This window comes from Pseudoalteromonas luteoviolacea CPMOR-1 (assembly GCF_001625685.1).
Taxonomy (GTDB): Bacteria; Pseudomonadota; Gammaproteobacteria; order Enterobacterales; family Alteromonadaceae; genus Pseudoalteromonas; species Pseudoalteromonas luteoviolacea_K.
This window is the reverse complement of record NZ_AUYC01000062.1, coordinates 173,015-267,971: the sequence shown is the minus strand read 5'-3', so window position 1 is coordinate 267,971 and position 94,957 is coordinate 173,015. Positions and strand designations below refer to the sequence as shown.

Below are 94,957 nucleotides of genomic sequence, written 5' to 3'. Positions count from 1 at the left end.
CCTATTTGTTCCCCTATTTGTTTTCCGAAATGACCATGAAATGGTGCTATATAGCAACATGTTATTATTTATGTTAAAACTGGAGCAGTCGGATAAACGACTCAACTAGTACAACTTATTGGGTCAATATTGAATTGTTAGCAGTTTTAATCAGCAAGGAGCAGATTTATGGATACTCTCTCTATAATTGAGAATGCAATTAATTCAAAAGAAAAACTTATGGTTGTTTACCTAGGAGGAAGTCAACCTGGTGCGGTTCGTGAAATAGCTCCTTTAAGCATAAAAAATGGTAAGGTTAGAGCTCGTTGTTACATGTCAAATGTAATAAAAACCTTTCTTACTGAAAAAATTCAAATAATGGACTCTGATGGGGCATTAACCGAAACAAACTATACACAAGATGAAGTTTACCCCTTATTTCATTCTTACTATGAGGTATATGAATATCTAAAACAGAGGCTGCTTTATTTAGGTTGGCATGTTACTTTCACAAGTGATTCAATCTCAGTACATAAAAAATTTAAAAATGGTAACCCTCGAAAGACAAGCGAGGTATCTATTTATTTTGATGAATATACCTCTGAAATGTTCGCAGATTGGGATTCAGAAGGCTCCTTCACACCAGAGGTCGAAGTGCGCAAAAAAAAGAAGCCATATATGTTTAGCGCTAAAAATGAACAAACATGTGGTTTTAAAACTTTAGAAAAATCGGTACGGAAATTTGTCAAATTTTCAGAACTATTAGCACCAAATAAGTAAGGATACATATGCAAGAGTTAGAATCGCTGAAATCAATGTGGTCAGCAAAAGTAAAAAGAAAAGTGCCTACAATGCCCCAAGTAAAGTACAACTCTGAGCTCAATGTTGGAACTTTAGACAATGATGATTGGTATTTTAAAGTACCGTATGCTTTCAGAGAAGCACTGGATATCAAATTTGAAGAGCGAAAAAAAGATAAAAAGAGTTATATGGTCTGGACTCAAGGGCCTATATTAAGTTTCAAAGATGGTGATACTTTCACTGCCAAAAATCAGAAAAGTGCATTGCAGGTAAGGTTTTCTAACCCTATGGGCTGGGATCCTGAAAAAAATCAGATGTATCAAGGAAGCATAGTATTCGATAAATTCGATGTTTCCGGTCATAAACACACAAAATTAAGCCAGCATTCTTGCACTCAAATGGATTTTCTAAAAATTTTAATTAGTGGCGTAATAAGCTGCTAACAAGTTGCTCAAATAGCCAAAAAAACGTTAGCTTTTGCTTTTTCCTCGCTAATTTTAGCCAACGATGCTTTGCAGCTTAGTAAAGCGTTAAAACGACCGCTTCTGGTACACAGCTGTCCTTCATCTCTAACGCGTTCCTGTCCAAATTTGCGTTAGGGGCACTATCTATTCCTCCCTCATAACAGACACTTACCCCCCTCAAAACCATAAATCAAATACGAGGACGACACTCTGCATCAGCAATCACTGCCTGTGCAATCCAGTGCCTGTTGCAATACGGCTTGATAAGTGCCGTCTGCTTTCATTTGCAACAAGGTGTCATCAAAGCGTTTTTTCAGCTTTTCTCCACGTCTAGTTTTTGGAAATGCAAAATAGCTTGGAATGGCATATGCATATTCTGTATGACGTTTAATTTCATTTTGAATATCAAGTCGGCGTAATATATCCGCTCCACCCAACTGATTGCTGATCACAATATCAACACGACCTGCCAATAAAAGTTTAAAGCTTTGCATGCCTGAATTTGCTTCCACGATTTTATGGATCTGTCCTTGTTTGATTGCTTGGTCAATTTCAAAACCATAACTTACATTTCTGACCAACCCTACGCTTAACTCACTGAGCTCATCTATCGTGCCAGTCAGGTTTAACTTGCTATCTCGTTTACTAAAAATAGACACAGATTGACTGATCAAGACTTGATCAGAGAACAGCATGGTTTTTTTTCGATCTTTAGAACTGTAAATTGTGAAGATGCCATCTGCATGGCCTGACTGGATCTCTCTAATCGCCCTACCCCAAGGCATAAATCGCACCGCAATGGGTATATCCATGCGATTGAATACCTCATTGACCATGGTAATGCCAACGCCTTTGGGCTGGTTGCCTTCTAAATATTGATAGGGAGGATATTCTAATGTCACAAACTGTAATACGCGTGCTGCGAGTGCTTGATGGCTGAACAGCAGTAATAAGCAGGCAGCAAGACAGACTGACAAGTTGCCACATTGACATTTTACTTTGAAAAAGTGCCCAGCCATTACACGCCAATTCATCATGACAGCTTAAAACTCAACCTTTAATTTGATATACGCTCTGCGCCCTCTTGGATCGCCTGTTCTGGGGTCATAGCTGCCCGCAATGTCCACAAAAGGCGGGGCTTTATCCGTTACGTTTACAACCCCCACTGTGATATTTGTATTTACACCGGCTTTTATTAACTCACCCATGTCGACTTCATATTGAAGATCGAGGGTATTAAACGAACTGATTTTCTCTAAGGAAACATCATTTTCATAACTCGCTACATGGCGAAAAAACACATTCGCACTGTGTGCCTCAAACAGCCAGTTTAAGCCAAAGCTGCCTTTAAGCTTGGGCGTCGGATTACCTACCGTATTACGATTTAGTTTGCCAAGTCCATCGCTGACCACACCGGCGTTATCGGTCAAATCATATTCCAAAATATAAGATCCCCAAAGCTGAGGCGTGAGTCGTCCAAAACGTGTGTCCCACTGATACATAGCATTAAAATCTATACCCGATGTATCAATGGCTTCCGCATTAATGAAGCGGGTATTGACGATTGAAATTGTGCCAGCTGATGTGCGAATCACTCGCTCAGGGTCATCTGCAAAGGCGTTTACAACGGCTTGATGGCTTTCTCGCGTAAGCACCTCTTCAAACGAAAAACGCCAATAATCTATATTTATGTCAAACTGATTTATGTTCAAGGTCCCCCCGATATTCAGTGCCGTAGAGGTTTCTGGAACTAAATTAGGGTCACCTACAGTTCGATTGCCACCAAATGTTGTTGAGCCATCTCTGGGATCAGTAATGTTGGCAAAGTTCGTTTGTATTCCTTTTAACTGATGCACAGAAGGCGCACGAAAAGACGTACTATACGACCCTCTCACAGATAGGTTTGAAGAGGCATGCCAAAGCATCGATACCTTAGGATCGGTGGTATCCCCACCTAAGTCACCATAATCTTCATAGCGCAGTGCAAGGCCAAGCTCGAACTGTTCAAAAATAGGTAACCTGAACTCTGTAAATATTGCTTTCACATCACGGTCGCCTTCAACATTTTGATTACCAATCAAAAATGCGAATCTGTCTTGCTGGGTCAAGGCATCATACACAGAACGAATAGACTCTCTTCGATATTGCATACCCAACGCCATTGCCGCATAGCCTGCGTCCATTTCAAACAATTCATCAAATGCAATGACGCCCTCTATAACTTGCATCTCAGACTCTACATTGCCGATATAATCGCCAATGATATAGCCACGGAGTTGCTCATTGGCACTTGCTTGCGGATCAAACGGGTTAAAATACAAGCACTCCCCTGCGCCTGCTACAGCACCAAGGCCTTGCCGACAGTTAATGCCGCCAAACCCAAGCAATGCAGACTGGAAGTTATCCGCTATCACGTCTTTAGGATTTAAAAACGCCTCATTTTTGGCATTCACGTAGGATACTTGCCAATATTTATCTGTATCTATGGCCCCGTCAATCCCAAATGCAACACGGGTAGTTTGATGCGAATAAAAGTTGATTTCCGTGGGTTTGCCCACACCAAATGGGCGTCCTCGGAAGAAAATGTCTTCGTTATAGATATTATTCGGATGACTTGCTAACACGCTAGGGGCATTTAATACCGGAAAACTCGGGGAAACTTCTCTTGTTACGTCGTTATCTGCAAACCCAGCTTCAAACCACAGTTTTGTATCATCATTCCATGCCCATTGTGTACGTATGTATAACTGTAGCCTGTCTTCATTAGGCACCGCTGTAATTTGGGGGGCAAAATCAAACAAACAAAACGAATTACCATTGCTACCCTGCGACACACTCCCACCATTTTGCACACAATTGGGATCCGCAACGGTGAGGCCATCGGGGTTGTCATCATTGGCAAGCGACGGGACGACAAAGCTCCCAGGGTTACCAAAGCTACTAAAAGCAGGTTGCACCCAATCGACCTCTGAGAGCACCAAACTGCTTCGCTCTAAATAACTCGCTGCAACCAAAACATGCCCAGAGTTACCCGTATCGCTACCAAATACAAAATCCACTTTAGTCTCATCTTGGCTGCCATCACTCATCCGTTTGCGATATTCATACTGCACTTCACTGCCATTTAAATCATCTCGACTAATAAAGTTCACAACTCCCGCAACCGCATCTGAGCCATAAATCGCCGATGCCCCGTCTTTGAGGATCTCAACGCGTTGAATTGCCAAGGTCGGAATGAGCGACGCTGTGTCAACAAAACTGGCTCCTTGATCGGTTACAACCGCAGATACCACTTGCCGCCTGCCATTCAATAACACCAAGGTCGATGAGACACCAAGTCCTCTTAAGTTGATATTTGAGGTTCCAACGGTAAAGTTTTGCGTTAAATTATCAGAATTGTTCTGCGCGCCGGCATTAAATGGCAAGGATTCAATGAGATCTCTAACATCATTCACGCCCATTGTCGAAAGTGCTTTTGCATCCATACTTGTGATGGGGATCGGGCTATCAGATTGAATTGAACGCTTTAACCTTGTCCCAGTCACCGATATTTTTTCGATGTCTTGTGCGCCGAGACCTATAGCGGGTAAATACAACAACGACCCTGTGAACAACCAGCCAATAAGTCTTGCCGACTTACAATAAGACATTCCCCCTCCATTTCACACCACATTAGTGGTATCGCAACTAAATGAATACTCTAAATAAGCATAGAAGGTTTTTGGCTATATTCTGGAAAATAATGTTGGGCACTTAAACAAGCACATTATACTGTGAAACAAAAAAGCCCAGCGATTGCTGGGCTTGAATACCATTAATTATAAATGCTTACCACATTTTCGAAATCTTGATATCCGCTGTTGCGCCATCTTCTGATTGACCAACCACTTCAAACATTAAACCAAGCTTAGGTAATTTTGTACCTGTCGCTGGACGAATGTAGTTTGTATAGTCATCCCAATCAGCAAAGCGCGGGTTCGCATTGGTGAACTGATCTCTCCATACCGTTTCTAGGTAACCACCGTTTGCAAGATCAGTACGAGTTGTTTTACCTTCATCACCTAACTGCGGTAACGTGTTAAATGGAGCATCTTTGATCTGTCTGCGGCTGTTTAGAGGTGTAACACTTCTATCCGTTACCCATTGACCTGTCGCGCTATATTCAGTCACATATTCTAAAATTGGGTTTCTGTCCGCATCTACAATGCCAAGGAAACCATGACCTGGGTGTGCAGCAGATAGGTTATCTACACTTGGTACGTCAAAGAATTCAATGATATAAGATGGGTCAACAAACCATACTAGTAGACCTTCTTCCATACCTGCATCTTTTAAACTTGCATCGAAGCCGACATGCTGACGCCACTCTAATAGGTAGTAAGGCGTGTATTGGATAGTACCATCAGATAATGATGCACTATGTGCAAAAGTCACTTTTTCAGGGTTATTAGACGTGATCTCGTTGACCACCGTACCTTTATCAGTAATAGAGATATTGTCTACAGCGACGTATGTTGCGTCACCACCAATTGCATAGTTTTCAATTGTGAGAGTCACATCATCGAACTGCGCTAAAGGAGAAATGTCATAGTTAACTTTCGTCCATTGTGCACTAGTACCACGTACTTTTCTGCCATCCGATGCCATTTCCAATTCAGCGGCATTCGAAGGTGCTAGTGAGCCATAAATGCCCGCACTCGGTACACTCACCATGACTCTTAAACCATATGCGCCATTGAGAGAAGTCGTTGAGTTAAGGTCAAAACTTAACGTCGCAGCTTCAGTGCCTTTCAATGGCTGTGGAAATGAAATCGAGCTATAACTAGTTAAATCAAATGCGTTAGCATTAAGTGGCTCATAAATTCTTTTTGTTTGCTCAGGTAAATTCACTTTAACTAAGTCATTATTCAAGCCTTTAACACCTGCTTGAGAAAACTTAACAGTAACGCCTTGGCCTGTTAACTCTGCTGCATTGATCTCTTGTGATTGGATCCAGTTACCGCCAAACTTATTTTGTAAAAATAGCTTTGCATATGGGCTATAACCGGTTGGTTTAGTACCACCAATCGCACCACCCCAGCTACCAGATGCCATTGAAGAGTATGAAGACACTTTTGCACCCACACCACCGTGTTTATCTTCAGAATAAGCAATATCATACTCATCAGGTAAACCTAAATCATGGCCTAATTCGTGCGCTAATAGACCAATAGTTGCGTCAATAGGCTGAATAACATAGCTGCCAATACGCGCTGTTTTGCCAACGGTTTCATTGACCACATCTGCATTTACAACGTGTCTGTGTGACCAAATATAATTATTGAATGGGCTGTTTGGATCTGGGCGAAGTGCGCGAGGCTCTGACTCTTCACCTAATGTTGAGTGAACAATACTTAAATGATCAATTTGACCATCATTATCTAAGTCGTAATCACTTAAATTAAAGTTTTCATCTGCTAATACGTTATATACAGCTTCTTTAATAAGCGCATGCGTATCAGCTTTATAATAAGGATGTGGAAATTCAGTTTTATACCAACCAAAAACACCACCGTCTACGTCGAAAGAACCACCACTTTGGTCAAGAAAGTATTCACGCATACTTGGCAATCTGTCACCACGAGGACCTACATAACCATTTTTAGAGAAAATCATCTCTTCATAATGTTCAGGTGTATAATCATCATAATAATGCTTATTTGGCGCATTTTCTGGTTTTAGAGAGTTGTGTGGAACATCTGCAAATTCCATTAAAATGGTCAATACTTTACGAGTTGTGACCTCGCCGTGCCACTCACGTGTTTGTGACGTCGTATCACCATTTTGAACGACTAAAGGCACACTAAAATCAGCTGTTAAATTTTTATGTAAATCAGCGTCTTTCTTTAACTTTTCAACTTGAACCGGATCAATAGTTACGTTTTCAGTAGAGGTTTGTGTGTGGTGAGCATGCGCTTGAGCATAACCACTTAATGCACAAATCACAGCTGCTGTAAGTGAGTTCAGCATATATTTTTTCATTATTATTTTCCAAATTATTGAGTCATTAGTGAGCCTGAGCAATGACTATTTACTTGCTCAAAACAATTAAACCCATTTTTTTTCAAAAAACAACAACAAAAACAAAATATTTAAATAAATATTCCATATAAACTTAAAAAAATTGAAATTTTGATACATTATAACAATAAATTTGTACTTATTATAAACATAAACACCCAAACCATGTAAAAACTTTATATTTTAATAAAATAAAATTAATGAAATATAAAATTCTTAACCAGCATTTTTTGAGCTTTAGTGCTTCTATTTCCAAGAGTTATAAACTTCAATACTGGCTACTGTGTTATGCGAGGCAGATTGAAAAGAGTGAATATAATTGTCACATGATTTAAATTGAGGGAAAGGCAAGTAAGCGTAAACATGCTTATAGTGACTATGAAACAACTAAATAGATTAAAGATAATGAATCAAGTCAGTTTTATAGGTGAGCGTATCGAAAAGTGCAGGATAAGTCATAGATCAGGGCACACATCACTGATATTGCCCAATTAAAAAAGTGCCTGTTGTCAGGCACTTTCTCATAGCTTACAGGTTTAACTCTTTAATTTGTTGAGATACGCGGATCCCACTGCGTACAGCACCTTCCATGTAACCTAGATAAAGCGTATCCGTGTGCTCTCCCGCGAAATACACTCGACCTACAGGCTGCTGGAATAACTTCCAATATTTACTTATTTGACCTGGACCATAAGCAATAAAGCCACCTTTTGTCCACTCTTCAGCAACCCAGTTCTGTACTTTTGTATCCACAAGGTACTGCTTAGAGCCTGGATACATGACTTCAATTTCATCCAACCTAGCATCTACGATCTGTTGATCCGTCCACTCTTTTTGTATTTGACTGTAATCTCCTGAGGTATAGGTAATGAGAATGCCACCGGTTCCTTCTTGGCGCTCAGTGGTTTCCCATGTCCACCCAGTTGGAAGGCCACTCGCTACGACTGTATCTCCCCCTAAGTTCTGCTCTAACCAAAAACGTTTGTTATATTGCAGTAATACTTTTGAGTGAGATCCGTAGTTCATATTTCTTGCTGCATCACTCATTTCTTGAGGCAATAAAGGTGTAAACGTAATTTTGTTTAATACCGGTAATGGCACCGTCACGACTACAACATCAGCCTCGTAACTAGCGCCTGTTGTTGTTTCAATCGTTACGCGATCATTTTGTTCGCTAATACTGACAACTGGCTGACTCAAGTGGATATCACCGTCAATATTATCTGCAAAGGCTTGCGCCATCGCCCTACCACCTTTTAAGAAACGGTAGCCTTCTACGTCATCATCGGACACCTGCTCATATACTTTGGCGTACTGCGCTAAATGTAATAGAGACAGATCGCTCGGCTCATCAAATTCACCTCTGACAAATTGCTCTGCAAGCAATTCTGCTTCGGGGTGCAGTTGCAACCCATCAATCCAACTTTGCACAGTCATGAGATCATATTCCTTCGCTTTGTCTAAAAGCGCAGGCTCATCAGGATCAGGGACCGCATCTGCAAGTAAACTTAATTCTTCATAAAAACGATTGTAATCTGCAACAATTTGCGCATCAAAATTGTTTTCAAAATCTGTATAACTTACTAATTTACCATCGACATAGTAAGCACCAGTCTCTATTTCGCCCCAGTAACCCGTGTCTGCAAGCTCAACATTGAACAGGCTGGCATATCGATGAATTTCTTGATGCACTGTTGGCCCATCAATAAACTCACCGCCTATTTCACCATGCTGTTGACCCATATCGTATGTACCTATACGACCACCAATTCTATCCTTTGCTTCGAGGATCGTCACCGAGTAACCAATACTCTCCAGCTCATAAGCAGCTGTCAGTCCAGACAAGCCAGCGCCCACTACCACAGCCTGATTTACTTTAGGCTCTGCTGCAGGTTTTGCCTGTTGAACTACGACCTCATTGGTATCATTGCTGCCACATGCTGATAATACTGTAGAAAATACCACAGTACTGACAATGATACGCAAAGAGTCCTTTCTCTCTGAAAACTTCATAAACACCTCTTAAACCTAAAAATCACAAAACATAAATAACAAATTTATTTAGATATATTTCAATCTATTAGCCCTTAAAATTTACCATTTTAAAAACGGGAGCACGCTATCATGACCCCAATATATTAACAAGGACAAAATGATGTTAACGTACAAGCAGGTGAAAAATATGCCCTTCACCTTAGAGAAACTAAAATATTGGCTCAGCGCACTATGGAACCTACAGGGGACGAAATACTAGGATTTCTTGCTCAGCATCCACAGGCTGAAATGCAAGATCTGAGGCCATCTTGACCGCGATACGCCTTTTTTCGATTAGGACAAACGCAGCGCTTGGCAAAGGACTATGACGCTCATTCAATCTTTGTGGATCGTATTGCAAAGCAAGCAAACGAGAAAAGTTTGAACCCGGTGCGAGATTTCGCTCCGTGCCTTGATAAAGCGCGAGGTCATCTACAACACACAATAAAGTATACAAGCCCTGATCTTTTTCTGGTGCGACTAAGTACTGAGTTAACTCATCAACAGACACGCCAGTGCGTAAGGCTTTATACACTTCCTGAAAGCTATCAATATAAGAGACAAACTGAAGTTGTTCGGCGAGCGCTTGTAGCCTAGTGTGCCTTTGTAAATCAGACTCCTCTGGGTGCATTTTATTTTCTATCGCACGCCAAGGTGCCAAAGACTCCTTCAGCTTTTTCAATACTTGTGCCTGGTTTTTGACCTCGCTTTCTTGTTGACGTTTTAGCTGTTCAGCAAGTTGCTGCTGATGTTGCAATTGAACCTCTTTGACATGTACCTCAGCACGTTTTTTATTACCGCTTTCAAACGCATGGATTTTTATATTCATTTCCTCCTGTGCTTGCGCAAAAGATAACTGTTCACCATATCGATTAATAATATAAGCATTAGTATGGATATAATCAGGGTTTATGGATATAAGTTCGTTCAACAAATTTTGATAAGTATCGTATAACGCCTGCTCTTGCGCTAATGTAGCTTCGGTACCACAATGCGGATCATCCAGCCAGCATGCTTCGCGCATGTTACCCACAGTAACGTACATTTCCTTTATTAAATCAACTAGTTTATTCAGAATGCTCTCCACACTTCTCTTTGATTAATTCATTATTTAAACAATTAGAACTCAAAAACCACATCACTACAATCAGCAAACACAATCAACGTAGGAGCAATCCAAACCTTTATCCATAATGGACTAATAAAAGTCTAACGTAGAAATTTAAGCAAAATTAATAAAACAAAACCAAATAAAATACACACTTGATAAAAATACAAATAACAAATACCATAAAAAAATAAAAATTTTAAAAGGAATTTAACGCAAGAACCAGCCACAAAAATCAGAAAAAATTAAATTAATAAAAAACCCGGCTTTTAAATTAAAAGCAGACAATAAAAATATTACTGTTTTCATTTGAGATAACTAGAAAAATTTCAACATAGGTAATTCAAATATTAGCCACCCAACGGAATTGAAAATTTAATAAAAAGTTAATGGACAATAATGAAATTAATAAAAATAGCACTACTTATACTATTGCTTGGCCCTAATTTCTTAGTCAGTGCCTCTACCCTGACTACCACCGATAGCAATATAAGCTTTCTAAGCGGTGATAAAGATAAACTAATCATTGCGCCTCCTAACCAACATGGTATTTCCTATAACCGTTTTACAAATTTTACTGTCGACAAACCACTCCTTATGCTCGATCCAAATGGGTTAGCTAGCTCAGATGCTGGAACTAAACTCAAAACGATCGTGATCCATGCCAATAGCTTGTCATTAAAAAGTGAACTTGCATTTGCATCAGGAGACATTGACGCAAACATCGTATTTGTCGTAAATAATGATAATGGCTTAATTAGCTGTAGTAGCTGTTCATTTAAAGGTTACCCCAGGATTACGCTTGCTGTTGCAGACAGTTCTAGTGGTTATTCTAAAAATATGAGCAGCATAGGTAATTTAACCAATAGAAATGCCGGTCGAATCTCCTTAAACAACTTATCAGCACCGGACGCGACGTCAATTGAAACGCATTCTCAATATATCTCAACAGCAGGAAACATCAGCTCAACTTTCAGAGCCAGTGCAAGCGGTTCACATCACAAGATAAGTAATTCGGGCCTGGTTGGGGTAAGCGGCGGCTTTAACTTTTTCCTTGGCCGGATGACAGTGGATTACAACACCCACGAGATCGTTGACGCAGACCAAGTGACTACTCTCGGTGCAATCACATTTTCAGGCACCATCCACGGTGCAGGCGTTTCTATCGTCAGCGCAAGACCCGTCACCATCAATTCAGGTGCAAAAATCACAACTCAATCCGATATCATGGCAACAAGTCATTTTGGGGACGATTTCTTCGTACCGACAGGCAACATTGATATTGTAATGCTTAGTCAGACAACAGCTTTAGGCACAATCAACAATAAAGGCTCTGTACTGTCTGATACCGGCATCAATATACAAGCCATCAGACTCTACAATAGCGGAACAATCAAAGGACACAACGCAGAAGTCACAATTAAAGACCAAGCGCAAAATTTGGGCACAATTGAAATGTCTGGTAAGTTTGAGCTTAGTGCAAAAACAATTGATAACCGCAAAGTACTTGCAGGTAATACATTGCGCGCACACGCAACCGATGCTGTATTTAACCACTTTGGTGGCAGTATAGTTGGCTACAATGTGTCATTTGAAACCGACTACTTTATTAATGGCTCGCGTATCGCATCTGTACCCACAATTAAAAAGCATAGCGCATTAACCATTGAGGACGGTCTAGAACCTGCAGAAAAGTACGGTGTTTTTAATACCAATAGCTTTGCACGCTTTACAAGCGCTCAGCTCAGTGCTAACCGACCAGCTCATATCAGTGCAACACATTTAAATATCAAAGCAAACGTACTGGAAAACATTAACCCTTATTACAAAGAAAGGGGTAGTGCAGCGTGGCCTGGGAAAGTAAACTTAGACTATGCAAAGTCTAGGCAAGTTAGCATTACCGCACAATACACTCTGAAGCTGCATAGCAGCACATACGTATTGAACAGTAGTGCGATTCTTGGCCTTGAAAACGTTGGTGAATTCACGATCAATACGCCAAAATTACAAAATGAGCGTTATCGATTTGACTCTAAAGGCTATGTTTTCCATAAAAAACAGCACAATAGTGCAAATGAACAACATTCTGTAAAAAGTCCACTGGCGGTAACCGCATCAGCACACGTCGATGCAATTTCTCCGATGGCGGCGCTGTACAGCTTTGGAGAATTTAACCACTCACCTCTAAACAGTAGTGCATCGACAACATTCACTAACCTTGCAAGCTTTTTGCAAATCCATGGTCGCTCTAACTTTTACAAAACTACTTTCGGCTCCATTGCTATCTCAGCGTCATCTGAATATCAAGAAGGGTTAACGCCTGCATGTATTACCAATGCATGTAATATCGATAGCTATGAAGAAAACTACACACAGACCACATTTACTTCTTTTTTAGATGATGTTAATGGACTAAGTACAGACTTTTTGGTTCAAACAAATCTGCAGCTTGAAGCCTCTATCGAACAAGATGTTAAATGGTACCAAGACAAATTTATCGCAGAAAAAAAAGCGGCTTTCGGCGATGAATATCACCCAACACACGGTAAAATGTTCCACTACAATGTCAGGGAACAAAAAACCACCTCAGCAAGGCACCTCATCATTACTATTTATGAGTGTCGACTCAGTATATTGCAAGATGGCGAAACGTTCGGCAACAAACGTTGTGTGCCAACTGAGTACAGCAAGCCATTTTCAGAAATTTTAGAAGAAGCAGCCGCAAATCGTCCTATACCAGGTACATCCCACACAGCTAAGCAACTCGGTGAATTGATTAAGATTTACATGGGTAGGTTTAATGGTTTCGGGCAAATGTATCAGACCTATACTGACAGTGAGGGCTTCCCAGACACCCGCATGGTGGACGGTTATTGGGGCAATGTCTATGCAAACGCTTTCTTCACACCAAAACTTAACTCAAGCGGTGCTGTCGAGTTGGAAGTTAAATACTTCCGTCACTTCTTTAAAACCACAGCGCTACAAAGCCCGCATGTGAATTTACAAAATTATAACCCTTATAAAGAGTACACTAAAGTAATTGCTTACAATGACTTAAAAGATCCAACGCCTCCAATACCTGCAAATCGTACTGTCGCTTACAACAATAAGACCGGTCGACTGGTGCTTAATTGGGGCAATGTTTTAGTCCCGCATCACAGCTACATTTTGGAGACTGACTTAAGCAGCGCTGCAATACGTACCACACAAAGCTGGCGTGCATACACCAAAAAAACTGATGGAAAAGTCAAGTTTAGAGTTAAAGCATGTACCAAGTATCAAAATAGAGAATATTGCAGCGCTTTCAGTCCTTGGAAAGAGCAAACCGTAGATTATGTCGGCGGTGGCAGTAGCGGCGGCGGCAGTGGCGGCGGTGGCGGCGGCGGTGATGACGATAAACCACCATGTGAAGGCTGTGCGCTAGAGTAAGTAAGGGAGAAAAATAATAATGAATACATCAATGGAAAACATAAAACGCTCCTTTTGGCATAAAGCCACAAGTTATGGGATGGCGTTTTTTATGATGCTGCAGCTCACGCTGCCAAGTGTTGCATCTGCAATGACAAGTGTTTCAAGCGGACAAGTAGAACATGATTTAACCTCAGAGCAAATGTTTATTAGATCTGTGGTTAGTGATTATTTGTACCAACGTTCTAGTTATATACCAAAGCCATCCAGTTCATATGGCAACCAGAGTATTGCCGAGTTTCACAGTAAATTAAAAACTTCAGCAATTTACCGTTTACCCAATGTAATGGAAACCGACTACATTCCGATTGTAGGTGACATCACCATCATCATACCCCAAGAACGGACAACCTATCCGCTTCAAAAACAGGTTGGTGATAGCTTTGTACAGAAAAAGTTAATTGGTGAACAAATCAAGCGACTTATTGGCCGAACCTACTACAAAGATACGTTTACCAGCGAAGAGCAGCAAATAAACCAGTTGTATGTGAATGCAATGACCGTTGCTAAACGTGCTTCGTTTACCAATATGTTTGGCGCACAGTTGCCCAGTAACATTGCTGATACACTCAATATTGATTTTATCTGGCCTGAGTCACGAAATATCGGTGGTAATTATGTGTTAGTGCCAGTGGTTCACCTGCGTACAAGCGTTGTAAACTCACAAAGTATCGACGGCACGCATACAGTTGAATTTAGAAAATCAAATGCCTCATTTAAGTCAGCAACAATCTCAAACGCCGACTTAAAAATTCAGCGAGACGCCTCTTTTAGTACCATCAATGACTTAGTCATTGGCTCAAAGTCCAGCATTACCTTAAGTAAAGATGCATCCAAAATTTACGCTGGTGTCAGTTACATGGATGACGGTCACGGAAATATCAAGGGCGTCGCTTCAGGCACACTGTTTAATTATGGCCAAATCAATGCCGAGCGTAATGTCAGCATTGTGGCAGGTAACTATGAACAAAAAACACTTGCTCACAGATTCAAAACGCCTCATGGCTATGAAGATCACCTAGGTCGAGTCGCTTCAATTAATGCTGGCGGCGGCATCTCAATACAAACATTCAATGACATCGAGCTAGTCGGAGCCCAGCTAAACGCTAATGGTGGGAGCATTACCCTAACAGCTGATGGAAACATAAAAATAGGCAGTACTCCACTTACGCACAGCAGTGAATTTAAAGTCGGACAGTACGACAAGAAAAAAGAAGGGATCAGCTACTACCAATCAGTCTTAAGTGCCAGCGATACCATTCAGCTATTGGCTAAGGGAGAGCTTGAAATATCGGGGGCAGAATTCCTCGCAGATACTGGCCTCATTGAGCTTATGGGTGCCAATGGCGTCACTATTGTTAATGATGTTAACAGCGAATCTTACAATGCTTCAGACAGTCAAGGTAGCTCGACAGATATAATACAAGAGCTCAAATCAATTGCTGTCACCGCAGCGTTAGATGCGGGTAAAGGCGTTATTATTCGAAGCCCACTTGGCGATATCAAACTTCAAGGTGTTCAGATCCATAGCCAAGATGGCGCAAACATCAGTGCCGAAAGCGGCAAAGTTGAGCTGTTGCTGGCGCAAGATACCTATAAGTATTATCGACACTCAAAGCAGGAAAACTTCTGGAGAATTAAAACACGCACTGAAGATGAACAGCGTGAACGCCCTATTTACAACACCATTACCGGTGGTGTAGAAATCAATGCAGCACAAGGTATCGAGCTTGAATTAGCAAAAATTGACGGTCAACCGGATCCTTCCCTTTCCACACTAAAACAGGAGTTTAATAAGCACCAAGGGCTAAAGTGGATGACGACACTCGCCGAAAAATCCAACTTACGTTGCCCATCGGTACCAGACCATACTCTAGATTATGGCTATCTGTCTAACGGAAGTTATAACCTTTATAAAGAGTTACAACTGAAACGCGAATCATGTCTCAACGAGTCTACGGTAGACATCGCGTTTAAAGCACTAAAAGATCATCGCACCGTCGACACGACTCGCTCACTCACACCAGCGGCAATGGCCATTATTGCGATAGCAGTCTCGGTGGCTATGGGCCCAGGAGGTTTCGAACTTGTTGGTGCAGAAGGCGCTAAGCTAAGCGCTACAACGCTTGGAAAGTCAATTACTACTGTCATAGGTCAAGAGGCATTTGCAGCCGGCGTTATCTCAATCGCGACGCAAGCAGCATCAAGCTTAGCAATTGGACGAGGGCTCGATGGCACTGTTAAAGACTTACTGTCATCTGATGGGATCAGAGCAACCGCCACAGCGATTGTTACAGCAGGACTGGCTGATAAGTACCTACCCGATATAGCGCTAGATACCAGCTATGATCTCTTCAATCAGATCGGCGATGCCATTGTTCACAGTAGTATGAATGCGACTGTTAACTGGGCAATACAAGGTGGCAGCTTATCTGAACTCGATAATCAAATTGTCGCAGGTGTTAAATCTTTTGCAGTGCAGCGCTTAGGCCAAGCTTTTGTGAAAAAAATTGATGCGACCTTTGATGTATTCAGTAATAAAAATGCTGAATATGCAATGAATTATATCGCACATGCATTTTCTGGATGCGTAGTTGGTATTATCTCAGGAGAGGCAAATAGTACGCCTGATCATGATAAATCTAAGTCTTGTACTATCAATGCAGGAGCCAGTGTACTTGGCCGCTACATTGGAGTTAAAAAAGCGGAAGCGGATCAAAAATACAATGAGTTCAAGTCTTACGAGAAAAAGTTTCATGATAATTTTTCGGAAAAGTTACTTAACTCTGATCTAACTCATAATCAAGTAAGTGCTATCGTAGATGATGCATCACAAGGTGCGACACGTGCATTTTTAAATAAATATGGTACAGATGAACTAGCACGTTTATATGCAGGATTATTAACATTCTTGAGCGGGGCGGGTGCTGAGCACATTAACATGGCTGCAAATACTGCAGGAGCTCAAACTCAAGCAGTTATTTCATTGATGTATGCTAAACACCTTTCGATTGAGGCTCAACATATTCTCAGAGTTCGCGACGCAAACTTTGATAATTCAAGTCAAATGCCAACTCGTCAACAAATAAACGATGTCCTCGCAAGCTTCAATGAAGATGTTGTCCTAAAGCAAAAGGGAATTCAAAGCCGACTCATTTCAGCAGAGGAATATAAAGAGCTTATTATTGCAACGCTGCAAGAAAATAACATTCACGGCAATGAATTAAATAAAGTACTAGAAACCGTAGACATAGACTCTCTGACTCAAAGTTTAGAGAAAGCCACATATGATCTGGCTAGGTTAGGTAAGACTTTCACCTGTTCCCCTAATAGTTCAATGCTAAAGTGTGACAAATATCTTCTTGAAGCATTTGGGCTAGGTGACCAAATAGATGATAGAAGATTGCTTGATAGAGCTGCGGCTGCAAGGGGCACGCAAAAAGGCCCAACCGAGGTACAAAAACTTGTTGCTGAAATGACACTGGCAATTCAACCTGTAGCTCAACCTATTGACGAAATTGCAGTTGCATTAGTTAAAGAGTATGGCGATGCAATAGAGCAAGCTTCTGGTGTTTTAATGGTTTTAGACATGATTAAAGCCCCTATTGCATCTGCAGCTAAATTGGCTCTAAATCAAACTCCTCTAGTTCAACAATATGAAGATGCCATTGGTAGGTTACATACACAAGCGGTGACTTACGTTGCTCAAGGTAGTGATAAACTCCAACCTGGTGATGTATCAAGTACACTGTCGGGCATGCTGATAGCAGGCGAAATAGCGGTGAGCGTTGCCACTTTACCTAAAACAGTCCGAGACTTAAATGTCAGTAAAGCGATGTTCCAAAACGAAGGTATGGTGGTATTACGCGAATATCCACGCCCTTGTGGTGCAGGGCTTAGATCTGCGTCTCAATACTCCGCCTTTGACAGCTATGATTCAACTTACGAAGAATCATATCAGGAGTCTTACCCTTCAGAGCTAGACCCTTATCAAGTGACGGCTTACTCAGCGTACACACCTATGTCAAGCGGTTGTAATGCCAACATCAAGAATGTTGAAACCCCATCGGGTACATTCATCCGCTTTGATGCAAATAATAAGGCAGCATCTTGGGAAGAGTTTAAAGCACTCAACCCAAATACATCGCTCAAAGAATTTGACTTTTACGATAACGCCTTTAACCAAGAAAAGGTCTTTAACCCTGATACTAAGCGCTTTGTTACAGTTGTTGATGGCAAACAAATAACTAAGACAGCTAATAATCTGATTCAGCCACAATCGTTCTCTATGATTGACATGAATGTCACCAACAAATCGGTGACTGATCGCGATGGTACAACCCATACCTACCAACAGGTCTCTGATGCTAAACGCCGTATCGAAAAACGCAAAAAAGAGATTCAGAAACTGTTCCCTGAAACGTACACTAAAAATGCTGAGTATAAATCGTTATTAAATGAAGGACGCAAGTACAGTGAACGAGGTGGTACCATTGCCGGTAAAGCCGCTATGGAATACATTGGCAATGAAAAAAATGCTAATGTACGCAGTATTTTGGCTGAATACCCAGATGGTACCCTCAATAGTAACTTTGATGACATCATTGAAATTGAAATTAGTGGCGTAAAAACCTATGCTGTTATCGAAAATAAAGGCGGCAGTGCAATACTTGGGACTCGTATCGCTACAGATGATACAGGTAAAACAATCCGTGCACAGCAGGGAACCAAGGAGTATCACTATAGCTTACTAGAATCTATGGAAGCGAAGCTTGCTAACATGAAAAATGATCCTAGGCGAGGTCACGATCCAGAGTTTAATAGAGGCTATCAGGCTGTCCAGGAGATGTACAACACCATTAAGAATAGCCCGGTTGAATTTTACCATGTATCGCAAACCTACGATGCATACGGAAATCCAGCTGAAATTAAAATCAATCGACATCCTGATATTCCAGGAAGACAATAACAATTAATCAAGGGGCAGCAATGCCCCTTTTAAAGGTTTGTTTATGACACATATAAAACTCCACACACGGCACTATGATGATATGGAATTGTACAAAAAGTTATTCATCATGATAGCAGAGGAAGATCAGCAAAGTATCAAAAATCAACTGGAAAAGTTACCTACCCTTGGGCCAATCACAACGATATGGGAGCTATCTAAGATTGCAGAGTCAATTGCTTTACAAAACTATCTGCATTTCTGCTTTTTCTCCCAACCTGAACAGCTAAAAGTCTTAATAGCACACTGGCGAATAATTACTGATATATATAGGCATATGGCAATTGCGGAAAAGCTTCCTGTCGGAGAAAGAAAAGCCTTTCGAATTTTTGACACAGAGTTCGATTTAGTTAAGGCACCCGAGAACAAGAAACGTACTCCCTTAACATTATGCTTTATGCTAGAGATGGCCATCATTATGCGCGATAAAGCATGTGCAGAAATATTGCTCGACTCTATCCCAGGTGAAACCATGAAAATAGATGGTAAACACGACACCGTGGAAGGCCTTACAGCACACGCAAACTTCATTCACTCAGCCATATATGGCAATAGTGAGCCTGTAACACTATTAGAAAAGTGTAATGCACTCAATAAGCAGATTTCCACAGACTATTGCTATGACTTGAGCTTGTGGCAAGCCCTCGATGAACTCAGAACCACACAAGACCTAGCAGCCTTTGAAGCCGCTGTAGTCGCGCAATTTACTCGTCACAGTAACATGCACAAACATGACTCAGGGCTTATTACTCATATGCTGCCAAAGCAGCTCATCGCCCCAGTTTGTATTGCTCATGATAAATATGGTTATGTGCCACAACACCAAAATGACTACTTGCCCGAGTGGTTGTTAACAGGCAAGTTTGAACAAGCTATTCCCAGTTGCGATAAATAATCTATATTGCAAAGTAGCAAAGGGGTGAAATCAAGGATGACTCCCAACATGATGAGAAAGCACGCAAGGCAAACGGGCCTTAATCATGATGTACCTTGCCAGTACGACTTTTTACTGGCAAGGACACACAAAGTGTTATTTACTGCCTTGCTTTATGATCCGCTAATCGAAATACAAGACGGCCACTACAACCACTGTCGGCAGCACCGCATTGGATGCGAGATGTAGCTCGATTAAACGACCAACCATAATCGTGCCACCCCCCGCGAAGTATGCCATCCAAACCATCATCTTCCATCCCTAAGATCAATGGATATGCCTGCAGTGGCATACGATAACCGGGCACATCATCCAACACCCACTCCGCTTGGTTACCTATCATACCCAATAATCCAAACGCATTAGCTGGCCCCTGCTCTGCTTCGCTGAATGTTCTATAACCATGCATAGCATCTTTGTGCCGCTCTTGTAGCGCATAATCTGGGTTTGGTTCATTTCCCCAATAAAACAAAGTATTACTCCCTGCTCTACATGCATATTCCCATTCAATATCAGAAGGTAATGACAAGCCTAATCTCATTGCCCAGTCCTGAACATCGTGCCTTTTCACGGCATCAATTGGGTGATTGTCGCCGAACTGTCGGTGTAATCGAAAGCCTTTATGCGCTATCCATACCGATTCGGTTATCGCAAAGCGAGAAATCAACATGGGGGGGACAGTCACTGATTCTCTGACGTGTGCGCCGTTTTCATCTAACTCATTAGTGGGAAAATATTCAAGCAAGTCCGTCGAATAATGATTGCACACATACTCATATTGCTGTTCATCTAAGCCAGCTTGAAAATGAGTGCAGCCGGGCAATAAGTGAAAGGTCATACCCGTTGTTATGTGCTTAAATACGCCAATACGGTGTTGCAACGCTGCGCAAGAAAAAGTCTCGATTGAAATGAACTCAAAATGCTTGTCCAATGCATTATGCTGTATAAAGTCTTTAACTGCTTGATGTTGGGCTGTTTCTGAAGCTTGTCCCCAGAGATGTAAGTCTTCTAAAATCATAATATTATTAGCTTTATTGTTATTAAGTGTTGGAGATAATGCCATTATTCTACCTCAATAATTAAATTAAAAGCATAACTAAATAACAGTGTATTTCTCTGATGCACAGCATATGAACTCCCCCTTAATTTCATATACATGACCACCAGATACATTATTGCAATTATTGGTTCTTTAACCATTTTCCCTTCAAAAAAACCATGCAACCTGTTCAAAAAGAACCCAAAACGTAAACAATTGTAAAAATTAGAACGTTCTTTATTGTATACAGAAAGCATCAAATAATTAAAAAATGTTAACAACGTGATTTTATAGAAAGTGAGATACACCCGCAGATACACCCCACCCGAAAGTAACAAAAAATCCACACATGAGAGAAACCTCTATAAATCATAGCATTATGCAAGGACAAATGTCCCCATTAAAATACTTAAGCTGTAGAGCGTGTTAATAACTAGAGATGGGGAATTGTTGCAATTAGATGTCCTATGTTTAAAGCGTTTTTAATAAAAAGTTCATAATAGAGTATTATATTCGCCTCCCATTTTTTAATGGGAATATTTGCACCCTTAAAAATAATCTAACTCGAAAATGATAAAACAGAGTGATAAACACACGGGAAAAATATGAACTCTAACAATAAGCATCGTGGAAAACTGCGATACTTGGGCCGCTGCATCGCGATGGGGCTGTGTTCAAGTGTCGTCATGGGACACGCAAATGCAAACGTTATCTTCACAGAGTATGTGGAAGGTAGCAGTAATAACAAAGCGCTTGAAATTACTAATTTTGGCAACAATAGCATCGACCTTAGCACGGTTAGTATTGCATTAACTGCAAATGGTAAAAAGCTGGATGAAGTCACGCCGCTTACCCTATCTGGCACGCTTGCTGCGGGCAGCAGTTATGTCCTGTACAACAGCGGCGCAAGTGACGAACTAAAAGCACTTGGTAATATCGCCAGTACCGCTACTTATTTTAATGGTGACGATGCAATCACTCTGATGGTCAATGGCGTCATCGTAGACAGTATTGGTCAAGTTGGTACTGATCCAGGTAGTAATTGGGGCTCTGGTGACACCAGCACCAAAGATAAAACGCTACGCAGAAAAATGGGCATTGAAAATGGCGACACCACCATAGATGATGCATTTGACCCAGCAAACGAATGGGTTGGCTTTGCAAAAAACACTTTTGATGGCCTCGGTTGCTCAGGCGTTGCTGCCTGTGGCGGTGATGGTAATATCCCGTCAGAAATAAGTGGCTCACCTAAAGGCTTCGTGAATGCCACAGACACATACGCATTCACCCCGACAGTGACCAATCTTGATGGTGACACACTGGTGTTTGCCATAGAAAACAAACCGAGTTGGGCAAGCTTTGATACGACGACAGGCAAACTCTCAGGCACGCCAACTGCCGCCGATATGGGCATATACAACAACATTGTGATCACAGTCAACGATGGCACTGTGACCAATGCACTTAACAGCTTTACCATCTTGGTAAGAGCAGCGGGCACCAATGATGCGCCTGTTATTTCTGGTACGCCCAACACAACAGTGCAAGCGACTCGGCAGTATGCCTTTACACCGGTGGTCATCGACCTTGAAAATGATGATTTGGTGTTTTCAATCACGAACAAGCCAAGCTGGGCAGCATTTAATACGCTTTCAGGTCAGCTTAGTGGTACCCCAGCGGAATCTGATGTCGGTGATCACGACAATATCGTTATTTCAGTGTCAGATGGTTTGCATGCGCCGGTGAGTTTGCCTGCATTTTCAATTACGGTTACAGACAAACCTGGCAGTAACTATGATTACACTGCCTACTACGCCTCGGCAATTGGCAAAGTCGGTACAGAGTTAGAAAGTGCACTCTCTTTAATTGCGAGACAAGGCCAACAGAGAATGACCTACTCGCAAGTGTGGGAAGCGCTAAAGTATACCGATGAAGATCCAAATAACCCAAACAATGTACTGCTGTTTTACACAGGAAAAAGTCAGTCTAAAGATACCAACGGTGGCGGCACAACAGATTGGAACCGAGAGCACAGTTGGCCTAAGTCTCACGGCTTCCCAAGTGAAAGCCAATATGGTTATACCGATATTCATCACCTAAGACCGACCAATGTCAAGGTGAACTCCACGCGCAGCAGCAAAGATTATGATGATGGCGGTAACCCAGTTGATAACGCACCAGGTAACTTTACTGACAGCGACTCATTTGAGCCAAGGGATGCTGTAAAAGGCGATACTGCTCGTATGATGTTCTACATGGCTGTGCGCTATGATGGTACAGATGGCAGTATGCCTGATCTTGAGCTTGTAAATAATATCAGCGCAAGTAGCTCACCAACTTTGGGGGTATTGTGTAACCTGATGGATTGGCATCGTGAAGATACGATAGATCAATTAGAACTAGATAGACACCAACGTATCGTTGAGCAACAAGGTAACCGTAACCCGTTTGTTGATAACCCAGAGTTTGCAGAAACACTATTTGGTGACACCTGCCCTAAATTAGGCGAAGTGGCCCCTGTCATTGGCGGTCAACCTGAACTTACCGTTGGCACAGGCCGCGAGTATAGCTTTACGCCAACTGCGTCAGATCAAAATAAAGATGACTTGACGTTCTCTATCGTTAACAAGCCGTCATGGGCGACATTCGATACACAAACGGGCCGTTTATCTGGCACACCTGTTACTGCCGATATTGCCGTTTATGAGCATATTGAAATTTCCGTAACTGACGGAAAATCAACCGTGTCTTTACCCAGCTTCAGCATTGAGGTAGTCGACTCAAGTTCAATTAAAAATCCACCAACAATCACTGGTACACCGAGCACAAGTGCCGTCGTGGGGATTGCGTATCGATTCAAACCAGAAGCAAGCGATGAAGACAATGACACGCTCACCTTCTCAATCACCAACAAACCCTCTTGGGCAGACTTCAATACACAAAATGGTGAACTATCTGGTACGCCGTCATCTCAAGATGTAGGAGTGACAAGCAATATCGTCATCGGTGTTTCTGATGGCAATACAGATGTTGTGGCCTTGCCTGAATTTTCCATTCAGGTCAGCGAACAAGTCGAAGCCAGTAAAGTGATTTTCACCGAGTACATAGAAGGTAGCAGCAGCAATAAAGCCGTTGAAATTACCAACTTTACCGGTGCAACTTTAGACCTTAGCCGCGTTACAATCACCTTGGCTGATAATGGTAAACCGCTGACGACGGAAGGGTTAAGAACACAAACTCTGTCTGGCGAATTAAAGCACGGCGAAAGTCACGTTATTGCCAATAGCAGCGCAAATGACGACATTAAGAGTCGTCAAGACAGCACCAGTACCATCACTTACTTTAACGGAGATGATGCACTTGTACTGACAGTTGATGGCCAAATTGCCGATGTATTTGGTCAAGTCGGAACGGATCCTGGCAGTGCATGGGGCAGTGGCAACACCTCAACCAAAGATAAAACCCTGCGTCGTAAAGACGGGATCACATCAGGTGATACAACCTTAGATGATGCCTTTGACCCAAGCGTTGAATGGGAAGGGTTCGAAAAAAATACCGCCGACGGCCTTGGCTGTAGTGGCGTTTTAACCTGTGGTTCTGATGGCGGAACAACGCCACCACAAGTTGAACTTGGCGTATGTAACGACCCTGCAACACTCATTAGTGAGATTCAAGGTAATCAGGCAGCAAGCCCTCTGGTAAACCAGAGAGTGGTCATCGAAGGCGTTGTTGTAGCGGCCTTCCAAGGTAGCGGTCAACATGGTGGTTTCTTCATCCAAGAGGAAGACCGTCATGCAGATACTGACAGCACCACCTCGGAAGGCATTTTTGTCGCGGATACAACGACCCAAGTCTCAATCGGCGAACAAATCCGAGTGCTAGGCACCGTTGTTGAAAAGTATAACTTAACACAAATCAGTACGGTAACAGACTCCCTGTCTTGTGCCACTGATGTGTTGTCACAGGTTACACCAACAGAGGTGAACTTACCGTTTGCAAAAGGCTTTGACCAAGAGTCACTTGAAGGTATGTGGGTTTCTATGGCACAAAAGTTACATGTCACCCTGAGCCATAACTTCACTAAATATGGTGAGATTTACTTGTCTCAAGGCATGAGAATGCAACCAACCAACAAGTACCCTAAAGACGACCCTCGTCGCCTAGAGCTTGCCGATTTAAACACAAGAAACGTATTACTTGTTGATGACAATTCAACGCAAAGTAACCCTGAAGCAATCAGCTACTACCCAAGCTTCAGTGCTGAGATGCCACTTCGCTCTGGCGACCTAGTATCGAACATGTCAGGGGTTATTCACTATGCTTACGGTAATTACAAGCTCATTCCAACCAATACGCCAGTGTTTGAACAAGCGAACCCACGCCGTACTAAGCCTTTCGAGCGTAAGTCAAATCAACACATTCGTGTTGCAAGCTTTAACGTACTGAACTACTTCGTCAACTTTGACAGTCGTGGCGCGAATAACGAACAAGAGTTTACTCGCCAACGTACTAAGGTGATCCGCGCAATTCTGACATCCGATGCGGATGTTGTCGGCCTGATGGAAATTGAAAACAATGGGTACGGTGACAGCAGCGCCATCAAAAACCTCATTGATGGATTGAATGAGCGAGACGATACTAATGATTGGGCATTCATTAATCCTCAGATAGAGCAAGTGGGCACTGATGCGGTCACTGTTGGCATCATTTATCGTGCAAATCGCGTTATACCTCAAGGTAATGCACAGGTGATCACAGAGACGCCATTTGACGAAGCAACACGTGCACATAGGCCCCCCATGTTGCAGTCATTCAAACCAATTAAGGGCGGCAAAGAAATCCGTGTCGTTGTGAATCACTTCCGTTCGAAAGGCGGATCATGTGGTGAAGATATGGATGATTCCGTAGAGGGTGCGTGTAATGGCCAACGTATCCTCGCAGCTAAAACAGTCGTTTCAGCACTGACTAAAGCTAACCTGGAAGCAAGTGCTAACTCGCCTGTTTATGCCATTTTAGGTGACTTTAATGCCTACACATATGAAGCGCCAATGCTCGAATTTTATAACGCCGACTTCAAAAATATCAGTCTTGAAAAAGACACCGGCGATAATTATTCATACTACTATAGCGGTGTAGCAGGCAGCCTAGATCACATGTTAACTGCCAATGCTTCAATGGATCGTATTGCACAATCCATGCACTGGCATATTAACGCCGATGAAGCAGCGGGCCTAGACTACAACACGGAAGGTAAATCTGAAGATCAACAGAATAAATGGTTCTCGGATTCCCCTTATCGCTCATCTGATCACGACCCAGTGATTACTGACTTCGATTTGACAAACGTTGTTCTACCAAACAACCAAACACCGGTTGCGAATGACGATACCGCTGAAGCAGAGCAAGGCGAAGCCATTACAGTCGATGTGTTAGTGAATGACACGGATGCAGACTCTGATCCACTTATTATCAGCGCCGCTACAATCGTTTCAGGTGAAGGTAAGGTTAGTTATTCTGATACGCAAGTAAGCTTTACGCCAAATGCAAGCTTTGTTGGTGAGGCAACCATTAGCTATACCATTACTGATGGCAATGGCGGTACTGCCACAGCAACACTCTCTGTCAATGTTATCGCTAAAAACCAAGCGCCTGTTGCAATCGATGACACTGAAAATACCTCAGAAGATCAAAGCGTAACGGTGTCGGTATTAAATAATGATACCGACGAGAATATGGCAAGTGTAAAAGTCACCAGTGCAACGCTGACTTCTGGCTTAGGCCAGGTGACGCATTCAGACTCTGCTATTACCTATGTCCCAGCTGAGAACTTTAATGGTACTGCCCAAATCACCTATGAGATCCGTGATGATGCTGGGCTAAGCGCAACTGCACACGTTACAATCACGATTGCACCGCAAAACGACGCACCGACAGCCGTTCACGACTCCGCTGTGGCCTCTGCAAAGTCACTTGCTAACATCGATGTGCTTGCAAATGACACTGACATCGATGGCGATACGCTTAGCATCACTTCGGCAGAAGCAGATGTAGGTAGCGTTGAAGTAAACGGTAATGTGCTTCAATACCAAGCACCTGCATTGAATACAGGTCATGCGACTATTCACTACACAATCAGTGATGGTACCGCGACTGCACAGGCGACTGTGAATGTGCAAATTAGCACAACCAACCTTGCACCAGTTGCACAAGATGACTTTGTACAACTTGCTGAAGGCCAATCATCTATAGCGATAGCTGTATTAGACAATGACAGCGATCCAGATGGTGATGCTTTATCACTGGTGGCTGTTAATTCAGATACAGGTCTTGCTGTGATAGAAGACAACCAGATTGTGTTTAGCACTAACGATACATTTAAAGGTATCGCTCAGGTGCGTTATGCAATTTCAGACGGATTTGGTGGCCGTGCAGAAGCCATATTAGAGCTTCGCCAAAATCAACCTTCTGCACCTGTGATCACCGTACCTGCTGATCTGACAGTCAATGCAACAGGCCAGCTTACTAAGGTAGACCTAGGCGCAGCCACAGCGGTTGATGGTAGTGGTGAACCAATTGCTGTTGAACTCATTGGCAATAATTTCTTAGCGTCTGGTGCTAATAAAGTGTACTGGCAAGCATGTAATTCGGCCGATGTCTGTGCAAGCGCAGCACAGTTAGTGAATGTACGCCCAATGGTAAGTATCCCTTCTCCAAGTCAGTTTGTTGTTGAGGGCCAAACGGCAACAATACCTGTGATACTAAGTGGTGAGCACTTTGCATACCCAGTAAATATTGATTTTACGGTTTCTGGTACAGCTGATGAAGCAGACTACACAATGGCATCAGGCCAAGTCATTATAGAATCAGGCACACAAGGTCTCATTTCTATCGAGGCTGTATTTGATGGCGTGAGCGATGCAAATGAAACCATTGTGGTCACATTAAATACAGATGGCTTGAATACCACTTCTGAGCTACAACACGAAATTACCATCGTAGAGTCAAACGTTGCTCCAACGCTTACTCTAAATGCAATGCAACAAGATGAAACGCGTTCAATCATGGTTGCAGAGCATGGGTTGATCACACTTAATGCTGATGTGCAGGATCAAAATAGCACAGATACACACACTATTGAGTGGCAAACACAAGCTGATTTGAATAATGAAAGCACGGATCCAACTCAATTTAGTATTGATGCATCTACACTTTCTGTCGGTGTCTACCAAGTCAGTGCAACTGCTACAGATAATGCTGGGCTATTTGATACGCAAACTGTGATATTTAAAGTGGTTTCAGAGCAACCAGTACTGGACAATAGTACAGACACAGATGGCGACCTCATTAGTGATGCGCAAGAAGGTTTTGGTGACCAAGATGCCGATGGTATTCCTAACTACTTAGACCCAATTGATGCGCAATGTAATGTTTTGCCTTCTTCAGGCAATAACTGGGAGTCTGGTCTGATTGAAGTAGAAGCCGGTGTGTGTATGTCTCTTGGTAATTTAAGTCTGGGTAGCAACAAAAATGCAGCCTCGCTCAATGCCGATGAGGCAGTGCAAGCAGGCTTAATCTCTGCGGACGAAGGCATGGAAAATCGCGGTGGTATTTTTGACTTTATCGTTGATATGCCAAGCGGTGTAGACAGTGTCAAAATCGTATTGCCTCAGCAAGCCGCTGTCCCTGCAAATGCCCAATATCGTAAGCACCTGCCAAATCAAGGTTGGGTCACATTCGCAACGCAAAATGGTAACGCTATACACTCAGCCATAGGCCAACAAGGGTACTGCCCAAGCATGAATGATAATAGCTGGCAGGAAGGCTTAATCGAAGGTGCTTGGTGTGTCAGGTTAACACTGGTAGACGGCGGTGAATACGATGCGGATGGTATTAAAAACGGTAAAATTGTCGACCCAGGTGGTGTAAGTATTGTTGCAACAGACAACACAGCACCTTCTGCAGTAGACGATAGCCAAGAAGTAACGAGCAACCAATCAGTCACACTAAATGTACTTGAAAACGATACTGATGCTGAAAACGACACACTATATGTGATCAATGCCTCTGCTGTACATGGCACAGTGCAAATCAATAGCGATTCGAGTTTACAATATCAAAGTGCACTTGATTTCATTGGTGTCGATACAATCGAGTATACAATCAGTGATGGTCAAGGTGGGACAAGTACTGCAACGATGCGAGTCAATGTGGTTGCACAAGTTCAGCAGAGCCAACCGCCTGTTACCATGAATGATGTGGCTGAAGTGTTTAACAATGACACCATCACAGTCGATGTCATTGCCAATGACTCAGACCCTAAAGGTGGTAAGTTAACACTGATCAGTGCAACTGCCGATTCAGGTGAAGTCACGTATACAGCAACTGCCATTACTTTTAAACCCGCACCACATAGCGAAGGTGAAGTCACCATCAATTATGTTGTGGCTAACGAGCAAGGTGCAAGCGCATCTGGCATGTTGGTGGTAACAGTGAAAAAACCAAACGTGATTGAGCATGTAGAAACCAGAACAATTCGTTCCTCAAGCGGTTCAATGCCTTTATTCCTGTTATTACTTGTAGTGCCTGCTTTGCTGCGTCGTAGACGATAACATCAAGCTATAACGATAAGCCCCTGTCGCCTTTGGCTTCAGGGGCTTTTTTATGGTGACCTTCAATTAAACCCATCACCCTGGAAAAATAAACCTCGTCACCCTAAAAAATGACACCGTCACCCTGAACTCGCTTCAGGGCCCATAACCACATAAAACCTAGATTGCGGGGCAAACACACAATGACACAGGTTAACCCCGTCACCCTGAACTCGCTTCAGGGCCCATAACCACATAAAACCTAGAGTGCGGAACAAACACACAATGACAAAGGTTAATCCCGTCACCCTGAACTCGCTTCAGGGCCCATAACCACATAAAACCTAGAGTGCGAGGCAAGCCCACAATGACAGAGGTTAATTCCGTCACCCAGAACTCGCTTCAGGGTCCTTAACCACAAAAACCTAGAGTGCGGAACAAACACACAATGACACAGGTTAACCCCGTCACCCTGAACTCGCTTCAGGGTCCTTAACCACAAAAACCTAGAGTGCGGAACAAACATACAATGACAAAGGTTAATTCCGTCACTCTGAACTCGTATATGGACTCCACTTGTTTGATAGTTAAAGAAACCCAAGTTACTCAAAAAAACAGATAAAACACAATTAAACTGCCGAAGGTGGTGAGATAAAGGTTTTTAAACTTAAACGCTAAAAAAACCGCCACTGAAGCACCTAACAAATAAGGGTTATTCAACTGAGTTATAAACTCGCCATTTGGCATAAATACAATCGGCACCCATATGGCCGTAAGAACACAAGGCGCACTAAAGCTCAGCAACCGTTGAAATTTAGGACCAATGGTAAACGGTAAGTTTTTTGCTAAAAACAAATAACGAGTAGCAAAAGTGACACATGCAAGTACAACAATAGTGGCTATCATGATTTATCCTCTTTTGCTTGTAAAACATACCCAGTACTCATACCAAGCAAAGCGGCAGCGACTAAACCAAATTCAAACTGCACAGTTTTGAAGTACAACATACTCAGCCCTGAAACCAAACAAGCACACAAAACAGGAAGGTTTGACACGCCCGGCACCACCAGCGCTATGAAAATAGCAGCTATGGCAAAATCCAAACCCAAATTTGTTAGATCAGGTAAAAACTGCCCTGCTACGATGCCAAAAAAAGTCCATACATTCCACGCAAGATAAAAGCTGCCGCCAGCCACCAGTGCATACACAAGGCGCAACCGTCCTTGATATGCACGATGATGATGAGAAAAAGCGAATAACTCATCTGTTAAAAAAAATGCGATTGGACCACGCCACTTTAAAGGCTTATCAATCATTTTATTACGTATGGCCAAGCCATAAAGTAAGTGACGTGCGCTGATAATAAACGTCGTCACAATCAGCGTTAGCAAGGAGGCCTCTTTGGCCATCAGCTCCACGGCAACCAATTGCGCAGAACCTGCAAAAACCAGTATCGACATCAACTGCGCCTCCAATGCAGTAAACCCATTTTGAATCGCTAACGAGCCACATAATAATCCCCATGGTAGTACCGCAAGATTTAGCGGCAGCATATCTAACAGCCCTTTTTTAATTGCAACTTTCATAGTGTTAACACGCCTGTTTATACTGGTTTGGGGTGATCCCCATGTTTTTCTTAAAATGACGACTAAAGTGACTGTGATCATAAAAGCCTACATGACTTGCCGCCTCGGTAATGTTCTTCCCATTACGAAGCAGGCACTTCGCATGATTTAACCGATGCTGGATTTGAAACGCGTGCGGTGTCAGTCCTATTTGTGCCTTGAAAGAACGCACAAAATGAAATTGGCTCATATGTACCAATGAAGCCAACTCAGTAAGCGCGATGTCACTGAACAAATTATCTAATAGATAAGATACGGCCTTTGCAATACGACATTTAATCGACTGTTTATCTTCAGAAAGCGCCAGTTTACCGGTCGAAGCACACAAGTTACTTAAAAAGCCCACCAACTGCGTTTGCTTTTCTAACTGACTCGTTGGGGAGTCCAAAACGCTAAATAACCCATTGAGCTGCGAGGCTAAAGCAGAATCGTGCAATACCGCTTCATCAAAATAAGGCGCAAGACGCTTTGAGTTATCCATCAAACTGTTAAATAACTCAGGCGTTGGGTATAGAGAACGGTAGGAGGAGATCCCCTCACATGCTTTTCGGCAATCATGGACTTGTTCGGCATTGATCAATATTAAACTACTTTTTCCTGCTAGGTGCTGCCCACCCGAGCGAAAAAATCGCTGTGCGCCACAATCGACTAATGCCACCGTGTAGCCACTGTGATTATGTCGACCAAAATCAAATTTTTTATCTATATTATGAAGAACTTCCAAACCACCTAAGTCGCGATGGATACTAAATTTTGATTGCTGCATAGACTTCTCCCTTACTAAAATTCAGCTTAACGTAGGTGATTCAAAAGTGCTTGTACAAAATTGCGCAGCTTACTCTCTTAAGCGCAATGAAATACACGCGATATTCGTTAATGGCCAGTCATACCTCATTTCACCCATCTGAAATATCTCCTAAAGTCAGGCTTAACTCTTTGGATAGCAAGACACCTATAAAATCAGAAAGTACATCATTCAAACTGAGCGAGAATTGGATATTTTTAGACAGCCAAATACCTGCAAACTTTGTTAATTGGTATACGACTTGCTTACTAAATAGTGCAAATCTATTAGTACCTAAATACTAGATGATTAGTAAACATGTCATGAATGGCACAAATTAAAAATGACAAAATGATTCTTTAAGGAAAAAAGAAATATGAAAAAATTCGTCTCATCATCCTGTCTTTTACTGGCTGCACTTTCCAGTACTGCAAGTCAAACTACTGCAGATCCTATCGATGTAGATCAAGTGCTTGCTCAAACAATTGAACTTATTCAAAACAACGAAAACAGAGCTGCTTTAGATAACCTAAATTGGCTCACCAGACATGGGGTTTCCTATAACCCAAGTTTTCATGACACCTTAGTCACTACAGTACAGGCATTGTGGCTCAGTTTTGCACGCAACTATGCGCCAGCTTGGAAGTCGTACATCAGTGTCTATAACAATGCGCATAAAGCACTGCTTAGCGCCCCACAAAACTGTGCTGCTTTTGATGTCGCGCTCAGTTATAGTCAGCACACTCCCAACGCAACAACCCATATGAGCTTTTTAGAAAATACAGAGCAGTCATTTCCAACAACTTGGCAACGCTGCTGGAGCTTATCATCTTCCTTTACAGCCATTGAGTTTATTTCTGAGCCTCTTATTACACAATATGTCGGAGATCTCTCTGATCACTTCAAGTTACATATTGTAGATACATTGAATGCAACCTATCGTGATTGTGATAGTTTACCAAGCGAGAACTTAACCCTTGAATGCAAAGACAAACACAAGCAAAAGCTCATTGATGCCTCTGTGATGTATCAGGATGCGGCGATGGCAATTCATGATGATATTTCAGAAGCCGGTAGCATTGGCGCTCACACAATTATCTTATTCTTGGAATGGCAAACCTACGACAATCAAAACTAGTCTAAATTTTTAGGCCTCATTATTCACAATGTGATCAATAAAGAGCGGTAATACTTTGCCGCTCTTTATACTTTTCCAACTCAAAAAATGACACAAATAACCTCTAGCTGACCACTCACAGTCAAAAAACGACTGTTGAGCCTGATTTTTACTGCACTTCCTTTATTTCTCAGTAATATCGCTTTGTTCTATCTACTTTTTAATCTTGTTATGACTGAAATACACTTAAACAATACAGAAAAACTACTAGCACTGGCCATCATGGCACTAGTGAGTTTAGCTATCAGCTTTACTGACTGGATTCAGCGAGGTGTGGCTTACTCAAGCTCAATTTTATATTCGTCGCTGCTGTGTGTACTTTTCATGTATTGGCTGCCTATGATTGTGAGCTACTTGGGGATCAACATACTGAAAATAAGACATTGGCTTGTGCAAATAAGTGCATTTTACTTCACGGTCGTATTGGGCAGTTACACGTGGGGAAGCTTAAGATCAATATTACTCAATATTCCAGCACTCGCGGTTATTGAAGCTGTATTTGTAGCACTGCCTTGGAGCATAGGTATTTTTGTGCTCTGTAAGTTTTATTTAAATCAAAAGCACCTTAAAGACGAACAACTTTTACGTAAGCAAGCAGAAATTAAAGTATTACATGGCCAGCTCAACCCGCATTTTCTGTTTAACAGCCTCAATACCATTTCCGCGCTCACTGTGTCAAAACCAAAAATGGCGCAGCAATTGGTGCATAGCTTATCCACGGTGTTGCGGTACTCCATCAATAATGCCAGCAATAACAATGCAAAAAATAAAACTGTCTCATTGGCGGAAGAACTGGTTGCTATCAATCAATGGTGCGAAATAGAGAAAGCGCGTTTCGGTAAGGATGTGACATTCGTATTTGATATTCAGGAAAGCTTACTCAATGCACAGCTCCCAGCCATGATCTTACAACCCCTGTTAGAAAATGCGATCAAACACAGTGTATCAAAGCCACTCACCGTAAAAGTAAGTGCTATCAATCATGGCCATAGCTTTACCATATCAGTAGAAGACAACGGCCAAGGGTTTGCGGAACATATATTGTCTGGCGAGCTAGATACTGGACTTGGCTTAGCAATTACACAATCAAGGTTACGGCTTGAAATGGATACACAACTTGAGCTCAGTAATGTGCCATATGGTGGTGCAAAAGCATGCTTTACATTATCGACAGGAGCGGTATAAATGCTTAAAGTTGCCATAATTGAAGACGAGCAACCTGCGTTAGATAAGCTTACCTCTCAGCTCGGAGAACTAAAACTATGCACGCTCGTTTATACCAACTCAAGACCTGTAGCGAGCTTAACAGAACTGCAAGATCTTGAACTTGATGTGGTGTTTGTTGATATCAATTTACCCCAAATAAATGGCGTCGCTTTTGCCAAACGTCTTATCCAAAACGGGTACTCTGGGCAGCTGATTTTTACCACTGCATATAGTGAATTTGCTGTCGATGCTTTTGATATGGGCGCAACAGACTATTTACTCAAACCCTATGACACCGAAAGGTTGGCATTGGCACTCAATCGAGTTAACCAAAAGGTAGTTGGCCAACAACAAATCACACAGACTTTAACCGGCAAGTTTGCAGGCAAAGTCAGTATGATTGAAGTTAATCACATTGAGGCCATCAAACTTGAGCATAGTCAAGCCATCGCATATACACCTTCTCAGTCATACCCCCTTGATTTTGCTTTAAATGATCTAATGCACATGTTACCAAGCCAATTTGTAAGAGTGCATCGCGATAGCATAGTGAACATGCACCAAATTGGCACACTTGAACGTTGGGTGACAGGGGGTTATCTAATCACATTGCAAAAATCAGGTATACAAGTCATCAGCAGTAGAAACGGGGCAAAGCTCCTCAAAAAAATACTCAATCTATAACCATAAAAACAGGAAAAACTTATGAAATCAGTGATGCCATTTTGCTTGGTAGGGCTTCTTGCGGCTTGCAGTTCTAGCTCTGATCCAGACGTAAAAAAACACTTTATCAATGATGGAGAAAAACACCCATTGGTCGTCGTATTTGGCGGAAGTGAGGGAGGCAATACGTTAGCCACCCCTCAATGGCAACCCTTTCTAAATAGCTTTCATGATATGGGAATCTCCGTGGCCGCGCTGGGTTACTACGGCACTGAGTCAACGCCATCACAACAAGTGGAGTTATCACTTGAGGATATCGCAGCGCGGATCAATACCTTGGCAAAAGACCCTCACATTAACGAAAACTGTATCGCCGTCTATGGCTTTTCCAAGGGGGCTGAGTTAGCCCTACTACTAGGAAGTCATTTTGACAATATCAATCATGTTGTTGCTGTAATGCCTACACATGTCAGTTGGAATGCGGTTAAAACCATTTCTTCACGCTCAGGTTGGAAATTACGCGAAAAGCCACTTAATTATGTTGATGCGCCCCTACTAACTTGGCAGATGCAAAAAGGTAATTTTACAGGTAAGTTTACACCAGCTTTCAACCAAGCACTCGCCAATACTCATAAAGATATTATTAGTGCTGCACGCATTCCCATAGAAAAAAACAATGGCCCCATTTTACTCGTTTCGGCTAAACAAGACGAAATCTGGCCATCATATAGCATGTCTAATGAAATCATGGCGCAGTTAAACAAAGTTAACTACCCTCACTCATATAAGCATATTGCGCTTAAAGGTGGACACTACAGCTTTAGTCTAGATACACAAAACCAAGTCGGAGAGTTTTTAAAAGATACACTGGTTTCAACTTGTCAGTAATACGCATTACCAGCAAGGCTCATAAGCCTTGCGAAGTCGGCTACGGCACAGACTCTCTACCTGACATGCCCTTTAGTGACAAAATTTAGGCTTCTAACATGAATAACAACATAAAGACATAGCGAAATAAGTTAAAAAATCTCAAGTTAATAGCGCAATACCCGAACAGATACATAAAAAATCATAAAATATGTTAATAGCCAGGTCATACGACTCTTTACCTCAAAATCGTTGGCCCCAGTGAGTGCATTCATAAAATATGATTATTACCAATAATATATGTGTAAAAGCCATAAAATTTATAAAAGGACATATTTAAAGTTAAAAAAGGTAAAATTAATGTTTAAAAAATATTTTTATTTTACTTAATATGAGTAAAAATCTCACCTTCAAAAAGTACTTTTTTTAAGCAAAAATGCTTTAATTTATAAAATATGAGCTGCATATTAAAAATTAATGCATAGTTCATTAAACAAACAAATTTATCTTCATCGTATTTTTTAAATACTTTCCAATTTAACAAGGCCATATAATCGCTCAAAAAAAAAGCATGACGAATGATGCACTGCGTATGCTGTGTACAAATTACTTCATAAAACACAACAAACCTATTGAAATAATTGTACTTTAGGCATGAATAGTGCATAAAATAGAATTCAATGTATCTACAGCCAAAAAGTCAACATGTCCAATGACTGTAGAAAAGAAATTTAATAGATACGATAAAGACAAGAATAACAAAGCGATTTTAAAGATCTCTTTGACCTCCTGACTAGCTGTAAATGGACAGGTTACATATGAATTACTTTGAGCTAATTGGCTTTAATGGAAATGAAAATTTAAAATTATTGATGGGCGGCGCAGGAAGTGAACGCCTATCTTATACTGAAAAAAAAATATTGTTTAAAAAGCATGTTGAAATAATTAACCTTGAACTTTCTTATCAATGCAATAGAAAGTGTGATTATTGCCCAGTTAGCTTTTCAGATCGGCATGACGCGCAAACATATTTAGACACTTCAGTACTAGAGAAAACCTGTAAAGAATTAGCAAAAATTCGCTACGATAATAAAATATCTCTGAACTTATACAATGAACCACTCATGGATCCTTCATTAGAATCCAAAATACATACCGTTAGACAACATTTACCGGCAAGCCACATTGGATTTAATTCAAACGGTGATTATTTAAAATTGAGTAGATTGATCACGCTCAGTGCCAGTGGGCTCGATCAGATATGCGTTACTTTGCATCCATTACCTAATGTAGAGCAAAACCCAGCCACCATTTTGCGTCGTGTCACCAAATTACTCAATAAGTTAGAGTACACCGCCTTTGATGACAAAATGTCACTATCCTATATCGAAAACCATGAGCTCATTGACTTCAGACAGCTTGGCGTCAGAGTGATTATACAATGGCCAGATTGGCGTAAACACGGAACAAATCGAGGTGGGACGTTAGAAGATCATAGTTCGTCAAGCTATAAACGCATCATGCCTTGTGCAAGGCCGTTTAGAGAGTTCACCATATTCTATGACGGCAATGTACAACCTTGTTGTGAGTCTTTTCATGACAGCGACACCAATCTAGAGCAAGTAGGTAATGTGGCAACGGCATCCATATTTGACTTATACACGTCAAAAAAGCTGAATTTGATGCGCCGCTCCTTATACGACTTCAGCCCCAAACAAGGTATTTGTGCCTCATGTACGGTTGCTGATTTTAGCAGTATAGAAGATGATCCAATGAGAAAAGCCTTGGTCAATTCAGTAATAAAAGAAGCAAAACAAGAACAAATAGACTGTCATGTGAGTTATTAATACCAATTAAACTTGATTTGAAACAAATTTATAATATAATTTTTTCGATTTATCTTTATAGACACTTAAATATTAAAAAACCAATAAAAACATTGATTAATGGACCTTAACAAACCCAAAAATATAAGAGCCTACTTATAAAGCTAACATGCATTTAATAGAAGATAGTTATGAAAAAATTACTCACTACAACCACTTTATTAATAGGTTTGCTCTCAAATAGTGTTTATGCAAACAGTATTTCTGCAGCTCCAGCCCCTTTTGAAGTAACAGTAAAAATCAAAAAAATTGAAGTTTACACAGATAGAATTATTCTTGAGTTAGCAGATTCAACCTTTGGCGTTGAGCATTGTATTAAAAATAATAAAGATAGACGTTGGGGTTGGTATACTTCATCCCCAGCGTCTGAGAACTGGTATTCACTAGCCCTATCAGCACATGCTCAAGACCTTCCAGTCAGAGTTCACAAGATCGCACACGATTGTAAAGGTCTCGCTGATGGCACATCGTTAGACGGTCTATTTTTAGAAAAAAATTAATTTATCTAGCTTCTTAACATAAAAGATAGGGGCAATATCGGTCCCTATATATTCTTCTCACCGAAAAAGATAAAATAAAGCTTCATGGTTAATAATCACTTCATTAAATAACTAAATAGTTGTCAGTGAATCAAATCAATCCAAATACGTAACAGAATCATATATAAAGCGAAAATGCATACTGGAAGCAACACCTTAGTTTTATGTAAAAGTAATTTACTAACATCATATCAATACCCCAGATAACATGATTTAGTTTTCTGCCTCATGATTTTAGTCTACTTGTTGAACCGCCAATCAGACGGTAATATCACAAAAGGCTAAAATAAAAACAAAAAGGAATGACCATGAATATCGCATCACTAAACGCAACAAGCTCACTCATCTTGATTTGCGCTGCGTTCAAGGCAAATGCCCAAGATTTTGCCACACCACAAGAAGCCATAAACTCCTATATTACGGGTGTTACACAAGGTATCGGTAAAAATGTTGAAATGGCCTTTCAAGAATCTGCAACCATTCAATTTTTTGACCAGCGCGACAACTTCAATAGTTTTAATCGCAACCAATTTATTAAACTGATAGATACTGGTAATAAGTGGCATGCAAAAGTTGAAATAACCAAACTTCTAAAAACCAAAAATGTGGCTAACGCGACTGTCGAGTTTACGTGGGGCGAACATAAGCAGCATGGCTATGTAGACTATCTAAACTTGGTTTTCGACGGCAAAAAATGGCAAGTAACCAGTAAAGTTGCGCAATATGTCCCAAGAGCACAAGACAAGTAACACGTATTTTTATCGCGCGCTCTGCTGACTTGCGTTCAACGGGTTTCGTTGCAGAACTTAAATAAAGCATCACTTACTTTATGGTCTCTGCTGTAAGTGATGTTTTAAAACGCTGGATTTAACATACCCACTCACATCATTACCCTGTAACTACAGTAAAGGTGAACTATGGATATACACTTTAAAGTTGCCACAACTCAAGACTGCACAATCATTGCTGAAATGGTTGTACAACTCACCACTGAGATTTGTCGTACAACCAACGCTAAGCACTTTAATATTGATGTGAAAAGTACCCGTGAGCGTTGTCGAGATTTGCTAGAAGATGGCCATTACTTTGCGATCATCGGCACGCTCAACCACCAGCCTGTTGCCGTCGCCACCATGACAGAAACATATGCGTTATATGCGGGAGGTAAAATAGGTGTTATTCAAGAGTTTTACGTATCGAATGAGCTCAGATCGCAGCAGGTAGGTGCTTTATTAATAGGGCAAGTCAAAGACTTTGGCCGCAAACGTGATTGGACATGCATTGAGCTCTGTACACCGCCTCTCCCTGAGTTCGAGCGCACTTTAAGCTTTTATCAACGTAATGGGTTGACTCCCGTAGGAGGACGAAAAATGCGGCAGTCGCTAATTTAGCATTAAAACCTGCACAAGAAGAGATTAACCAATTCTATTTCAGGTAGGCGCATACACAGCCTTTCTATAACATAATATAGCTCTGTCATAAACAGAGCTATATTAACAAATAAAAGACATGAACTTTATTAAGTGCCATGCCTTAATTTTTTTAAGCCCAAATAATGCTTAAAATTTATGCTAAATTTACAACCACGCGCCTTCTCAATAATGCGAAAAACACCAGTAAAAAGTTCAAGTAAAACAAGTTACCCCCGCCGCTGCTTTGAGATTGAGTGCCACTTTGTGAACTACTCTGCGACTCTTCAGAGCTAGCTTCTACATTAACAATCACAGTTTTTGTCACGGTCTCGTATGAATTGCTCTCTACAACAAATTCAACTACTGCCGTTTGGCTTTTAGCGGTTGTCGTTGCTTTCAAGGTCACAGTGTTTCCTACATTACTTGAAGAAAGGTAGATCCCATTATCAGGACTCGCATATATAAAATCATCAGACCAATATGTATCGCTGACGATTGTTTCTTTGTCTGAACTGACCATTGCTTCAATCGTCAACTCTTCACCTGCTTTCAAAGTATAACTTTCTTGTTTGAATGACACTTGAGGTAAAGGGTTACGAATATTTAGCGTCAGCGGTATGGTGTAGAATTCTGTGTTGTCCCGACCATCCGATGCTTCAATTAGATATTCATGCGTGCCCTGCTTCAATACATTGTTCCCTAAGCCAATTACAATATAATCTGAAGATGCATCATTTAATACTCCTGACTCTTGGAGCAACTCTGCCAACGCCACTTCATTAATTAACTGTTCTTGATCTAACCAAAAATCGTACTCTACCAAGTTATCCGCATAATATTCTGGCGCAGTGGTATCAACCAATGTAATTATTTGCTCAAGTGCTACAACATGACCAGCATAATCCCTGACTTCCCATTCAACTTTATATTTACCTAACATGTCATAGAAGTTAGAATTTTCCAGCACTTCAGTAGAAGCGATTGAAATATAGGGAGGTTTACTGCCATTATCGCTGATATCAAACGTTACCATATTATCGATAGGAGTCAATTTACCGATAGCTTCAAAGATCACTTCATCTTTAAAGTTACTGACACTTGGCGCTTGATTTTCACCTTTGCTGCTATCAAGAGGCGCGATGTCTTCAACATCCATCACAAGGTCTCCATCCGTATCAGCAAGATGCGCAGCGGTTCCTAATTCAAACTCTTCTAGATTAGTAAAGCCATCATTATCAAAATCTGATTGTCGATTATCTTCACTAAATACAACATCAAAATTCGAATAACCATACTCATTAATTAAAGAGAGGTATTCCCAGTAATCTGGCAATGTATCACCGTCCATATCCGACGTTTCAAATCCATTTAACGCATTTTCATCAATGTACATTAACCCCAATAGCTTAACCTGCATTGGACTGTCTGTCTCATTTCGACAACTCACGGTATATCGCTCGTAACTGTCAGCTGGTTTAGTCTTAATTATATAACCAAATGGCGCATCAGAGCTTACAGGCGAACTTCCGCCACTTCCCGACGTTAATGAACGCACTGATGAGCCGCATTGTGCACCTTCCACTGCTTGCAATTGAACATGAAGATAGGCTGCACTAAACTTGCCTCTGAACTCAATCGCCACATATTGTGAAGGTTGAATGATTGGGCTCACCAGCTCATAGAAACCAGTTTCATCATTTTGAATAAATTGGAAGTTTTGCCTCTCTGATAGCGCAACAAAATTCGGAAGTTGTGGTGTTTCAAAACGCGTTATTACCGACTCTGCATTGACAGGGACAGATTCTGGGTCTTTTGGATCGGAATTAAACCAATACTCATCACGGTCACTCACACCATCTTTATCAGTGTCTGCTCTACCATTGTCGTATGATAGAGGATCGAATCCATTATCTAACTCCCATGAATCAATAAAGCCATCTGAGTCAGAATCTGCGCCCCTAATACTCGTACCAAGCTGATATTCTTCTAGGTTAGATAAAAGGTCACTATCATAGTCAAGATGGGCATCCAAATTATCAAATCTATCTAAGTAGTTTTCCAACTCAACATGATCTGGTAATCCATCTTGGTCCGAATCGAGATCATTAGGAACCCAAATAACGTCGTCTAAATAAAAGCTCTGGGCAACATCATGTAAAGAGGGGCTATTGAACCAGATGTAGACTTCTGATACGCCATAACTTGTTGAGATTTTTTTTCTTTGTCTAAACTCATTATATTGAGATCTGGTTTCTAAATATCCGAAGGGGTCGTCTTTTGTACTGACGACAAAACCATTTGTTGAACCAAGGTCAGGATCAATGTGAGAGTAATCAAAAAATAAACTGCCTGATTTGGCAGAAGCACTGAGAATCGAGATATTTACCCTATCCCCTTTAGAAAGGCTTTTCGCTGATAGTTCAAAGCCACCCTCAAGGCGCTCTCTAAGTGCCAATTTACCATCATATGAAATAGAGATATTACTTGGTAAAAGCTGATCGTTAAAATCTACATGCCACTCAGCGTCCTTTAAACTAGGTGTGGAATCAGCACTATTGTGGTCAGAGCCAAGTTTTACTTCTTTATAATTTTCATAACCATCACTGTCCGTGTCCAGCGTACGATCACTTTGCTTTGGAGATGTGCCTTTTTCGAGCTCTAACCCGTCTGGCAGCATGTCACTGTCTGTATCGGCTAAATTATACTCGGTTCGCTCATGGTACTCTTGCAATAAAGATAAGCCATCTTTGTCTGCATCTAGTAAAGCATCAGATGCCTCATTTGGGTTAAAGCCATAAGCCAATTCCCAAGCATCTTGAAGTCCATCTTCATCGCTGTCTAAAAGATCACCATAGAGCTCTAAGTTATCAATATATGCAACATTATTGAACGGAGAAGACTCCGGACTGTGAAAAAATTGCAATAGATTTTCACCAACAGGGACCTTACTCGTTTCAAAGGTCAACCACCCATTAGTCGGCGTAGACTGATCCAAAATAGTTTCACCGTTTAACTTAACAACAAAGCTATTAGTACCCTCTAACTTGTAGTCAAATTTAACAAAACCATTCACCGCAACAAAACGTGTTTCCGCCATGTATATAATTGATTGACCAGCAGGAAAAGACTTCAACACTTGACCACCAGTATCTCTATCAGAGCTGAGGATCCACCCTCCCTCTGATTGGCTTAAATCGATTTGCTCTGGTATCACATCATTGAAGTTTGTGATCACATTTGTGTACTCTGCAAAGCTTGCATGACAATACAGCAAAGCAGCAAAAGCAGCAAAAGCAGCAAAAGCAGGAAACAGTCTACCCATATATTCAGTCTACTCGGATCAATTATTAAAAAGGTTGCAGATTGTACTGAATTACACAGCAATATCCATATCAATCAGGAAACAACTTGCTTAAACGGTAAACAAAAGTAAAATCACAACATTGCAGCTGTCGCGCCGATAAGTCGAAAGTCCATAAAGATAGCGTTTATTCATAAATCAAGACGATAATCATAGTTACGGCTACCTGCTGTAAATTGGGAAAGAAATTAACGGCAAAGTGGTTGCTTTGGTGGTTTATAATATTGTGTATATCCTACTTAATATCCTCCGCGTTAAATGAATCGCTCTTTAGTGTATATGGCATGGTATATCATAACGTCGCGCTTAAAGCTTCTCCAAGAACTAACTATGATGCACACACGGTGATTCAACCTATCGTTCACTATTTAACCTGTAATTTTTGACACTTTAATTAACTGCCAATCTCGGGTAGTTTTATTCCCAATCGCTTTTACCACCTTCAATACAACATAAGGAAATTAAGGAGAATTAAATGTTAAAAGCAGTTTTAAAGGGATCCCTAGCAGCACTTTTATTTAGCTCAATGAGCTATGCTGATGTACAGAGTGAAATCACACACTCACCATGGAAAGATAGTTTTAATGTGTATTCATATTTAAAGTCACCAACAGGAGAATGTCTAACACAGTGGGACGGCTCATCTTGCGGCAGTAATGCTTATTCCGTTACACAGTTTTCTAAGAGAGATGGATTCAATGGCTTTAGTTTTAGGCTCTCTTGGGCCGATGTAGAAATAGATATTGACCAAAATGGTACAAACGAAACCGTAAGTAAATATTCAGGTAACTTAGGGACTTACACAGCAAAACACTATCCAACAGCCGTCGAACACAACAATAATGTTTACTTTGTCCACTCAGGCCCTGTGGTGGTGGAAGGGCTGGGTAAATACGGCTCAACGAGTGGCGGAGGCAGAAGCATATCTTCTTTTAAACGCTCAGATGGTAAAACGAATGCGTTAGGCATATATGTTTCTAAACTAAATCCAGCCAGTAATAAAGTCACCAAGCCGACGCTCGTCCACATGTTGTACAAGGATGACCCGCATCAAAATGCCGTACTAAACGTCGATGCACAGGGCTATATCTATATTTTAATTGCAGGATCAGCTGCAAATTCCGGCTCATTTATTTTTAGAAGTAAATACCCGAATAATATCGACGACTTTGTCGATGTCTCCCCCGCTACTTTTGACTACAGCCAAACGGACCCCTTTAAAAACAATAGCAGTAAACCGCTCTATAGAGGCATTACCTACCCCAAACTATTTTGGGTACCCGACGGGTATTTTAGAGTGATTTACACCATGCATTGCAAAAACCGAACGTATAATACCGATCCTTGCAATGGAAAAGCGAGAAATGCACTCATCACTGCAGAGCTACACCCCAACGGCACAAACCCAATACAAATGAAAAACGTTAAAGTATTAGCCAGTTACAGAGGTAACTATGTTGTGGGTAATGCGAAAGGTAATGATATTGTCCTAGCCTTCAATATATATCTCAATGAAGATGTACATGGCGGGAGTATCGACGATAGAACAAACTTATATTACATGCACTCATCGGATGGTGGGTTGAGCTGGCAAAACGCGAAAAATCAAAATATTCAGGTCCCAATTCAATCAGAAGCGGACTATGAGCAAATTGTCGCGAGAAAGTATTTTCGTGAAGGAGAGCCTGTCACACGCAAAATATTTATGAAGGACATTAATTTTACTGGCAGTGGTGCAAACAAAAAACCTATGATTTTATATGTCGGAGTAACTCATAATGGCACCAGTATTGATGCAAGCTTAACAGCCCACCATTATTTAGCAAAGTCCTTCTATGATGGCTATAACTGGTCTCAGGAAAAAATCAGTAACGATGTTGACCACAGCTATTCATCTGGCACCTTGGTGCTCTCAGATCCAAATAAAAACGCTTACAATGTATACTTCCCACAAACCCCTGATCATGCGGTACATGGCGATTTAAAAAATTTAGATACCAGTTATAACAATGCACTCGCTGGTGGTGCCATCGCTGTGATGGCGACAAAAGGCAGTGATGCATATCAGGGTGAGGGACATGCAAGCAGACTGACCGAGAAGCTAATACACCCTCGAGTAGGTAGTCCAGATACTTATTTTGCCGAGTTATGTGAGTTTAACTATATTCGTTCGATTCACAATGCGTCTGCCCATTCTAAGTTCGTCGCAATTGCCGCGGGTGGTAATCCATATCAATATTCCGACCACAACCCATTGGTATTAGTAAACAGGAATAAAACAGTGACATCAGCATTACCGCTTAATATCACATCTGTCGACAGTAACAATATGACAAATTTAACCCGATACACGAGCTGTAAAACACTGAAATAAAATATTAAATTAGGCCACTTACATGATAAAACCCTACAAGTGGCCTAATTTGCTTACATATCTACAAGCGCATCTTCTAGATCGTTTTTATGCACCCGACTCACACTGCGCTCAATCAACCTTGCAACAAACCACACAAACACCTCAGTTTGTCCTTTTAACAAGCAACCTGCATGGCAGATATTTTCGAGCAAGGCCTGGACATTGCCAGATAATAAAGCGCTTAACGCTTCACTACTTGTCATATGCAACTCACAACCCGCTAAGCCGCTCACCTCATCGCATACACTATATGCTCGACCATTTTTAACTGCCAAAGTTACTGGGGCATTGGCTGAATTAAGGAAAACAGATATCGTAAGTTCAGGCTGTGGCTTTTCTTCACTTGGCAAATTTCCATTAAGATAACGGACGAACTCTTCTCGCCAACTTTTTAGACTGAGCAATTCGGTGTCTGATTTAACATACTGTTCAATCAAGGTTTGCCGAGCAGAATTACAATAGTAAGTATTCACTTCTTTCTCAGATTCAATGAGCGCATTCACCGTATAATCAATGTCTTCGTAGGTATGAGATGCTGAGCAAATAAAACGTAATCGACCACGACCCTTTTCAACAATCGGATAAGTTACAGCTAAAGTTTGCACCCCACGCTGATACAAGCTCCGGACAATCGCATATAACTTGTCTTTGTCTCCAAAATGCGGCGTTATTATCGGCCCGTCACCAGTCCCTAAATCAAAGCCTGCTTGCAATAGTTTTTGGCGCATATAACGCGTTCTGTCCCAAAGTTGGACCCGCATTGAATCATCATTTTGTAAAATACGTAAAGATGTCAGTGCCGCAGCGATATCAGCAGGACTAATCGAAGCTTGGAAAATATAAGCTCTCGATGCTGATTTAAGTAAATTGACGTGCTTTTCACTGGCAGCGATCACCCCACCAATGCTCCCCATCGCTTTACTTAAAGTCGTCATAATAAAATCAACTTGGTCGCTCACACCTTGTTCTGCACACACACCCGCTCCTTTCTCGCCATAAAACCCAAAAGAATGTGCTTCATCTACCAATACTAAAGCATCATATTGCTTCGCAGTTTTCACGATATCTGCAACAGGTGCGGTACCCTCGCCCATGCTATAGACACTTTCTAACACCACTAATGTTGTGCGATATGCCGATTGCTCTTGTGATAACACATTGGCTAAATCATCTTTATCATTGTGTTTAAAGGTGCGGATTGTGGCGCCACTGAGTCTTGCACCATCAACGATTGAGGCATGACAGAGTTGATCAATAACTACGATGTCATTTGCACTCAGAATGCCAGATATGGCGCCAAGGTTTGCCGTATATCCAGTAGGAAATAGACAAGCACTGTCTTTGCCAACCAGCTTTGCAAACGCTTTCTCAAATTCAACATGTTGATCAGTCATGCCAGTGGCTGCAGCAGAAATCCCCATACCAGTGCCGTAATTATGCAGTGCATCAGTCGCTTGCTTAATGACTTGAGGATCACGGTTAAGACCAAAGTACAAATTCGTCGACCAAATGATTGATGCTCGTTGTTCGTCGTTATAGCTGTCTCCAATTAGGCCTTTAGACGCACTGCCCGTGCGCAAAATTTTTCCGTATGGATTTATCTCCAAACGATTCACCATGCTCAAGATTGCCTCAACCAATAGACTTTTGTCGTCTATGCTCCAAGCTTGTACGCTTGCACAGCCAAATGTTGGATGACTAGACTGCAATAACGTTTGAAACTGACTCAAAGTCTCACTGGTATGTGGCGTTTTTTCTGCAGGGGAATGGGTTTGTTCAGCTAATAAATGTTCAGCGAGCATAGTGATTGTTGGAAACGTTAAAATCATCGCTGGCGTTAAAGATGTGTCAAATATCTTATTTAACCTGTTGGTAAGTTCAATCAAATTCAACGAGTCTACGCCAAGGCTTTCAAAGCTTGCATCATGCTCGACAAGCATGCCATCTTTAATACCTAAAAGCGTCGCGACCACCTGTTGAATACGCGCGATCATATCTGCACTTTGACCTGATACAACAGGCTCATTCTTAGCCAAAGGTTGGGTTAGATTTGCAGCCCTGACTTGCGCCAAGCTAGGTAGATTGCCGCGATCTAGCTTATCATTTGGTAAAAGTGGTAAGCAGTCTAAAGACATAAACAAATGCGGTACCATGTATTTTGGTAACCGCGTTTGTAGCTGTGACTTTAACGCCTCATGATCTGGCGCTTCAGGCTGTTCTACAATGTACGCAACAAGTAGCTTTTGCCCTGTATCAGTCTCTAGTGCACTTACCGCCGCTGCATTTATAAACGGTAACGATTCTAAGGTTGACTCAATCTCACCCAGTTCAATTCTAAATCCTCGTATCTTTACCTGTTGATCTATTCTCCCTAAAAACTCTATTTCCCCGTCGTCGGTCCATCGGCACAAATCGCCCGTTCTGTATACCCTTTGTTTGAGTGATTGGTGATCCACATTAATTTCAACAAACCGTTCTAGCGTCTGCTGAACATCATTTAAATAGCCTCGGGCTAACTTATCTCCACTCAGACAAAGCTCTCCTGCCATGCCCTCACTCACAGGATTGAGGGTTTCATCGAGGATATAGGCTGCTGAGTTTTCTACAGGCTTTCCGATAGTGATGGTTTGCTCACCCACATCGATAAATTTAAGTGTAGAAAAAACAGTATCTTCTGTCGGACCATAAGCATTAATCACACGAGGCCTGGGAATAAGTGCATGTACTTTATTTACTAATGATAGCTTGAGCGCTTCACCTCCAAAAACAATACATTCGATATTCTCAGGCAAGGAACCTGAATTGAGTATGGTCTGCATTGATGAGGGCACCATTACACAAGCTTTGACCCGGTTTGCATGTGGTAAGGTCGTCAACTCAAGCGCATTTTCAGCCAATAAAACGGTCCCACCCAATGATAATGTGCCCAACGTTTCCATCACTGACGTATCAAAACAGACTGACGCAGCCGCGAGCACACCTTGAAGCTCGGTTGGACCAAATACACAACTAAGCGCTTTACTCATCGCAATTAAGCTGTGATGCTCAACGGCAACGCCTTTTGGCTTGCCCGTCGAACCAGATGTATAAATCACATAAGCCAAATCTTCGCTGTTTATATCTGTTTTTGGTTCAATACACTGTTGGGATAAATCGAGCGTATCTAAACAAATATGCGTTTTGACTTTTGCACACAACGCAGCAGTATCAACACTATCGACAATCGCAGCCTGAGCCCTAGAATGAGAGAGCATGTATTCCACACGACTGCTTGGGTAGTTCGGATCAAGAGGAATGTACGCACAACCCGCCTTATGTATGCCAATCATCGCAGCGATCAATTGCCACTTTCTTGCCATACACACCGCTATCAACGAGCCTCTTGGGGTATTCTGCGCGTCAATTTCAACCGCAATTGCCCAAGCTGCAAGCATCATCTTTTCATAGCTGATCTCCTCTGTCCCATCTATTATTGCCGTGCGATCCGGCGTCTGTTGTGATTGCCAATTTATCAGTTCATAGACTGTCTTATGCTCAAAGTGCGCAACATCACTCACCGAATTATTTTTTGCCTTATGCATTTTCGTTTCCTTCTATCGCTTTTTTGTGGGATTAATTATTCTTATACACGGTATAAAAGGTATCAGAGTGCTATGTCAATTGCGCACAAATTAATGAGAATTCAGAATAAGAGGACATAAGCAAATGGCTGTATTTACACCCAAAAGTTATAGTGGCGCAGTCAATCTAGACTGCCAGTGTAGGTAGCTTGGAAATAAGTTGGACTGACGCTGTATAGGTGTAACGCTAGAAAAATAAAAAGCCAGACAAAGGCGGCTGTTTATATGATTTAAACCGATTAACTTTCGAGGCGTTGCACCAACTGGAGCCACGCCGGCTTTTAACTTGAAGAGGTGCCTTTATTTGATGCACCTCACAACACGTTTAATGATATTTATACACTCATGCTGCGAATTTCAGCGCGGCTTGGCGCTTGCTGTGAACTATAGGTTTCCAGTTGTACATCATCACCAAACACATCATTGAGCATCGCTTTAAAGTCCTCTGGTGACCTATCAAAGTCCAATGTAAACAGAGATTTGAGTTGCTCTCGATCAACACCACGCTGATCAGCCATGGTAGTCAACGCTTGGCCTACATCAGCAAACCCCTGATCATCCATACTGCCGACCACTTGACCACCTACACGAAATACTGCTGTTTGAGGCGTCTGATCGAACATCAGCTTTCTTCGATATGCTTGATCTTGCGCCAACATCTCATTGAACTCAGTTTCTTTTTGAATAGCGACTTGCTCTTGAGAGTAGGCTTGGTAAGAGCTGCCATTAAACATTTCAAAGACCTCAGCATTTGTTGGCCCTTCACCTTGTTCAAAAAATTCGACTTCACCACTTCCTGGGTAATGCTGCTCAACCAATGACTTCAACTTCTCCACGTCACCGCCAGCCTGACGGAACAAATCCTGTACCCCACTTCGACCAGCGTAAGAACCATCCCCACGTAAATAGGCCATGACTTGACCGTCAATCTTGATCATGCCAACAACATCTTGCTGTTCACCATTTTGCTTATAATAGTCAGCTAAGTCTGCTTGCTTGTGCGACAGCGGGCGCATGTCTTGATTGAGAATAGCCAACTGTTCTTGATCTGCTACTTTGACATTTTCCGGCGAGATTTGATAAGTCAAATTGGTTTTGCCCTCAAGGCGAGTAGAAAAAGACGCCTCATGTGATGACGTACTCGACTCTTTGACTGATTGGTCGTGTTTTACAGATTGAGTGCGATTGTAGTAGGACTCCCCCGCACCTAAATAATGGGAAATTTGCATAATTCAGCTCCTTTTGAGATTCTGTCTAGAGTGTCTTGGCTGCGTAGTTGCTCCTCTCAACTAAAAGCAGATAAAACGTACAGAATAATATAAGCAAATTCCGGACCATCCGTGCCTTATCGCCCCAACGGCAAAGTTGTGCAATAAGTTCAGACTTGAGGGGGAACGCCGTGCATAAACACTTTAGGTAATGGGCAAACTTTTGCCAGTCTGGCCGCAGCGTGCTCACTGTATTGCCGCGACCAATTAACACATCAACAATTATTGCTCTGTTAAAGAACGAGCAAACATATCTCGCACCGGTTGCATCATGTAAGCCATTAACGTCTGTTCACCAGTTTTAATGTGGACTTCCGCAGGCATCCCAGGTAACAACGACACGCCTGCATTTAATAAACGCTCCTGACTATCTGGTAGCACAGAGATTCGTGCAAGGTAATAAGGATAGTCCTGCTGCTGGTCCGTTAATTTATCTGCGGACACGCTCAAAACCTCCCCATATAAAACCATCGTTTTTGCCTGCTTTAAGGTACTAAACCTCAGATCAACGTGTTGCCCTGGGGTCAAACGGCTGACTTCTGCAGGCGATACCCTCGCATCGACAATCAACGCATCTTCTTCTGGCACGAGCTCCAGGATCGTCTCTGCTGGCATGATCACACCGCCGATTGTATGTACAGATGTACCCAATACCCTTCCAGCCACAGGGGCAACAATATCACTTCGAGTCAATTTTTCTAAAAGCGCTTTTCTGCGCTCTGTCTTATCCAAAATAAGACTCTGCACTTCATCTAACTGCGAGGTAGTATCGAGTAAAAACTGCCTAGACAATTGCAATATTTGTAGTTCTGTCTCACCACTTTGAATTTCCAAGCTGGCAATTTGAGAGCGATGCTCCGCGACTTCTCCTTCAATCTCAGCTTTGAGCCTTTCAATATGCCTCACTTGTTGTTTACTGCTGTACCCTCTATCCGCCAGCTTGCCGAAATCCTCAAGCTCAAGTTGGTAAGACTGTATTCTCGCTTGTTTACTCGTGATTAAGGCTTTCAGACCTAGCTTTGACGCCTGCAATTGTTCAATCTTGTTCTGTAATATCTGTTGCTCTCCCAAACGGGAGTCTCGAGATGCATGAAACACAGCCAATTGACTAGCATAGATCTCTGTGCCAACAGGCCCATTAGCGTTAAGCTTTGAGAAATCAGGCTCACTGTCATTATTTCGCTCCGCCACTAATCGACTTTGCAATGCCATCGCAGATAAAATTTCGGTATCTAATATTTGTATCTGCGCTTCTAGCTGTGTTTTGTCTAAAGTCAGAAGCAATTGATTTTGAGCTACAAACTGACCCTCCTTAGCATGTATCTCACTCACTATTCCGCCTTCCAGATGCTGAACTTTCTTCCTGAATCCTTCGACGGTAACCGTTGCCGGTGCCACAACGGCACTGTCTAGTGGCGCAAACCCAGCCCATCCACCAAAGATGAGTAACATGACCATCGCCAATGCATACCCAACCCTTCGAAGTGACTTATCACAATAATTGCTTTGCTTCACAGGCGTACTTTTATGCATATTTGTTTGCTCCATTACGCTTCCTGCGGACTAACTGCTTTTGGCGGTGTCGCCGAGCTATTTCTAGTCCCATTTAATCGAGCCAAAACCTGATCTCTTGGTCCCCCTAAAGTAATTGCACCTGAATTCATCACCAATACAGAGTCAACGGCTTTTAAAATCAGATTTTTATGTGAAATAATCAACACAGTGACAGACGCGTCTTTGAGTTTTTGCAAAGCGCCAATAAGCGCTTTTTCACCACTGTCATCTAGGCTGGCATCAGGTTCATCAAGCACGATAAATTTTGGTTCTCCAAATACCGCTCTTGCCAACCCAATCAATTGCCTCTGACCACCGGATAACATGCATCCACCATGGCCTATTTGCGTGTTATAGCCATCAGGTAAATTCAATATAAATCGATGTAAACCCACAAGTTGAGCCGCCCGATAGATAGACTCTTCATTTACATCTTGAAAGCGAGAAATATTTTGTGCGACCGTCCCATCAAACAACTCAACGTCTTGTGGTAAGTACCCCAAATACTGCCTATCATGTTCATGTAACTGAGAAATAGATGCCCCATCTAACCTCACTTCACCGCTGCTCAAAGGGATCAAGCCTAACATCGCTTTAACTAAAGTAGACTTACCAGCTCCACTGGGCCCTATCAATGCAGCGGACTCACCTGGTTTAAGCGTAAAACTGACCGCCTTAATAATTGGATTACCACTGCTGTGTGCATGCACGATCACACGCTGCGCTTCTACTGCGCCTGCCAGTGTGGGTAGTGTCATTCTCTTATCGTCGATTGGAAAATCATGCAAAGCATTTGACAGCCTTGTAAACTGCTCTCTCGCATTAAAGAACAAGCGCCACGCACCAATAAGTTGATCTACGGGAGCCAAAGCGCGACCCAATAACAAAGATCCTCCAATCATTAACGCTGGTGTTAAATCTTGCTGGATCACCAAATAAGCGCCTAACCCTAAAATACCTGATTGCAACGCAAACCTAAGAGACTTGGTTAGTGCAGCAAAAACATTACCACGACGGCTGCTCACATACTGGCTATATGCAGCACGATCCACATGGGCTTGCCATCGATTGGTAATGGTATCTGTCATGCCCATTGCAACAATTGCTTCTGCATTTCTCAGACATGCTTGATTATAAGCTGCTGCCCGCATGCCATTCACATTCGCCTCTTTTTGAACCCGGCGACTACTCCATTCATTAAGCATTGAGAGTATGACTAACAATATCAATGCACACAGTGCAAACCACCCCAATGCGGGATGCATTAGAAACATCACCAAAAGATATAATGGCACCCAAGGAGCATCAAAAAGTGCACCAACAGCGGGGTTCGCCAAAAACTGACGCAGTCCACTGAGATCCTGTAACGGTTGGCCAGCCTCTGCAACTGAATTACTTGAAAGGTACTTTCTAAATGTAATCGCAAATACTCGACTGCCCAAACGCTGAGATATTCGATGACTCGCACGTAACAACAGCGTATTTCGGATCCAATCAAACCCACCCATAAATATAAATAAAATTGCGGCTATTGCAGACAAGGCAATCAAAGTCGAGATGCTATGATTCATTACAACTCGATCGTATACTTGGAGCATATAAAATGCAGGCACGAGCATTAATAGATTCAGAAAACCACTGAATACCGCAACGGCCAAAAAGCTCCTACCCATACCTACTATTTCATTTTTTAATTCAGAAGACCGCAAAACTTCCCCACTTAGATAATCTCTATTCTCTTAGATTTCAAAATCAAAACATAAGCACTATTTATATTACAATTACACTTGACCAAGCAAATTTATTATATAAAAATCAAAAAACGCAAGGAAATAAAAATATTTTAATTGCGTTTTTTAAAACAACTATTAAATTATACTTAAAGGAGTTAATTATGGCCGGTGAAACTTTGACACAAGGTAATGATATTTATATTTCTAACCTAGTTCCAACTGGTGGTGAAACTGCCAACTCAATTATGGCACTAGGTGGTGACGACCAAGTGCAAGGTAATCAATATGTTGACTATATTCACGGTGGTAACGGCAACGACCAACTGTGGGGTATGGGCGGTGACGATGTTCTGTTAGGCGAAGCAGGCAACGACAGTCTTAATGGCGGCAGTGGTAACGATTTACTACTCGGTGGTGAAGGCAACGATATACTATACGGTGACACAGGCAGTGACCGCCTTTGGGGTGGCACAGGTGATGATAGCTACATTGTCAAAACACACTTTTCTGGCGGTGTTGATATGATTAATGATGATAAGTCACCAACAGGCCAAACTGGTTTTGGTGGAGGCAACGACCTATTATTTATGAAAGACGTTGCTTTGGCTGATTTATTTGTCACACGTAACGGCAATAACCTGATGGTTACTACCAAAGCAGATGCGGAAGATGGTCAACAAAATACAGGCGTTATTATTGAAGACTTCTTCTTAGGTGGTAATAATGTCGTTGAAAAGATCTTAACATCTGATGGCTATGAAATAGACACTACTGTGTGGCTATAATAGTTACTTAAGGGTACTTCATATGTACCCTTTCCAAGGTTTTAATTAAAAATTGACCTCAAAACTCGTTTAAAAACCACAACTATTTTAGATATTAAGTTGTAAAAATCCGAACAACAATTTGACGAGAAAAGAAATTTAATAAATTTAAATTACAAATAAAATAACAACCCATACCAACAGCACCAACAAACCATCATTTATAAATAAACCAGTCTCACTATGACAACTAAAAAATAGAAATAAGTTTCCAAAAAAACAACCAAAGAATGATTTCATCATTAATACTGTGCTTGGCATATAAACACTGGATAATTTAGCTACAAATAGCTGAGTTATTTTAAAACCAAACCACCCACATCACTTTTTCAGTATCTTTAAAAACACTTATAATTCATAAAATAAAGTGACAAACTTAAAATAATATCTGTTTTTTACGAGCAAAGACGAGCATCTCCAAATCTGATGAAAATAACTAAGAACGATTGACCTACTACTTTGTATAGTTTAGTCAATCTGATATGCCCGCCATGAGATCATCAAAGGGAATAAGTGACAAAAATCCTATTTGTTCAAGTTGTATAGCTTGATATCATTACCCTGAATTGGAAGACCCCCTAAAAAATGGAGCTATAATGAAAAAATCTCTTCTCGCACTTGTTACCGGTACTGCCATTGCGTCAGGCGGCTACTTTATTGCGCAACAAGACAGTAATCCCGAGCAATTACCGCAATTGGACTATGTACCAGCTGATACCTTATTTCTTTGGTCTCAACTGAGAGGTCTTCCCTATCTGCAGTATTTAGACGTGCTGCCTGACAGCTATAAAAATACGCACCAGTTTGAGGAAATTATTGCATCAATGGAAAGCGAAGAAGTAGACGCTAATGGACGCTTTCTACTCAACGTGCTCAAGCAATACTCCGACAGCATGGTATCATCTGAAAGCTTTAAAGATACATGGGGCGTCAACAATGATTTCAAGGCATTAGTTTACACTGTTGGCTTACTACCGGTATTGCGTGCAGAGCTTGGTGATCCAGAGGTGTTCAAAGCCACCATAAAACTAGCCGCTGATAATGCTGGTCTGAGATACGAAGAGACGCAGATAGACAACCACCCAGTTACTAAATATGTTATTGAAACCGAAAGTGAGCGCATATTTGATTTGCTTGTAACAAGCAGTGGGAATTGGGTAACATTAACAATAGATACACCGTTTAACCAACCCAACGATGTAAAAATAGCATTAGGGTTAACTCAACCATTACACCCGCTCAGCAATAGTGGAAAAGTCGAAGGTTATATACAAGATCATCAACTAGATGGACATAGCCTGGCTTATCTTGATACTCAGCTTATTGTCGACATGCTGACAGCCAAAAACCCAGACAATCAAGCCACTCAAATGCTGGATAAACTGACTAGTTTGGCAGAAGCGGAAGGTGTTTTTGACAGCATCAGAACGCCTGAGTGCCAACAAGACTTCTCTGACATCACGCAAAAATGGCCTGCCATTATTTCTGGAACACAAAAAATTGAAATCACCAATCAGTTTGCTGATATTCTCGTTTCGACAGTGATTGCATCTACCGATACCAAAATACTGACTGCACTACAAAACATGCGTGGATTTTTGCCTCAACATACACAGAGTGATAACAATGCTATCATGACCGCCGGTTTTGGCATTAATGCCAGCCAGCTATCCCCTTCCGTTAATACATTATGGGCGGCATTTAGCAGTGCCGAATTCAAATGTGCACAGCTTGCGTCACTACAAGGGAAAACAAAAGATGCTAACCCTGCGCCGCTAGCTATGGTCACTGGCATGTTAGGATCATTTAAAGGTGTGAGTGCCACTATATTCGATATGGACGCAGCGATGTTCAATCAGGCACATACCATTGATGCAACCTCTTTAGATACTTTAATAACCGTATCTGCAGACGACGCACTGGCGTTGTTTAATATGGCAAAAAGTTTTACACCTGAATTTGCATCATTAACTTTACCCAGTGATGGCACAGCCATCGAAATGAATGATTACCTTCCACCAGGGATCACCATATCAAAACCTGTTTACTTAGCGCTAAAAGGGCAACACTTGGCTCTATACACAGGCGATATGGCTAAGCAAGCTGCGGATAGTTTAAGTAATCAAGCTGTTATCGCCAATGGTATAGCCAATTTTGGTATTGATAGCGGTAAAATACTACCAATGATGCTTAAGGCTGCGGAGCAGACCGGTGAACCTATTCCCGATGACCTTAAAGATATGTTTGATCAAGATGGTAAAATGCACATGCAATACGATATTAATGACAAAGGCATCGTACTTGATTTCGCACTTAAAATCGACCAGTAGTAACAAAAGAGGCTAAGGTACCGTCACCTTAGCCTCTAAATCATAGCCTTATGAAATTTGGTTTATGATCACTTTAGGCCTTTAACAAGCGGCATGCCGTTAGTACCAACGGGTATATAAACCGTTGTATGGTTTGGTGATTCAGCCATTTTAAGCTGGGCATTAATTGCCTCATGCTGTAAATAATTTTCGGTCAACGTGGAATTGATAATTTTTTGTGCTTGAGCAATACCTTTGGCTTCCTCAATACGTATTTCTGCATCCTTTTTAGCTATTTGCTTTTGCGTTTCTTTTTCAGAGAGTAGTTGCTGGGCTGCAAGCTTTTTCTCAACGGCTTTTGCAACGATATCTGGGTAATTAATGTTACCCACGACAATGTTTTTAACTTCAAAAGGAGTAGCATTTAAATAGGTTTGTAATTTAATGGTGACTTCTTTTGCAATATCATCTCGACGAGCCTTCAACTCTCCACTATCAAACTTTTGCACTGCATTACGCACATATGTTCTGAATGTTTCTCTAACAAAACGCTCATACCAATGTTTTCCACCGTAGTTTTCTACCACGGCCTTAACGGTGCCCGCTCTAATTGAAACGACAGCATGAAAGTCAAAAACGATATTTAAATCATCATTGGCCAAAATTCTAAATTTTTCAGTATAGGTATTCGGGCGCATGTCTATATTGATCACTTCATTACGTAAGACAGACATACCATAGTTACTTGGTCCCTGGAGTGAACCTTGATAACCGCCAGATCCAAACATTCTTGGTTTTTCGTAAACGTACCCCTCATGACCAGCTGGCGTACTTGGGTTACTACACGAGCCTAACCCAAAAAGGAAAAATACAATAACGGCAACAATACTAAAAATAGTACCAATTGGTGCAGATTTTTTTGCAAACATAATGAACTTTTGTTGAACTTAAAGCATCTATTTTACGTGTTATGCTAATAAATACAATTCAAGTAAACCATGCTGTGATATTAATAAAGACACTTTGATATAAAATAAGCAAAAAATATTAAATATATTAATACGTTAATATCTCATGTTAAACATGAAATAAAAGCCTATATTTTAAACTAGGAACCCACTATGACCTTAGAGTCAAAATCAATTCAATTTAGAAAAGCCACACTGAGCGATAAAGCCGCTTTGTTATCTTTAGAACAAGCTGTTGTCAATGCAGAGCGACCATATAACAGCCAAATTAAGACCGATGCACATTACTATGATTTAGATAACCTGCTTCAAAGTGAGCAAGCCTGTGTGCAAGTCGCTGAGTGTAATGGTGACATCATCGCCACAGGTTATGTACAAATTCGTCCCTCTAAACAATCTCTAGAACATACGCACCATGGGTATTTAGGGTTTATGTTCGTCAACCCAGAATTTCGCGGGCAAGGTATAAACCAAGATATTATGCAATTATTGATCGATTGGGCAGAGTCAAAAGGGATTTATGACTTTTATTTAGATGTGTACAACGACAATCAAGCTGCTATTAATGCCTACCAAAAGCTTGGGTTTAAACCGTCACTGTTAGAAATGAAAGTAAATACTCAAAATTGAACTGATATTAGGGGTACACCTATTCGATTTTGGAATACCTAACAAAGTGTACATTTAACTCCCTATGTACCGAGTAATTCTCATTCCATGCCTACCCTTAAAATAATTTTTTCGTCTACACTGAAATTAATCTGCGGCTCATAAGGTCTTTTGTAGCAAGTCGTCCGGAGCGCAATAAGTTAGCTTTTTTTGTATCGCGCGAATTTGCAAAAAAAGTCAATAAATCGAGCGCTGGGGTGGTGCTTTTCCTAAATAAAATACAGCCCACTCTGGTTAGCTCTACATTTTGGCAAAACCAAAACACGAGGAAACGACAATGAAAGCATTAACAGGCGCCGCAATGGCAGTAATGGTAGCAGGTCTGGTTGGTTGTAACGCAACAGACTCAAGCCAATCGAGCACCGCCAGCGCAACAGCAAGCTCAGGCGGTGCTAAAACTGACTTAGTGCATTGCTATGATGTGAATATTTGTGGTGGTCACAACGACTGTAAAACAGCAAGTAATGCGTGCGCAGGTCAGGCATCTTGCAAAGGAAGCGGGTTTGTTGGTATGCCAGCAAAAGCCTGCGCAGATGTAGGTGGTAAACAAAAAGATAGTTGGGTAGGTAGCGTAGCTAAAGCCGATTTAGTCCACTGCCATGATGTAAACATATGCGGTGGTCACAACGACTGTAAAACTGCAAACAACGCCTGTGCTGCACAAGCATCTTGCAAAGGCACTGGTTTTGTAAACATGCCAGCAAAAGCATGTAAAGATATCGGCGGCAAAGTCGGTAGTTAATCAGTATCATTGGAGCCCACAAAATAGTGGGCTCTAAATTTAAATAAAGCTGTGAGAATAGATTGAAATACTCCCCCCCTTCTTTTGCTGGCTTTGGCTTAGGTTTAAGAACTTGTTATTTTGAAGAGATTTTAACCACAGAGCCCAATGTAGACTGGTTTGAAATTATCTCTGAGAATTATTTTGTCTCAGGTGGCAAACCATGGCATTACTTATCTCAAATTAAAGAACGTTACCCAATCGTAATGCATGGCGTTTCTATGTCGATAGGGAGTACAACAGAGGTCAATTTTGACTACCTCAGAAAATTAAAACAGACCATTGAGCGTGTGCAACCATTATGGATATCTGATCACCTCTGCTTTTCTTCACTCGGTGACTTCAATAGCCATGATCTACTACCGATGCCTTATACAGAGGAGTCTCTTGATCATTTATGCAAAAGACTATTAATCGTACAAGACTTCCTAGAACGGCCTTTAATTCTAGAGAATGTATCGAGCTACCTGACTTACCAAGCATCAGAAATGAGTGAATGGGATTTTCTGACTGAGCTACACAAACGCACACAATGCCAGTTTTTGCTAGACATCAATAATGTCTACGTCAGTGCTCGAAATCATCAATTTGATCCGAGTGAATTTTTAAACGCAATGCCCACCTCTTCGATCGCGCAAATCCATTTGGCAGGACACAGTGATTTTGGCACACATATCATCGATACGCATGATCAACCTATTTGCAACGAGGTTTGGCAATTGTTTGCAGATTTTGCGCAGACACATCCCCCCGTCAATACGATGATAGAGCGGGACGATAACTTTCCAGCATTTAAAGAGATAATGAGTGAGCTTGAGCAGGCCAGATCCCTCGCCCCCACGTCTTGGAGTATGCATGAGTACGCTTAAACGACTACAACATGACTTTGTCGCTATGTTACAAGGAAAAAACGCGGATTTTGCGCAACACATAGCACAGCAGAAAGGCTTATCTTGTGAGCAGCGCAGTGAAATTTATCAAAACGCCTACCAAATAAGATTAAAAAAAGTACTCGAACAAGATCATGAAATGCTGGGGCTTTATTTGGGAGATGAGTTATTTGACTCTATGGTCGATACCTATTTATCGGCTTACCCATCAAAATCTGCTTCATTAAGGGAATTTGGTGAACGGCTACCACAACTTCTTCGCGAGCAACCTCCTTTTAAAGAGCATGGGATTTTATCCGAGATGGCCCAGTTTGAGCGATTGTTACTACACGCGTTTGATGCTGCGGATGGCCCTGTCTTAGAGTTGACTGACCTGCAATCTATTGAGCAAGCTTCATGGCCCAACATTATTTTAAAACTACATGACAGCGTGCACTTACTTACTTGCCAATTTTCTGCAGTTGAAAGTTGGCAGGCTTTAAAAAATGATTCCTCCCCGCCTCCCCCTGAATTACATACCCATCGCCACTGGCTCATTGCTCGAGCCCCTGATAAGCGTACTGGTTTCTACCCTATTTCCGAATGTCATTTTCAATGCTTAACAAGCATTAAACAGGGTTTACCATTTGGCTTTGTGTGCGAAGCAGCGGCGGGTGTCACTGGGGACCAACAGCAAGGCACAATTGAAGTCATGCAATTACTTCAGCAAGGTATCGAACTAGGCTGGTTTTTAAAAACTTCTGTGGCGTAAAACATAGGTGAGCTGATGAAAGTGAGACAGCGATTACAGCTATATCAAATAAGTGTCATATTTAGCATGTTGTTTGCTTTGGTCGGATTCAGCTATAACATATGGCGACTAGAAGCATCTGAGCACAATAATAACGTCAGACTGGCCTGCTTTGAAGTACTCAAAGAACTCGCTGCATTAGAACAATTGGTTTATATCGCTCATTATGACAACGATATGCAAACAGCTAGCCCACGTAAAGGTTGGGTAAAAGTAGGGCTTATCAAAGATTTCAGCTACTTAACTAATCACAGCGTACAGTCCAGTGCAACCACGCTTCATGATACTTGGGCTCAAAATTGGGAAAGCATCTCAAACGACAGTGGCTCTGTTGAGTTGATAGTAAAAAACATAGACAAGGTGAGAAGCGACATAAAGCAGCTTCTCAACTCCTTAAAATAACACGGGTTGCGTTCTGTCCATTGGTTCAAATCACGCCAAACGTCTAACCCGCCTAGTCATACGTTATTTTATCGCTTTGCACTTGGCATACATTTCTATGTTATACGCTTTGGCATACTCATATCTTTCAAAGCGTTGTTGCTTATCTTGCTCCGACTTGAGTACATCTCCTGCACCGGATAAATACTTAACGCCACATTTTGCCTTGAGCGTCGAAAACGACATTTTTTCTAGGCCAGGAAAAATGGGCCTTCTACCCGTAGTTGCAAAGAGCCTGTAGTCTTTATCTTTCAATGCTAATGCAACAGCTTCAGAGACCTCTGTGGTATTGTCATTCACAGGAGAGTCCGTTTGACGCTGAACATAATCATTTGCACACCCAGTAGTTAAGCAACATAGTAAACAAAAGCCCATTAAAACTTTCAAACGACCCTCCTTATGTGCACTCTTAATAAACTCAATGCTAACATCATCCAGATCAAATACGACATGATGCCTGATGAACCGCTGTCATTACTAGCAGGTACTGACACCGTGATAGTGACCTGTGCACTAGACTCCGCCCCGCTTGTATCTCTTACCACATAAGTGAGTTGCTCACTGCCGGAAAAGTTTGCCGCTGGGGTGTAAGCAAGTTGATTATTAGACACAATTACGCTGCCCGTTCCCTGATAGCTCACCGTACCAATCACCAAACTATCACCATCAATATCCGAATCGTTTGCCAATACGTTGAGCAAATTTGATTGGCTGTTGGTATTGACGTTAAAAGAGTCACTTTGTCCGACCGGTGCGTCATTTACTGCAGTCACAGTAATAGATGCGTTAAATGGATCGCTCGTCAGTGTGGCTCTAGTCGCCGTAATAGGCACAGTCAGGGTGCCATTGAAGTTTTCCGAAGGTGTCACAGTTAAACCATTAACCGTGTAGTTTTCGCCACCAGCAACCGTGAGCGACTCTGCATTAAACCCACCTTGATACTTAAAGTTAGAAATGGTCAAAGTGATGCTGCCATCTTCTGCTACAACTAAAGCTTCTTGCTCGGTAATATTGGGTGCTACAGGCTCAGTACTGCCTTGAATTTGCAAATTACCAGCATTGACCGCAAAAAATACATTGTTACTACACATCACTTTCAACTTACCATTTGCTGAACTGGCCAAATTAGCCAGCGTAACATCATGCTGCCCATCATTTGGCACATTATCTGCAACTAATGTGGGGAAAGACTCCCCCCCATCGAGTGACAATAAAATATCAACGGAAGTGCATGAAACTGGCGCATTTTCAGTATCTGCGGTTTGCCAGCGAACAGTATGCGTTCCTAAAGTCCACAGCGTCCCACTGGTTGGCTCTGTCACAGCGAACCCCTGTTGGTTACCCACCACGGTGATCGTCACAGAGTCGTCCGCGATATTGCCATTGCCATCTCTTACTAATAATTTAAAGGTCAAGTCTCTACTGGTCGTTGGCAACGCTTCACCATAACTGACTTGACCAGACATGACATCTGATATTTGCGGAAAAGTACGCGTAGCATCAGATGACGGATTGAATACTCTGAATAATGGGCCGTCACCACTATCTGTGGCATCTTCTTGTGGGCTATTGGTTGCACTCCCCAAATCGCTTTGCTGCCAACTGTAGGTCAATGTATCTCCATCGGCATCTGTTGCACTCCCAGTCAGCTTGAATGGTGTTCTGGCGGGGATTGTAAAATTATTTCCAGCATCTACAACTGGAGCTTGATTAGTCTTAGCAGTTCTCACCCCGCAAGCACTGCCGCCAGCTTGTCTCGTGAATGCAGCCATTTGCTCTAAAGAATGAACGTGAAAGTAAGGGTCTGAGTTGGCTTGTAAATTTTGAGTTTCACAAATCCCCGTATACCCCATAATCGTAGAACCACTACCCGGTTCGAATGCCGCTGTACTCACTCTGTTTCCGTCACATGCTCCCACTAACCCATTGAATGTATGATCTGCCCCAAGTTGATGACCGATTTCATGTGCAACATAATCGATAGAAAAAGCGTCATTGATAGGCTGAGGGTTGCCTGTTACCCCTTCCGCTTTGGCAGTCGTACATGCAACACCAAATCCGGCCAGCCCACCTGCACCCGTACCAACTAAGTGACCGATATCATAACCAGAACTCCCGATCACAGGATCAATCGCGTCCGCAATTTTATCAATGTCGGAATCATCATTGGAAAAAGGGTCCGTCGAAGCGTTTAGAAAAATTAAGTCATCATTGTTTGCCACCAGTTCAAACGTAGTCGATAAGTCCCTCATATAAACTTGGTTTACTCGATTAACTAATGTCACTAAGGCAGCCATGACACTGTCTTTGGTGCCACCATGAAACTCTGAATACTCGCCAGTTGTAACAATAGCAAGGCGATATTTGACATCATTCGTGAGCGGCGTGCTAAAGCTTGGGAAGTCAGTGTTTCGAGCCTGATGGCCTAACAAGTCATGCTTAATCGGCTGGCGTAAAATGTAATCAGACTTCGTATAAGAGTCAGCAATGGCATGCTTATAGTAAACTCGGTATAGCGCTTTTTTTTCATTGCCATAGCCTGTCACTGGCTCTACAAATACGCGTTGTCCAAGTAAATCATAAACCCCATAAAAACCATTTGGTGAAATATCAAATGTACCTGAAATGGACGGATCACTCACATGCTTTCCAAGATACGTTTTAATTTTTGGATACCTCTCAGCTAAAGACTTTGGCATCACCGAATAGGGCGTTAACTCAAACATCATTAACTCACCGCTGGGTGTTGGCAGCGCCAAGCGTAATTCACCATCACCGGCGAACATCTCTGCCATTTTTTCGGTATCTAAATACGTTTTATTTAGTCCTTCTTGCGACTCGCTCTGACCTTTTAATTGATAGTCAGACCACAAATTTATTTCACTTCTCACACTAAATGAAAGTAACAATGCAGAGCAAAAAATCAGAAGATATTTCACCATAAGTCATTCCAAGTTCTGTATGTTATTAACTACAGCATAGTCTTTGATATTTTGATTGCGTGATAATCGAACAACTTTTTATCCTTTGTTATTCACTCACGCGCTTAACAAACAAACCTATATGTAAGAGATTACCCACGCAGACTGTAAGCGATGTGTGCCAATGGGTGTAATTACGCTCAATTACTCATCAGACCTCTTGAAAGGATGGAATAAAGGCTCTAGAGTGACGTGGTCAAATTTGCAAAAGGAAAGGCAATGATATTTTTAGTTCGTTTTATTACCTGCATAGCGATGACAACGCTATCATTTATTTATTTAATAGAGATGGATTTTGTTAAAACAATTTTATTGGCTTTGCTCGCCATCATTTCCAACCCAGGTGTCAAACGCACACCACCAGAGTTCGATAACGGAAAGCGTCTTTTTGACAAATATTTGGTAGACAAGCCCAAGAAGTCACGCAATACGCTTAAACCGTGGTAAATAATAAAATGGATACTTGATACATCGTAACTCAAGGGCCTACATACCGGCTGTTATGCTCCGCTAAAGCCCGTCGTACCCGTTCAATCAGTTCTTTATCTGTATTTAGGTTAAACGCCATACACGCACGTCTATCCGAGTTGTTACGGACTTCTAAAACAGGCACTACGGTTTCATAAGCAACACCTATTGACTTAAGGGTTGCGTGCATGGTGTATTCTGTCGTCAATAGGAAGTCTATTCTTCCAGCCAACAGCTTTCTTTGTGAAGCACTCGGGTCTGCGGTAATATCTAAATTCACACCTGCTTCAAACCCTTGCTTTGTTAAAAACTCATGTACTACGCTACCTCGGACAATAGATATCACATATTTTTTTGCGTCTTCGAGGGTCGCAACTTTTATGTCATTCCGATTTCTTAATCTAAACAGATACTGTCGAACAGGCCGCATTAGCGGACATGCCCATTCGAACAAGTGCTCGCGATCACCGCTTCGGTAGATCGAATAGATCATGGTATTGGCTTGCGTTTGCGTTAATTTCATTGAACGCGCCCACGGGTAGAGCTTTATGTCATACTCAATACCTGCGAGCTCAAGTACTTCTCGAACTTTCTCGGTAGCCCTACCAACAATTTCCCCTTGCTGATCGGCATAATTATACGGAACCCATTCTTCGGTCACGACCTGAAGTTTAGGTACGTCCGCAATAGCTTGACCACTACTAATGCAGCATAATAGCACTAGTAAAAGTGCCCCAATGTTTACCACACCACCCCTCCAACTCAGTTTGTCAGAACAAATGATAATGCTTATATCGCATAATTATAATTGAGTGCAGCTTAAAGAATAGACGTTAAAAAGTAATGATAAAAATAAAATGAGCAAATACTTGCCATACTTAGCAACTCCGAGAGTCATCTATCTCAGAGCGCCAAAGCTATGGATAATTATCTGAAAAAGACCACTTTTTTGATCTTGCCATCTTCAATTTGATAACTCGTAACAAACTCAGAACGTTTATCAACAACACCGTCTTCTTTTGTACAAATTTCAGATGTCTCATGATCAATGACAATGTTACCATTTGTAATTCTTTTGATGGATGTTGATTTCATACACTGCATTTTTTCAAACATCAAACCATAACGCTTAATCAGCTTCTTTTTGCCTTTAAACATCAGCGTCTGTGGGTACATATAAAACTCAACATCTTCGGCGTATAAAGCTAAGAACTGACGTATATTCTGCTTGTTATACGCTAGTATTAACTTATCAATGACCGCTTCCGCTGCTTTTTCTTGTTCTGATTTTTGTAAATTATATTCACGCGCTTTATCTTCAAATGCAGGGTTCGCATATACACCTAAAGAACCAACACAAAACACCAACAAAAAAATAAACCTCATACTTCCCCCTATTTGGTACGGGCAAGTAAAGTATATCAAGTTTAGTTTGCGTAATACAGCCTAGGTTCAGGTTACCAGTATTGCTCAACGGTGATATGTCCGGGTTCCATTCTACGATGTTTCTTGAACCCCAGTTGCTGTAACAATAAGGTTGTATCCTTCACCATGTCTGGGTTACCACATAACATAAAGTGGCTGTCCGTTGGCAGTGCGTTTAATTGACAATAATTTAATAACTGACCATTTTTCAAGATGTCTGTCACCCTGCCACCCAAGCCGACTTCTGGCTTTTCTCTACTTACAAGAGGGACGTATGTGAATTGCTCAAATAGTTTTTCTGTGGCACGAATTTGCTCCTGATAACACAGATCAGTGTTCAACCTCACTCCATGCACTAAAACAACGCGACTAAACTGTTTCCAAAGTTTACCATCACTCAAAATAGACAAATAAGGTCCGATGGCCGTCCCTGTAGACAGCATCCAGAGCGTATCAGCTTTGGGCAATTCCTCTAACGTGAAATAACCAGAAGGCTTACTATATACCCAGACATTATCCCCTTCTTTAAGTTGCGCAAGGGGGTGTGAAAGCGCGCCATCATGCACCTCAATCACATAAAACTCTAATAGCGGATCGGAAGGTGCATTGACAAATGAATAGGCTCTCGCAATACGCTTTCCATCCACATCCAATGCTAATTTAGTAAATTGCCCCGCAGTAAAATGTTGTATATCTGCCGCAATTTTCAAACTAAACAAACTTGGCGTCCACCAGTTTACTTCAACTACTTTTCCTATTACCCAATTTGTCATGGCTGCACCACAATAAATGCATATACTAAAACAATGGCATAGAATGAAAACTTGTCAAAGATCTTGGCACCATGGCTTAGCCAAACTCGATGATAAAGCAGTATTCACTAAACTGCTTTTTTGCTTTTCTGGCATCAAAAATTCAGCATTGAGAGAGTGAAGTAGTTTACTTACAGGTTCGGTGTAGCCCTCTTTAAGTAAACGCGCAACGTGGGTTTTCGTATAATTTACAGTATCGTCTGCAACAATATTGGACTTAACACTGTCATACATCAAATCTAACCAGTGTAAATATAGCTGGTCGCTTTGTGGAAGATAGGCCTCGTATGCTGGAGTCAGCTTTCTCCTATACTTTTCATATACTTCAGCACGCCTCGCGATTAAAGCAGCGCCTAAGAGATTGACAGTAACCCTAGCCGCATTACGATGGTGTTGATCTTTGAGGTAATGCTGTCTTGCTGCGATAAAATAACTAATGGCCTCTTTGGATTTATCTAAAACAATCGCAGTATTGCCTTTTACAACCAGTAAGCCCGCTTTTCTTCTCCCACTTAAAATGGCTTCATCAATACTTTGAAGTATCTGAAAACTGATAGCGGGTTGACTATTCATGCGATATGCAATGGACAGATTCACTTTGGAGGTCATTTTTTCGACATTATTTCGAGCATGCTTCAGTGCGCATTTATAAGTAACTACAGCATCATCAAACTGACCATTGACCCTGTACGACACCCCGATGACATTGACGATGGTAAAGAGAAAGTGCTGACTATATGGTGTCAGCCTTGTGTCTGACAGCAAGCGCACAATATCTTCAACTAACTTAATATCACCAATATTACTCGCAGCGGCTAAAGCGCTGCTGTAGATAGACACGGTTTGCTCAGAACTTTGCCCAAGCAACTTGGCTTGGTTTTCCTTGAAGAAAGCCACAGCTTGGTCTGGGTAGTTTAAAGCAAGATATTTAACTCGCTCAGACTCTGACGAAAACGTTTTCTCGTTTTTCTCCACAGCAAATACACTACCGTAACTCAGCAAATGCAGTCCAAACAGGCAAATTAAATACTTCATCAAAGTCGTCATATCACTTTATTGAGTTAACCATAGTACATCAATGTATTTATAGAAACAGTAGCAACACGGTAAAAAGTTTGTATCACCGCCAATTACGGTGACCCACACCAATGATCGACTAACCTTGCTTTCAGTCTGGTTTTGTTAGTTTTAGTTTGCGCTTCCAACGAAACAAGATGTGTTGCACCAAAGCGGTCTAAAATCATTTTTACTGGTGTGATATAACCACCAGCTAGTAATTTAGGCGCCAAATTTAATGTGATGCGCTCTACCTCTGGTGAGATTTTTTTCTTTTCCACACTGCCATATAGTGTATCCAACCAAAGTAGATAGGCAGACTCATTATCTGTCAAATGGCTGTCGGATTTTGCATCCAATGTTTTACGAAACTTACCGAATAGCGTCCTTTGCTGATCAACCAAAGCTGCCCCGAGCAAGTTCACCGTTACTCTAGCCGCATTACGGTGGTGGTTCGCATTGATATAGTGCTTTCTCGCCATTATGTAATGCGCAATTGCAGCGTCTACTTCATGCAATGCCATCGCGGTATTCCCCTTAACAACCAAAATGCCAGCCAACCTTCGTTCACTCAAGATTGACTCATCAATACTTTGCAATATTTGGTAGCTCAATGGCCTTGGCTGGATAATTTAATGAGAGGTATTCAATGCGCTCAGACTCTGTCGCAAAAGTGCCTGGCATGTTTTTCATTAGCAAAGGCAATACCATAGCTCAGTAAGAGTAGGCCAAACAAATATTTAAAATACTTCATCAACACCATCAACTCATTTGCCTTAGTTGATACTAGTACATCAATGCGTTTTTACAAACAGTCCTTAGCAATCACGCATGTTGTAAAATTATTTCTCCTCATTACACCAACCATGAGCAAGCTTATCGTTTATTTTCGTTACCACATTTGTTGTAGATGGGTCATGTGAGACAAATTGCTGCGCTTTCATTTTTTTAGCAAACTTTCAACTGGTGCTTGAAACCCTGCTTCAATAAACACAGCAAAGTTATTTGACGTATGAGTAACTACCAATTCAGATATTTGATTGTCTTGGATACTCAGATAAATTAAGTCTAACCATTTTAAATAAATAAGTTCATTTTCTGTTAGATAAGCACTCGACTGCGGATCAAGCTTTTTCCGGCTTGCATCGAATAATTCATAGCGTTCATCTAATAGTGCAGCCCCCAGCAGATGGACAATCACTCTCATCGCATTTCTATGATGACCTCCGTTTATGTACTGTACCCGAGCAGCTTTATATGCTCGAATCGCCGACTCAAACTCGCCTAACACCATCGCTGTGTTTCCTTTCTCAACAAGTACTCCAGCAGCTCTCCTACCATTAAGGATCGCTTCATCGATGGTCTGTAAAATTTGGTAGCTCAGGGCTGGTTGATTATACATACGATACGTAATCGCTAAATTGACCTTGGATATCATTTTCTCCATTTGGCTATGTGTGTAATTCAACGCGCATTTATGGGTTTTTATTGCTTGTTCATATTGCATGTTCATAGCATAAGAGACACCAATCACATTGATCACAGTAAAAAGGTAAGACTTTCTGAAAGGGGCAAGCCTCTCGTCAGCTATCAAGCCAATGAGCTCTTCGATAAGTTCGATGTTCTGCGCATTACTGGCTGCAATCAGTGCACTCGTATATGCCGACATCGTTTCTTCATTGCTTCTTAACAGGTACTGAGTCGCATTTTGTTTATACAGCTCAATGGCCTTAGCAGGATAATTTAAGGAGAGAACTTTGATTTTTTCCGAGTCAGACTCGTATTCATAGTTTACAGAGTCAATCGCCACGACATTATGTATTGCCAAACACAAAATAACAGCGACTAATACGCCAATGTATTTCATTTAAATTTATCAAAGTTATGAGGCTAAACAAAAATATAGTGCATAACTCAATATTTAGACATTAAATTGACCCACTGCCACTTTCTATCAGGGTGTGAGAAATGATGAAATTACCCGCCGCTACTTCGTATCATAAATTGTGGAGTCTTGTTCCTACCTCATAGCACTGCTGCTAACAGTAGGGACACTATTTCCTATAACTCAACAGCTTACGCATGCACTGGAAAAAAAAGAAACGTGCTCGCCGTATCTACTCACATAGCCATTGTTAAATTGCTCATTATAGGAAGTTTAAAGTGACTTAATATTGGTAAGTTAAGATTTATAAAAATAAAAAAAAGCCGCACTAGGTGCGGCTTTTTGGGTGTGATTCGCTTTGTTTTAGGCGTGTCTCCAAAACTCTGCGATTACGTTACCAAGGAACTGTTCAAATAGCGCACCGTGTGCGCTACTTTAAATTAAATTGATTCTAGAGCAATCTTAACCATTTCGTTGAACGTGCTTTGACGCTCTTCTGGTGGCGTTGCTTCACCAGTAATGACGTGGTCACTGACTGTGAATAAAGCCATTGCTTTTGCACCGTATTCAGCAGCAACACCGTAAAGGCCAGCAGTTTCCATATCAACAGCCAGAACACCCAACTTATCTAGTTCAGGGTAAAAGCTGCTGTCAGCCTGATAAAAAGTGTCTGTGGTATAAACATTACCTACTTTCGCCTCAATACCTAGGCGACGTGCTGCATTAACACCATTCTCAAGTAGGCCGAAGTCGGCGATAGCAGCAAAATCAAAGCCACGTACACGAGCACGGTTTACATTAGAGTCTGTGCTTGCACCTTGTGCAAAAATCACATCACGGATTTTTGTATCCTGATTGATACCGCCACAAGTACCGATACGAATTAAGTTTTTAACACCAAAGCTTACAATCAGCTCACGTGCGTAAATTGACATCGATGGGATACCCATACCAGAACCCATGATGCTCACTGGCTTACCATTATATGTACCAGTAAATCCAAACATGTTGCGAACGTCTGTCACTTGGCGAGCATCTTCTAAGAAGTTCTCAGCAATATACTTAGCACGTAGTGGATCACCTGGCATTAATACCGTTTCAGCAAAATCACCTGGGTTTGCATTAATATGCGGAGTACTCATAACATGTTTCCTTTAACTTAAGCTGTAACCAACTTGTCGGCAAAGCCGTCACCATATTCTAATTCTTCTAGGTTAAACCACTGGGCAAGTGTTTGACCTATATCTGCGAAGCTGTTTCTTTCACCTAATGGAGTATTATTCATTCCATTTCGGTATGCCAATACTGGCACGTATTCTCTTGTGTGATCGGTACCCGGAGCAGTCGGGTCGCAACCGTGATCCGCCGTGATAAATAGTACATCGTCATCTTTCAGCTTACCTAAAATTGTCGGTAAGTAAGCATCAAACTCAGCCAACGCTTCAGCGTATCCGACTGCGTTGCGACGGTGGCCAAACTTTTCATCAAAATCCACTAAATTAGTGAAAATCAGACTGTTATCTGGTGCTGAATCAATCACTTCACTGGTTTTGTTCAATAAATTCATCAAACCAGGGGCTTTGTGTTTTTGGGTGATCCCTTGGTGCGCGTAAATGTCTGCAATTTTACCAATACTGATCACCTCACCACCGTTATTAGCCAACTTGTCTAAAACAGTTGGCGCCGGTGGTAAAACAGAATAATCTCTGCGATTACCTGTACGAATAAAGTCGGCACTCGAAGTGCCTATAAACGGCCGCGCAATCACTCGTCCTATGTTCATTTCATCAAGCAGTGCCCGTGCGATTTCACATACTTGATAAAGCTTTTCAAGGCCAAATGACTGCTCATGAGCGGCTATTTGAAATACGCTATCAACTGAGGTGTAACAAATAGGCATGCCAGTTTTGACGTGCTCTTCACCTAGTTGCTCTAGAATCACTGTGCCTGAACCATAACAATTCCCTAAAATTCCCGGGATGTCCGCTCTTTTACACAACTCATCAATAAATTCTTGCGGGAAACAAGGCTGTGTGTTTGGAAAGTAGCCCCAGTCAAATAAAACCGGTACTCCCGCCATTTCCCAGTGCCCTGATGGTGTATCTTTGCCACTAGATAACTCTTTGGCATAACCCCATGCAGCTACTGGCTCAATGCGCTCAGCAACTTCACATGTTTTCCCACCAGCGGCTTCACATGCATCTACTAAGCCTAATTTAGTTAAATTAGGGATAGATAATGCGTTACCTTTTTCCTCTTTATATGCCTGCAAAAGATGAGCGAGCGTGTTGGCACCTACATCACCAAACTTTTCAGCATCTGGTGCTGCACCAACGCCAAGACTATCCGCCATTAATATAATTGCTCTTGCCATATATCACCTCTCATCTTTTGTCTGGGCCATATTTTGTTTTTATAAAGCATCTTTGCTCCCAGAGGTCGTTACTTTATTGATAGCTAAATATATCGTACAGGACATTAGTCCGCTGTCACAAAACCATAATATATCTTCTCAGTACCTATTTTAAATAAATAAAAAATCTGGTTATACCAGCGGACATAAGTCCTGTTTTGAATGGGGCAAAACATTTAAATTTGATCCTTAAGCGAGGCAAAAGAGATTAATCGTGTCTTTTTTGCTATTGTGATCTTCCAACGTCAACAATAGCTGGGTGTGAACTTTAGTGACACGAACAATTATAGCCATAGCTGGCGCTTCTGCGTCCGGTAAGTCTCTTTTTAGTCAAACAATATATAACGAATTAGTAAATGAACTTGAATCAGGTGCTATCGCCGTTATAGAAGAAGACGCTTACTATAAAGATCAATCGCATTTGCCATTTGAGCATAGAACTCAAACAAATTATGACCATCCGGATGCGTTTGAGCATGCGTTGATGAAAGAGCATCTTGAACAATTACGTCAAGGTAAATCTGTACAAGTCCCGACTTATGATTATGCTCAACACACGCGCAGTAGTGAGACACGCACAGTAAATCCGGCAAAAATATTAATTGTCGAAGGGATTTTACTGTTAAGCGACCCAGCATTAATAGAAGAATTTGATATAAAGGTATTTATTGATACCCCGCTTGATATTTGCTTATTACGCCGTATGCAGCGTGATATCGAGCACAGAGGCAGAAGTATTTCTTCTGTTGTTGAGCAGTATCAAGCAACGGTTAGACCGATGTTTTATCAGTTTATCGAACCATCGAAGCACAATGCCGACTTGGTCGTGACCCGTGGCGGTATGAATCGCGTTGCGATTGATATTATTAAAAGTAAAATAAAATATTTGCTGCAAGAATAAAACGGGAACATTTTGGCATGACAACAATAATGAGCCTAGTAGGCATGATGATGCTACTAGGTATTGCTTTCGCGGCTTCAACGAACCGCAGCGCAATAAACAAACGAACTGTAGGTATCGCATTTTTAATGCAAGTCGTCATTGGCGGCTTTGTACTCTTTATAGAAGCTGGTAAAAACGCGTTGGCCGCTATGTCGTCAGCAGTTTCTTCGGTAATTGGCTATGCCAATGATGGAATTAGCTTCTTATTTGGTCCTTTGGCTGCACAAGAGTCAATTGGATTTGTATTTGCAATTCAGGTTTTGCCTGTCATTGTATTTTTCTCGGCGTTGGTCGGTGTTTTATACCACCTCGGGATTATGGAATGGATAATTAAAATTTTAGGTGGCGGATTACAAAAGCTGCTTAAAACATCACGACCTGAGTCGCTTTCTGCTACCGCGAATATTTTCGTTGGACAAACAGAAGCACCTCTTATTGTGAAGCCGTTCATTCCTAAAATGACGCAATCAGAGTTATTTGCGGTTATGGTTGGTGGTCTTGCAACTGTTGCAGGCTCAGTCATGGCGGGCTATGTTGCCATTGGTGTCGATTTAAAATATTTAATCGCAGCAAGCTTTATGGCAGCACCAGGTGGTTTCTTAATGGCCAAAATGATTGTGCCAGAGACAGAAAAAACCAAAGAAAACTTAGCTGAAGTAGACAGTGGTGAAGAAAAGCCAGTTAATGTCATCGATGCAGCGGCTGCAGGCGCTTCAAGCGGCATGCACTTAGCACTTAACGTAGGTGCTATGCTACTGGCCTTCGTCGCATTAATCGCGCTGATGAACGGTTTACTGGGCGGAATTGGCAGCTGGTTTAATCACCCAGAGCTGACATTACAAGAAATTTTAGGCTATGTCTTTGCACCAGTAGCTTGGATGATTGGTGTACCTTGGGCAGAAGCTGTAACGGCAGGTAGCTTTATCGGCCAAAAATTAGTAGTTAACGAATTCGTTGCCTACTTGGACTTTATGAATTATCGCGATGGGTTATCTGAACACACCCAAGCAATTGTCACATTTGCGTTATGTGGATTTGCTAACCTATCGTCGATTGCAATTTTACTAGGCGGACTAGGTGGTATGGCCCCCAGTCGCAGAAAGGATATCGCACGCTTAGGGCTCAGGGCGGTTTTAGCAGGGTCAATGGCTAACCTAATGAGCGCAGCAATAGCAGGTTTTTTCCTCTCGCTAGCTTAGAAACTTAACGAGATATGCCGCTTTTGCAAAACAATTGGTGGGTTACCTTAAGGGGTTAGGGTAACCATACTAACTTGAACGATACTTCCCAAAGGGCCTTTATGGCCCTTTTATCGTTTCTAATACCACATAAATATCAGTCACTATCTCATCTAACTTTTCAATTAAAATCACTGCTTTTATCAACAGCGTACATCAGTGATGTTTCTCCCCACCCTTTAAATTCACATTTAATACACATATAATTATAATTTAATAAACAATACCTATACTACAAAACGTATTCAGAAAACGTGGAAAGAAGCACCTCGAAAAAGGCGCCTTCTACACGGACAATTTTTTTACTGCCTATTAGTGTATTTAAGGAAGTTTGGTGTCATTAAGTAAAAAACCTAGCAGCGCTTTTTCGATAATTGTATTTGGTACTGGCTTTCTATGTTTAACAAACAATGGATATGCAACGCCCGAAACGTTACTTGCAGATAAACAACAAGACCAAAATATCGAGCGGATCGCTGTGACAGGGTCCCGCATTACACAAAGCAATAATACGCATATACTGACTAATATTTCTAACGACACTATCACTCACTCTGCATTTGCTTCTTTATCAGATGTTCTGATCGATGAAGTAGTACAGATTAATGAAGGGATCAGTCATTTTAATTCTCAAAATAGCACCCATAATTCAGGCCTCTCAACCATTGATTTACGTGGCTTAGGACTCAACCGAACACTGACTTTGATCGATGGTCGGCGTGTCGTATCAAACAGTTATTCTGGCGATCTTGTCAGCCTTTCCACTATACCAAAGGGCATAATAAGAAATATTGAAATAATAACAGGCGGAGCTTCAGCAGCATACGGCTCTGGCGCACTCTCAGGTGTCGTCAATATCATTACTCGACAAAGCAAGGACGACACAACTATTAACTTAACCATGGGAGAAAGCGCAGCTGGCGGCGCAAGAGAAATATCAATCAATGCAGATACCGGTATTCAGTATGCCAACCAACAAGGACAGTTATTATTTAGTGCCTCTTATATCGAACACCTTGGCTTAGATTACTGGGATAGGCCGCGTGCTCAACAGCAAGATGACTGGCGGTATGACCCAAAAAGAATGTGCAACACAATGCTCACAGCGACATATGACGCTGAACAACAAAGTGCATATCATTGTATGCGTAATATTGAGCAAAGCGACTGGACTTCGTTAAGCGATGCGTTACCCGGTGGCGTGTTCAGCGAATCGAGCAGTTTTAAACCCAACTCTGGCTTTTGGTATGATGGCCAAACATTGCGAGATGATTGGCAAGAAGAAGTACATGGCTTACATTTTAATCAGTATAGTATGCTACAACTTCCGAGCCAGCAGCTCAGTATGGCAATAAAAAATGAATTTGATTTTAAATCAGACAACCAAGCCTATTTGCAATTACATTACAGCAAAAATGACAGCCTCAATATAAAGTCTCCAGAAAACGAAGATGAATGTGACCTCGTCATCACCTTTAACCCAAACACAGAGATGTTTAATTCCGATTGTATTGGTGCAATTCCCCACACTAACCCTTATGTGCCGGAAGAAATACGCACAAGTGCCAATCATCAAGACATAAAATGGGATCGTTTATTTCACGAAGTTGGCGCCGTCACTAACAAAAACTCGCGTGCAACTTTTCGTTCATGGGTGGGCCTAAATGGGGCTGTTGGGGACCGTTGGCAATGGGATGTCTCAGTTGGGTTTGGACAGTTCAAACAAAAACAGATCCGCTATAACGAACTACAAGTGGCTCATGTCAAACATGCCCTCAACGCAGAGCGGTTAAGCGATGGCTCAATCCGGTGCGCAGATCTGGATGCAAGGGAACATGGCTGTGCACCAATCAACTTATTTGGCGAGGACGCCATCAGTTCGGCAGCGGCCAATTACATACGCGCTAACCCTCAGTTAACGACGGAACTCTCGCAAACTAACTTAACAGCCACCATAACTGGGGAGCTTGCTACTTTAGCATCAGGCACAGTATTTTCAGTATTCGGGGCTGAATACAGAAAGGATAGTCAAGACGTATCCACCAATGTACCTCAAGGTGGTGTGACATTTAACTATATCCCTACTTTTTCGGGTGATGTTACCAGCTATGAAGTGTTTACAGAAGTGTCGGTCCCTCTGCTCAAAAACAAGCCACTTGCACATCAGTTAGATCTCTCTTTAGCTGCACGTGCTGCCGATTACAGCTGGTCAAACATGGGGTTAATTCAAAGCTATAATCTCGGCCTACATTACGCCCCAGCCGCACACTATGCGTTCAATTTTAACTGGGCAAAGTCAATGCGTGCCCCTACCATCACCGAGCTTATGTCACCAATACGCGGAGATTACAATGCCTTTCAAGATATATGCGATGGCGTAACTTCAACATCAACGCAACGTGGCCACGAAAATTGTCGAAAGGATCCGAGCATCCATGCAGTAATAACACAAGAAGGAATCTTTCTTGATCAAAACAATAGCTACTCACCGAATTTAGGTAACTCCGAACTCACTGAAGAAACTGCCAATAGCTACGCCTTTGGGATGCAATTCTCACCTATATTCATGACTAATTTAGCGGTAAATACAAGCTACTATAAAATCACTATCAACGATGTCATCACCACACTCTCTCACCAAGATATCATGACAAGATGCTATCAAACTGACACAGTATTTGATCCGAACAATCCATTTTGCCAAGCCATTAAAAGAGATAATGAAGGACAAATCATTGAGCTACAACAGCAATTAGTCAACGCAAATCGACTTACTACCCAAGGCTATGATTTGGCGATTAACTATACATACACTCTCAAAAACACGGGTAAACTCGCCTTCAAGCTCAATTGGAACCATGTTATTGAGCACGCCTTGTTATCTGACTCCATCAACCTTCGCGCACCTGAGATACATGAAGGGTACTTAAACCACCACATTTTTGAGGATACGGGGAAAGCGTCTATTTCGTGGCAACATGATCAATGGCAGGTGATATGGCATACACAATTTAAAAGTGCCATAAAACGCAGTAAGCAAACATATGAAAACTGGCTTAATTTTATCAATGCCAATCGTGAACGCTGTGCGCTGCAGTCAAGTGATTGTATTTCAAACCCTGAACCGCTTTGGGGTAATGACCTGCCTTCTTACACGACCCACTCTGTTCAATTAACTTACCAACAAAAAATACAAGAGACGACACTTAAGCTCTCTGCCAGCATAAAAAATATTTTTGATAATCAAGGGGCCTTTATAATCGGCGGAAATGGCAACTTCCACAGTGCATATGGTGGCGGGCGTGGACGCTTTATTACGTTAGGCACTCAAGTAACATTTTAATACGCAGAAAAAAGGCTTCACAGTGAAGCCTTTTTTAACTGAAGTCATCGACAATCACTTGTTAAGCTGTGCTTTTGCCGCTTCCACTTTTGAATAATCTAAACCCAGTTCCGCGACCGCTTCTTTTATTAGGCCTGGGTTTTGCATCACCAGCCCCATCAATTGCTGTAATTTTTCCGGTGGAATAGGTAACTGCTGTACAGTTGCCATGGCCATTAGAGGGTTTTCAGTCAGCGCCTGAAATACCGCTTTAATTTGTTCGTCAGAAATATTGTGCTCTTTTAGTAGCGCGATGATTGGATTCATAGTCAAACCTTAAACGATTAATGTGTTCGCTAGGCGCAGTCAAATACTCGCCTAGTAATATATACTTTTTTGTTGGGTCGAAAGTGCATAACTTCAACCCCATCAATTATGAAATATCTTTTTTTACCAATACTGCACCGTAAAACCCATCATATTCACTGTTTACACCCGGGACTAAACTGAGCTCTTCTTCTAAGGCCCAGTTTGAATTGTTAGCTAAAAATGCGTGCACCTGCTGCTCGTTTTCAGAGGGGAGAATAGAGCAAGTAGCATAGACCAGCTTGCCGCCAACACGACACATCTGACTGTATCGCTGCAAAATATCTTTTTGTAAAGCAATCAGGTCATCCACACTTTTCTCATTTAAATGCCACTTTGCATCAGGGTTGCGTCTAAATATACCTGTGCCAGAGCAAGGCACATCTAACAGCACACGATCAAACTTTTCTTTTTGTCTTTTAATCGTTTTACTATTTTGAATTAAGCGTGTCTCTATAACATGAGAGCCTGCACGCTTAGCACGCTTTTTTAACGTATCTAGCTTATGTTGATGGATATCTAGTGATAATAAACGCCCTTTATTTTCGAGCAAGGCAGCAATGTGCAGGCTTTTTCCACCAGCCCCAGCACATGCATCCACTACTTTCATGCCAGGCTTTATATCCAATAAACTGGCTATTTGCTGAGAACCCGCATCTTGCATTTCAAAATGGCCCTGTTGAAATGCATCGGTTCTAAACAAATACCCCATTTGCTCAACTTTAAGAGTATTTGGTAAACCATCAACAGAGACAGTGGTTATACGCTCTTTCGCCAAACTCTCTTGGACACTAACAGCGTCACTTTTAAGTGAGTTCACTCGAATAAAATGTTCGGCTGGCTTATTTAGTGCATTAGCAATTTGCTCCCATACACTGCCCAGCTCCTTTCTCGATCGCTCATCCAGCCAAGCTGGCATGCTCAGAAGCACATCGTCAGGCGCGCTGACGAGTTCTTTTTCGATTTCTTCTATATTCAATGTTGAGACTTCAGGTAACTCTGGGAGTGATTGACCATTTAACACAGTGTATGCGCCCCACATATGCCAAGCATCATCAGAGTTTAACCCTGTAACAGAGTCCACTAAATCTCGGCGCCCTAGCCCCCAGCACAGTTTTCGGCTATGACGGATCAAATCATAGAGAGTTGTAACAAAGTATGCACGCTGTTCGATGGTCCAAGCAGGGTTTGCTTGCAAGTGCTGCTGCACTATTTTGTCTGCATATTGTTCTAATGTTGAAGCCTGTAATAAGGCGCTATTCAAGCTCTCTAGTAATTGACGGGGTGCTATCACGGTGGTTTCTCATTTGTGAAGTACAAGGCGCGAATTGTAGCGCTTTTATGAGTCGTGCACCACTCAATTAACGTCTCCTTTCGAACAGGTCGTCACAAATAATTACAACCTCTACATTGCGCAATCAAGACTGCTCACATAGCATCTAAATCGAACTATTTGTGACCAATAAAGACTAATACCAAGCTAAGAATGTGAATTCTGTCATTCTCGACGGTAATAAAAAGAGAAAAATAACCCAATAAAACCTTTTCACTCTGAAAGGTCAATCTGCGATTTGGAGAAAATGATGAAGTTTAACGCTATTTTGGCTGCTTGTATCATCGTATCAAGCCATGGATATAGTGCTCAAATGCCACTAAAAATAGACACTGATAGCCCGTTGCTCTTAACAGACTCACCGGTTGTTTTCGCCGTTAATACAGAACAAAAGGCGCTAGAACGGATCAACTTAAACCAAACCACCTCGCATAAACTCCCCATAAGTATCACTTCAAAAGGGTTTCATTACGGATATATAGCTCACTCTAAAGAGGTGCAAGCATTCGTCCTAGACAAGGGCGGTGTGTATTTGGTGACCCCTAATAAAACAACGCAACTGGTCGCTTCTACTAGTTTACTTACTCGACTGCAAGTAGATGACTTTGAAAAAGTGGAGTTTGTTTTAGATGTCAATAAAGATGGTTTGAGCGATATTTATTTACCTGGATTTACTCGCAATGAGCTGTTTGTTCAGCAGTCCGATGGACAGTTTGTGAAACATGACTTTGAATATAGTTTACCTTTAAGAAGTCATACTTATAATGAATCACTGGAAATCAGCACAAACTTTACCTCTTTACCCATTGTTCATGATTTTAATGCTGATGGCTTCATAGATTTGGTATTTCGTACACGCCAAGAAGTCGCGGTGCTGTATGGTAATAAATCAGGTTATGCGAAAGAGGTAGAGTATGTTCACCTCCCTACTACATTTGGCAAAATTGCGGGCAACCGGACTCGCACGACACAAGATTTATTAGACATTAACCAAGATGGGCATCTAGATTTAATCACTCGGATCCGACCTGTTACGGAGGGGATTTCGGGCCTAGAGGCCAAAGTGGAATATGATTTATACCTTGGACAGGCCAGAGGTTTTAATTCTGGCGCAATCAAGCTACCTCACACCATCGGAGCTGGGGGCATGCGCATCGAGTATGATTTTGATGGTGATGGCTTACTTGATCTACAAACTCTCAATGTTGATATTGGTTTAACAACCATCGCAGCGATGGCACTGGGTGGGGGAAAAGCTGACATTGACGTCGACATGCACTTTTTTAAACAGCACCCACATACGCTGTTTAACACCACTCCAAGCACCGAAAAAGAAGTTGAACTTGAAATTGATATGAAGCGCTCGATGCAAGGTATGCCTTATTATACTGGGGATATAAATGGAGATAAAAAACATGATCTTGTTTTTAAGTCTGGCGATGAAACGTTAAGCGTATATTTTGGAGCCCCTAATCATTTATTAGGTAAAGAACGCACGAAAATAAACCGCCCTCTCCCTAAAAACCCAAACGATATTGTACTAGTAGATATAGATCAGAATGGCAAAGAAGACTTTGTTTTTAAATACGCAGATAAACAAGGAAAGGTTAAAATTGAAACATTATTAAACTAGAAATCCTTTATACTGAGCTAAGGGCAATATTCTATGCCTTTAGTTCCTTTTTAAGTAATAAACAAATAAATATATTAATATTTTATTAATTTTATTTCAAAAAATTAATAAATCACGGTATGGTTCCATTTTAGGAAAAATAACCATTTTAAAGGAACTATTGTGAAACTAAAATACAATGCACTTGTGCTGGCCATGATCTCTGCAATTCAACTAACTGGATGTGGTGGCGGAGGCGGTGGCAGCAATGAAGGAACGCCTCTTACAGAAACAAGACCTGTACAGACACCAACAACATCATCTACACCGACACCGGCGCCCGTGCAACTTGCCCCTTTTGCTGTAAGAACTATCCAAAAAAACCAATGTAGTTCCACGGCTGTTTCTGTTGATGTCATATTTCACGATGAAGATGGTGCATTTATTTCAAGTCAAAAAACCAATACTAATGGGCAATTAGAAACAGGTATCCCGCACAATGCTAGGCATGCTTCATTTGTACTTAAAACAACTGATGACCAAAACAGACTGCATACGCAAATAAAGACTGTACTTAATGTCCAAGATGGCTTTGAAGTCGATGCCCTAGTCTTTAATGACCCTAATACATGTGGTTGTAACGATATCACCTATGATCTAGAGACGTTGAGTGCGCAGCTTCCTAATGCGAATTTGCACAATGTAGCAGCCACCCACGTTAACTTAAATAATGGGCAAAGCGAATTATACGCATGTGTGCCAGAACGACAAAAGTTGTTATTCACGCATTCAGACACAGGTTATAAAGGGGGTCTATTCGACACATCCAAACCATCTACTTTGACATTATCTGATGAGCAGTTTACTGCACTTGGCACCCCGTTAGATTTAAGTAATTTAAGTTTTAAGCCAAATCATTTTGTTACACTCACATCTTATGTGGGTAATGAAGCAGTGTATGATGTGACCGTAAACGAAGCTGAGGTTAACCAAGCATTTGATGAACCACACGATAAGTTAGTGACTTTTAATGAGCTTGATACAATCAGCTATTTATCTACTGCAAAATTTGACGAAACATTCACCGGTAATGGTTTTGTCAGAACACATTCATATGCTTTGAGCCGAATTGATAGCGAAGGACATACTCATCAAACACAACTCTTTGATAATAATGAAGCGTATAACAGTGTATATAATTACTTCGAGCAAACAGCAGCTTCAGATGACTCCATGAACGTGACATTTGACTTCAAATCTGCGCATAGTCGCCTTGATGCACTTGTGTTTAGAACAACCTGGTCAGATTTTAACCATGGCAATAGCAGCTGGTACATCTTTAGTGATGGTCAAGATGTAGTTCCTGACATTAGATTTGGCGCGATTATACCCAGTGACTCTGTTTCATTCTCTGATTTTTCTATGGAAATTATTCTGTTAGATTTAAATACTGACCAAAACTTCGATGATATACGAGAACTCTATTTTGAAAGCGCTGAGAGTTTTCAAAAACGCGTAGACTCTGAACTATTTGATGGTATGGCCAGCTACTCACTGACAGTTTCAGAACAATAATTCATACTCGGTTGGGAGAAGCTCAGCTTCTCCTGAACTATCTTTAAAGGCCTTCGCATACCCACATTAAACATACAATTAAATAATAAAAAATTAATAATTTATTCAATTTTATATTCAAAGCCCAAACCTATTAAAAAAATGAACTTACTCAATATGATTAAACTATCAGAAATTGCTAATTATTGAAGATTAATTATTAACTTCTCTTCCCATGCAGGTAATAACGAAGAACATTGTGTGCTCTTCAATCAAGCCGCTTATCTGCGCTCAGACAAAGACAAAAACCAACTTGCCATTTAATGACTTAGCTGCATTTTATCTTTGAGCCATCCACGTCATATACAGTGAACAGACGATTTATCATTTACTTCCTATTTAACGTAAGTGATGAACACAAGGTACCTGAACTTACTCACATCAAACTGGATGAGGTGCCCATCTCAGCCTATGAGCCATTGACTCATTCATTAAATGAAGAAACTCAAACAGCTGTTTTAGATTTTGTGAGGTGAATCACACAGTAAATCTCGTCACCGCTAGCTATGCATGGGAGAACAAACAGCAAGCAAAGTACATTGGCAGATAATTGCAGATGGAGAAGTTACGATTCCACACCTACATTTTAGCGATGTGATCAAAGTCGATGAGTCTAAAAGTGTATCGCTCTTATTGACCCTTAGCGCACTTAATACTGAATATAAATTCAATGACTTAAGGGCGACCTAACTCAATAGCACAATAAGCTTCGAAAAACGCGTTGAGTCTAGGCTGTTTGGCTGCATGGCCAGTGACAGCCTCACTCTCAAGACATAATGTTAGGGGAAACCTCGGTTTCCCCTCCTCTTGTTACTTAATTAACTTCCAAGGTCCACTCGTATTTGTAGAGCTAGGTGTGTCACCTTGGGTCCACCACTTAGCTTCGTAGATTTTATCTTGGTAGCTCGCTTTATCACCTTTTAAATATACTTTATTGCTCTCCCAAGCTTTCACTCCACCGACAGGTGGCTTGTCATCGACAGGCGGTAACGTATCTACAACAGATACACTTGGCCAGCCAGTGTGCGACTGATAAAAGTTCGTCACACACTTCTCATAATCACCAGGAACAAGTGCTGAATAAGCAGTTTGATAACCCACTAATTTACACTCAAAAGAGTGACCCCCAGGTCTATCTGAATAATGGGCCCAACTGGCTTCCCAGTTTGTATACAACACGCCATTGGCACCATCTAGATTCAAACTACCAAATGGAGTTTGCTGCCAACACGTATTTTCTTCATCAGCCTCAATTGGAATGTTGTAATAATGAGATAGCCCTTCCCAATAACGAATACGATTGACAGGTTGCCCTTTATTGCGGTTGTGCTCACCACATTCAATGCCGCCATTAATCACATTGATAGTGGTACCAAAGCCATAACCAATGCCTGCATTAAGTTCGACTTGTGAAGGCACCCACGTTCTATCAATTACATGTAGCATCGCAGGTTTCGGCGCTTGTGGCGTTAAAAAGAACCAAATGGCTGATGCCAAATTTAACCATGAATCAGCGACTCGGCCTGGGTCATTCAAAAGGACTGTTGCATCACCATCAAACATCACTTCAGAAAACATGCCGTAGTTAAAGTGATACGATAACTGCTTTGCACCTCGGCCGAAATACCCTTGCCCAGCACCACAAGGCCAACGGCGGTTTTGCCAATCATTTTGTCCACACCCTGTACGATAGCCACCCTGTCCTTCAGACCACCCCATCTCGCGAACATGTACCAGTGCCTGTTGCCACTCTTCTAGCCTGTTGGGATTATCAGAGATGTTATCTTTAGAAATATGACCGCCAGTTTCTTGTGCAAAATGAGCAAACGCCGTCACGATTGATTTTTTACAAATGGCGTCCGCATCACGGCCATCTGTATACTCACCACAAAATGCTGGAAACTTACCAATAGCACGTAAAAAACGCGTGTACGTGTACTCTGGCGCAGCCATTTGCGTTAAGAAATCCCACTCGGCTTGGCCAAAAACACGTTCAACACGTTTTACGTTACTCGGATTACTCGCGGCACCTGGCACAATGGCTTCAACAATGGTATTGCTGCGAGTCTCAAGTGCTTTAGACCAAATTGCATACATTGGATCAGCTGTTAATGCTTGCTCAGCGGCGTTTAAATCTGCTCTAGATACAACATATCCGCCGGGATTATTGGGATCAGGCTGAACATTCATACCGTGAGTAAATGCGCTCGCGCATAAAATTGGCAAACACACTGTGGCGACTTTGGTAAGCTTACTTACCCCAATTTTGCTGTTATTCATAATTTACCTTTACATGTTGTTGAATTAAATAAAATTAAAATTTAATTTCTCATTATATGTTGTATCTAAAAAGCAGTAACCAGCTGCCTTCGACTTGATGAATATCAATGTTCATCAATTTAACAAATATTACACATTGACATCGCTGTCAACGTGAATTACCCGTTTTTCGAACAATTGCAAACTTGATTATCACTATATGTTCTGCAAAATAGGGAAATATTATTAGAAAAAAGAATAAGTAACACGATGAAGCTGACACAACTTAGCCATAATTATTTTTCTCAAGTTATTTCTCTTGGAAACTTAGTGCATGGAGAAAACTATTTAGACGACAAGAAGCTTGAGCAAATTTATCAAATGGGCTTAAAAAATGGTCTCAACGCCTCTTTTGTTGCAATCAACGAGTTCGACCAAGTTGTCGGTTTTAGACTCACTTATTGTGCTGAACAATGGACGATTGATAAGTGGTGTACGCCCTCAAAATGGCCGGTTGGCACAGAATCTATGGCGTACTTTAAGTGCATCGCTATTCACCCTCAGTCACAAGGTCAAGGCATTGGGCCAAAATTATTAGCAGCCTCTGTAAATGTACTCAAGCAGCAAGGAGCCAAAGCAGGAGTTGCTCACCTCTGGAAGCAGAGCCCTGGCAACGGTGCTGTAAAATACTTCACTAAATCAGGCGGAAAACTCGTAAAATTACACGATGATCGATGGCTAGAAAACTGTGTAAATGATGGTTATGAGTGCCCTATTTGCGGTAACGAATGCCACTGTCAAGCAGCTGAAATGGTATTGGAATTTTGATGAATACCTACGATCCACTATATCACGCTAACTGTAAAGGCCAACCTTTGCCTTCCACCTATTGGGCGACTCAGGTTAAACAAAGCGTGGTAATACGAAATCCAGAAGAATCGACAAAATACGATACCATTGTGATTGGTGGAGGCTTTACAGGCTTACTCACAGCATATTACTTGGCCACACTTTACGACCAACGTGTGTGTGTACTAGAAGCAAATCAAGTTGGCTTCGGTGCCAGTGCCAGAAATGCTGGATTTGCGTTACCCACAACAGGTAGATTGAGCCCACTAAGTATGGTCAAGCAATGGGGGGAAGACATCGCTTCACAGGTTTATCAGGAATACCAAAGTGGTGTGTCACGCATAAAAGAGTTAATACGCACTCACAATATCGACTGTGATCAGCAAGAATATGGTTATCTAAAGATAGCGCACTCTAAACAAGCAATGATGTCTTTATTTGACAGCTTTCAATATGCAAAAAAAGTATTTTCTGATGAACACCTGTCTTTTATCGATGTTGAAGAACTTCGTGCCAATTATATCAATATGCCCAATACATACGGCGCAATTAGAAACCAGCATGGTTTTGGGTTAAATCCACTCAAACTGCTCTATACCTACAAACGTATGGCTCAACAGGCTGGTGTTGATATATTTGAACAGAGTTTAGCTGAGCGAATCGGCAAAGTAGGCACAGATCATATTGTTGATGTAAACAGCATCCAATTAAAGGCCAAAAACCTGCTAATCACAGCAAATGCATACAATAATAGGGATTTTCATTCCACAATTAGTAAAAAATATTTGCCAATTTTAAGCAGCATCCTCGTCACTCGCCCTTTAAGCAAAGATGAATTAGCCTCGACCGGGCTGAGAACAAACCAAGTAATGATGGATACTCGAACCTTAAAATATTATTACCGCCTTTTACCCGATAACCGATTATTATTTGGAGGAAGAGGCGCGGTATACGGTAAAGACCAAGACAAAATAAAATACCAGCGGCATCTTACCCACGCCATGCACAGTGGCTTTCCTGCACTAAAGTCATTGACTGCGGATCATTACTGGCATGGCTATATTGCAGCCACGCTAGATGACCATCCACATATTTATTTTAAAGATAATATTGGTTACGCCATTGGTTATTGCGGAGCAGGTGTTGCATTTAGTGCACAAGCCTCCTTGCGTTTGGCACAAATGGCATCATCGAATAAAACACCTTCATTACCCATCTACAGAAAACCAGCCCCTTCAATGCCATTTGCTCGGTTTAGTCGATTAGGTCAACTTGCGTACTACCACTATGCACAGCTCAAAGATAGTCTGTTTTAACAGGGGATATCATTGAACAAACACAAAGAAGCCACAAAAATAGATCAAAAATTAAACAAAAAGCACATCATATTTCAATGTTTGAGCCGTTAAATAAAACTGGCTATTAAACATAAATAAGGAAAATAAAATGAAAAAGTTCGTTATTGCTACTTTATTTGCAAGTATTTCTGGTGTTGCTGCTGCGAATACAATTGAGCTAGAAACTATAGAAAACAGTAATGTTGCATTCGAAAAAGCAGAAGTAACAATTGCCCCTAACCAAGGTGTATTTGCATCAAGCGTTGTAACATACTATAGCCCAAGAGTATGGGTGAATGGCCGACTTCAAAAGTTCTTTGTTGGCGCTACAAATGGGAACCAATTCTGTGAAGAACGTGGTCATAATCAGGAAGTCAGCGGTAGCACAATCACATGTGGTGAAGATGAGTCATCGTACGCAAACTACGATTGGTATGGAAAGTCTTGGGTGTATAAAAGCACTGGTAGTAAAAATCAATGCTATCAACTATATGCAACTATCAAGTGCCAATAATGTTCAATATTCGCTGAATAAGCCTTCAGTGTAACACTGCTAATATTCAGCGTTCATAGGAGGTCAATGACCTCCTTATATTCATTATATAAAGCGCTTTTATATTGCAGCTTCCGTTTTTTTAATCAAGCCATACAGCTCATCTTTTAGTTGAACACGTTCCATTTTTTTCGTGTCTAAGTAATCATCCGTCGTGTTTTCAATCCCCTCCTCTATGCGACGTACTTCTCTATCTAAATCATTGTATTTATTAAATAGTTTAGCAAAATGGTTGTCATTCATTTTGAGGTGACGAATGGTGTGATGATGATCCGGAAACTCATGTAATAAATCGTGTTTTTCTATGCTCATTGATAGGTCCTTATGCATATTTGTAGGCTTGATCTCATTATTGCCAAACACAAGAAATTACAATTGATCTACATCAGTAATTACACATTACTTGATTAAAAGGTCAGACTAAACATATCTCAAAAAGAAGGGGGCTGCTTTTCTCATACTGTGCTTATTGTTATTTTGACCTAAAAAACACAGTTCTGGTTTTTGAACACATGGGTAAAGCAAAAAACAGGAGCAATCAGGTATGAAAAATGAGCAGTTGGGAAATTACTTTTTGTAACAGAGAAGATGAATGACGAACATATTCGTCCCATTGCAACGCGCTTTGGCGTAAACCCACTGTCTGAAGCAACGTATTATATAATTTTTACTTTCCCATCAAGTCGACTTTTTCCGCATGGTTACATCAATGCATTTTGTTGGCTGAGGTCTGATCGGAGTTTCTCTATTTGCATAACCAGCTCCACCTCCCGTTACTAACAAAGTTTGTCTGTTAATTAATATAATCATATTTATTAGTCCTTTTTGCTTTAAAGGGTTTAGTGATATACGCAATCACCACCAAACACTCTAATATATGAACCAATATCTGTACAGGGTTTAAAATATACTCTACGACAAAAGTATTATCAATAAAATAACTAAGGTATAACCATACTTCAATGCCTGCAACCAAATTAACTACGAGAGACATAAAAAATAACAAACAAATTGCTGCCTCGTGTGGAGAAAGTGCGTATTGACGGGTTGCCTCAGAAAAGTACTGAATTCTCGTATACTTAAACAGTACACTAGCCCAGTATTGGCGGCCTAACACCCCAATCAAAAATACCGCATTTAATAACACTACCAGCGCATAGTATGGTGTTTGTAAATGTGCGAACAATGGAAGAAGTGTCATATCTATGCTCTCTAAAAACAGTAATGACAAAATAAACCATCGACCGTTAACACTCCCCCAAACCACAAATAACGCGATGATATATATAGGCAAATTAAGAAAGACAACAAATTCCATTACGCTTGCTCCTTGTGCTTGTTTGTAAGTCTATCTATAGCGCCGAAATAAGTTGCCGATGAATGCCCAAGGCGCATGAATATTATGAGTAGTTTAATAACTGGGGTGTCTGACTTATTACTTGCCCAACTGATGAAAATGCCATGATCGACTAGTTTTATCATTTTCTTAGCTAATTCAGCTTGCGTAATGTTCATTGTTTTTGAATTCGTAGCCCACATCGTACTTCTTCTTGTACCTTATTGATCCGCAACTCCCTTTCTCACTCACCGATGCTCGTTACATATTCCATATAGTAAGAAAAGATCATAAATAAATTCATGCTACATAAACATTAACGCCTTGTAAATTCAATACATCATTATCAGAAGCTGCATTAGACACTTTTTCATTAAAGTGATTATATTTAGATAATCACCCTTGAATAAAAATACGATAATTATATAGGTCAAAAGCTCGTAACAGCATAAAACTCAAAATAGAGAGTTTTTTAATAGTAAGGCCAAGTTAATTTATAAATTATTAGTAATGTTGACCCCCTGTTACCATGGGATCTCAGAGCCATCAAAACTTAAAAAGCAGCCACTTTGCTCTTCTTGTAGTTGATCAATCACGCGTTTAAGTCCTTGTGCAGATTCTTCTGGCGAGATCAATGCATTGGTCCCGCCCATTTCTGTTTTTACCCAGCCAGGGTGCAGCGCTACCGTTTTTATCCCCTGTGGCAGCAAATCATTCGATAAGCTTTTAATCACTGAGTTAAGTGCTGCCTTTGAACTACGGTAGATGTAACCACCACCTTTGGTATTTTCGGTATGGCTGCCAACTCTTGAAGAAAGTGCTGCAAATACTTTTTTCTGTCCTAACATCAAATTCGGATAAAATGATTCTGCCAATTTAGCTGGGGCAATCGCATTCACTTCCATCACTTCTCGCCACGCCTCTACATCGCAGTGCCCAAAACCGTAACCTTTGGGTCCATACAATCCTGCATTATTAATGACAATATCAATAGCCTGATGCTGTAAAGCGCCAGCAAGATTATGAAGTTGCACATAGTCGGTTACATCTAAAGAATAAATATCAAGATGACCAGGATAACCAAGCGTATCAGTATGACGTAATTCACTACATGAGCTCATATTTCTAACAGTGGCATGTACATGCCAGCCGTGCTCCAAATATAACCTCACTAGTGCTAAGCCAATTCCTCTATTAGCACCTGTTATCAATATACTTGGCATTACTTCCCCCCAATCTAATAAACATTAGGCAAATTTGAACTAATAAAAGCTAGAAAATCAAGTTAAGGTGGGTGTCTAAAGAAGGCTAGTGGCGATTAAGCCAGTGCTTTGCTGTGTGTGCTTCAGAAAAGTATCGTGTTTGACCGCCAAGTATCCAGCCACCAATGATAGACATCATCCGCTGCCATCGATTACACCCAATAACCGCGGTCCGCGTAAATTGTTCACTATATTGACTGGCAAGTCGAATATCCGTCCAAACTTCGCCGACCTCCCAGCCTTTAAGTTCAGTCAGATCAATTAGGACATAAATGTCTTCTTCTATATTTTGCGATACAACATGGTCAACGATTGGTAGCACAACGACATAGTCTTCATGGGTAAGCCGACCAACCGCTTTAAAACTCAGTAATAAACCAAAATCCCGGCGTTCCGTGCCGACTGAAATACCATGGAATTCGTTCATTTGCATGTTCCGCTTATAAAAGTAAAAAAAAAGTAAACAATGCCCTTTTTTACAATAGTCCAAAATTATCCGTCACGCACATTTTTATAAATCGACTATCCTTAAAAATACTCGCTCATTCAAACCTTGACTTCAGGTAAAACTAATAAAATAGGAAAAGCATTGAAAATATTAATAATTTTTCTTGTGAGTCTGGTCACTTCACACTGTTATGCGCAAACTGAAAAAACATGGTTTAATCAAGCTAGTTACACCAAGCTTGAAGATGCTGATACACGCACCTTGCACTTGAGTACACATTACTACTTTGCGCCTCAGGCTAATTTTTGGGTGTGGGATGACTTTGGCTACTTAGATACTGACACGAATATACTCCTGTCGTACACCAATGATGAACAGTCTGTTTTTACCGGAGTCGAAGGGGAGCTTTTTATCTCTAACTGGTTTGCTACAGCAAGCATTGAAGACTTAGGAGACACAGACGATAACTACACAGTTGGGCTGGGTTATCTATTTTTTGAAAACCTGAAAGTCAGTGCTAGGCATCAACACCAAACTGACAGCGATGATATTATTTGGTTACAAGGGCAACTCAACATCGATATTGATGAAAATGCGTATGTTGGTACCACCTTAATCAGTGATGATGAATTCGATAATTGGCAGATTGAAGTACGCTATTTTCGTCGCCTTGGAGAGCAAAAATACTTTACGCTTGATTTAACACACGAAAACTCAAACAGTAAAAATCACAATAACTTTATTGCAAATTACTATTTTAACCAACACTTCGCCCTTGGGGTGGGCAGCAATGAGTCACACCTGCTTGTCGAAGGCAAGTATTTCGTTAATCACAGCTTTTTTGTTAAAGCACGATACCAAGAGCAAAGTGATGATGAGCAATCCTTAGAGATGTCTATGCAAGCGCAGTTTTAACCGTCGAATTAGTATATGCGACGACGAAAAGCATCATTGATGGCTTCTACTTTCGTATGTGACAAGTCGCCTGTACTTGCCTCAACCCATGACTCAAAATCAGCGAAGCTCTCTAATTCAAACATTTTTGCTGTTACATCAGAACAGTTTAATGCAAGCATGTCATAGATAACTAACTCTGCGTGCCACTCTGCATCAAGCACCTCAAACCGCTCTCCTCGTTTTATCATAAAAGCTCTTTGAAAACTGCGCTTCAGCTGCATCAATCCGAGCCTGCCAACGTCGTCACTTTTCGGTAATGCGTAATCACTGTACTGCCACTGTGCTTTTGGGAAGACAATCGAAAAGTCTGGGCTACTTGGTGCTACATAATTAAACTGAATAGTCTCATTTGCCGTCAGTACGACATCATAAGGACTAAAGTTAAATGCAATATTTAAGCTACAATCACCCTCAGTCAATACAAGATCACCGTATACTCGAATATCCGTAGTCAGCTTAACTGTATACCCTGAGCAATCTTTATCAGGGATAGTAAGACCGGATGAGAAACAGCTAAAATCATCCTGACTTAAAGCTAAAGATGTTGATTTGTCCAAACAGAAAAACTCACCCAGTAACTCCGTGTTCGCAGCTTCATTTTCACCTTGAGTCAACCACGCTTTTAAACTTACCAGCTGTGGAATAAGTACGCCTTCAGGCGCTAAAAACTGAACCAAATGCTTGAAGATATACACTTGTGGCTCGCGTTTTAACAAAGCGGTCATGGTTTCTGAAATAATAATGTCAAAGCGATCATGGGACGACTCGGGATGCCATAATGTCGCGTCCGCATGATGCGTACGAATATTGTAATGACCTAAATTAAAGTGGTTAATTAATTTATGTACCGCATCAATATTCTCTTGATGAATATCGATTAAGGTAACCTCAACAGGTAAGTTATCACTCACTGCTAGTAAAGGTATAAGCAAAGTAGCGTAAGGTCCAGTCCCTGCATAAAGTACTCTAACGGGAGCGTCATTTTCTCTAATGCAGTCATTTATCGCTTGTGCGACGCCTTGAGCGAATAATTGTGTTCGCACTGTTTCTTCAAAACACTTTGCCGCTTGTACGGGAGAAATCGCAACACCTGACGCGGTTTCTGTTTTATCAGACTGATTCATATCTGTGCTGGTCAATATCCCAGTAACAGTGCCCAAATAGTCCACCATGGCCTTGATATCAACTTTATCGATATCCCCTTTAGGGGCGCTCAGTAAAACCTGCGCAACATCGACAAACTGTGATTTAGATAACCCCATAACTTCCCTATTTTTTATAAACTTAAATTAACGTTGAGGATAGAGTGACATACCCCAAAAGTAAAACTAAAAGGCTTGCAAAAAACAGTCTTAAATATCTGAGCTGTTGTGATGTTTTTACAACCCGATGTAAAACCCCGCCAAAATATAACCATAGCGCATCTGCCACGATTGCAACCGCAAACAGTATACTGGCCGCCACCACGCTGGCCTGCACTTGAGATTCAAACGGCAAAGCGACATTAGCAAATATAGCGATACAGGCAGCATACGCTTTGGGGTTAAACAAATTCAAAATGAACCCATCCATAAAACCAACAGACTTATCTCCAGTGGAAGATAAAGCACTTTTATTGGTAGCAATTTTATATGCAACGTAAAGTAAGTAGAGTAAAGCTGCAACTTGCAATAGGTGTGTTAATTGCGGGAAGCCTAACAGTAATGCACCTAGTCCTGTTGCCGACGCGACAATAGCCACCAGCAAGCCGCTCAAAATACCAAGTAAGAATGGCATCCCTTTTTTGACCCCTGAGCTTGCACCAACCGCAGCGAGTGCCAAAGGGGCAGGACCAGGTGAACCAAGTAACAAAAATGTTGTAAATGCGAGCGACATAATGGCTTCTAGCATGGGGTCTCCAAACTTTCCTTTTTGTTTTATGTTTTGTTTTTCTTGTGTTGAGTTCGTCGATAAAATGACGAGAGACGGTTGAGGAGAACACCTCAACCTATTGTGCTTTACTCGGGTGAAGGTATGCGAACAAAGCCTTCCATCAATACACGTGCACTTCTGCTCATGATTGCTTTTTTCGCTAACCACCTTTGCCCGCTTTGCTCAGCTTCAGCGCCAACTTTTAAGGTGCCAGACGGGTGCCCAAATGTGACTTGATTGCGTTGTCCACCACCTGCGGCTTCATTGACCAAAGTACCAGGAATTGCCGCAGCTGTTGCAATGGCGACCGCGGCAGTGCCCATCATCGCATGGTGTAGCTTACCCATAGACAGCGCTCGCACATTAAGGTCAATGTCTTGCTCACTGATGGCTTTACCACTGGATGCTGAGTATGCACAAGGACCACTAACAAAAGCTATTTTGGGCGTATGCTGACGAACCTTGGCTTCTTCTAAATCGTTGATCAGGCCCATTTTTAGCGCTCCATATGCGCGGATTTTCTCTAGCCTTTGCAACGTATTTGCATCACCATTAATTGCCTCTTGCAATTCAGTGCCGTTAAAGCCCAAATCATCAGCGCTAAAGAATAAAGTCGGGATCCCCGCATTTATCATGGTCACATCAAAAGCGCCTTCATCAGGCACTTCAAGTACATCCACTAAATTGCCGCTCGGGAACATATCTGCATCAGCATCGGCTGGATCTAAGAACTCAACAACCACCTCAGCTGCGGGGAACGTCACTCCATCTAACTCAAAGTCGCCAGTTTCTTGCACTTCACCATGAGTGATTGGAATATGCGCGATGATAGTTTTACCGATATTTGCTTGCCAAATACGGACAACTGCAATGCCGTTCTCAGGTATTCGAGCACTATCAACTAAACCATTGCTGATCGCAAAAGCACCAACCGCCGCAGTTAAATTACCGCAATTCCCGCTCCAATCAATAAATGGCTTATCGATAGCCACTTGTCCAAACAAGTAGTCAACATCATGGTCGGCTTGTGTGCTTTTTGACAAAATAACCGTTTTACTGGTGCTGGAGGTCGCCCCACCCATGCCATCAGTTTGTTTCGCATACGGATCTGGGCTGCCGATCACGCGAAGTAAAATATCATCTCGCAATTTACCGGCAACTTGTGCGCCTTTAGGTAAGTCTTCCAGATTGAAAAATACGCCTTTTGATGTGCCGCCGCGCATGTATGTGGCGGGAATTTTAATTTGTGGTTTAAAACTCATGATCCTTCCTAACAATAAACCCAAGCATGGCTTGGGTTTATTTTGATAA

General features: G+C 41.4%; 68 protein-coding genes. 33 read left to right on the top strand and 35 right to left on the bottom strand.

The genetic code is table 11. From position 1 onward, the window contains the following. Positions 1-168: 168 nt before the first annotated feature. On the top strand, positions 169-759 hold the full coding sequence (locus N473_RS21965; protein WP_063369788.1) for a hypothetical protein: 591 nt from the start codon (positions 169-171) through the stop codon (positions 757-759). Positions 760-767: 8 nt separating this feature from the next. Further along, entirely contained in the window at positions 768-1,223 is a 456-nt protein-coding gene (locus tag N473_RS21960) for a hypothetical protein (RefSeq protein ID WP_063369787.1), read from the top strand. 236 nt (positions 1,224-1,459) lie between these two features. Here N473_RS21960 and N473_RS21955 read toward each other — a convergent pair whose 3' ends face one another. From N473_RS21955 to N473_RS21935, 5 genes are all read right to left on the bottom strand, one after another. Beyond that, positions 1,460-2,281, bottom strand: coding sequence for a substrate-binding periplasmic protein (locus N473_RS21955; protein WP_081221357.1), 822 nt, complete (start codon positions 2,279-2,281; stop codon positions 1,460-1,462). A gap of 6 nt (positions 2,282-2,287) precedes the next feature. After that, the gene (locus N473_RS21950) at positions 2,288-4,894 is read right to left on the bottom strand and encodes a TonB-dependent receptor plug domain-containing protein (RefSeq protein ID WP_063369786.1); all 2,607 of its coding nucleotides are present in this window, start codon (positions 4,892-4,894) and stop codon (positions 2,288-2,290) included. Between the two features lie 178 nt (positions 4,895-5,072). Further along, a complete protein-coding gene (locus N473_RS21945; protein WP_063369785.1) occupies positions 5,073-7,265 on the bottom strand; it encodes an immune inhibitor A domain-containing protein in 2,193 nt (730 codons plus the stop codon). Between the two features lie 567 nt (positions 7,266-7,832). After that, on the bottom strand, positions 7,833-9,317 hold the full coding sequence (locus N473_RS21940) for a flavin monoamine oxidase family protein (protein WP_063369784.1): 1,485 nt from the start codon (positions 9,315-9,317) through the stop codon (positions 7,833-7,835). Positions 9,318-9,537: 220 nt separating this feature from the next. Continuing rightward, positions 9,538-10,371, bottom strand: a complete 834-nt coding sequence (locus N473_RS21935; RefSeq protein ID WP_155735696.1) for a hypothetical protein — start codon at positions 10,369-10,371, stop codon at positions 9,538-9,540. A 474-nt stretch (positions 10,372-10,845) separates the two neighbouring features. Between N473_RS21935 and N473_RS21930 the strand changes: the two genes are divergently transcribed. From N473_RS21930 to N473_RS21920, 3 genes are read left to right on the top strand one after another with little or no spacing between them, the layout of a single operon-like run. After that, positions 10,846-13,875, top strand: a complete 3,030-nt coding sequence (locus N473_RS21930) for a hypothetical protein (protein WP_063369782.1) — start codon at positions 10,846-10,848, stop codon at positions 13,873-13,875. Between the two features lie 19 nt (positions 13,876-13,894). Beyond that, positions 13,895-18,883, top strand: coding sequence for a DUF637 domain-containing protein (locus N473_RS21925; RefSeq protein ID WP_081221356.1), 4,989 nt, complete (start codon positions 13,895-13,897; stop codon positions 18,881-18,883). 43 nt (positions 18,884-18,926) lie between these two features. Further along, positions 18,927-19,817 (top strand): Imm49 family immunity protein, encoded by an 891-nt coding sequence (locus N473_RS21920; RefSeq protein ID WP_063369780.1) that lies wholly within the window; start codon positions 18,927-18,929, stop codon positions 19,815-19,817. Between the two features lie 139 nt (positions 19,818-19,956). On the opposite strand, the gene N473_RS21915 is transcribed toward N473_RS21920, so the two are convergent. Next, entirely contained in the window at positions 19,957-20,919 is a 963-nt protein-coding gene (locus tag N473_RS21915; protein WP_063369779.1) for a formylglycine-generating enzyme family protein, read from the bottom strand. Between the two features lie 581 nt (positions 20,920-21,500). Between N473_RS21915 and N473_RS21905 the strand changes: the two genes are divergently transcribed. After that, positions 21,501-29,504, top strand: coding sequence for an ExeM/NucH family extracellular endonuclease (locus N473_RS21905; RefSeq protein WP_063369777.1), 8,004 nt, complete (start codon positions 21,501-21,503; stop codon positions 29,502-29,504). A gap of 585 nt (positions 29,505-30,089) precedes the next feature. On the opposite strand, the gene N473_RS21900 is transcribed toward N473_RS21905, so the two are convergent. Genes N473_RS21900 through N473_RS21890 form a run of 3 tightly spaced genes read right to left on the bottom strand, consistent with a single transcriptional unit; the run spans position 30,090 to position 31,874 of the window. After that, the gene (locus tag N473_RS21900; protein WP_063369776.1) at positions 30,090-30,389 is read right to left on the bottom strand and encodes an AzlD domain-containing protein; all 300 of its coding nucleotides are present in this window, start codon (positions 30,387-30,389) and stop codon (positions 30,090-30,092) included. Beyond that, complete coding sequence (locus N473_RS21895) at positions 30,386-31,069, bottom strand: AzlC family ABC transporter permease (RefSeq protein WP_039610727.1); 684 nt, start codon at positions 31,067-31,069, stop codon at positions 30,386-30,388. The genes N473_RS21900 and N473_RS21895 overlap by 4 nt, the downstream gene beginning before the upstream one ends. A gap of 4 nt (positions 31,070-31,073) precedes the next feature. Continuing rightward, positions 31,074-31,874 carry an AraC family transcriptional regulator gene (locus N473_RS21890; protein ID WP_063369775.1) on the bottom strand — a complete coding sequence of 267 codons (801 nt, stop codon included), beginning with the start codon at positions 31,872-31,874 and terminating at the stop codon, positions 31,074-31,076. Between the two features lie 394 nt (positions 31,875-32,268). Between N473_RS21890 and N473_RS21885 the strand changes: the two genes are divergently transcribed. From N473_RS21885 to N473_RS21845, 8 genes are all read left to right on the top strand, one after another. Continuing rightward, positions 32,269-33,030, top strand: a complete 762-nt coding sequence (locus tag N473_RS21885; RefSeq protein WP_063369774.1) for a hypothetical protein — start codon at positions 32,269-32,271, stop codon at positions 33,028-33,030. Between the two features lie 210 nt (positions 33,031-33,240). Further along, the gene (locus N473_RS21880; RefSeq protein WP_063369773.1) at positions 33,241-34,254 is read left to right on the top strand and encodes a sensor histidine kinase; all 1,014 of its coding nucleotides are present in this window, start codon (positions 33,241-33,243) and stop codon (positions 34,252-34,254) included. Continuing rightward, entirely contained in the window at positions 34,255-34,959 is a 705-nt protein-coding gene (locus N473_RS21875; RefSeq protein WP_063369772.1) for a LytR/AlgR family response regulator transcription factor, read from the top strand. Positions 34,960-34,980: 21 nt separating this feature from the next. Then, entirely contained in the window at positions 34,981-35,826 is an 846-nt protein-coding gene (locus N473_RS21870) for an acyl-CoA thioester hydrolase/BAAT C-terminal domain-containing protein (RefSeq protein ID WP_063369771.1), read from the top strand. A gap of 797 nt (positions 35,827-36,623) precedes the next feature. Continuing rightward, the gene (locus N473_RS21860; protein ID WP_063369769.1) at positions 36,624-37,652 is read left to right on the top strand and encodes a radical SAM/SPASM domain-containing protein; all 1,029 of its coding nucleotides are present in this window, start codon (positions 36,624-36,626) and stop codon (positions 37,650-37,652) included. 170 nt (positions 37,653-37,822) lie between these two features. Continuing rightward, positions 37,823-38,191, top strand: a complete 369-nt coding sequence (locus N473_RS21855) for a hypothetical protein (protein WP_063369768.1) — start codon at positions 37,823-37,825, stop codon at positions 38,189-38,191. Positions 38,192-38,538: 347 nt separating this feature from the next. Continuing rightward, positions 38,539-38,979, top strand: coding sequence for a nuclear transport factor 2 family protein (locus tag N473_RS21850; RefSeq protein ID WP_063369767.1), 441 nt, complete (start codon positions 38,539-38,541; stop codon positions 38,977-38,979). A 168-nt stretch (positions 38,980-39,147) separates the two neighbouring features. After that, positions 39,148-39,621 carry a GNAT family N-acetyltransferase gene (locus N473_RS21845; protein ID WP_063369766.1) on the top strand — a complete coding sequence of 158 codons (474 nt, stop codon included), beginning with the start codon at positions 39,148-39,150 and terminating at the stop codon, positions 39,619-39,621. 175 nt (positions 39,622-39,796) lie between these two features. Here the strand turns inward: N473_RS21845 and N473_RS21840 are convergent, their stop codons facing one another. Then, complete coding sequence (locus N473_RS21840) at positions 39,797-42,964, bottom strand: hypothetical protein (protein WP_063369765.1); 3,168 nt, start codon at positions 42,962-42,964, stop codon at positions 39,797-39,799. 514 nt (positions 42,965-43,478) lie between these two features. Between N473_RS21840 and N473_RS21835 the strand changes: the two genes are divergently transcribed. After that, positions 43,479-45,377 carry a BNR-4 repeat-containing protein gene (locus tag N473_RS21835; protein ID WP_063369764.1) on the top strand — a complete coding sequence of 633 codons (1,899 nt, stop codon included), beginning with the start codon at positions 43,479-43,481 and terminating at the stop codon, positions 45,375-45,377. A gap of 53 nt (positions 45,378-45,430) precedes the next feature. Here N473_RS21835 and N473_RS21830 read toward each other — a convergent pair whose 3' ends face one another. From N473_RS21830 to N473_RS21815, 4 genes are all read right to left on the bottom strand, one after another. Then, complete coding sequence (locus N473_RS21830) at positions 45,431-49,000, bottom strand: amino acid adenylation domain-containing protein (RefSeq protein WP_081221351.1); 3,570 nt, start codon at positions 48,998-49,000, stop codon at positions 45,431-45,433. A gap of 374 nt (positions 49,001-49,374) precedes the next feature. After that, complete coding sequence (locus N473_RS21825; RefSeq protein ID WP_063369763.1) at positions 49,375-50,268, bottom strand: hypothetical protein; 894 nt, start codon at positions 50,266-50,268, stop codon at positions 49,375-49,377. Positions 50,269-50,529: 261 nt separating this feature from the next. Beyond that, positions 50,530-51,855 (bottom strand): HlyD family type I secretion periplasmic adaptor subunit, encoded by a 1,326-nt coding sequence (locus N473_RS21820; protein ID WP_081221349.1) that lies wholly within the window; start codon positions 51,853-51,855, stop codon positions 50,530-50,532. After that, positions 51,855-53,534 (bottom strand): type I secretion system permease/ATPase, encoded by a 1,680-nt coding sequence (locus N473_RS21815; protein WP_063369762.1) that lies wholly within the window; start codon positions 53,532-53,534, stop codon positions 51,855-51,857. The genes N473_RS21820 and N473_RS21815 overlap by 1 nt, the downstream gene beginning before the upstream one ends. Positions 53,535-53,755: 221 nt before the next feature. Between N473_RS21815 and N473_RS26925 the strand changes: the two genes are divergently transcribed. Together N473_RS26925 and N473_RS21805 are read left to right on the top strand one after the other, a co-directional pair. After that, positions 53,756-54,379 (top strand): calcium-binding protein, encoded by a 624-nt coding sequence (locus N473_RS26925; protein WP_052262413.1) that lies wholly within the window; start codon positions 53,756-53,758, stop codon positions 54,377-54,379. Positions 54,380-55,014: 635 nt separating this feature from the next. Then, positions 55,015-56,748 (top strand): hypothetical protein, encoded by a 1,734-nt coding sequence (locus N473_RS21805; RefSeq protein WP_063369761.1) that lies wholly within the window; start codon positions 55,015-55,017, stop codon positions 56,746-56,748. Positions 56,749-56,816: 68 nt separating this feature from the next. Here N473_RS21805 and N473_RS21800 read toward each other — a convergent pair whose 3' ends face one another. Beyond that, a complete protein-coding gene (locus N473_RS21800; RefSeq protein WP_063369760.1) occupies positions 56,817-57,656 on the bottom strand; it encodes an SPFH domain-containing protein in 840 nt (279 codons plus the stop codon). A gap of 192 nt (positions 57,657-57,848) precedes the next feature. Between N473_RS21800 and N473_RS21795 the strand changes: the two genes are divergently transcribed. The 5 genes from N473_RS21795 to N473_RS21775 all read left to right on the top strand — a co-directional run bounded on the left by N473_RS21795 (position 57,849) and on the right by N473_RS21775 (position 61,227). Further along, entirely contained in the window at positions 57,849-58,325 is a 477-nt protein-coding gene (locus N473_RS21795; protein ID WP_231099621.1) for a GNAT family N-acetyltransferase, read from the top strand. Positions 58,326-58,641: 316 nt separating this feature from the next. Beyond that, positions 58,642-59,106: a hypothetical protein gene (locus N473_RS21790; protein WP_039610714.1), complete on the top strand. Its 465-nt coding sequence runs from the start codon at positions 58,642-58,644 to the stop codon at positions 59,104-59,106. Between the two features lie 62 nt (positions 59,107-59,168). Continuing rightward, positions 59,169-60,014, top strand: coding sequence for a DUF692 domain-containing protein (locus tag N473_RS21785; RefSeq protein WP_063369759.1), 846 nt, complete (start codon positions 59,169-59,171; stop codon positions 60,012-60,014). Continuing rightward, the gene (locus N473_RS21780) at positions 60,001-60,786 is read left to right on the top strand and encodes a DNA-binding domain-containing protein (protein WP_063369758.1); all 786 of its coding nucleotides are present in this window, start codon (positions 60,001-60,003) and stop codon (positions 60,784-60,786) included. Before N473_RS21785 ends, N473_RS21780 begins: the two co-directional genes overlap by 14 nt. A gap of 15 nt (positions 60,787-60,801) precedes the next feature. Then, positions 60,802-61,227, top strand: a complete 426-nt coding sequence (locus N473_RS21775; RefSeq protein WP_063369757.1) for a hypothetical protein — start codon at positions 60,802-60,804, stop codon at positions 61,225-61,227. Positions 61,228-61,290: 63 nt separating this feature from the next. Here N473_RS21775 and N473_RS21770 read toward each other — a convergent pair whose 3' ends face one another. Then, positions 61,291-61,653, bottom strand: a complete 363-nt coding sequence (locus N473_RS21770) for a hypothetical protein (RefSeq protein WP_063369756.1) — start codon at positions 61,651-61,653, stop codon at positions 61,291-61,293. Beyond that, positions 61,650-64,208 carry a reprolysin-like metallopeptidase gene (locus N473_RS21765; protein ID WP_063369755.1) on the bottom strand — a complete coding sequence of 853 codons (2,559 nt, stop codon included), beginning with the start codon at positions 64,206-64,208 and terminating at the stop codon, positions 61,650-61,652. The genes N473_RS21770 and N473_RS21765 overlap by 4 nt, the downstream gene beginning before the upstream one ends. A 258-nt stretch (positions 64,209-64,466) precedes the next feature. On the opposite strand from N473_RS21765, the gene N473_RS21760 reads away from it, so the two are divergent. Further along, the gene (locus tag N473_RS21760; protein WP_063369754.1) at positions 64,467-64,694 is read left to right on the top strand and encodes a hypothetical protein; all 228 of its coding nucleotides are present in this window, start codon (positions 64,467-64,469) and stop codon (positions 64,692-64,694) included. Between the two features lie 31 nt (positions 64,695-64,725). Here the strand turns inward: N473_RS21760 and N473_RS21755 are convergent, their stop codons facing one another. The 8 genes from N473_RS21755 to N473_RS21720 all read right to left on the bottom strand — a co-directional run bounded on the left by N473_RS21755 (position 64,726) and on the right by N473_RS21720 (position 72,267). Further along, complete coding sequence (locus N473_RS21755; RefSeq protein ID WP_063369753.1) at positions 64,726-65,463, bottom strand: substrate-binding periplasmic protein; 738 nt, start codon at positions 65,461-65,463, stop codon at positions 64,726-64,728. 179 nt (positions 65,464-65,642) lie between these two features. Continuing rightward, the gene (locus tag N473_RS21750) at positions 65,643-66,101 is read right to left on the bottom strand and encodes a nuclear transport factor 2 family protein (RefSeq protein ID WP_063369752.1); all 459 of its coding nucleotides are present in this window, start codon (positions 66,099-66,101) and stop codon (positions 65,643-65,645) included. A 71-nt stretch (positions 66,102-66,172) separates the two neighbouring features. Further along, positions 66,173-66,913, bottom strand: a complete 741-nt coding sequence (locus N473_RS21745) for a ferredoxin--NADP reductase (RefSeq protein WP_063369751.1) — start codon at positions 66,911-66,913, stop codon at positions 66,173-66,175. Between the two features lie 54 nt (positions 66,914-66,967). Further along, complete coding sequence (locus N473_RS21740) at positions 66,968-67,987, bottom strand: hypothetical protein (protein WP_063369750.1); 1,020 nt, start codon at positions 67,985-67,987, stop codon at positions 66,968-66,970. A gap of 95 nt (positions 67,988-68,082) precedes the next feature. Continuing rightward, positions 68,083-68,583 carry a hypothetical protein gene (locus tag N473_RS21735; protein ID WP_155735695.1) on the bottom strand — a complete coding sequence of 167 codons (501 nt, stop codon included), beginning with the start codon at positions 68,581-68,583 and terminating at the stop codon, positions 68,083-68,085. Positions 68,584-68,948: 365 nt separating this feature from the next. Beyond that, on the bottom strand, positions 68,949-69,875 hold the full coding sequence (locus tag N473_RS21730; protein WP_063369748.1) for a hypothetical protein: 927 nt from the start codon (positions 69,873-69,875) through the stop codon (positions 68,949-68,951). A gap of 458 nt (positions 69,876-70,333) precedes the next feature. Continuing rightward, positions 70,334-71,035, bottom strand: a complete 702-nt coding sequence (gene deoD, locus N473_RS21725) for a purine-nucleoside phosphorylase (protein ID WP_039610704.1) — start codon at positions 71,033-71,035, stop codon at positions 70,334-70,336. 17 nt (positions 71,036-71,052) lie between these two features. Continuing rightward, positions 71,053-72,267 carry a phosphopentomutase gene (locus N473_RS21720; protein WP_039610703.1) on the bottom strand — a complete coding sequence of 405 codons (1,215 nt, stop codon included), beginning with the start codon at positions 72,265-72,267 and terminating at the stop codon, positions 71,053-71,055. Between the two features lie 310 nt (positions 72,268-72,577). Between N473_RS21720 and udk the strand changes: the two genes are divergently transcribed. The 3 genes from udk to N473_RS21705 all read left to right on the top strand — a co-directional run bounded on the left by udk (position 72,578) and on the right by N473_RS21705 (position 77,830). Next, entirely contained in the window at positions 72,578-73,207 is a 630-nt protein-coding gene (udk, locus tag N473_RS21715; protein WP_039610702.1) for a uridine kinase, read from the top strand. 17 nt (positions 73,208-73,224) lie between these two features. Continuing rightward, positions 73,225-74,448: a NupC/NupG family nucleoside CNT transporter gene (locus N473_RS21710; RefSeq protein ID WP_046354077.1), complete on the top strand. Its 1,224-nt coding sequence runs from the start codon at positions 73,225-73,227 to the stop codon at positions 74,446-74,448. Between the two features lie 373 nt (positions 74,449-74,821). Continuing rightward, a complete protein-coding gene (locus tag N473_RS21705) occupies positions 74,822-77,830 on the top strand; it encodes a TonB-dependent receptor domain-containing protein (RefSeq protein WP_196766452.1) in 3,009 nt (1,002 codons plus the stop codon). A 54-nt stretch (positions 77,831-77,884) separates the two neighbouring features. Here N473_RS21705 and N473_RS21700 read toward each other — a convergent pair whose 3' ends face one another. Together N473_RS21700 and N473_RS21695 are read right to left on the bottom strand one after the other, a co-directional pair. Next, positions 77,885-78,136 (bottom strand): DUF2999 family protein, encoded by a 252-nt coding sequence (locus N473_RS21700; RefSeq protein WP_039610700.1) that lies wholly within the window; start codon positions 78,134-78,136, stop codon positions 77,885-77,887. 106 nt (positions 78,137-78,242) lie between these two features. Further along, on the bottom strand, positions 78,243-79,469 hold the full coding sequence (locus tag N473_RS21695; RefSeq protein WP_155735694.1) for an RsmB/NOP family class I SAM-dependent RNA methyltransferase: 1,227 nt from the start codon (positions 79,467-79,469) through the stop codon (positions 78,243-78,245). Between the two features lie 286 nt (positions 79,470-79,755). Between N473_RS21695 and N473_RS21690 the strand changes: the two genes are divergently transcribed. The 3 genes from N473_RS21690 (at position 79,756) to N473_RS26360 (ending at position 83,424) form a co-directional block, all read left to right on the top strand. Next, positions 79,756-81,141 (top strand): FG-GAP repeat domain-containing protein, encoded by a 1,386-nt coding sequence (locus N473_RS21690; protein WP_081221347.1) that lies wholly within the window; start codon positions 79,756-79,758, stop codon positions 81,139-81,141. A 162-nt stretch (positions 81,142-81,303) separates the two neighbouring features. Then, a complete protein-coding gene (locus N473_RS21685) occupies positions 81,304-82,695 on the top strand; it encodes a hypothetical protein (protein ID WP_063369745.1) in 1,392 nt (463 codons plus the stop codon). 549 nt (positions 82,696-83,244) lie between these two features. Beyond that, positions 83,245-83,424, top strand: a complete 180-nt coding sequence (locus N473_RS26360; RefSeq protein ID WP_155735693.1) for a hypothetical protein — start codon at positions 83,245-83,247, stop codon at positions 83,422-83,424. Between the two features lie 120 nt (positions 83,425-83,544). Here N473_RS26360 and N473_RS21680 read toward each other — a convergent pair whose 3' ends face one another. Beyond that, positions 83,545-85,014, bottom strand: coding sequence for a chitinase (locus N473_RS21680; RefSeq protein ID WP_081221346.1), 1,470 nt, complete (start codon positions 85,012-85,014; stop codon positions 83,545-83,547). Between the two features lie 249 nt (positions 85,015-85,263). On the opposite strand from N473_RS21680, the gene N473_RS21675 reads away from it, so the two are divergent. The 3 genes from N473_RS21675 to N473_RS21665 all read left to right on the top strand — a co-directional run bounded on the left by N473_RS21675 (position 85,264) and on the right by N473_RS21665 (position 87,693). After that, positions 85,264-85,821, top strand: coding sequence for a GNAT family N-acetyltransferase (locus N473_RS21675; protein ID WP_063369744.1), 558 nt, complete (start codon positions 85,264-85,266; stop codon positions 85,819-85,821). Next, positions 85,821-87,158, top strand: a complete 1,338-nt coding sequence (locus N473_RS21670) for an NAD(P)/FAD-dependent oxidoreductase (protein WP_063369743.1) — start codon at positions 85,821-85,823, stop codon at positions 87,156-87,158. The genes N473_RS21675 and N473_RS21670 overlap by 1 nt, the downstream gene beginning before the upstream one ends. Before the next feature lie 130 nt (positions 87,159-87,288). Then, the gene (locus N473_RS21665) at positions 87,289-87,693 is read left to right on the top strand and encodes a hypothetical protein (RefSeq protein ID WP_081221344.1); all 405 of its coding nucleotides are present in this window, start codon (positions 87,289-87,291) and stop codon (positions 87,691-87,693) included. A 99-nt stretch (positions 87,694-87,792) separates the two neighbouring features. On the opposite strand, the gene N473_RS21660 is transcribed toward N473_RS21665, so the two are convergent. The 4 genes from N473_RS21660 to N473_RS21640 form a co-directional block, all read right to left on the bottom strand. Further along, positions 87,793-88,044 carry a YdcH family protein gene (locus N473_RS21660; RefSeq protein WP_063369742.1) on the bottom strand — a complete coding sequence of 84 codons (252 nt, stop codon included), beginning with the start codon at positions 88,042-88,044 and terminating at the stop codon, positions 87,793-87,795. A gap of 481 nt (positions 88,045-88,525) precedes the next feature. Continuing rightward, positions 88,526-89,050: a hypothetical protein gene (locus N473_RS21655; protein WP_063369741.1), complete on the bottom strand. Its 525-nt coding sequence runs from the start codon at positions 89,048-89,050 to the stop codon at positions 88,526-88,528. 542 nt (positions 89,051-89,592) lie between these two features. After that, entirely contained in the window at positions 89,593-90,291 is a 699-nt protein-coding gene (locus N473_RS21645; protein ID WP_063369739.1) for an SDR family oxidoreductase, read from the bottom strand. A gap of 85 nt (positions 90,292-90,376) precedes the next feature. Further along, positions 90,377-90,757, bottom strand: coding sequence for an STAS/SEC14 domain-containing protein (locus N473_RS21640; RefSeq protein WP_063369801.1), 381 nt, complete (start codon positions 90,755-90,757; stop codon positions 90,377-90,379). Between the two features lie 162 nt (positions 90,758-90,919). On the opposite strand from N473_RS21640, the gene N473_RS21635 reads away from it, so the two are divergent. Next, positions 90,920-91,693 carry a putative porin gene (locus N473_RS21635; protein ID WP_063369738.1) on the top strand — a complete coding sequence of 258 codons (774 nt, stop codon included), beginning with the start codon at positions 90,920-90,922 and terminating at the stop codon, positions 91,691-91,693. An 8-nt stretch (positions 91,694-91,701) separates the two neighbouring features. On the opposite strand, the gene N473_RS21630 is transcribed toward N473_RS21635, so the two are convergent. The 3 genes from N473_RS21630 to prpF form a co-directional block, all read right to left on the bottom strand. Continuing rightward, positions 91,702-92,997, bottom strand: a complete 1,296-nt coding sequence (locus N473_RS21630) for a class I SAM-dependent methyltransferase (RefSeq protein ID WP_063369737.1) — start codon at positions 92,995-92,997, stop codon at positions 91,702-91,704. A gap of 22 nt (positions 92,998-93,019) precedes the next feature. Further along, a complete protein-coding gene (locus N473_RS21625) occupies positions 93,020-93,625 on the bottom strand; it encodes a LysE family translocator (RefSeq protein ID WP_063369736.1) in 606 nt (201 codons plus the stop codon). Between the two features lie 107 nt (positions 93,626-93,732). Continuing rightward, entirely contained in the window at positions 93,733-94,908 is a 1,176-nt protein-coding gene (prpF, locus tag N473_RS21620) for a 2-methylaconitate cis-trans isomerase PrpF (protein ID WP_063369735.1), read from the bottom strand. Between the last annotated feature and the right edge of the window lie 49 nt (positions 94,909-94,957).

Bases quoted from the DNA above. Each gene is read 5' to 3' on its own strand.
- N473_RS21965 (WP_063369788.1), top strand. From the start codon at position 169: ATGGATACTCTCTCTATAATTGAGAATGCAATTAATTCAAAAGAAAAA.
- N473_RS21960 (WP_063369787.1), top strand. From the start codon at position 768: ATGCAAGAGTTAGAATCGCTGAAATCAATGTGGTCAGCAAAAGTAAAA.
- N473_RS21955 (WP_081221357.1), bottom strand. From the start codon at position 2,281: ATGATGAATTGGCGTGTAATGGCTGGGCACTTTTTCAAAGTAAAATGT.
- N473_RS21950 (WP_063369786.1), bottom strand. From the start codon at position 4,894: ATGTCTTATTGTAAGTCGGCAAGACTTATTGGCTGGTTGTTCACAGGG.
- N473_RS21945 (WP_063369785.1), bottom strand. From the start codon at position 7,265: ATGAAAAAATATATGCTGAACTCACTTACAGCAGCTGTGATTTGTGCA.
- N473_RS21940 (WP_063369784.1), bottom strand. From the start codon at position 9,317: ATGAAGTTTTCAGAGAGAAAGGACTCTTTGCGTATCATTGTCAGTACT.
- N473_RS21930 (WP_063369782.1), top strand. From the start codon at position 10,846: ATGAAATTAATAAAAATAGCACTACTTATACTATTGCTTGGCCCTAAT.
- N473_RS21925 (WP_081221356.1), top strand. From the start codon at position 13,895: ATGAATACATCAATGGAAAACATAAAACGCTCCTTTTGGCATAAAGCC.
- N473_RS21920 (WP_063369780.1), top strand. From the start codon at position 18,927: ATGACACATATAAAACTCCACACACGGCACTATGATGATATGGAATTG.
- N473_RS21915 (WP_063369779.1), bottom strand. From the start codon at position 20,919: ATGGCATTATCTCCAACACTTAATAACAATAAAGCTAATAATATTATG.
- N473_RS21905 (WP_063369777.1), top strand. From the start codon at position 21,501: ATGAACTCTAACAATAAGCATCGTGGAAAACTGCGATACTTGGGCCGC.
- N473_RS21900 (WP_063369776.1), bottom strand. From the start codon at position 30,389: ATGATAGCCACTATTGTTGTACTTGCATGTGTCACTTTTGCTACTCGT.
- N473_RS21895 (WP_039610727.1), bottom strand. From the start codon at position 31,069: ATGAAAGTTGCAATTAAAAAAGGGCTGTTAGATATGCTGCCGCTAAAT.
- N473_RS21890 (WP_063369775.1), bottom strand. From the start codon at position 31,874: ATGCAGCAATCAAAATTTAGTATCCATCGCGACTTAGGTGGTTTGGAA.
- N473_RS21885 (WP_063369774.1), top strand. From the start codon at position 32,269: ATGAAAAAATTCGTCTCATCATCCTGTCTTTTACTGGCTGCACTTTCC.
- N473_RS21880 (WP_063369773.1), top strand. From the start codon at position 33,241: ATGACTGAAATACACTTAAACAATACAGAAAAACTACTAGCACTGGCC.
- N473_RS21875 (WP_063369772.1), top strand. From the start codon at position 34,255: ATGCTTAAAGTTGCCATAATTGAAGACGAGCAACCTGCGTTAGATAAG.
- N473_RS21870 (WP_063369771.1), top strand. From the start codon at position 34,981: ATGAAATCAGTGATGCCATTTTGCTTGGTAGGGCTTCTTGCGGCTTGC.
- N473_RS21860 (WP_063369769.1), top strand. From the start codon at position 36,624: ATGAATTACTTTGAGCTAATTGGCTTTAATGGAAATGAAAATTTAAAA.
- N473_RS21855 (WP_063369768.1), top strand. From the start codon at position 37,823: ATGAAAAAATTACTCACTACAACCACTTTATTAATAGGTTTGCTCTCA.
- N473_RS21850 (WP_063369767.1), top strand. From the start codon at position 38,539: ATGAATATCGCATCACTAAACGCAACAAGCTCACTCATCTTGATTTGC.
- N473_RS21845 (WP_063369766.1), top strand. From the start codon at position 39,148: ATGGATATACACTTTAAAGTTGCCACAACTCAAGACTGCACAATCATT.
- N473_RS21840 (WP_063369765.1), bottom strand. From the start codon at position 42,964: ATGGGTAGACTGTTTCCTGCTTTTGCTGCTTTTGCTGCTTTTGCTGCT.
- N473_RS21835 (WP_063369764.1), top strand. From the start codon at position 43,479: ATGTTAAAAGCAGTTTTAAAGGGATCCCTAGCAGCACTTTTATTTAGC.
- N473_RS21830 (WP_081221351.1), bottom strand. From the start codon at position 49,000: ATGCATAAGGCAAAAAATAATTCGGTGAGTGATGTTGCGCACTTTGAG.
- N473_RS21825 (WP_063369763.1), bottom strand. From the start codon at position 50,268: ATGCAAATTTCCCATTATTTAGGTGCGGGGGAGTCCTACTACAATCGC.
- N473_RS21820 (WP_081221349.1), bottom strand. From the start codon at position 51,855: ATGGAGCAAACAAATATGCATAAAAGTACGCCTGTGAAGCAAAGCAAT.
- N473_RS21815 (WP_063369762.1), bottom strand. From the start codon at position 53,534: ATGGGTAGGAGCTTTTTGGCCGTTGCGGTATTCAGTGGTTTTCTGAAT.
- N473_RS26925 (WP_052262413.1), top strand. From the start codon at position 53,756: ATGGCCGGTGAAACTTTGACACAAGGTAATGATATTTATATTTCTAAC.
- N473_RS21805 (WP_063369761.1), top strand. From the start codon at position 55,015: ATGAAAAAATCTCTTCTCGCACTTGTTACCGGTACTGCCATTGCGTCA.
- N473_RS21800 (WP_063369760.1), bottom strand. From the start codon at position 57,656: ATGTTTGCAAAAAAATCTGCACCAATTGGTACTATTTTTAGTATTGTT.
- N473_RS21795 (WP_231099621.1), top strand. From the start codon at position 57,849: ATGACCTTAGAGTCAAAATCAATTCAATTTAGAAAAGCCACACTGAGC.
- N473_RS21790 (WP_039610714.1), top strand. From the start codon at position 58,642: ATGAAAGCATTAACAGGCGCCGCAATGGCAGTAATGGTAGCAGGTCTG.
- N473_RS21780 (WP_063369758.1), top strand. From the start codon at position 60,001: ATGAGTACGCTTAAACGACTACAACATGACTTTGTCGCTATGTTACAA.
- N473_RS21775 (WP_063369757.1), top strand. From the start codon at position 60,802: ATGAAAGTGAGACAGCGATTACAGCTATATCAAATAAGTGTCATATTT.
- N473_RS21765 (WP_063369755.1), bottom strand. From the start codon at position 64,208: ATGGTGAAATATCTTCTGATTTTTTGCTCTGCATTGTTACTTTCATTT.
- N473_RS21760 (WP_063369754.1), top strand. From the start codon at position 64,467: ATGATATTTTTAGTTCGTTTTATTACCTGCATAGCGATGACAACGCTA.
- N473_RS21750 (WP_063369752.1), bottom strand. From the start codon at position 66,101: ATGAGGTTTATTTTTTTGTTGGTGTTTTGTGTTGGTTCTTTAGGTGTA.
- N473_RS21745 (WP_063369751.1), bottom strand. From the start codon at position 66,913: ATGACAAATTGGGTAATAGGAAAAGTAGTTGAAGTAAACTGGTGGACG.
- N473_RS21740 (WP_063369750.1), bottom strand. From the start codon at position 67,987: ATGAAGTATTTAATTTGCCTGTTTGGACTGCATTTGCTGAGTTACGGT.
- N473_RS21730 (WP_063369748.1), bottom strand. From the start codon at position 69,875: ATGAAATACATTGGCGTATTAGTCGCTGTTATTTTGTGTTTGGCAATA.
- deoD (WP_039610704.1), bottom strand. From the start codon at position 71,035: ATGAGTACTCCGCATATTAATGCAAACCCAGGTGATTTTGCTGAAACG.
- N473_RS21720 (WP_039610703.1), bottom strand. From the start codon at position 72,267: ATGGCAAGAGCAATTATATTAATGGCGGATAGTCTTGGCGTTGGTGCA.
- N473_RS21710 (WP_046354077.1), top strand. From the start codon at position 73,225: ATGACAACAATAATGAGCCTAGTAGGCATGATGATGCTACTAGGTATT.
- N473_RS21700 (WP_039610700.1), bottom strand. From the start codon at position 78,136: ATGAATCCAATCATCGCGCTACTAAAAGAGCACAATATTTCTGACGAA.
- N473_RS21690 (WP_081221347.1), top strand. From the start codon at position 79,756: ATGATGAAGTTTAACGCTATTTTGGCTGCTTGTATCATCGTATCAAGC.
- N473_RS26360 (WP_155735693.1), top strand. From the start codon at position 83,245: ATGGGAGAACAAACAGCAAGCAAAGTACATTGGCAGATAATTGCAGAT.
- N473_RS21680 (WP_081221346.1), bottom strand. From the start codon at position 85,014: ATGAATAACAGCAAAATTGGGGTAAGTAAGCTTACCAAAGTCGCCACA.
- N473_RS21675 (WP_063369744.1), top strand. From the start codon at position 85,264: ATGAAGCTGACACAACTTAGCCATAATTATTTTTCTCAAGTTATTTCT.
- N473_RS21670 (WP_063369743.1), top strand. From the start codon at position 85,821: ATGAATACCTACGATCCACTATATCACGCTAACTGTAAAGGCCAACCT.
- N473_RS21665 (WP_081221344.1), top strand. From the start codon at position 87,289: ATGAAAAAGTTCGTTATTGCTACTTTATTTGCAAGTATTTCTGGTGTT.
- N473_RS21660 (WP_063369742.1), bottom strand. From the start codon at position 88,044: ATGAGCATAGAAAAACACGATTTATTACATGAGTTTCCGGATCATCAT.
- N473_RS21655 (WP_063369741.1), bottom strand. From the start codon at position 89,050: ATGGAATTTGTTGTCTTTCTTAATTTGCCTATATATATCATCGCGTTA.
- N473_RS21645 (WP_063369739.1), bottom strand. From the start codon at position 90,291: ATGCCAAGTATATTGATAACAGGTGCTAATAGAGGAATTGGCTTAGCA.
- N473_RS21640 (WP_063369801.1), bottom strand. From the start codon at position 90,757: ATGAACGAATTCCATGGTATTTCAGTCGGCACGGAACGCCGGGATTTT.
- N473_RS21630 (WP_063369737.1), bottom strand. From the start codon at position 92,997: ATGGGGTTATCTAAATCACAGTTTGTCGATGTTGCGCAGGTTTTACTG.
- N473_RS21625 (WP_063369736.1), bottom strand. From the start codon at position 93,625: ATGCTAGAAGCCATTATGTCGCTCGCATTTACAACATTTTTGTTACTT.
- prpF (WP_063369735.1), bottom strand. From the start codon at position 94,908: ATGAGTTTTAAACCACAAATTAAAATTCCCGCCACATACATGCGCGGC.